The sequence below is a fragment of the Pseudarthrobacter sp. S9 genome (assembly GCF_050156545.1).
In the GTDB taxonomy this organism is placed as follows: domain Bacteria; phylum Actinomycetota; class Actinomycetes; order Actinomycetales; family Micrococcaceae; genus Arthrobacter.
On record NZ_CP189576.1, the window covers coordinates 914086 to 1027142 of the forward strand.

The following is a 113057-nucleotide window of genomic DNA, read 5'->3' on the forward strand; positions in this document are numbered from 1 at the left end:
GATCAGCTGGCAGCTCACCGCCCGCCGGATCGAGGACCTCAAGGCGGAGAAACACGAGCTGGAGTCCACCAGCGATGTCCTCCGGCAGCTCACGGCCAAAGAGGCCGAGGTGTCGGAGCGGCTGGGGCGCCTCGAGTCGCGGGCGGATGACGTCCAGCGCCGGATCGGATCCAATGAGGGTGCCGCCAAGGACATCGCCGAGGCGATCGAGGAATGCCGCGGGATTCTCGCGGAGACTCCCCTGGCAAACACTACACAGGCGGACGACGCCGGCGTGCTGGCCGCCGTCGCCAAGCTCGCTTCCGCTGAGCTCGGCGACAAGCCGCTCACCTATAAGAACACCGGCACCGTGGAAAGCGCCGTGCGCTCCGGGCTGACGGACATCATCGATGCCCTGTCCAAACGGATCGCCCGGGCGGCGGAAACCACTGTGCGGCTGATGGCTGATTTCCGCAACAAGTACCCGAACGAGACCACCGACATCGATGCCGCGCTCGAGGCGGCCGGGGACTTCAACCGGCTGCTGGAGCAGCTGGTCAGCAACGATCTGCCCCGGTTCGAGGCCCACTTCAAGGAGTCGCTGAACCAGAACACCATCCACGAGGTGGTGGCGTTCAACGCGTTCCTGGACAGCCGCCGGCAGGACATCGTGAACCGGATCGGTGAAATCAACCTCTCGCTGGCCGGGATTGAGTACAACCCCGGCCGCCACATCCAGCTGGAGCACCAGAACACCACGGACCTGGATGTGCGCCAGTTCGGGATGGATCTGCGCGCGTGTTCGGAAGGGACCATCGGCGACGAGGACCAGTACTCCGAGCAGAAGTACCTGCAGGTGGAGCGGCTGATCGAGCGCTTCCGGGGCCGGGACGGCTACACCACGCTCGACGAGCGGTGGACCGCCAAGGTCACGGATGTGCGGAACTGGTTCACCTTTTCCGCCTCGGAGAAATGGACCGAGACCGGCGAGGAGTTCGAGCATTTCACCGACTCCGGCGGCAAGTCCGGCGGCCAGAAGGAGAAGCTCGCCTACACCATCCTCGCCGCGGCCCTGGCGTTCCAGTTCGGGCTGGGCTCCGGCAAGAGCGCCGGCAAGAACGCGGGCAGCGGCCGGAGTTTCCGGTTTGTGGTCATTGACGAGGCGTTCGGCCGCGGGTCCGATGAATCCGCGCGCTACGGCCTGGAGCTCTTCCAACGGATGAAGCTCCAGCTGCTGATCGTCACTCCCCTGCAGAAGATCCATGTGATCGAGCCGTTTGTGTCGCACGTGGGATTCGTGGCCAACACCAACGGCGACGATTCGCAGCTGCGCAACATGACCATCCAGGAATACCGGGACGAGCGGGACCGGCGTGCCCGCTGACGCATCAGCTGGGCAGCGGCGTAACTGGACCACGCTGGCGGGGCTGCGTTCACAGTCCCGTACCGCCTGGGACCGTGGCCAGCTGCTGCGCGAACTGCTGGAGCCCACGGGCGCCTATCCTCGCCGTCGTTCTTTGAAACGCCCGACGGCGGCCGAATTGCGCAACGACTATGCAGCCGCGCGGGCGTGGGCAGCCGAGCTGTCCGCCGCGACGGGGCCTTACAGTCTGGAAACCGTCGACGTCGGCCGCACCACCATCGGGTCCAACCAGCTCCCCGCAGCGGCAGTTTTTGCCACGGTGGAGGATGAAATTGCCTTTGCCGGAAAGACGCGGGATGCATCCCTGTTCCGCAAGCTGGCAACCGAGCTGTCCGGGCTCGACCCCGCACTGCGCGGCTGGGCGCTGAAACGGCCGCTGCAGCTGCTGGGCCTTGGCGGTGCGGCGTTGACGGCAGCTCAGGTGGCCCTCTGGCTTCGGGACAACCCTGCGCCGGGCATCTACGCGCGTCAGTTGAGCCTGCCCGGCGTGCACACGAAGTTCATCGAGACCCACCGGCGGGTCATCGACGAAATGGAGGCAGTGCTGCTTGCGGGTGCATCGGCGGCGGCAACGGTGGAGGCTGAGCCGGAGGCGCTCAAGGAGGCATCCCACGCATCAGACGATTCCCCCGACCTAGCCGATTCGCCGGACGCCGTACTGGGCGCTGGGGCGGCTCGCACCCCGGCGGCGCGCTTTGCCCTGCGGCATGGCTTCCTGCACCCGCCCGAGCGCGTACGTTTCCGGTTGCTGGACCCGGAGACCCCATTGCTTGGTGGCCCCGATGATGTCACGGTGACGGCTGAAGCGTTCGGCGCGCTCCGGCTGCCGGTCCATACGGTGATCGTCACCGAAAACCTCGTCAATTTCCTGTCCCTGCCGGAACGGCCGCGCACTCTGGCCATCTTCGGTGGCGGTTACGGCTTTCTGGCGCTTCGAGATGCGGCCTGGCTGCGGGACTGCGACGTCCTCTACTGGGGCGATCTGGATACGCACGGCTTCCGGATCCTCGATCAGCTCCGATTGGTGCACCCACACGTGGCCAGCGTGCTGATGGACGAGGCGACCCTGCTCGCGCACCGCGACGCCTGGGGCAGCGAACCGTCCCCGTCGCGGGCCGCGCTGACCAGGCTGACGGACGAGGAAGCCATCGTCTACAAGTCGCTGGGCAACGACGGCTATGGACCGGCCGTCCGCCTCGAACAGGAGCTGATCCGCTGGGACTGGGCGCTGGAGCGGCTCCTGCCCTAACGCTGACAGCGGCCGGTCTGAACATATACGTCGGCCCCGGCACCAACGGGGAGGACGCCGCCTACAGTGCCGCCTACAATGGCTACACAGTGGGTATCAGTACCCGTCAAAATTGGTTGAATGCGTTTGATTCATGAAAAGTATTTCTCGCAGATCCCTGATTGCCGCCGGCCTCGGTGCCGGCATCGTCGTCGCATTGCCGGGGTCATCCGTGACCAGCCCCTCAACCGCAGAGGATGCCGGGCTCCGGGCAGACCCGTTCATGCTCGGCATCGCGTCAGGCGAGCCGTGGCCGGACGGCTTCGTGCTCTGGACCCGGTTGGCGCTCGACCCCCTCGCCGAAGACGGACTGGGCGGCATGCCCTCCCGCAGTGTCCCGGTGGCCTGGCAGGTAGCCGAAGACGCCGCTATGCAGAATGTGGTGGCCCGCGGCGTTGAGTACGCCCACATTGCGAACGCCCACTCGGTCCATGTGGAATTGCGGGGGCTGAAGCCGGGCCGCGAGTACTTCTACCGTTTCCGCAGCGGACGTCACATCAGCCGCACTGGCCGGACGCTCACGAGCCCCGCACCGCATGAGACCCCGGCAGCGCTCGCGATGGCCTTTGCCAGCTGCGCAAAGTATGAGGATGGCTATTTCACGGCCTACTCGCGCCTGGCCCAGGACCAACCGGATCTGGTGCTGCACCTTGGTGACTACATGTACGAGCGCCGCAACGGCAACCGCCTCGTCGCCGGCAGAAACCGCCGCAATCTCGACGGACCGGAGACCGTCACGCTTGAGAGCTACCGTCAGCGCCATGCGCAGTACAAGTCCGACGCCGATCTGCAGGCTGCGCATGCGATCGCACCGTGGCTGGTGGTCTGGGATGACCACGAGGTCGACAACAACTATGCGGGCGAAATTCCTGAGGACAGGGACCCGGCCGAGATGGACGACACCGCTGAGCGCTTCCGGCTGCGCCGGGCCGCGGCGTTCAAGGCCTACTACGAGAACATGCCCCTGCGCGCATCCTCCGTTCCGGCCGGGGCGGACATGAAGATCTACCGCACCATCCAGTGGGGTCAGCTGGCCAACTTCCATATGATGGACACCCGCCAGTACCGGGACGATCAGCTCGCCGGCGACGGCTGGAGGAAGAACGTGACCCGGCGGCTGGGCGAGCACCGCACCATCACCGGCGCCCAGCAGGAGAAGTGGCTCCTGGACGGCTTCAAGAACTCCACCCAGCGCTGGGATTTTCTGGGCCAGCAGGTCTTCTTCGCCGAGCGTGACCGTAACCAGGCCACCAATATCGACGACGTGTCCATGGACGGCTGGGACGGCTACGCGGCATCGCGCCGTCGGATTACCCGGGGCTGGGTGGACGCGAACGTGCGCAACGCCGTCGTACTCACCGGGGACGTGCACCGGCACTGCGCCAACGACGTCAAGGTCGATTACAAGGATCCGGCATCGCCGGTGGTGGGCTCGGAGCTGGTGAGCACGTCCATTTCCTCCTCCGGCAACGGTTCCGGCTCCACGGTCGATCCGACCATGGCGTGGAACCCGCATCTGAAGTTCTACAACAATCAGCGCGGCTATGTGAATACCCGGATCACCAAGGACTCCCTGAAAGCGGACTTCCGGGTGCTGGACTACGTCACGAAGCCGGGATCCCGCGTCAGCACCAAGGCATCGTTCCAGATCAACGACGGCGTCCCGGGCCTCCAGCCCCGCGCGTAGCGTCAGCGCCGTCACGGCGGGCTAGCAGGCGATCCACCAGCCCGCAGAATTTCGTCGCCGCCTGCAGCAGGTGCAACCGGGCGAAAGGGGCGCAGATCCCCTCGCCCGGCCACCAACTCAGATTGGAACGACGACGGCGGACGTACGTCACGTCCGAAGACGCCGTCAGTGTGGGCGAACGGCAGCCGCTCCCCTAAGAGGGCGGCGCACCGCCGTCGGGCAAGCCTCGCTTGTCCGACAAACGTGTTAGACGTGAAGTAGGCTTGATTTCCCGAAGACCACTAAGCGAGGCATAACGTGCACGAGGACGCCGTCCGGTTCTTGTCCCAGCCGATTGCGGCCCAGGCCGGCTCTCCGCTCCGGGTTGCCGTATACTCACGGATCGCGGAGGCAATCCGCAACAACCTCCTGCAGCCCGGCTCGATGCTCCCCACGGAGACCGAACTCGGCACGGGCATGTTGGTCAGCCGCACCGTGGTCCGCGAGGCCCTCATGCTGCTTGAGGAAGACGGCCTCATCAGGGCCCGGCGCGGCGTCGGCCGGTTTGTCTCCGACACCCTCCCCCGCATCGGGATCGAGCGCATCCGGCCCTTCGAGGAAGTCCTCGGCGGCCCCGGACAGCAGGTGGAAATCAAGCGGGTCCAGGTGGTGCGCCAGCCGGCCTCCGAATTCGCGGCACCCGGCGTGGGCATCGCTCCCGGCGAAGACTGCTGGCTGTGGGAGTCTGTGCTGATCCGCGACGGTGAGCCCGTCGCGCACCTGCAGGAAAACATCTCCGCCCTCCCCGTCAGTTTCGGCGGCCGTGCCGCCGCGCCACTGGAAATCAACGACGACGGCGGCACCACCCTGCTCGCCGCCCTCAACAAGGCGGGTGGTCGGGTCTTGGGGCCCGGCGAGTGCCAGATCAGCCTGAGCCAGGTGGGGCCCAGCCGCGCCAAGCTGCTTGACCTGCGCGCGCCGGATCCGGTCCTCGTGCTGACGCAGTACGTCAGACACGCGAACCGGCCCCTTTACCTGGCGAAATGCCTCATCGCTGCACGCGCCGGGCATCTGTCCGTAATCCAGTCCCTCCAGTCCTGAGTACATTCAAGCTAAGGAGTACGGACGGCCTTGTCTGCGTTCACGCGGCCATATGCCCAGTAGGTGCCAGTGCCGGGAATCTTGTCGGCGGTTGACTCGACGTTGGCGCGGACTGATGTCTGCGTGGCGCCGGAATGTGAGCTCCAGGCAAGCGCGGCAACGCCGGCGACGATAGGTGAGGCCATTGAGGTACCGCTGGCGACGTCATAACCCTGAGAGCGGCCGTTCTGGGTACCAAGGTAGAACGGGTGGTTCGGGAAGGTCGAGTACACATTGACCCCGGGCGCTGCCACATCCACCACCTTGGCTCCGTAGGTTGAGAAGGATGCTTTGGCGTCGGTGTTATCGGTTGCGGCGACGGCAATAACGTTTGCATATGCGCCTGGGTAGATCTTGGACTGAGTACCGGTGTTGCCAGCTGCGGCAACTATCACAGCACCTTGATTCCATGCGTTATTGACGGCAGTTTCGAGGGTCTGTGATGAAACGCGCAGTCCGAGGCTCATGTTGATAACCTTGGCACCATTGCTGACGGCCCAGTTGATGCCATTTGCAATGCCGGAGGTAGAGCCAGACCCGCTGTCATTAAGAACTTTGCCATCCAGGATCGTGCAATCCGGGCACACACCAGCGACACCAATCGTGTTGTTGGCGATGGCGGCAATGATGCCGGCGACGTGGGTGCCGTGGCCGTAATTATCTTCACTGGTTGTCGCATCACTGAAGTTGGCGCGTGCCACAACCTTTGGTGCGATGTCGGTGTTGTCGCTTGCGACACCTGAATCGAGAACAGCAACTTTAGTGCCGGTACCGGTCGTGACGTTCCACGCTTCGACGGCGTCGACATCAGCGTCCACTGTGCCCCCGGCTACCGCTAGTCCGCCAGCAGTATTAGTAAATGATTGACCATTGTTTTGCAGAGCGTACTGGCGAGGGAAATACTCGTCAGCTGTAGCGGCAGTAACGAGCTCGTCCGGCTCGGCGTACTCAACCGCCGGGTTCCGGCTTAAGGCTTCGATGAGTTGAAGTTCTTTACCAGCCGGTACTTTGATGAGGTGAGCGCCAGTGCTGCCGATACCGGCGCCCTGGCTGAGGCCATGCTGGCGTAGTACGCCGGCTGCCGCGCCATTGTCGCGGAATTTGACCATGATTTGCCCCGCGATGGGTGATGACTGGGTCCCCGCGCTGCTCGTGGTCACCGCGTTGCTCGGGGCTGCTAACGTGATTGCGCCGCAGCCTATGACTACCGCGGCGAAGCTAGCTATAGCGATTTTTTTCATAAAGAGCATCTTGCTTCAATCTGCACCAGCTAGATAGTGCTTGTCGGCAAATTACGTGTCGGCTGTCCCCCATGAAGCGTTGCGTGACGGGCACTCCGACAAGCTCCCGTTGCTGGCCGGACTTAGGCCGGTGACGTGACCGCGGAGGCGAGCGCCGCCGTCGTCCGTTCAGCTCGCCCGAAGGAAAGCAGCGTTTCCACCAAATGTGGCGCGAATTCGCCGTCGAGCTCCAGCACTACCCGGCAACGCGCGCCGGCCTGCTCGGGGTAGTCCCTGTACCGTCCGCGGAGGTCGCAAATCGTCTGTCCGCGTCCGGGGCCGTCGGTTGTGTCGACGTCGACATGGACCACCGGCGCCACGGCCGCGCTGATGCCGCCCACCGCCACTGCCGCCGCCAGGGGGTCATGCATCGCGGAGCAGGCCCGGCCGAACTGGCTTTCGTAGAACCGGAAATAGTAGCCCAGCATTTCACCCAGGGCCTGCGGAACCGGGTGGCCGGTGGACAGCAGTTCCTGCCGGTGGCATTCCTCCAGCACGTTGGACATGGTCACATCCAGCGGAACCAGAGTGACGTTCCAATCGGCGGCGAGGACTTCGGCGGCGGCCTCGGGGTCGTTGGCGATGTTGGCCTCGGCCACGGGCGTGATGTTCCCGGGCGCAAACGCGGCGCCGCCCATGATGGTGATTTCCTTCACCAGCCGGGGCAGCTCCGGCTCCAGCCGCAGGGCTTCGGCGATGTTGGTGAGCGGGCCGATGGCCAGGACCCGCAGCGTGCCGGCGTGTTCATGGGCCAACCGCACCAGCATTTCGGCCGCGGTTCCGGCGACCAGTTCGGCGGCGGCTGCGTCCAGTTCGATGCCGCCGATGCCGTTGTGCCCGTGGACGTGCGGCGCCCCGCCATGGAACGTACCCGTCTGGGGATCGTGGTTGCCGACGGCCACGGGAATGTCGGCGTGCCCGGCGAGCTGGAGCAGGTCTAGGGTGTTCCGGGCGCCGACGGCGGCACTGACGTTGCCGCTGACGGTGCCGATTCCCCGCACGTCCGCATGCGGGGAGGCGAGCAGGTAGGCCAGGGCGAGGGCGTCGTCGATCCCGGTGTCACAGTCAAGGTAGAACGGGTGGCTGATGGGCGTGGTCATTCCGGTGTTTCTCGTTTCGTTGTTGCTGGTGTGGGTTTGGGGGTTTAGAGCGATTCACCTTTTGGTGCTGCGACAAAAAGGCTGACGATGAAGGCGGCTGCCGTGATTGCCACCGAAATCCAGAGGGCGGTTGCGTAGCCGGCGGAGGTGGCCTGGGCGGCGAACGGTGCGACGAGGACGACGCCGAGGCTCGCGCCGATGCCGAAGGAGGCTCCGTTGATGCCGGGCAGGGCGGCGGGGGCTTCCTTGGGAGAGAGCAGGACGGAGAGGCCGTTGATGGCAGTGAGGAAGAAGCCGTTGTAGAAGACGCCGAGGGACGCGACGGCGATCATCACCGCCACCTGGTTGTCAGCGAAAGCGGCGGCGGCGATGGCGCACACCAGACTCAGCCCGGTGCCCGCGCGGAGCGTCTTGATCCAGCCCCTGCGGTCGGCCAGCCAGCCGGCGAGCGGTGCCGCGAAGACACCGATGAGCGCGGCCGGGGTCAGGAACAGCAGGGCCGAGAGAGACGCGCTCAGCCCGAACCCGTGGCGGGCGTCCTGGCTCAGCAGGACCACCGTGAAGTTGATGACAGCGAAGATGCCGGCCAGCGTCAGGACGGTGGTGGCGATGACGGGCCACACCTGGCGGGAACGCAAATGGCGAACGGCGATGAGGGGGTGGCTGCGCTTTTTCTCGATGATCCAGAAGGCGGCGAAGGAAGCAACGGTGCCCGCCAGCAGGGCCAAGGTGGCCGGGGATGTCCAACCGGCTGCCGAACCGCCGGACACGAAATACGTAACGAAGACCAGGAACAGCGAGAGCGATCCCGCTCCCCACCAGTCCATGGCACCCCGGACTCCCTCAGGCCGTCCCTTTGGGATGACTTTGATGATGCACGCGGCCGCGACGGCTGTCAGCACCAGCACGACGACGAAGATGGACTGGAATCCGAGGGTTTCGGCCATGAGGCCACCCACATAGCCGTCGACGCCGCCGATTCCTCCGTTGATGGCGGCGATGATCCCCACGGAGGTGCCGAAGACGCGGGCCTGCAGGTTCTCGCTGAGAACGATGTAGGCGAGGGCGAACACCGCGCTGGAAACCCCCTGGAGGAACCTGCCCGCGATGAGCAGGGGCAGCGTCGGGGCGGCAATGCAGAGTATGGTTCCGGCGCCCATGATGGCCAGCACCAACAGGAGTGCCGCACGGCGCCCGATGAAGTCGCTCCACCGTCCGATCACCGGGCCGGCAATTGCGCCAGCGAGGAAGAACATGGATTGAAGGGGCGCGGCGCCGTCAGCGGTCTGACCGAAGTGCGCTGCGATCTGGGGCAGCGCCGGGGTGACCATGCTGGCGTTGAGCTGGAAGGACAGCACTCCGAGCATGAGGGTGGAAATCAGCAGGGCGGCGCGGCGCCCGCCGAACTTGGCCTGTTCCTGGGCCACCAGTGGCGGTGAAGCGGCAACTGATCCTTGGGTGTTCACATCAAACTCCTTTGTTTCTGCAGGCGTCGACCCTGCCTTTGGGATGTGAGTTGTTATACAACCATGTATGACGGACAAGTACAACCATGAGTACACTGTTTCCTAATCCAGCCGCCCAATGAGGCTCATCCCCGATAGGACTTCCCATGAGCAAGCGCGAATTTCCTGCCGTCACCGTTGTCGGCAGCATCAACCTCGACATCATCGCCACCACCGACAGGCTTCCCACCGCCGGGGAGACCATCGGCGGAGGTATGCTTCACCAGCAGCCGGGAGGCAAGGGCGCCAACCAGGCAGTTGCCGCCGCACGCCTCGGAGGGAGCGCGAGGATGATCGGAGCCGTGGGCGACGACGCCCAGGGCCGCCTGCTGCTGGAGGCAATGGCAGGTGCCGGCGTCGACACCGCTGACGTCGCCGTCGTCGAGGCTGCGACGGGAACGGCGCTGATCGTCGTCGACCGCGACGGAGAAAACCAGATCGTGGTGTGCCCGGGCGCGAACGAAAACTTTTCCCTGGACGCCGTTGAATTCGGCGCGGACGAGACGGTGCTCTGCCAGCTTGAGGTCGGCCTGCCCGTTGTACTCGAGGCAGCCAGGCGCTCCTCCGGGTACTTCGTCCTGAACGCCGCCCCGGCCATGGAACTGCCCGCGGAGCTGCTCGAGCGGTGTGACCTGGTGATTGTTAATGAAAGCGAGTACGCGCTGATACCGGCTCTGGCTACGGCAAAGCTGGTCGCGGTGACCTATGGGAAGGACGGGTCGGCGATATTTGAGCATGGCCGGCGCGTGGCTGAGGCCCCGGCGTCTGCGGTGAGCGTGGCGAACACCATCGGTGCGGGTGATGCTTTCTGCGCGGCCCTGGTCCTGGCCCTCCGCGCCGGGCTCGGTTATGCCCGGGCGCTGGAGGTGGCCAACGCCGTCGGAGCCGACGCTGTAGGCGACCCGTCCTCGCAGCCGGCGCTGGCCCCGCTCGGGCACTACCTTGAGCGGACCACGGTCCCGGCAGGCGCAGACAGTTGAGCATCATCGTCAGGCCCGCGACCGCAGCCGATTACCCGGAGGTCCGGCGAATCACCCGGGAGGCCTACGTCCACGCCGGACACTTCCAGGCCGACCATCCGTACATGCGCGTCCTGGAGGATGTGGAACACCGCGCGGAGCATGCTCAGTTGTGGGTTGCCGAAGCTGCCGGCGCAGTGATCGCCGCTGTGACCCTGACGTTCGCCGGCCAGCCGTTCAGCGAGATCGCCGCCGACAATGAGCTGGAGTTCCGGATGCTCGCCGTGGATCCCGCCGTACAGGGAGGCGGCGTGGGGCGGGCCGTTGTGAGCCACGTGATTGACCATGCCCGCTCCCTGCCCGGCGTCGGCGGTGTAAGCCTCACCAGCGCCACGTTCATGGAACGCGCCCACGGCCTGTACCGGTCGCTGGGCTTCCGGCGCGCGCCCGAGCGGGACTGGTATGTGCCCGGCGAGGCCGTACTGCTGTGGGTCTTCCGGTTGGAGCTGTAAGGCCCGACGGCGGCACGCGCCATTGGCGCGGCGCTCACCTTTGAATTTCAAATCTTTTTGGCAATAAGCCCATCCGAAATGCGATACCGCTCGAATACCTGGCATAACCCTTTGGGTTGGCAGGTAACGACAAACCCGCTCATCCATAAACACCTATCGCATTCAGGAGATCATCATGGCTACACACACCCACACCGGCACAGCTACACGCACCAACGTCCAGAAGGCATCGACGGTTGTCGGCGCCGTGTTCCTGCTGGTCGGCGTCCTGGGCTTCGTTCCGGGAATCACGGGCAACTTCGACCAACTGCACTTCGTCGGCCACGAATCCGAGGCCGTGCTGCTGGGCCTCTTCCAGGTGTCGGTCCTGCACAACATCGTCCACCTGCTCTTCGGCGCAGCAGGAATCGCCCTGGCCAGGACCGCCACCGGCGCACGCTCCTTCCTCCTTTACGGCGGCATCATCTACCTGGTCCTCTTCGTTTACGGCCTGGTCATCCCCCAGGATTCGGCCGGCAACTTCGTCCCGCTGAACGGCTTCGACAACATCCTGCACCTGCTGCTCGGCGTCGGGATGGTGGCCCTGGCCCTGATCCTCACCAAAGGCCACAAGGCCCGCGCCTAAGGCAGTCCCCCTGCGGTAACCCCACCGCACGCAGACAGGGCAATGGCCCCGACCGCAGCTTCCGCTGATATCGGGGCCATTGCCATTCCCGTTCCCGGCACTGTGTCCGGCCTGGTCGCCGCCCTCCCCAGTGCCGCCATCGCCACCTCAATAGCGGACGACGCCGGCCTCCGCACCGATCCCTTCATGCTCGGCATGGCCTCCGGCGAGCCGTAGCCGGACTGCTTTGTGTCTGGACCCGGCTGGCACTGGATCCCCTGGCCGAGGACGCCGGCATGCGCAACGTGGTGGCACGCGGCCCGGAGCAGGCCCGGATCGAGAACGCCCACTCCGTCCGCGTTGAGCTGCGCGGCCTGAAGCCGGGCCGCGAATACTTCTACCGGTTCCGCACCGGGCGGCATCTCACCGCCGTCGGCCGGTCCCTCACCAGCCCGGCCCTGCAGGAGACGCCGACGGCCCTGGCCATGGCGTTCGCCAGCTGCTCGCAGTATGAGCACGGCTACTTCACCGCCAACACGCGCCTGGCGGAGGACCACCCTGACCTGGTCCTGCACCTCGGCGACTACTTGTACGAGTACAAGAAGGGCAGCTACGTGATCGGCGGCGGGAACCCCCGCGACCACGAAGGCCCGGAGACGGTCACGCTGGAGGGCTACCGGCAGCGGCACGCGCAGTACAAGTCCGACGCCGACCTGCAGGCCGCGCACGCCATCGCCCCGTGGCTGGTGGTCTGGGACGACCACGAGGTGGACAACAACTGGGCGGACGAGGTCCCGGAAAACACTGACGCCGTCCAGATGAACGACACCACCGAGCGGTTCCGGCAGCGCCGCGCGGCGGCGTTCCAGGCGTACTACGAGAACATGCCGCTGCGGGCGTCCTCCGTGCCGCCCGGGTTCGACATGAAGATCTACCGCACCATCCAGTGGGGCCAGCTGGCCAACTTCCACATGATGGACACCCGCCAGTACCGCGACGACCAGCTCGCCGGGGACGGCTGGAAGAAGAACGTCACCGAGCGGCTGGCAGAGAACCGCACCATCACCGGCGCCGAGCAGGAGAACTGGCTGCTGGACGGCTTCCGGAACTCCACCCAGCGCTGGGACATCCTGGGCCAGCAGGTGTTCTTCGCCGAACGCGACCGCAACGTCGCACCGGAACTGGGCCAACGACGTCAAGATCGACTACAAGGACCCGGCTTCACCGGTGGTGGGCTCAGAGCTGGTGTGCACCTCCATCACCTCCATCACCTCCACAGGCAACGGCACCGGCTCCACCACCGACCCGGTCATGGCATGGAACCCGCACCTGAAGTTCTACAACGACAACCGCGGCTATGTGAACACCCGCATCAGCAAGGAGTCGCTGCAGGCGGACTTCCGGGTGCTGGATTACGTCACAACGCCGGGCGCGCCGGTTTCGACGAAGGCTTCGTTCGAGGTCCGGGACGGGGTTCCGAGGCTGGTGGCGCGGGGCTAAGCCCCGGTGGTTGAGCCTGTCGAAACCTGAACGCCCGGCGGGAACTTCCCGCCGGGCCGTTGTGGTTGGAATGCTGGAGGTACTACGTGTTTCAGCGTGACCGCGCTCTCGATCTCTTGTCTTGCTAGGGGAACACGGATGGTGGAACTGAAGCGCATCTATTGGACGCGCCAGGCCCTCCGTCTGGCCATGGTGGGTGCAGCGGCTTGGCTTATCGCCTCGGCCATCCTCGCCCTGATGCCGAATGCATCACCCATGGCGGTGGGCGAGCCTGCCACTTCTTCCATGGCGATTCTGCGTCAGATGTTCGACGGCGTTGCGGCCGCGGTCGCCATCCCTGGCGTAGTCGTCGTTGGCCTCATCATCGGCGCCGTGGTCATCCGTGCCCGGGACGTTCGACGGCGGGACCCGGTCCGGCGCTTTACTCGCCAGCAGCGCCGCGAAGGCATGGCCCGGGCCGGCGGCCAATGCGAGATGGAGGCCGGGTTCCGCCGCCGCTGTGCCCGCCCGGCTGAGCACGGCGACCACTTCTATCCTTGGTCTAAGGGCGGTTCCACGAGCCTTCAGAATTTCGTCGCCGCCTGCAGCCGGTGTAACCGCGCGAAGGGTGCCAAGATCCCATCGCCCGGGCAGCAGGAAGGACTGGAACGACGGCGGCGGACCTATGTTTCGCCGCAAGTTGCCGTCGTTGTTGGCGAAAGACGGCCGCTCCCTTGATGGCTACTCAAAGCAGGTTTGGCGTTGCCCCTGAGCCCCGTCACGCTTAATTGTGAAACCCGCAGGGAAAGATTCGAGATCCCCCCCGCCGCTGTGAGAACGGAGAGGGGCCCCAGACGTTGACAGCTCTAAGCCTCACACCGGCACAGGGAAGTCCCCGATACGTTTTGGGCTCCGGAACCGTCCGATCAAACTGACGGACGTCTACGAATCTGCCGCATTCCGGGCAGTCTCCTCGTGCACACGGATCGTAAAGGTGCTCAATCAACATCGATTCCGTTGCGACAGGAGCCTGGCTCTCAGCCGATGAATAGGATAATCCGGAGCCTGGACAGGGGTCTCCCAGATAAGCGAGTAGAGGAACCACGCCGTCCCAGTAGCTTGCGCAGAGGTCCTTGCCACAACAAGGACAGGAAATTCGTCTTTCTTGCATACGCCAGTGCCCCTAAGCAATTCGATTCTCAGCCGCGCCCCGAAAAATGCGGGAAAGTGTTCTCGAAGGTGATGCAGTACCTCTGCTGGAGCTCCATTACAGCCCTACCATGCATCCAGAGCACCAGAGGGACGCCTATGTCCTCGCCGTTCAAGTTGTGGACGATGGCGAAGGAAACGGGATCAAAGATCTTCCACTGGCCCTGATGTTAACGCCAACCGAAAATAGGACCAATAGTGCCATTTGAAAACGGGGCCACGGGGTTGTGGTTCTATTGTGCCGTACTGGCAGCGGGTTGGTGTTTTTTGAGCCGGTAGCTGTTGCCTTTGAGGCTGATGACGTCGGCGTGGTGGACGATCCGGTCGATCATGGCCGAGGCGATGGTCAGGTCCCCGAAGACATCGCCCCAGCGGGCGAACGGGAGGTTGGACGTCAAAATCATGGACGCGTGTTCGTAGCGGCTGGAGACAAGCTGGAAGAACAGGTTCGCGGCGTCCTGGTCAAACGGGATATAGCCTACTTCGTCAATTATGAGGAGCCCGTAGCGGCGTAGCTTGACCAGTTCCTGGGCGAGTTTCCCGCGGGAATGAGCCTCCTGCAGCCGGGCGACCCAGCCGGTCGCGGAGTCGAAAAGGACCCGGTGCCCGGCCTTGGCCGCCTTGATGGCGATCCCGACCGCGAGGTGCGTTTTGCCGGTACCGGGCGGCCCGAGCAGGACCACGTTCTTGGCCTCGGAGAGGAACACCCCGGTGCCCAGATGCGCGATGAGGTTCCGGTCCGCGGAGGGTTGGTGGTCGAAGTTGAACTCCTCAAGGTCCTTGTGCGCGGGGAACCTTGCGGCCTTGATCCGGGTCGCCGCTCCGGAGGCTTCGCGTTCGGAGACTTCACGGGAGAGGACCGCGGCCAGGTACTCCTCATGGGACCAGCCGGCGTCCCGGGCCTGGTCGCCGAGACGGCGGAACCCGTCGCTGATCCGTGGTGCGCGCAGAGCCCGGGCGTAGTACTCGATCTGTGACGGTGTCCCGGTCATGACGCCGTCTCCAGCAGCCCCGCCGGCTGTTGGCCGAGGTCGATGCCAAAGATCTCATCATAGGCGGCCAGATCCCGCACCTGCACAGATTCTGGCGGTTCGGGGCGGTGGACTCTTTGGGTCCGGAAGTCCCGGCGCATCACCGCCGCGCGGGCCACGTGGGTCGGATCGGTCACCACCAGATGCCGGGCCCAGACCCGGACGTGGGTAGCGATGATGACGCCGTCATGGGTGACCCAGACGGTGTCCAGATCAGCGACGACATCCACGATCCGCCCAATGAACGACGGGTCCACGGAATAGTCGTTGGAGAACACCCGCACGTAGTAATCCCGCGGCAGCCGCACCGCGTTGCGGAACATGGTCTCCGGGCTTACCGGCGGCAGTTCCCGCATCCTTTCCCGGTCCAGGACGATCAGCTCGTCAGGGCGGCCGTGGCGGGACCGCGAGTACCGGTGATTGGCCTTGGGCAGCCAGTCCTCCAGCTGGCCGTTGAAATCCGCTGGTGACCGGAAGTCCCGGCCCGGCATGAAGCGTTGCCGGAAGAACCTGTTCATCCTCTCGACCATGCCCTTGGACTCCGGATCCCGCGGCGGAAGCAGCTTGATCTCCAACCCGAGGGACCCGGCGAACGCGGCCACCGGCTGGGTGGGCCGGCGCCTGCCGATGCCGGACTCGTTGTCCCACAACAGCCGGGATGGAACCGCCTGCGCGTCCTGGAGCAGAGTCCACATTCCGCCCAGAAGGTCCGGCGTCGTCCGTGAGGGCAGCATTCGGGCCTGGATGAATCCCGAGAACGCCGAAGTCATCACCAGCACAGGAGGTGTATCGTTCTGGCCCGCACCGATGGGCAGCGGCTCGTGCGGGAACCAGAGATCGCACTGGACCTGGAACCCCGGCTCGTGGACCAGACGATCGGCCGGGTCCGGCGGGGCGTATTCAGGCCGGATCACGGCGACCTTCGTTCGGAACAACGACGCGGAACCAGACCAACCCACCCGCTCCGCGAGCGTTGCGGCCGGCATCGTCGGCGTCTTCACCAACAGCTCCCGCACCCTTGGAGCAAACGCATCAAAACTCGACACTCCGGCCGCCCGCTGGTACTTCGGCGCCCGGTCCGACTCCAGCGCCCGGTCCACCGTTCCGCGGGAAACACCCACGATCCTGCCGATCTCACGCTTAGAGTGCTTGCCCGTCGAAAACAGGTGGCGTATCTCCGCCCAATCATCCAAATTGATCACCTTCCATAATGGTCGGTGGCCCTGTTTTCAGTTGGCGTTCCTGGCCCTATTTTCGGTTGGCGTTAACACCTGACGGTTGTATCCCCTACTCAGGACTCCGGAGAGTTCACGAGCCTCCTCCACCGTCACCAAGGCGAAGTAGTTGAAGACGGAGGACATGGCCTCGTCATACTCGGGTTCACTACTGAAGCTCCGACAACGGCCGGTCTCGTCCATGAGGTAATGGGAATTGAAGACTACTATTTCCATCGAATCCATAGTTGTTCCTAGACGTCCCGCCCAGGCAGATGCACCAGATCACCGCGCAGTTCCAGCCGTTCCGTGTCCACGCCGTACTGCAGCCCTTGATTGAGGCGGGCGGTGACGCCCGCCGTCCTGCGTTTTCCGCCGAAGGTTCGGATTGTCTCTCTGTGCAGCTCGTCGATGGCGATTCCACCGGCGCTCCGGACGATTTCAACCATCGCATTCCGGAGTTCAACCACGCTGATGTGCTCCGGCTTTCGGTCAGTGTCGGGCCCATTTGGCCGAAACTGTGTCCAGGCCTCCCGGTCCACTGAGGTGTCCCAGATAAATCCGTCCCGATCGCAGCGATGAACCGATGAGTCCAAAGCATCCAAGACGGAATTGGCCCGGTCCGTGTTGACCTTATTGAGGTTGAACGCTGCGCAAGCCAGTTTGGCCAGCCGCTCCTGATGAATCGGCCCCTCCGCGTCAACGATGGCACGGATCGCCTCGCGAACGGCGAGCACGGACCGTCTGGAATGCAGTGTGTCCAGAACCTCCCTGCCCCCGAATCGCCGCACACCCCACGGTTCAAAGGCCGGCCTTTCCGGCTCCAGGACGGCGGTGGCTCGCGGGGACTCGGCTGCCCCGGCAATCTGACGGAATTCCGTTGGTTCGTCTGTATCTCCCGCCACCGAGACAGCGGGAGCGGTCGCCGAGACCTCCACACCGAGCGCGCGGTCGGGCACCGCTTCCAGCTCCGGCACATCCTCTTTGGCCCCAGATATTTGCGCCTCCGCGAAAGCCGCCTCCAGCGTGTCCAGCACGGCTTCGCGGTCATTGAGCCAGGCGGGCAGCCAAACTCGCTGCACGGCGGGCCATTGCATCATTCGGGTCAGAACGTCGCCCGGCAGCCCATCGCGGTCGCCTGCAGTGCGACGTGCCGCCCACACAGGGCTGTCCAGGAGGACAGCCATCAACGGCCGTCCCGGCGTGTCCTGAGACGCGACACTGATGTCCACCTTGAAATCAGAGAGTCCAACGTCGGTGGCGACTGCAAAGCCGCGGTCGCCAAGCAAGTCGGCGATTTCCTCGCGGTGCAGGTCCACTACCGGGCTACGCCGGCCGTCATATCTGGGTCTGCCCGCCATGTACCTGCTGGACATGCTCGGCATCGCTATCGAACCACGCAACGACGACTGGCTGGACAGAATCCTGGCCAAATTCGGACCCCGCTTCCCCACCTCTGCCGAGTTCGGCGCCTTCGCCCGCTCCACACTCCCCGATCTCCACCCGGCCGACGACCCCGACAAGGTGCTGATGGCCTGGCTAGAGCAGGAAGAAATACTCTTCAGAACCTTGGAACGTCACCTCGCCACTGACACCCTCGATGCCCTCTACACTGACGGCCACGTGGACGTGGACAAATTCATAGAAGTCTCCCTATCCCTGCACAACCGTCGTAAAAGCCGTGCCGGAAAGGGGCTGGAGAACCAGCTCATCGCTCTATTTTCCGCGCTGGACGTCCGCCACACATTCAACCCCGTGACGGAAAACAGGGCGCGCCCCGACTTTGTCTTTCCGGGCATCGATGAATACCGCGATCCCGACTTCCCCGCACTCGAACTGACGATGCTCGGCGTCAAGACCACCTGCAAGGACCGGTGGCGGCAGGTCATCAGCGAGGCCAAACGCATCGAGGACAAGCACCTCCTGACGCTCGAAAGCCCGATCAGCCCCGCGCAGACCGACGAGATGAAGGACCATAGGATCCAGCTCGTCATCCCCCTCACTCTGCATGAACCGTACAAGCCGGAGCAGCGACAATGGCTGATGAGTGTGGATGACTTCATCGCCATGGCAAGGGAACGCGATCGGCAGGGTCCGTCTCAGCCGGCGATCCTCTGACAGCCATTTCACGACCCCGAGACTCTACAGCGGCTTCCAGCGCGTTTCTACGACTTGGTCATTTCTGATACGGGCCGCCCGGCGATTCGCGTGCCGGATACATTGCTGGACACCCTGCGTCAGGACAGCGATCGCACACCGTTCCTTTTCCATGCTGGTTCCCGCGCTCCCGAGCATGTTAAGAGGCTCAGAGCCACGGCGCAATCGGCTGCATGAATTCTCCACAGGAGTTGATCCTACTGGCCACCGCCACGCTCAGCGCTCGACACGAGACCAAGGCCACAAGACGCCGCTGAGCGTATTTCCCTCTGGGGGCCGCGCCAGACCTAACTACCAATTGTGAGGCAGCGGGAACACCACGACCGCGGGCATGTTTCCGGCAACGCCATCTGCGACGCTGCTTCGATGTCCCGTTTACGAAACGCAACGCGATCCGCCACCCACCCTTTACTGTTGATCCTGCACCTAACGAAACCGTTTACGTAAACCGTTTTCCGAAACCGGTTACGTAACGCGAGCAGCAGACAACAAAGACACCTCAGGGAGGAGGAACAATGGTCACCATCCGCGATGTCGCCAAGCACGCCGGCGTCTCACCCGCCACCGTTTCCCGGGTTGTCAACGGTCTCGTCGGTTACTCGGACGAGACCCGGGAACGCGTCGAGACCGCGGTCAAGAGCCTCAGCTACGAGACGGACTACCTCGCCCGGGGCCTCAAGACCCGGCAGACGTCTGTGATCGGCCTGCTCGCACCGATGGTCTCCGACGCCCTGGCCTCCCAGGTCATGCAGGGCGTAGAGGAGGAAGCACAGGAACGCGGCTACGCCGTGATGCTCGGCCGCACCGGCGCCAAGTCCGCCTACATCGCCGGCTACCTGCGGACCCTGCGCACCTACCGGGCCGCCGGAGTCATCCTCATCTCCGCGGTGATCACGCCGGAGACCAGGCAGCTGCTGGGGCCCAACGTTCCCGTATGGCAGGTGCATGCAATCTCTTCCTGCACAAGTCCAACTTAGAACCAGAAAAATACCAGTTCTTTCTGGCGGACTTACAGTCTCAACTCGATAGTGAGGCCGATAGTCTCGGCAAATTCAAACGTGTCACATATCGTCGCCCCGGCGAAAGTGCTTACCTCACGGCCAAGAATTAGGACCAGCGCGTCCAGACTGTGCCGCTCACACCCTCGGCTCCCGCCACGCCATCGGTCATACGAAAAAGTGCCGTCCACGCTGCTCGTTTCAAAGCGGAATATGGACGGCCCGTTGACTATGGAACCCTTACTTCACAGCTAAGTTTCCGCAAATTCCGAGGCCAGGAAACGGCATCAGGCAACCGTTCGTCTTCAGGCCATTCGACGTATGGCAGTTTCGTGGTTCCGGTTCAGATACAGGATGCTTCGTTGATTCCGTCATCCTTACCCACGAGGCAGCGACTGTAGAAAACAGAATGCCGCCAGACCCGCTGGTGGAAATAAGACCCAATAGTTGAAGTTTCATGTGTATGCTTCACGTGTCTGCGGTTCTTGCAGGCATCACTCAGCCTTTCCCAGGCAACACTTTGGGGGAAACTCATGCCCTTCTTCAATCGCGCCCGGCCTTTGATGACATTGATGGTCCTTGTGACCTTGTTCGTAACAACGGGCGTCACCTTCGCCGCCCCGGCACAGGCATCCGACATGTCAGGACCGGCGCTCGTTAGTCAGTCGGTTACGTCGACAAACCTAAATCTCCACAACGGTCCGGCCACGATCAACGTCACCATTCATCTGGTCGATGACACGGCTGTGCAATCGCCGACCATGATCGCCAACTGGGTCGACCCCGATCCGTGGGGTTGGGTCTATGGCGGTGGCCAAAGCCAGGGCTTTGGCGGCATGACGCTGGTTTCCGGGACCATGCAGGACGGCATCTGGAAGCACACCATAGTCATTCCGCAGGGGGCCGCTACCGGACAGTGGGAGGTGGTGCTTTACCCTCTGCGAGACACCTGGGGGAACAGCTCCTCCGGGTTCAGAACCCTGGACACCGTCACGGTAATCGATGAAGCGCCTCCGACCACAGTGTCTCCTGCCGCGGTGGCCTTTACTGACACGGATGGCATCAAGGACGACACATACACGGTCCCCACCAAAACCGGAGTCCAGTACCTCATCGAGGGCAAGGAGGTTTCCGCCGGTACGTACCCTGGCACAGGTAAGGTCACAGTCACCGCAAAGGCGCGGACCGGCTACGTGCTGGCCTCGAACGTCCCCTCGTCCTGGACAATGACCTTCAAGGGTCTTCTGGTCGGATCCACTCCGACGATTTCCGGGGCCGGACAGGTTGGTTCCACGCTCACGGCCAACGCTAGCAGCTGGGGGCCTTCCCCAGTCATCCTGGCATACCAGTGGTACCGCTCGGGAGTTGCCATCGCCGGCGCCAACGCAGTCACCTACGCCCTGGCCGTCGCCGACGCCAGAAATACCATCACCGTAAGCGTCACCGGCTCCAAGGCCGGCTATTCGACAGTCACCAAGAAATCGGCACCCACCGCAGCGGTGGCCAACGGTTCACTGAGCGCCACCCCAATTCCAACGATCACCGGTACGCCCCAGGTCGGCCAGACCCTCACGGCGACGGCGGGCATTTGGGCGCCGTCGCCGGCATCGTTCAGTTACCAGTGGTACCGCGCCGGCGTCCTCATCACGGGCGCAAACGCCGCCACCTACACCCCCACCGCCTCCGACGTCGCGACGTCCCTGACTGTGAAGGTGACCGGGTCCAAGTCCGGCTACACCACCGTTGCCAAAACGTCTGCTCCGACGGCCGGGATAGCTAAGGGTTCACTGACCAGGTCCACTCCCGCGGTCACAGGGACTCCCATGGTCGGGACCACCCTCACGGCCGCACCCGGCGTGTGGGGCCCGGCCCCGGTAACGCTCCGGTACCAGTGGTACCGCTCCGGCACCCTCATCATCGGGGCCAGCTCCGCCACCTACACCCCCGTGCCGGAGGATCTTGGCGCGATCCTCACAGTCAAAGTCACTGGGTCCAAGACCGGCTTCACCACCTTCTCCCGAACCTCCGCCCCAACAGCAGCGGTACTCAAGGGATCGCTGGTTAGGGCCACACCCACCATCACCGGGACCGCCCAGGTGGGGTCCACCCTCACCGCCAACCCCGGCACCTGGGGGCCCTCACCTGTCACACTCCGCTACCAGTGGTACCGCTCCGGCATTGCCATCACCGGAGCCAACGCAGCCACCTACAAACCCACCACAACCGACGCCGCCAAAACCCTGACCGTCAAGGTCACCGGGTCCAAGACCGGATACACGACCTTCTCCAGAACCTCCGCTCCAACAGCAGCCGTGGCCAAGTAGGCGGCCGAGCCGTAAGTGACCCTGCGTTGCGGTTTAGCGCCGGCATCTCGCCGTCCGGGCAGACCCTACTTCTGCAGCGCCGGACTCGGCGACATCTCCGCGGCCTGGCGCAGGGCCTCGATCATGCTGCGACAGGTTCACGATGCCCTTGCCCGCTATGTCGAAGGCCGTGCCGGTGGTCCACGGGACGTGCGGATCACCGGCAGGGCCACAGTGATGTGCACGCTGGCTTCCTTGCGTGCCGGCGACGGCTGCGACGTGACCGTCGGCCGGCAGACCGATCCGCTTCCGTCAGCGTCCGCAGGATGCCAGAGTTGAAGGATGAATGAGGAAACCGGGAATGAGGAAACTGGCGGGCTGGTCCTGAACCTGGAGTCCACGCTCGCTGGTCCCCCGGAAGAAGTCTTCACGATGCTGACGGCATCGACCGAACTGGTGAAGTGGTGGGGTCCGCGCGGCTACATCATTCCTGCAGCCGAAGTGAACCTCACGGAAGGCGGCCGCTACCGATTCCGCATGACGCCACCGGACGGTGAACCGTTCCACCTCTCAGGCGAGTTCCTGGAGATCGATCCTCCATGGCGCCTGGTGTACACCTTCCGCTGGGAGGAACCGGCCCCGGACGACCGGGAAACCGTCGTCGACCTCTCGCTCGGGAGTACCGGCAAAGGCACGCGCGTAGTGCTCTCGCAGGGACCGTTCCTGACCGAGGAACGGCTGGCCCTGCACCGCAACGGATGGACCGAGTCGTTCGAGAAATTGCAGGCGGTATTAGCTAGTCGCACCTGAGGAAGCCTGGTCCGCTGTGGGAGTTTCTGCGCTGTCAGATCGTATCCACGCTGAAACCGGCCCCCTCCTTCAAGTCGGGGGCCGGTTTCTCTTCGGTTTCGTTGCTGGCGGCAGCGATGCTTGCGTTGCTGATCGGCGCCAGCCTCCGGCCTACGTGCGCTGGGAGATGTTGAGAATGTTGCCCTCGCTGTCCAGGAACCAGGCGGACTTGCCCCAGTCAGCAGTGGCAATGCCGTTCTCCGTCTTCAGACCGGGAAAATCGTACTCTTCAAAGACGACGCCGCGGCCTCGCATTTCCTCCATCTCGCGTTCGAGGTTGTCCGTTTCCCAGCCCATCTGGGTGTTCTTGGCTGTCCCTGCATTGTCTGTCTGGTAAATGAGGAAGCCCGTTCCGTTGCCGCCGCGGTACATCACGCTGCCTTCCTCCATGGATTCGGAGGGTTCGATTCCGAGCTTGTCCCGGTAGAAATCCTTCGCCCTGTTGATGTCCTTCGCGGCGAGGACAGCGATGATGTTTGAATCCTTCAGCATGATGATCTCCTTCTGTGCTTTGATGTGTCACAGCGATGGCGATGATCCCCCCGATTTCGGACCCCGGAACGTCCTTGTGTCCGGGCCCCGTGACCGCCCGTTGCGCCGAGTGAGGGCAGCCACCTGGGACTCTTCAACGCCGCCCCAGCCATCATCGGCGCGAGGGTCCCCGAAGCTTATGTGGCCATTATGGACCGATTTGGGCCTGCGGAAATAGGGGTGCTGGCGTCCGGCTGAAGGGTCCTGGGCCGGCCCCGGACGAGTTCCATGCGCACACCGCAAGCCCTATCAGCATCGCCGCGAGGAACCCGTCTTCCACGAGCTGCCGGGTTTGCTCGCTCAGGGGAACACTTCAACAGCGCCTGCGCATGAAGGACCCCCTGGTGAGGCATGAGGCATGAGGGGACGTGATCACGGTGCTGTTCGAGCAGGAGGGCTACCAAACACTGTCCCGCCAGGCCGTGACGGAAGGCAAGGTGCTAAGGCTTGCGAAGTGACAGACGGCTGCCAGCCCGATCCGCTTCCGTCAGCGTCCGCGCGATGCCAGAGTTAGATCATGAACGAGGCAACCGGGAATGAGGAAACGGGCGGGCTGGTCCTGAGCCTGGAATGCACGCTCGATGCTCCCCCGGAAGAAGTTTTCAGGATGCTGACGGAATCGACCGAACTGGTGAAGTGGTGGGGTCCGCACGGCTTCACCATCCCTGCAGCTGAATTGAACCTCACGGAAGGCGGCCGCTACCGCTTCCGCATGACGCCACCGGACGGCGAACCGTTCCACCTCTCAGGCGAGTTCCTGGAGATCGATCCCCCATGGCGCCTGGTGTACACCTTCCGTTGGGAGGAACCGACACCAGACGACCGGGAAACCGTCGTCGACCTGTCACTCGGGAGCACCGGCGAAGCCACGCGCCTGGTTCTCTCGCAGGGACCGTTCCTGACGGACGAGCGGCTGACCCTGCACCGCACCGGATGGACCGAGTCGTTCGAGAAATTGCAGGCGGTATTGGGCAGTCGCACTTGAAACCGCGCGGCCGCGCGCCGATGAAGTGTTCACCCCGAGTCCAGCTCCCCGAACTCCCAGTCCGTCTCGCCTCCCTACGGTGGTCGAGTCGCCGGCGCAGCGCCGGTAACCGTCATCCAGGAGGAACCATTCCCATGCGCACACCCCTGACTGCCGCGGCTGCCGCCGCGCTCATCGCTTCTTTGGCGAGCCCCGCCGTCGCCGCTTCCACCCCCGAAGCCGGCCCCGCGCCGTCGTCGAACGCTTCCGCAACGGCTGCCGCAACCGCAACGGCCCGCATCAAAACCAACGAGAGCAACGGCTCCTTTGACCTGCAGGCCCACCGCGGGGGCCGCGGCGAATGGACCGAGGAATCCCTGGCCGCGTTCGCCAACTCGCTGACACTCGGCGTGACCACCCTGGAGCTGGACACCCACCTGACTACCGATGGCAAGGTCATCGTCTGGCATGACGACACCATCCAGGCGGACAAATGCCGCGACACCGCGCCCGCGACACCCGGCGACCCGCAATTCCCATATGTTGGGGACCGCGTCGCCGAGCTGTCGCTCGCGCAGATCAAAACCCTGGACTGCGGGTTTACCCAGCTGAGCGGGTACCCGGAGCAGGACGTGATCGAGGGCAACCGGATCGCCGAGCTCAAGGACGTCTTCGGGCTGGTGCGCGACGCCGACGCCAAGAAGGTCCGCTTCAACATCGAGACCAAGGTGGAGGACGGGAAGTCCGGCGGCGAGGGCATGGTGGCGCTGACCAAGGCCGTGGTCGAGGAGATCCACACCGCAGGCATGGCCGAGCGCAGCACCGTGCAGTCCTTCGACTGGTCCTCACTGAAACTCACCAGGAAGATCGCCCCGGAGCTGCCGCTCGTTGCCTTGTCCAGCGGCGACGCCTGGCTCGAGGGCGGCCAGCCCGGCGCCAGCCCCAACCTCGGCGGCATCGACATCGACACCTACGGCGGATCCCTTGCCAAAGCAGCCGCCGCCCAGGGCTACGACATCATCTCGCCCGCCTTCTCCTCCGTCACCCCGGCAATGATCACCGAAGCCCACGAACTCGGCCTGCCGGTCATCCCCTGGACCGTCAACACCACAGCGGACATGAAGCGGCTGATGGACCTCGGCGTTGACGGCATCATCAGCGACTACCCCACCCGCCTGCGCACCGTTCTGGAAGAGCGCGGGATGAAGCTCCCCAAGGCATACTCACCGAAGGCCTAGAAGCACGACAACGGCGGGGGCGGCCACTCAATGGCCGCCACCGGCGTTTGCCACGGCTAAGGCCAATACCGTTCAGTTAAGTTCGTGAATGTGGACGTCGGGCCCATAGGCGGGTTGCGGGTGCCCGGCGTGATGGGAGCGTTTGGCTGGCCATTTGAGGACTTTGCGTTTCACGACCCGGGGGTTGGAGCGTCGTCTCCGGGGCGGGTTGAGCCGTTTGCGGAGTTTGCCGATGGCCGTGTTCCAGAGCGCGGTGAGCATCCCGGTCTCATGAGGGGGGAAAAGCGCCCTGGGCGACCGAGCGCCGGGCGATGCGCAGGGCCGCGACAAACGAGACCCTGTCCGGGTCGTGCCCTTCTTGGGCGGCGACGGCTGCCATGAGGGTCCGGATGGCGTAGTGGCAGCACAGGTGCCCCCAGATTTCCTGGAGGACCAGGTCCGGGGACTTGGAGCGCAGCACGGCCCGGGGCCCGCGCTGGTGGGTTTTGAGTTCATCGAAGGTGTTCTCGATCTCCCACCGCTGGGCATAGGCCAGGGCAAGGTCCTCGGCGCCTGCCTCCTCCGGATCCAGGATCGTGGTCAGCAACCGGTACTCCTCCGGGTTTTCCCGGCCGTCATCGATCGTGTAGTCAATGACCCGCACCGTCAGCGGCGGGTTGTCCAGGCGGTCCTTGGTCGAGGAAGGATTGATTTCGGCCAGCCAGGATCCATCGGGCCAGGTCCAGGCAGATTCCGTCGACCGCCAGCAGGCGCCGCCCGGCCAGGAAGGAACCGGGAGTGCCGGGCGCGGCCAGGGGGCGGGCCGCCCGGGTGAACAGGTCGCGCATCGGCTCGTAACCCAGCCGCGCCCTCGCCTGGAAGATCGCGGACTTGCTCGGCGGGGCCCATGATTCCGCGAATCCCGAGGACCAGGAGAGCCCGTCGGTCAGGTGCTCGAACACATCCTCGTAAGAGCCATCGGAATACAAGGCCATGCCGATGGAGAAATACGCCATCACCCGAGCCGGAAGCGCCCTGCTGCGTTGCTGGGTGCGCCCGGCCTCGGCTATCACCTCATCGATCACGTGCGCCGGGAACACCTTCGTCAGCAATCCCACCGAGATAACATCCGGCAGTCGCGTATCAGAGGTTGGTTTCACTTGTCCTGAACGAGGCATCCCACCACGATACCGCAAACAATCTTAACTGAACGGTATTGCGGCTAAGGCAGCCGCCGCTGCCGGAACATCGGGAAGGCCTCCCGTACCCGGGCCACCGTCTCGAGCGAGATGTCCACGGCCCGGACGCCGGGTTCGAGGCCAAGGTCGGCTTCAATGAACCCCATGGGATCGACCAGAATGCTGCGTCCCACGGAGACCGGGGGCGCCTGGCACACCCCTGCCACATACACACTGTTCTCGATGGCGCGCGCAGCGTTGAGCGCCAGCCATTGCTCGGTCTTGTGGGTGCCCGGCACCCAAGACGAGCAAACCAGCAGAACCTGCGCGCCGGCGTCGGCCAGCGACCTGGCCAGTTCCGGGAACCGCAGGTCGTAGCAGGCCATGAGGCCGAACCGCGCTCCTCCCGACTCGAACACCACCGGGCTGGTGGAAGGACCCGGCTTGATGAACCGCGATTCGCCGAAACCCTGGGCGTCGAAGAGGTGGATCTTCCGGTACGCGGCGAGTTGGTTTCCGTCCGGACCGAAGGCAACCAGGGTGTTGTAGGCCTAATCCGGCTTGCCGGATGCTTCCACGACGCCCGCCACCAGCGCTATGCCGTGGCGGGCGGCGGTGGACGCGAGCTCCCGGCAGATGGGGCCGTCCAGCGGCTCGGCGACTTCGGGGAAGGAAGCGTCCACGATTTTCTTTTCGTACGTGGCGTACTCCGGGAAGGCAACCAGCGTGGCGCCGTCGCGCGCAGCCGCCGCAGTGAAGCGGTCGATCGCGGCAAGATTGGCCCTGATGTCTGTGCCGGACTCCAGCTGCCCGAGCGCTATCCTCACACCTGTTCCTTCCGGCTTGTTGGCTTCAGTTCCAGGAGAACGGGCCGCCTTAGACGGCCGCCTCAACCGTCGCCTTCTCCGTGGCTGCCATTTCCGGCGGCGCCGCTTTGAAACCGCGGGTGATCAGGGCCAGGACCATGATGCCCAGTGCAAGCCACGACACTCCCAGCGTAATCGCGTTGCTGTCCAGCTGGGAGAGCAGGTAGGTGCAGATGATGGCTCCGACCGCCGGGACCGCCACGTAGGACACGGCGTTCAGGTGGTTCCCGGCACGGCGCTGGCGCACGTAGTGGAACACCACTGAGACATTGACCAGCGTGAAGGCGGTGAAGGCGCCGAAGTTGATGAACGACGTCGACGTGGCCACGTCCAGGAAGATGGCAATCAGCCCGACTGCGCCGGTGATGACGAGGTTCACCACAGGCGTGTGGAACTTCGCATTGAGCCGGCCGAAGACCGCCTTGGGCAGCACCGAGTCGCGGCCCATGGCGTAGATCAGCCGCGAGGCACTGGCCTGCGCGGCGAGGCCGGACGCGAACTGCGCCACCACCAGCCCGGCGAGGAACACCGCCCCGAACAGCTGGCCGCCGATCTGCAGCGCGATGGCGCTGGCCGCGGAGGCCGAGTCCTCGAACACTCCCCCGGGATGGACCAGCTGGGTCACGTAGGAGACGGCCACGAAGATGCCGCCGCCGATCAGGGCGATGAGCATGATGGCGCGGGGCACGTTCCGGCGCGGGTCAACAGTTTCCTCGGTGAGGGTGGTGACGGCGTCGAACCCGAGGAACGAGTAGGCCGCGATGGCCGCGCCGGCGGAGATGGTGGCGAAACTGGAGGTGTCGTTGAAGAACGGCTGGGTGCTGGCCAGCCCGCCGGCGCCGGAGGTGGAGACCACATTGCCGATGGCCAGGGCCACGAAGATCACGATCACCAGCAGCTGGAACGCCATCAGGACGTAGTTGGCCTTGTCCGCCACCTTGATGCCGAGGATGTTCAGGGCGGTGGTGACGGCGATGAAGCCCACGATCCAGAGCCCGATAGGGACGCCGGGGAACTGCGCGCTCAGGTAGGAGCCGCCGATGAGCCAGATCACCATGGGCAGGAAGAGGTAGTCCAGCAGGGTGGCCCAGCCCACGAGGAAACCCACCCTGGGATCGATGGACCGGCGGACGTAGGTGTAGGCGGACCCGGCCACGGGATAGGCGATGGCCATCCGGCCGTAGCTGTGGGCCGTGAACAGTATGGCCACCATCGCCACCAGGTAGGCCGAAGGCGTCGCCCCGCCCGTGGCCTCGGCGATGAGGCCGAAGATGGCCAGGACGATCAGCGGGGTCAGGTACGCCAGGCCGAACAGCACCAGGGAGGGCAGCTTTAGCGTGCGGGTCAGGGTAGGTTGTGTTGTCACGAAAGCTTCCTTAGGAATTGAAGGACTGGGGCGTCCAGGTCACCGGATTGATCCGGCCCTGATAAACGGGCAGTTCGACGGCGGCCTCGCCGTCACGGAACTGGGACCAAGGACGGTTGAGGGTCTCGGTCCCGTGGGTACGGACGTGTTCGACGGCGGCAAGGTCCAGATCCGCCGCGAGCAGCACCGAAGCGTCGTCGGCGGCCTCGGCCAGGGTGTTTCCCTCCGGGTCGACGATGAGGCTCATGCCCTTGCCTGTTGGGCCGGCGCAGTTGACGCTGACCACGAAGACCTGGTTCACAATGGCGTTCGCCTTTGCCAGCACCAGCTCCTGCCGGCGGTCTGGCGTCGTGGTTTTCACGACGTTCAGGATGACTTCGGCACCCATCCAGGCGAGCTGGCGGGACACCTCCGGGAACCACGCGTCGTAGCAGATATTCAGGCCAACCCTGCCGATTCCGGCCAGATCCACGGTGGTGAACCGGTCGCCGGGGTCGTAGGGCTCGAACGGGCGCCACGGGAAAACCTTCCGGTAATACCCCGCGAGCTCCCCGTCCGGGGAAAGGACCAGCTGGGTGTTGAACAGCTGGCCTTCCGGGCCGCGCTCGCACACGCTGCCCGGCACCAGCCAGATGCCAAGGTCCGCGGCAAGCTCCCTCAACTCCTTGACGCGCGGGCCGCCCAGCGGCTCCGCGGAGTCCAGCAGAGCCTCCGTGCGCTGCAGGTCGGGGTACGAATCGCCGAAAAGGTGGAGCTCAGGAAACACCACCAGCTTGCTGTCAGGTTTGACGGCCAGGGCCGCTGTGACCTCGTCGGCGAAAGCCGAAAGGGGTTCACCGATGAGCCGCGGCGGGGCCTGGGCCGCGATGAGGGGAAGGATGCGTTGCATGGGGCTTTGTCTCCACGTTGGGGATGTGATCTGCACGCCGGGCACTGGCGAGCCTTGCGGAGCAGGGCGTGGTGGTCCGCCGCCGCGGCCGGGGCGGCGGAACGTTTGTGGCTGACGAGCCACCGCGCAGCGTGCTTGCCGAGCTCTCCGCATCACCCGCCGAGTCCCGGGCCGTGAACCGGCTGGTGGACAGGCGGCTCCTTTTCGAATGCGCGGTTACGCACTACGCGGCGGTTAATGCCACAGCAGAACAGCTCGATGAGCTCGAACGGCTGACCCACGAAATGGCCGGATCTACCGACTGGTCCGACTATCATCAGGCCGACGAGCAATTTCACCAGTTGGTGGGGATGTCGTCGGGGCTGGGCGCGGCGGTGGATGCCTATCACGAGACCTTGGCAGAGCTCTATGCCTACTTCATCCCTTACCCGATCGAGCTACTGCATCAATCAAACCAGGACCACATCGCGCTTGTGGCGGCCTTGCGGGCCGGTGATGGCCATGGCGCGGTGGAAGTCTCCCGCAAGCATGTGGACGTGCTTCACAGGACGATGTTCATGGGTCTGACGGACGGCACCGGCAAACCTGCCCCAGTGCGTCGCAGTCAATAAGCGTTGACGGGCCTACTACTTGAGCCCCAGGGCCAGCTGGAAGATCCGAACTGCCCGAAACGCAAGCAACGGTGGACCCATGGCGAGGTGGATTTGGTCCAAAATTCCTTCCGGGCCGGCGCCACTCTCTCTCAAATCGCCCAAGCCACCGGCCGCGACCAGCTCTCCGTCGCATTCAGGCTTCTTGCGGATAGACTTCCTGGAGTTTCTGGAGTCGTCGATGAATTCCAGACAGCGTGACCAACTCAGCTCAGACAGCGAGCCGTTCGTTGCGCGTCACCGCTTCACGAACCTTGGGATGAGGGCAACGTCCCGTTCGAGGGCACGAACCGCTGCGAGTGCCGTCTCCAAGGACACGTTCTCTCCCTGCTCCAGCCGGACAATGGTGTGGCGGCTGGCCCTGATGAGCTCAGCCAGTCCGCTCTGGGTCTACGGTGGTTGGCCGATGATCCTCTCCGACCTTAAGGCCGGGCTGGATACCGGCAGTTCAGAACTACTTGTTGTAGATTTCGCGGCGGTGTCCGATCGCAACTACCAAAACGAGGAGCTCCTGATCCCTGATTTGATAGATGATTCTGTAGTCCCGGACTCGTACGCGCAATTGTCCAGACCGTCCGGCCAAAGATTTGGCGGTTGGGGGCCGGGGATTGTCCGCAAGCAGGCTAAGTGCTTCGAGCAGGAACCTCTGCACGGAGCGGTCGAATTTATGCAACTGCTTGCGAGCTGCATCAGACAGCCGGACTTCATAGCGACTAGCCGCCAAGTTCAATTCCCAGCTCGGCCGCCACTTCCTTCAGCGAGTACGTGGGCGCTCCGGCCTCCGTTTCGGCAAGGGCGCGGTCAGCCGCCGCCAGGTCCTCCGCATCCTCAAGCGCCCTCAGAGCCCTCTCAGCCAACTCTGGATCCATTACGACGGCCACGGCCCTGCCATGGCTCAAGATGCGGACAGGTTCCCGATGCGCCGAATCCAGAGTTTCAGCCCACCGTTGGCGGGCAACAGTTGCACTTACATCACTCATGGCTAAATTGTACAATTTAGCGAAAAAATAGTCCACCGTAGATGGTGGCTCTGTCATTCATTCCCGCGCAGCAGGCGTGGACGATGACAGAGCGCTCGCGACAGGCTCGGCCGCAACCCGGTACCGTTAAGCCGTGACATTCACGTACCCGCCCCAGCTCGCCGACACCGTGATCGCTTCCCTTGTGGGTAGCACCTCGCTCAGTCGCGGCCGCACCTACGCGCGCAAGGGCGCGGTCTCGAGCGTCGAGTGGATTCCCAAATCCTTGGAGCTGAAAGGGAAGGTCCAGGGCAACCGGAGCGCCCCCTACCGGACCAAAGTCTCGTTCAAGAACGGCAAGAGCGGTCTGGGCCTCGAGTGGGGCGATTGCTCCTGCCCTATGCGCTCCAACTGCAAGCATGTGGCCGCTTTGCTCCTGGACATCAGCAGCGGGCCTGCCCCGGTGCAGCCGGCGCTCCTTGACATTCCGCCTGCCCCTGCCAGCACCCACGCTCCGGCGCAGCCGGCAGCGCCGAAGCAACCCGCGCCAAGACAGCAGCCTGCACCCGGCGTTCAGAGAGCTGTTCAGAAACAGGCACCTCCCGCTCCCTGGCAGGAGCAGATCCATAGCCTTCTTCACCCGGAGCCAGCATCACGGTATCCGGGTTTCGGTGGCGGACAGGTCATTCGCAGCGACAGCCGGCCAACGCTGAGGCTCGGTGTGCAGCTGGAACTGAACGAGTCCTCGTCCAGCCAGCCCGCCTGGTACCAGCGCGGACGCAGCGACCCATGGCACAACGAATCCGCCCCGCCGCTCAGCCTGACCGCCAGGCCGGTGAAACAGAACTCCAAGGGCAAGTGGGTCATGGGCCAACTGCGCTGGGACACCTTCCGGCATTCGTACTACGGATACCAACTCGACGAATTCAGTCCGGAGCAGACCCGCTGGATGCGGACCTTTGCTTCGATCTACACTGTCGGGGGAACGCAGGTGCCGTCCATGTACCTGCCGCTGGAGCGCTTCGACAGCCCGCTGCTCTGGCACCTCCTCGGCCAAGCCAGCGACATCGGTGTGGCGCTGGTGGCCGCAAAGTCCGGCGACGCCGTCGTGGTTCATGAGCCTGTCAGCGTTTCACTGGACGTCCGCGCTCACGACGGCGGGCTGCGGCTGGCACCGCACGTCGCCGGTACGGGCGCGGATCCCACCGCGATGGGAGTGATCGGCCGGCCTGGCCACGGACTGTTTTGGTGGGACACCGCCACCGGGCCGGGCACCACCACGGCGGCCCGCCATCTCCATCTGGCCCCGAGCAAAGCGCCCGTTCCCGACGCCATCCGGCCGCTGATCCACCACCGCACCGAACTGCTGGTTCCAGCGGCGGCCCGCGATTCCTTCCTGGGAGCCATCTTCCCGCAACTGGCGCAGGCGGCAGATGTCATCTGCAGCGACGCCTCCGTGGAGCTGCCGCAGATCCTGCCGCCAGAGCTGGTGCTGACGGCCGCCCACGTCCCGCGTGACGCCCCAGCAGACCGGGCGCCGTCCGGCCGGACCCAGCGCCGCCCCGGGGCAGGAGCACCACAGGATCCCGGTACGCTGCAGCTTCAATGGCACTGGGAGTACACCTCCGCCGGTACCGTGACCCGCGAGCAACTGCCCGACGCCGGCACCGGCTACCGCGACCACGTGTTCGAAGCGCAGCTCCTGGCCCGGGTGGCCGGCGCCCTTGCCCAGTTTCCGGCTGCCTGGCGGGAGCAGTTCCCGGACCAACCGTCCGGCCACCCGGGCAGCACGCGGCCGGCGGTGCTCAGAAACGTCGCCGCCGCCCGGTTCACCACCGATGTACTGCCGGCGCTGGAACAGCTTGAGCACCTGCGGGTAGTCACCACGGGCCCGGCGCCGGACTACAGCGAGCTCACGGACACACCCCTCATCGGCGTCAGCACCAAGGGAACGGACGACGGCGACTGGTTTGATTTGGGCGTCACAGTCACCCTGAGCGGGGAAGACGTCCCCTTCCACCAACTCTTCCATGCGCTCGCTGCCGGCGAAGAACACTTGATGCTGGCCAACGGCAACTACTTCCGGCTCGACCAGCCCGAGTTCCTCCAGCTGCGCCGACTGATTGAAGAAGCCAGGGCACTGCAAGACCACGAAGGGCCGCTGCGGATCAGCCGGTACCAGGCCGGCCTCTGGGACGAGCTCGAGGAACTGTCTGCCACCGCCGAACAAGCCGATTCCTGGCGGCGAAGCGTCGGAGGGCTGCTTCGGTTCTCTGAGATTCTGGACGTGCCGCTGCCGGCGGGCCTCAACGCGTCGCTCCGCCCCTACCAGCAGGACGGCTTCAACTGGCTGGCTTTCCTGTGGGAGCAGGGCCTGGGCGGTGTGCTCGCGGACGACATGGGCCTGGGCAAGACCGTGCAGGCCATCGCCCTGATCTGCCACGCCAAGAACGGCATCGGCGCCCCGGAACGGGACGAAACTGCGCGCCACCCCTTCCTGGTGGTCGCCCCGACATCCGTGGTGCCCAACTGGGCCGCGGAAATCGGACGGTTCGCCCCCGGGTTGCGCGTCACCGCCGTCACGGACACGCTGCAGCGCAGCGGTACGGATCTGGCGGCACTTACTGCCGGCTCCGACGTCGTGGTTGTTTCCTATACGCTCTTCCGGCTCGACTATGAGGCCTACGCCGCACAGCAGTGGGCCGCGCTGGTGCTGGACGAGGCACAGTTCGTGAAGAATCCTGCCACCAAGGCCAGCCAGAATGCCCGCCGTTTCCCGGCCCCGTTCAAGCTGGCCATCACGGGCACGCCCATGGAGAACAACCTGATGGAGTTGTGGTCCATGTTCGCGATCACCGCCCCCGGGCTGTTCCCGTCGTCGAAGAATTTCGCCGACTACTACCAGAAGCCGGTGGAGAAAGAAGGGGACGCGGAGAAACTGGCGCAATTACGACGGCGGATCCGGCCGCTGATGATGCGGCGCACCAAGGACCTTGTCGCCAAGGATCTCCCCGCCAAACAGGAACAGGTGCTGGAGTTGGATTTGGCGCCGCGGCACCTCACCATCTACCAGCGGCATTTACAGCGCGAACGGCAGAAGGTTTTGGGGCTGCTCGAGGACATGGACAAGAACCGCTTCGCGATCTTCAAGTCCCTCACGATGTTGCGGAGGCTGAGCCTGGACGCGTCCCTGGTGGATGAGAAATACGGATCCGTCCCGTCCAGCAAGCTCGATGCCCTGTTGGAGCAGCTCGGCGACATAGTGGCCGAGGGACACCGCGCCCTGATCTTCAGCCAGTTCACCGGCTTCCTGGGCAAGGCCGCGGCACGGCTTGACGCTGAAGGCATCCCATACGCCTATCTGGACGGCAAGACCCGCCGGCGCGCCGAGGTGATCGAGCAGTTCAAGTCCGGAAGCGCACCGGTGTTCCTCATCAGCCTCAAAGCCGGCGGATTCGGCCTTAACTTGACCGAGGCGGACTACGTATTCCTGCTGGACCCGTGGTGGAATCCCGCCTCAGAGGCGCAAGCCGTTGACCGCACCCATAGGATCGGCCAGACCCGAAACGTCATGGTCTACCGTCTGGTGGCCAGGGACACCATCGAGGAGAAAGTCATGGCGCTCAAGGAAAAGAAGGCCAAGCTGTTTACCGCCGTACTCGACGACGACGCAATGTTTTCCTCGGCACTGTCCGCGGAGGACGTGCGAGGCTTGTTCGACGGCTGAATCACAGCGTGCGGAGAGGATGGACCTGCGGCGGCGACGGCAGCTCCTACCTCTTGCGGCTCTCCAGCACCGACGTTTACAAAAACGCAACGCGATCCCCCGACCACCCCATTCATCGGCTTGCTGGTCCTCGCCGGCATGCAGGTCATCCCCGGCGAAGTCTACGAAGCCGCGCAGATCGACGGGGCCGGCTGGTGGCGCCAGCTCGGCTCCATCACGTTGCCGCTGGTCAAGCCCACGCTCCTGGTTGCCGTGCTGTTCCGTATGCTCGACGCCCTGCGGATGTTCGGCCTCCCCTTCCCTGATCGGCCCCGGCAAGGAGTCCGTGGAAACCCTCTCCATGCTGGCCTGGGACGAGTCCAACCAGCTCCGGCTCACCGTTTGACGTCCAAACGTGAAAACCGCGAAATGAGGGCAATATCCCGGTCCAAGGCCCTGACGGCCGCAATGGTGTCTCCAGCGAGACGTTCTCGCCCTTCTCCAGCCTGACGATACTGTGGCGGCTGGCATTGAGAAGGTCAGCCAGCCCACTTTGTGTCAGCTTCCGCTCCTGGCGGGCGCTTCGGATGGCCGCTCCGAACGACTTGGCGTCGATCGCGCGGAAGAACGGCGTTTCTTCCGGATGTTCCATATCTTCACCGAAATGGTGAAAATGATGAACATTCCAGCACTATCGAGAAAAGTACAACATCTTAACCAGCCGCATGTGGGCTGCACGACGTTCCGACGCCCACCCACGTATTGATTCAGGCGCACCGGACATCGGAGGTCAGGCAGCCGCCGAGGTCGCCACGCGTGTTCCCGTTGCGTGCCGCGGTTTCTTCCAACGGCCCGCCGTAATTTGGGCCTATTAGGCTACAAAAGATTTGCGTAATCCCCTGATGCAGGTAGTCTTCCTACTTAGGCAAGCCTAAGCTTGGCTCCCCTTACGTGAAAGAAACCGGCACCATGACCGCCAACTTCCTGATCGGCCTGCGCGAAGGCCTCGAAGCGACCCTCATCGTCGTGCTCCTGATGGCCTACCTTGTCAGGACGGGGCGGCGTTCGCTGCTGCCCCGCCTCTGGGCGGGAGTCGGCCTTGCAGTGGCAGTCTCCATCGGGTTCGGTGCGGTGCTCAGCTTCGGGCCGCGTGGACTGGCCTTCGAGGCGCAGGAGGCCATTGGCGGCGGGCTGTCCATCATCGCCGTCGCACTGGTTACGTGGATGGTCTTCTGGATGGCGCGCACCGCGCGCAGCCTGGGTGGCGCACTGAAGTCCCACGTGGACAGAGTGGCCGACGGCACCGCCTGGGGCCTCGTGGTGGTGGCTGCCCTGGCCGTCGGGCGCGAGGGCCTTGAAACCGCACTGTTCCTCTGGGCCGCGGCGCAGGCCACAGGAGAAACGACCATGCCGCTGGCCGGCGCGCTGCTCGGACTCGCCGTTGCAGCCGGGCTTGGCTACCTGCTGCACCGCGGCGTGCTCAAGGTCAACCTCTCGCGCTTCTTCACGTGGACCGGCGTCGGACTCATCATCATCGCCGGCGGTGTGCTCGCGTACGGCATCCACGACCTCCAGGAGGCCCGGATCCTGCCCGGCCTGCACAGCCTGGCCTTCGACATCTCAGCCGCCATCCCGCCCTCGTCGTGGTACGGCACCCTCCTGAAGGGCACGCTCAACCTTTCCCCCGCCACCACCTGGCTCGAGGCCGGAGCCTGGCTGCTCTACGTTCTCCCCGTTCTGGTCCTGTACCTCCGGGCCAACGGCCCCACCCCCCAGGCCGCCGGCAGCGAAGCCCCCACGCGCGACGACGTCGCAACCCCCGTCGCAGCCCCCTAGCGGCACCCCTCACTTCCCTCCAGCGTTTCTCCCCCGACCAAACCCGACCAAAGGAAACACCCATGCCCGGCACCCCCCTGCCCAAAACCTTGCCCAAAACCGCCTCCCGATCCCGGAAGTCGCTTGCCCTGGTTGCGGCGGCAGCCGCAGTTCCCCTGGCCCTGACCGGCTGCACGGACACCTCGACGACGCCAGGCGCGGCCGCCGGGCCGATCCAGGTCACCAGCACCAAGACCGAGTGCAAGGTCTCCGCGGGAAATTCCGCCAGCGGCAACCTGACCTTCGCCGTCAAGAACGAAGGCACCGAGGTCACCGAGTTCTATCTCCTGGCCGAGGACGGGCTGCGGATCATCGGGGAAGTCGAGAACATCGGCCCGGGCCTGACGCGCAACCTCGTGGTCACGGCGGCCGCCGGCCAGTACACCACGGCCTGCAAGCCCGGCATGCAGGGTGATGGCATCCGCGCCCCCTTTGACGTCACCGGCTCCGGCAACAGCCCAGCCGTCGATGCCGACTTCCAGAAGCTTCTGGACACCGGCACCCGGCAGTACTCCGCCTACGTCAAGGACCAGACCGAGCAGCTGGTGGCCGGCACCAAGGCCTTCGCCGACGCCTACGCCGCCGGAGACGCAGCCACGGCACGCGAGCTTTACGCCGCCACCCGCATGCACTGGGAGCGCATCGAGCCGGTCGCGGAGTCCTTCGGAGACCTCGACCCGAAGCTCGACGCCCGCGAAGCCGACCTTGAGCCCGGCCAGGACTGGACCGGCTGGCACCGCGCCGAAAAGGACCTCTTCCCGCCCGCCGGCTACACCCCGCTGACCGCCGAAGGGCGCACCGCCGTCGCCACGCAGCTCGTGGCCGACACCGAGGACCTGGGCCGGCGAACCCGCACCGTGGAGCTCTCCGCCGACACGCTCGGCAACGGCGCCAAGGAACTCCTGGACGAAGTAGCCACCGGCAAAGTCACCGGTGAGGAAGAAGCCTGGTCCCACACTGATCTCTGGGATTTCCAGGCCAACGTAGACGGTGCCCGGATCGCCTTCGAGAGCCTGTTGCCCGCCCTCCAGCAAAAGGACCCCGCCCTGGCCACGAGCCTCGACGAAAAGTTCGCAGCATTGCAGGCCGAGCTCAAGAAGCACGCCACGGGCGAAGGCTTCAGCTACTACAACGAGCTCAGCCAGGCCCAGGTCCAGCAGCTCGCCTCGCTGGTCGATTCCCTCGGCGAGCCCCTCTCCAAGCTCACCTCGGCGGTAGTGCTGTGAGCGGCTGCCCCCTCGGCGGCCGGTCCGCTGAAACGCCCGACGCCGGCGGCCCGGCTTCCGCTGGCGCCGCGGAACCAGCGGCGGCCCCCGGGTCGGGAAAAGGCGGGTTGTCCCGGCGCGGGCTGTTGTCCCTCGCAGGTGCAGGGGGCGCCGGCGCCGTGGCCGGCTTCCTGAGCCATGATGCGGTGGCTGCCGCGGCCGCCCCGGCCACCGTGCCCGGCAATATCATTCCTTTCCACGGGGACCGCCAGGCAGGCATCATCACCCCGGCCCAGGACCGCCTGCACATGGCCGCCTTCGACGTCGTCACGGAGGACCGTGCAGCGCTCATCCAGCTCCTGAAGGATTGGACCGTCGCTGCCGAGGCGATGACGGCAGGCCGCACCGCGGGCAGCACTGGCGCCGTCGACGGCCCCTACGACGCCCCGCCCGAGGACACAGGTGAAGCTCTGGACCTCGGGGCCGGGAAGCTGACCCTCACCGTCGGCTTCGGCCCGGGCTTGTTCGAGAAAGACGGCAAGGCCCGCTTCGGGCTGGACGGCCGCCGCCCCGACGCCCTGATCGACCTGCCGCACTTCCCCGGCGACGACCTCCAGCCGGGACGCACCGGCGGAGACATCGTGGTCCAGGCCTGCGCGGACGACCCCCAGGTGGCCGTGCACGCGATCCGGAACCTCGCACGCATCGGATTCGGGCAGACGCGCGTCCGCTGGTCGCAGCTGGGCTTCGGCCGGACCTCCTCCACCTCGCGGTCCCAGGCGACCCCGCGGAACCTCTTCGGCTTCAAGGACGGCACCAACAACCTCAAAGCCGAGGACCCCGCCCTGCTTGATGAGCATGTCTGGGCCGGAGCAGGAACCCGTCCGGGTGAGGCCTGGATGGCCGGCGGCAGCTACCTCGTGTCCCGCAGGATCCGCATGCACATCGAAATCTGGGACCGGACCTCGCTGCGCGAGCAGGAAGGCCTGATCGGCCGCACCAAGGGCGCCGGTGCCCCGTTGTCCGGCGGCGAGGAATTCACCGCCCCCGACTTCGAAGTCAAGGGCCGCGGCGGGGAACCGCTGATTCCGCTGGACTCCCACGTCCGCCTGGCGCACCCCAGCCGGAACGACGGCGTGAAGATGCTCCGGCGCGGCTACAACTACACCGACGGCTCGGACGGGCTCGGCCACCTCGACGCCGGCCTGTTCTTCATCGCGTTCGTCAAGGACCCAAGGACCCACTACGTGCCCATGCAGATGGCCATGGCCAAGGAAGACACACTGGCCCTGGAATACCTCAAGCACACAGGCTCCGGCCTGTTCGCCGTTCCCCCAGGAACCAGGGCGGGCGGCTTCATCGGCGAGGGGCTCTTCGCGTGAAGCCCGCCGTCGCCGAACCCGGTGGCGGCAGCGCGTCCGACACCGTGTCCGACAGTGCGACGGTCAGTGAACCGGACGGCAGCCGGTTGGCCGGACCAACCGGCCGGCCCTCCCCGAAAATGGTGCTGCTGGCACTGCTGTGCTCGGCGGCGTGGCTGGCCTCGGTGCTGGTGGGCGGCTTCCTCGACTGCGGGCCGGACCTCCACCGCATCGCCCTCGCGTGCCACATTCTCGCGCTCGTGCTGTCCTTCGGGGCCATCCTGGTGCTCGACTGGGTGGGCCTGTTGTGGCTCCTGGGCCGCCGGGACGTCCACGACACGCGCCGCCTCGAGTCCGCTGCGCAGCCGCTGATCTGGGGCGGGTTGGCGCTGCTGCTCGTGTCCGGGGCGATGATGCGTCCCGATCTGTCCAGCCCGCTGACGCCGGTCAAACTGCTGTGCGTCCTGGTGCTCATCCTCAACGGCCTCGCCCTGGCGCAGGCCATGAAGCAGCTGCATTTTCTGCCGCCGCGGACATTGTTCACGAAGATGGCTACACGGCTGCGCGTACGGTTGCTGGTTGCACTGTGCATCTCGCAAACCTGCTGGTGGACGAGCGTGCTGGTGGGGCTGCTCAACAGCACACTGCGGCGCTGGACCGGCGCGTAGACGGCTCGGAATGCCAGGGTGCCCACGTTTCAATGGAAACGTGGGCACACCCCGCCCCCGGGAAGGGTCATTGCGCTGCACTATCCGGGTATGGCCCCAATCTGCTGCATGATGCCCAGGTTGTCGGTGGTTCCCCAGTGCTCGGCGACCTTGCCGTTCTCGACGCGAATAATGTCAGTCGTGCCGAATTCGACGCTTTTGCCGGTTGCTGCAAGGCCCGCCATCTCCCCCTGATGAGTACCCGTCAGAATTACGTGGCACGCCTCCAGCTTTCCGTCGGCCAGCGACGGCTCGATCGATTTGACCTTGATATCCGGGAATGCCGTCCGGATCGCGTTCACAAAGAACCGAACGCCATCCTTGCCGGGCGGTTGTCCTGGAAGAGCCTCTTCGTGATCGAGATAGTGATCCGCCGTCAGCTCGTCAATGAGGCCGAGATTTCCGCCCTCGAGCACCTCTTTATAAAACCGTTTGATCAGTCCAGTGCCATCAGCCATTTCCGACTCCTTAATGGGTGAGACCGTCCAATAATCTTCCCACCGGGGTCCTGGCGCATCAATGACGGCCTGCTGTGTTGGCGGCATCCGTCCGGGCCAGGCCTCAACTTGCCGGGAAGCGGGCGAAGCCTGCGTGCAGCTCCCGCACAATGACCGTTCCGTCGCCCAGCAGCTTTGCCTTCTGTCTCAGTTGCTGCAATAGCTCTTCACTGGGCCTGCCAAAGATTTCGATGGTCCTCAGGGTGATGAGGCGTGCAAAGGCCGCAAACTTAGGACCGGCCACCGCCATATGGAATGCAAGGGACGCTTCGTCCGGATGCAGATGAACGACGCTGACCCGTGATCCGTCCTCGCTAAAGTAGGCGTTGTAGGCGATGATCCGCGGCTCGTTGGCTTCCACGAACCGTGCCAGCTCTTCCAAGCCCGCCTTAAGCGCGTCGAGCTCGCCTGGCCGAACCTCTGATGTGTCGATATACAGAACGAAGCCGCGCATACCATCAACACTTGTTCAGGGACCAGCCGGAGTCAAGAATCCAACACCGGCGGCCTCCGCCCTTGGCGCGTATGTTTTCATGAGGCACTGATCGAAGCGAGGGAAGAACTTGTCCACCACTTTTGAGGCTGTCTTGCACGACGGCACGACCATCCCCGTCTCGGTTCAGGGAACGGGGCGTGCCGTGCTTCTTCCGGCCCGACTCGAACCGCATTCGCCGTCGGAAGCCGAGACTATGCGGCGGTGGGGTGCAGACCCTGACCTGGGGCCCAATCTGGTGGCCAGTCTCTCCCTGTCGTATCGGGTGATCTCGGCGGACTACGAAGGTCACCGGATGGCGTACCCGGCGCCGGATACCCTGACTCCGGAGAATGTTGTCGCTGACCTCCTTGCCGTCGCGGACGTGGCGGGGGCGGATAACTTCGCGTATTACGGGTACTCGTGGCTGGCGCTGATCGGATTGCAACGCGCGGTCCGCACGGACCGGCTTTGGGCGCTTGTTATGGGCGGCTATCCGCCTCTCGACGGGCCCTACAAAAGCATGCTCGCTGTCACACGGTCGGCGCACACGAAATGGCCAGTCAAGCGCCGAACGGGAGCCAGGCGATCAACGCTTCGGTTGAGCCGGGTGACTGGGATGCCGTCTCGGTTCAGACGTCAGAGGCGCAGACGCGGCAGTTCGTCACTCTCTATGAAGCCCTTCAGGACTTCGATGACTCTCAAGCGCCGGTCCCGCGGGATCTTCCACGACTCTGTTTCGCCGGCTCGGCAGACCAGATTAACTACGGACCCGGCTGGGGCGAAGTGCAGGTGAGAATCGGCGAACCACTGGCCGCCCACGAGGGAGGGCTGATCACCTCGGGGTGGGATGTGCTGGTGCTTCCCGGTCTTGACCACATGAGCACAATGCACAGCAACGTCGTTCTCCCCCTTCTTCACGACTGGCTCCGGAAAGTGGAGAGGGAGAAATAGATGCGCAGGCTCGCAGCTATTCTGCCGTTGTGCCGCGCCCGGCGGCTGGTTTACTTCCGCTCCCGCCACCCAAGCGTCACCACCAACGCCACCGCACCAAGTCCCAGCATCACGACAACCATCAGCCCCCAGTTGGCCTGGTTGACGCCTGTGCCGTAGAAGATGCCGATCAGCACCGTCGCGGTGATCGCGCCCAGGTAGCGGCACGTCTGGAAGATCCCGGCGGCCACGCCGCGCTCCTCCGGTCGGGTGGAGACGTACATGCCCTGGCTGGAGGCGATGCTGACCACGCAATACGGCACGCCCAGCAGGGCGGTCAGCGCCAGCACCAGCGGGATGGCCAGGGATGCCGTGAGAAGCCACATCGCCCCTGTCGCCGCCACCAGCAGCACGACGCCGGTGATCAGCACCCGCTTGACGCCGAAGCTGTCGATCGCCCGGACAGCGAATGGCGTCCCAATCACCGAGATCGCGGCCAGCGGCAGCATCAGCAGGCCTACGATGCCCGGATCGTAACCCGCGGCCTGCTGTAGCAGCTGCGGCAGCCCGAAGAACGCAAAGTAGTAGACGCCGTTGAACAGCGCGAACCCCAGATAGACCAGGAGCAGCGGCCGGTTGCGGCCCAGCAGCCGCAGGTCCAGGAACGGCGGGGCGAACCGCAGCTCGCGCCACACGAACAGCGCGGCCAGCAGCAGCCCTCCCCCAAGCAGCCACCAGCGGACCCCGGGCAGCACGTTCAGCAGGGCCATCATCACCAGCACCAGGGCCCCGACGAACGCCAGGATGCCCGGGATGTCCGAGTCCCGCAGCAGCGCCGAGGCCCGGCCGCGCTCACGGTCCTCGTCAGCCGGGGCGAACCGCCAGACGATGAAGATCGCTGCCAGGGCGAGCGGGATGTTGACCAGGAACAGGGCTTGCCAGCCGACGAGGCTCACCAGCAGCCCGCCAACCACCGGCCCGACAGCCGCCGCCGAGGTGTTCGCCATCTGGATGCGGCCCAGCGGCCGGGTGGACTTCACCTCCCCCTGCAGGGCCAGCGCACCGACCATGACGACGGCGCTCGGGTACGCGGTCGCGGTGCCGAGGGCCATGAAGGCGCGCGCCACGCAGAGCAGCGCGAAGTTGGGCGCGAGCGGCGCCAGCGCGCAGGTCACCGCCACCACCGCCATGCCGAGCAGAAAGAGCCGGCGAGGCCCGAAGCGGTCCGCCAGCCGGCCCATCAGCGGCTGGCCGGCCGCGGAGGTGAGGTAAAAGGCCGTGATGACCCAGGTGACCGTGGCGACGTCGAGCGCGAAGTCCGCGCGCAGCACCACGAGGGCGACGGCGATCATCGAGGAGTTCAGCGGATTCAGGGCGGTGCCCAGGCTCAGTCCTGCGACGGCGACGCCGGTCCGGGGAGAGTTGCTCACGGCAACAGTCTGGCAATGTTGCCTGGGGCCATAACGGCGCTCAGAGAACCTTCGAGAGGAACGCCTTGGTCCGGTCGTGCTGCGGATCGCTCAGCAGCTGGCGAGGCGGGCCCGACTCAACCACGACTCCTTCATCCATGAAGACGAGCGAATCGGCCACCTCGCGGGCGAACCCCATCTCGTGGGTCACGACGATCATGGTCATTCCGCTCTTGGCCAGTTCCTTCATAACATCGAGTACCTCGCCCACCAGTTCAGGGTCCAGGGCGCTTGTCGGCTCGTCGAAGAGCATCAGCTTAGGGTCCATGGCCAGCGCACGGGCGATGGCTACCCGTTGCTGCTGCCCGCCCGACAGGTGTGCCGGGTAGTGGTCTCCCTTATCGCCGAGCCCCACTCTCGCTAGAAGTTCCATGGCTCGGGCGGTCGCTGCGGCCTTGGACATGCGCTTGACCCTCATGGGCGCCTGGATAATGTTCTCGACGGCAGTCAGGTGGGGGAATAAGTTGAAACGCTGGAAAACCATTCCGATGTCGCGTCGCTGGAAGGCCGCTTCCTTGGGCTTGAGTTCATAGAGCTTGCCGCCCTTTTGGCGATAGCCTACGAGCTGTCCGTCGACCGAGAGCCTGCCGGCATCGACCCGTTCCAAGTGGTTGATGCAACGCAGGAACGTCGATTTGCCGGAACCACTGGGGCCGACGATACAGAGCACCTCTCCCGGATTGACGCGGAGACTGATCCCGCGGAGAACCTTGTTGGACCCGAAGTTCTTGGAAACCCGGTCTGCGAGCACCATGGGCGTGTCCGTCATCCCTTGCCTCCAAAGTCTGTGACGACGGAGGCGCCAGGGGGCGCCACCGTTACCGAACCCGGCGACGACGGCTCTTTGCCCGTCTTGAGGCGTCCGGTTCCCCGCGAGAAGCGCTTTTCGATGAAATGCTGACCGACCATGAGGACCGAGGTGAAGAGCAAATACCAAAGGGACGCCACAATCAGCAGGGGCACCGGAGTGAACGTGACCGCGGAAATACCGCGAGACACCCCGTAGAGGTCAATGCTCAGAGGAATCGCGGCCACGAGTGAGGTGGTCTTGAGCATCGAGATCACCTCATTGCCGGTGGGCGGGATGATGATTTTCATGGCCTGCGGAACCACCACGTAACGCATGGTCTGCCCCCACGACATGGCCAATGCTGTCGAGGCCTCTTCCTGACCCTCGTCCACGGAGAGCAGCCCGGCACGCACAATTTCGGACATGTAGGCCGCTTCATTCAACGCCAGACCGATCACAGCGGTGATGAAGAGGTTGGTGAAAATCTCGTTCGGGACCGTGGCCCAGGGCGTCGTGAACGGAAGACCCAGCGTGAACACCGGATAAATGAGCGAGACGATGCCCCAGAACACGAGCTGTACGTAAACGGGTGTTCCACGGAAGATCCAGATGTACAGCCAGGCAACGCTCTTGAGCACGGGGTTCGGCGAGAGCCGCATGATGGCCAGCAACAGACCAAGGACTATGGCGCCGACCATCGCATAGATTGTCAGCGACAGCGTCACCCATGCGGCCTGGCTGATCCGTCGGTCAAAAATGTACTTGCCGACATCAGCCCAGCCGTAGTCCGGGCGCTGGGCTGCGTCCAGGACAAAGACTGCCAACATGATCACTAGGACCACGGCAACCAGAATCCGCCATGGGTGGCGCAGCGGAACGGCGACAATGGCCTCCCCTGGCTCAGTGTCCGGGTCCAGTCGATAACCCTCTTGCGCCTTGATGCCAGGCTCCGGCTCACTCATCTTCTGTCACCCCTTGGCGGCCACGTTGAGTGCCGCCGCCTTGACGCCGCCGGATTCCACTCCCCACTTGGCCAGGATCCGGTTGTAGGTGCCGTCGTCGATGAGCGCCTGCAGGGCCTTCTGGAGTGCCGGTGTGATTTCGCTGCCCTGGGCCACCGGGATCCCGTAAGGCGCCACTTCAAATGCGTCGCCTGCGGTCTGCAGCTTGTCCTTCGTCTTGGAGATCGCGTAGAGAGTGACGGGCGAGTCGGCGCTCATTGCGTCAACCTGTCCGACCACCAAGGCATTAGTCGCCTGGTCCTGCGCGTCGTACTTGAAGATGGTGATAGGAGCCTTGCCGGCGTCCGTGCAGGCCTTGGACTTGGCCGGAACCTCGTGCGTGTCCTCATAGGTGGTTGCCTGGACAGCGACTTTGAGCCCGCATGCGTTGTTAGGGTCCACGGTCTTGCTCTTGGGGGAGGCCCACTGGATGCCGGCAGAGTAGTAGTTCACGAAATCCACCTTCTTTTCGCGTTCGAGCGTGTCGGTGAAGGATGACATTCCCATGTCATCCTTCCCTGCCTTCACGGCAGGAAGAATGTTGTCGAAGGTGCCGATGTCGAAGTTGACCTTCAGCCCCATAACCTGGCCCAAAGCGTTGGTCAGGTCCACTGACCATCCGGCTGGCGCACCGTTATCGTCCTTGAACTCGTTGGGCGGATAGTTGTTTGCCATTCCAACATTGAGGACGCCAGCACTCTTGACCTTCTCCGGGAGCGAAGCGGCAATGGCGTCGTTTTTCTTCACTCCAACGCTGTCCGCTGTCGCGGAGGCCCCGCCGGTTGCGGCGGGTTCGCTGTTATTGACGCAGCCTGAAAGCGTGAGGGCCGTGACCGCGGTGAGAACGGGAAGAAGGTATCGGGTGCGCATGGTTTCCTTATGTGTCGAGGGTGTCAAGCGTTTATCTCAGCAAAGAGAAAACGGAATAGCGTCCTACTTGTTGAATAATTCACGGGCATGCGATTCCAGGCGCAATGCCGTCCAATTTCTTTGCGGCGTAGCGCACGTCACGAATGACTTCCGGGCCCCGGTTCTTCAACTCCGAGATATTTGAAACACCCACCAGCGTCATGGTACGCCGCAGTTCGTCAGAAAAGACGCTGATAATGCGGCTCACGCCCGGCGATCCTGCTGCAACCAATCCGTAAAGGTAAGCCCGGCCAATAGAGCAGGCATCAGCTCCCAGAGCCAAGGCCTTCAGGATGTCGCTGCCGCGGCGGATTCCAGAGTCCACGTAAATTTCGATTGAATCGCCCACGCGCTGACGGGATTCCTGCAGGACGTCCATCGGACTCAGCATGTGATCCAACTGGCGTCCGCCGTGATTGCTCAGCTGGACAGCGTCGAGCCCGATATGCGCGGCCCTGGCTACATCGTCCGGATTGACGCACCCTTTAAGCACAATCTTGCCGGGCCATGCCTGGCGTAGCGCCTCAAGTTCGTTCCAGCCGCTACTTGCGTCAGAATGGCCCAATATCTGCTGCCACATCGAGGGTGTGACTACGGCGGATTTCGGGTTGTCAGGCTCGAGGTTCGGAAAACTGATTCCCTCCGCCCTGAGAAAATTCGCCCACCATGCGGGCCGCCGGGCAATGTCCAGCATGGTTGACAGGGTCAGCGCGGGCGGCGCAGTGAAGCCGTTGTGAAGATCCCGCTCCCTCGAGCCGAGCGCACGGGTGTCTACTCCCACGATCAAGGTGTCATAGCCGGCCGCCAGGCAGCGTTCCAGCTTGTCATCCCGTGCTTTGGAATCGGAAGTAAGGCCGAAGTTGAACCAACGATCCAGGGCGGGGTATTGCTCCGCGATCGATTCCATTGACACTGTGCTCAAGCCTGCCAACCCGTAGGGGATGCCTGCCTGTTGTGCGGCCCGGGCGACCGCCAGCTCTCCTTCGGGATGAAAAAGCCGTGTGGCTCCGGTGGGTGTCAAAGTGAGCGGCAGAGCACTGGACTTACCAAGCAAGGTGGTACTCGTGTCCGGCCCGGAGACGGGGCCCCAGCTTGGCATTAGCCCCCATGAATCGAAAACGGCGCGGTTGCGGCGGAGCGTCACTTCATCCTCAGACCCGCCATCGAGATAATCGAAGATGCCGGCAGGGAGGACTTTGCGGGCCGCCTGTCGATACTCTTCAACATTAAACGCGTTCGCCAGCACGCGGCGCTGACGCGAGAACACAGGCGCTTTCACCTGGACGAGCTGCCTGGCTTCACAGAATTTCAATTAGGGCCTCTCATCCGAGTGCGTGCGTTATCGTTCAGCCTAGGAAGAATGACCTCTTCCCTCTATGGATTTAACGACAAATTGAGGGGTGTGCTATCAGTAGCAACTGCCAAATGGCGGCGGTGGCGCAATCGTGATTGCTCGCCCCGCTGTCGGGAGCCATGACCTGCCGACCCTGGCGGATGTGGCCCGCTCGGCAGGATCTGAAATCGTGACTCTCACGGAAATGCCTGCCGATGACCACCAGTTTGTCGCGGGCTCGGTTCTGTACGACTCGACGGCGTTGCCAGCGAAATTTCCTGGGGCTGTTGCCCTGGCCATTGGTTTGTCGCTGTCCGGAAAGCGCCTGGGCATCAAGATCCGGGAGCTCAGGGACGCTGGCTACGTGGCAGTGGTCTACAAGACCAATGGGGGGTCGGATCAAGTTTTGCGCGAGACCGCGCGAGAATTGGGGATCGCCCTCTTCCGCGCTTCTGATTCGGTTCCGTGGAGCCAGGTCGCGGAAATCATGGATGCCGCAGTAATCCCGCACCGGCAATCAGGCCGCACCCTGGTAGACATACGTCCGGGAGACCTGTTCGACCTCGCGAACACTGTTGCGGCCCAAGCGGGCGGCGCCATCGCCATCGCGGACCCGGAGCAGACGATTCTGGCCTATTCAATCCTCCCGGACCAGCCCATTGACGAGACGCGCAGAAACTCCATTCTGCAACTGCATGTGCCGCATTCCCCGCAAACCGATGGGGACTACCGTCGCGTCCATGCCGCCAAAGACGCAGTGAACGTAGCAACTGAGGATCCCCTGCTCCGACGCACTGCGATCGCTATCCGGGCCGGGGAGTCCGTGCTCGGCTCACTGTGGCTCCTTGAGCTCGCGGAACACAACAATGAGGATGTCAATAGGATCCTGCGTGAGGCCGCCAACATTGCCGCTCTCCACATTTTGCACAAGCGAACGACGTACGTGTCAAACCTGACCCGGCAAATAGATTTGGTGCAGCCGTTGCTATTTGAGCCGGAACGTGCGGAGTTAGCCGCCATCAGGCTGCGGAGTTAGCCGCCATCAGGCTAGGGATATCTGCGTCTTCCGCTCGCATCGCCGCACTGAGTATCTGGCCGCCGGAAGCCAATGCGCCTGACACGCTTCAATCCCGTCTCCGGCTGTTCGACACCGTTCGCACCGCATGCGCCGTCCGGCTGCCCTCCGCAGTCTGCGGCTTGTCGGACAACATCGTCTACATCGTGCTTCCCCAAACCACCGAATCATCATTTCCTTTTCAGCGGAGCTCAATTCTGAAAATAGTCCAGAATGCTCGTCGGCTCCTGTCACGTCCCGTTCTTGCCTCTTTAGGCGGGGTGGCGCCGATCGACGGCCTTGGGGAATCCAGAATCAACGCGGAACTGGTTCTGTCGGAGCTGGTGCGCAACGTCACCGAAGGGCGCATACAGGCGGACTCTGATGACATCGTCGCGGACGACGACTCCATCGGCTCCCGCTTGTACTTGCGTCAGATGGTCTCTGCTTTGACAACAAGCGGTCAGCTGCCAGGAGCCCATGCCATCAAGATTGCCGAGTACGACGAACGGAACGGAAAGTCTTTCGGGAAAACCATTCACGCTTACCTAAGTTGCGGCGGAAATGCTATCGATGCCGCAAAGCAGTTGGATGTGCACGTCAATACGATCCGGTATCGATTGACCCGAGTGGAACGTCTTTTCGGGGTAGATCTGACCGATCCGGAAACGCGCTTGCTGGTGTGGCTGGAGTTGTGGGCCAAACACAATTAGGAGTCCCGGCTGCCCTGGCTGCGCAGGTCCGGAGAATGAACGGCCAGGAACGCCGGCCGTTCAAACCGAGTCAGGGCCGGCGGGCAATCACATCGAAAATGTGCCAGTGCTTAAGGCCCCGGAAGGATTGCCCGTCGTCGTCAAACACCTCGAACTTCAAGATTTCCAGGTCCTCAAAGAGCGCTCGCGCGTCCGCCGGCGTGTGGAAGTTCCACTCGGGCACGTCCGCCCAGGAATCCCGGTCCCCGAACAGGTTCACGGCGATGACGCCGGAGGGCCGCAGGGACTCCAGCAGCATCCGCCAGACGCGCCCAAAGTCTTCCGGGCGAATAAACGGGAGTGAGTAGCTGGCAAAGATGAGGTCCGCCGCCGGAAGTCCCCTGATGGCCTCGAACGGACTCACCTCGATACTCAGGCGTCGGTCCATTGCCGCCGGCCGGATCGCCAGCAGTCGCTCCCGCGTGTCCGGAAGCGAATCCACGGCATGCACCCGCCAGCCGTCATCCAGCAGCGCCAGCGTTTCCTTCCCGGCGCCGCAGCCCAGATCGATGGCGCGGCGGCCGTTCCCCGGACCGGCGAAAGCCATTGCGTCGAGACAGAGGGTGCGTACGGAACGCGTCGCCTGGGCTGCGTTGTAGGCGACCCAGACTTGGCTCCCGACCAGGCTTGCCACAGGATCAGCTTTCCAGTCGCGCGGCATTGAAGCCACAGCTCGCGGCTTAGGTGCTGATCTTCGCGACGGTCATCAGGATCGCCGAGTCCTCTTCCGCTTCCAGGCTGTGCAACCCCTCCGGAACGATCAGGAGATCGCCGGCTTTCCCTTGCCATGACTCCTTGCCTGCCCGCAACCGGACACAGCCCTGGAGCACAAACACGGTGGCTTCGCCGGGGTTCTGGTGCTCGCTGAGCTGGGTGCCCGCCTTGAATGCCATGACCGTCTGGCGGAGGACTTTTTCGTGCCCGCCGAACACGGTGTCGGCCGCTCTGCCACTGCTTGCCGCGAGTGCTGCCGCGATTTGCTGCCGGGCCAGGGCATCGATCGATATTTTCTGCATGAGGCCACCGTACCCACAATCCGGCCGGCAGACGATGGGGAAACCTGTGGTCGCCCGCCCGGGTCTCGACAGGCTCGAGCACCGGGGACAGGCTCGCCCACCAGGCCCGGAATCACCAGGCCCGGAGCGCTCAGTACACCACCTGGAAGTTGCTGAACGCCCCGGTGGCCCGGGAGATCGACTCCTCCACGTTCTCCACCCGACCCGGCGCCTCCGGCGAGCGCAGCCAGCGCCGGAACTCAAGTACCACTGTCTGAGGTCCCTCCGCCACGATGTCGACCGAACCGTCGTCGTTGTTCCTGACTGTACCGGTCAGTCCAAGCTCCTCGGCCCTGCGGACCGTCCAGTACCGGAAGCCGACAGCCTGCACCAGGCCGTCCACCCGCGCCATCAGCCGGACACGCTCCCCGGCCCCGCCCTCTGGAAACTCAGCCATGTTCCCAATCTAGCGCCCGGCAAAGTCCCAGCCACCAGAATCATTGGGACTTTCGCCCCTTACCTCGCAGCATCCATACGGGACACGCTGGTCGGAAGCGCTGCGGGGACTTGTCGAGACCCGACAAGTCCCCGCAGAAGTGCTTGACCCCCGCGGCGGCAACACTGCCTGAAAGGACAAGACGATGGCAGGACACTTCGAAATCTTCACCGACGCCGAATCGAACGTCAGGTTCCGGCTGCTCGCGGCCGACGGGACCGTGCTGGCCATATCCCGGGCCTTCAAGGACAAACGGTCAGCCGCCGATGGCATCATGGCGGTCCGCGAGTGCGCCGGCACCGGGCTGATCCGGGAGGTCCGCACCGCCTCCTAGGCCGGAACCCGCGGGAGCAGGAGCGGCCTGCCGTCGCCCGCGCACCGCCGTCACCGGCACTTCCCAGCGGTGTAGGCTGCGGCACAGGCCGCAAGGGTCAGCCCCAGCCATGGCGCTGATCTTCGTCCCGTTCTACGCCGTGACGCCGTGGCCTCGGACCCGCACGCCGTGATCGTGCAGATCTTCACCTACTTCCCCTTCTCGGCGCCGGTCACCGCGCTGCTGCGGAACGGCTTCGGCTCCCTGAACGTGCTCGAGGCGGGCATTATGATCGTCATCCTCTTCGTGGGCGCCGCCGTCATGCTCCGCCTCGCCGTGCGGCTCTTCCAGTACGGCTCCATCTCCTACACCTCGAAGGTCAACATCCGGACCGCGCTCCGGGCCGGATCGCGGCGTGCCGCGTCTGACGCAACGCCGACGACGCCGGAGGGCCGAGTGGGCGGGTCCGTCTACCGGCTGCCGAGGAACTTCCCGATCGCTGCGGCCATTGTCTTGGCCTGTGTCCAATGCAGGTAGTGCCCGCCGTCCAGAGTCACGATTTCGTGGCGTTTGACGTTGCTCAGGAGGATCTCGAGCGCCTCCGCCTTGGCAGGTGCCCCCGGGGCTCCGGCGCCGGATAGAAAAGCGAGCACGGGCAGTGAGTCGGGATAGGTGACTCCCCGGCTACTTACCCGGCTACTTACCCGCCGGACGAAGCGACGTGATCATCTTCCGGATGTCCTTGTACTCCGCGGTCGCCGCGTAGAGCTTCGCCTTCACCAGGTACGGCAGCGAGGGGTCCCCCGGCGTCGCGTTGTTCCCCGGGTTGTACGCCTGGCCGAACAGCGCACCGCTGGGCGGCCACAGGAACAGCTGGAACATGGGGCACGCCGTCGGGCCGGTCTCTTCCGGCATCATCGTGATGCCGTAGGCGGCGACGGTGGGCGGCGACGGCTCCGGCGCAGTGTTGTCTCCCCGGCCCTCGAAAACGTACCGGGGCACGTTGTGGTCGGCCGCGCCGGGTTCGGCGAGCGCCTGCATCGCCTCCGAATCGAACAGCAGGTACGGGTACTTCTCCGTGCATTCCGCGCCGGTTACTACATTGGTGCGCAGGGCGGCCATCTGCTTCCCGGCGCCATTCAGGACATCCACGAATTCTCCGCCCAACGTATCCTTCCCGGCCGGATCCTTGACGGTCCAGGCGGCCGGGTAGTCGAAGCCCAGCGTGCCGTCCGACGTCGTGAACGTCGCCCAGCCCGACGACGGCGGCACGGCTTGACTCGGTGAGTCTGCCGGCGAGCCCGCCGGCGTCGTGGTCTCAGAAGTCGGGGAGGGAGTCGTGGCGGTGCTGTGCGCTGGGCCCGGCGGCGACGCGCCGCCCGACGTCGTGGTGGCGGGAGCCGCGGTGCTGCCGGCCGGCTGGCTGGCCGCTGCAGACGTGGTGCCAGACGTGGTGGCAGACGTGGTGGCGGACGGCGCGGCCGGTGCGCCGCAGGCGGCCAGCAGCAGTGCAACTAGCAGGGCAAGGAGAACCGCGGTGGACAGCGTCTCCGCCCGCCTCTTCGCGCCCATGCGAAGCCCTCGCTTCCGGTGTGACGTTCGCCCGCTACGTCCCCGCCGGCCGCAGCGAGGTGATCATCTTCCTGATGTCCTGGTACTCGCTCGTCTGCTTGTAGGCCTCCGGGGTGTCGACGTTCGGCGAGTTCCCCGGCGTCGTGTCAGGCGTCGTGTCAAAGGGGTTGTAGGCGCCTCCGAACGCCGCACCGCTGGGCGGCCACGTGAAGAATTGGAAAATGGGGCAGGCCTCAGGCCCGGACGGCTCGGGAGCCGAGGTGATGCCGTACGCAAAGACGTTCACTTTCCTCGGATCAGTTGCCGAGGGATTCGAGCGGGACTCAAAGACAAAGCGGGGTGTAACACCCTGTTGCGCCAGGGCCGGAACGGGCTGGGAATCGAGCAGCGAATACGGGCTCTTCTGCGTGCATTCGGCTCCAGTGACCACGTTGGTCCGCAAGGTGGCCAGCGGTTTCCCTGCCGCAGTCAGGACCTCTGCGAAGGCACCGCCCGACGGCGCCTCGGCCGCCCGGTCCTTGATGGTCCACTCGGCCGGGTAGTCGAACAGTAACTGGCCGTCCGACGTCGTAAAGGTTTTCCAGTCCGCCGCCAGCGAGTCGGGGGCAGACGGTGTGGCCGTGGGCGGGGCGGTGTCCGGGCTGCTGGCCGCGGACGTAGCCGGCTGCGGACTGGTAGTGGGCGACGTGGCCGTGGAACCACAACCCGCCAGAAAGGCAGCGACGAAGAGGCCGGCGGAAACGGCTGTGCCACATACTCCGAGTCGACGCATTCCATCCTCCCCAGGGGATACGAAGTGGTTCGATGATGCCGGTCGTCCGGGCTTAAAAACAAGGGTCAAAGGTCCCGTCGCTTCCGCCAAACCGGCCGGCCATCGGACCGGCCGGGCGGGGTCTTCCCTGCCCACGGGAACTGGTCAATAATCAGAGGTCGGTGAGACGGTGCCAGAAGACAGCGCCAGACCTGATCACAACAGCCTGCTGGACGTTCCGAGGAGTGCCACATGACGGTCGAACAACCCACCGCGGAATCCGCTGAATTTTCCCAGGACCCGGCCCGCGACTGGTTCCAGGCCGCCGTCGTCTATCAGATCTATCCGCGCAGCTTCGCCGACTCCAACGGGGACGGCATCGGAGACCTGCGCGGGATCATCAGCAAGCTGGACTACCTGCACCGGCTCGGCGTCGACGTCGTCTGGCTGTCCCCGATCTACACCTCCCCGCAGGACGACAACGGCTACGACATCAGCAACTACCGCGACGTCGACCCCCTGTTCGGCACGCTTGCGGACCTGCAGGAGCTCACGGACGGGCTGCACGCGCGCGGCATGAAGCTGGTCATGGACCTCGTGGTCAACCACACCTCGGACGAGCACCCCTGGTTCGTGGAGTCCCGGTCCTCGACGGACAACCCGAAGCGGGACTGGTACTGGTGGCGGCCGCCGCGGGAGGGTTTTCCGGCGGGCACGGCTGCCAAGCCAAACACCGGCAGGGAGCCCGGTGTCCCGGGTGCGGAGCCGAACAACTGGGGTTCCGCGTTCTCCGGACCCGCCTGGGAGTTCGACGAGGCCAGCGGCGAGTACTACCTCCATATCTTCTCCAGGAAGCAGCCGGACTTGAACTGGGAAAACCCCGCCGTCCGGGCCGCGATCTACGACATGATGAACTGGTGGCTGGACCGCGGCGTGGACGGCTTCCGGATGGACGTCATCAACTTCATTTCCAAGGACCCTTCCCTGCCCGACGGCGCGATCGCCGGCGGGAAGTTGTACGGCGACGGTACGCCGCACTACATCTGCGGCCCGCGGATCCACGAGTTCCTGCATGAAATGCACCAGAACGTCTTCGCCGGGCGCACTGGCCCGCTACTGACCGTGGGCGAGATGCCCGGGGTGACGGTGGAGGATGCCATCCTGTTCACGGATCCCGCCCGTGCCGAGGTGGATATGGTCTTCCAGTTCGAGCACGTGGCCCTGGACCAGGAGGAGGGCGATAAGTGGCGGCCCAAGAAGCTGCTGCTCACCGAGCTGAAGAAATCCCTGGGCCGCTGGCAGGAAGGCCTGGCCGAGACCGGCTGGAACAGCCTCTACTGGGGCAACCACGACCAGGCCCGCGCGGTCTCGCGCTTCGGCGACGACGGCCACTTCCGCGAGCTCTCGGCCAAGATGCTCGCTGGCATCCTGCACCTGCACCGCGGCACGCCCTACGTCTACCAGGGCGAGGAACTGGGCATGACCAACATGACCTTCGGCGCGATCAGCGACTACCGCGACATCGAGGTGCTCAACCACCACCGCGAAGCGACCACCCATCTGGGTCACACCGACGCCGAGGTCCTCGCCGCGCTCGCGCCGCTGAACCGGGACAACGCCCGGACGCCGGTCCAATGGGACGCCTCCCGGCACGCCGGTTTCACCACCGGCGCGCCTTGGATTGCGGTCAACCCGAATGCCAACCACATCAATGCCGCCGCCCAGATCGGGGATCCCGACTCGGTGTTCAACTTCTACCGCCGCGTGATCGAACTGCGGCGCACCGAGCCCACAGTCTCGCACGGGGACTTCAGGATGCTGCTGCCCGGCGACGAGCACGTCTACGCCTTCACACGGTCGCTGCCCGGCACGGAGCTGCTGGTAGTGGGCAACTTCTCCGGTCAGGAGCAGCCAGTGACGCTCGGCAGCGTGGATCTCGGCAGCTTGGGTCTCGTCGGTGACGGCTGGGCCGGGGGCGGCGCGGAGCTGATTCTGGGCAACTACCCGGATGCGGGGTCCGCCCCGGACGGCGTATGGCACCTGCGGCCCTGGGAGCTGAAAGTGCTGCGCCGGAACAGCAACGGCCAGGCCTGATCGTCAACACTGGCCTCATCGTCAGACCTGTCAACTAGTGAGGGAGCTCGGAATGACCATTCCACCAGTACCGGGACCGGATACTTTTCCGCCGGATCCAGGCCCCACAACCCCGCCGCCGGAACCGGGCGACCCGTTTCCGCCGGAACCCGGTCGGGTCCCGCCGCCCGCGCCGATTCCGGAACCCGGTCCAGGGCCCGGGCCGCTGCCGATCCCCGATCCGGGGCCGATGCCTCCACGGCCGGACCCGACGCGGTTCTAGGAGCCCACCCACCGGGCACAGACGCTTACGGCAGGATGATGTCGCGCGTGCGGTGGTCGTAGTGGATGACCAGACGGCCGCCGCCGTGGTGGACCTCGTGGTTGGGGCCGTCGAAGGCACCGAACGCACCGTAGTTCTCATCCCAGGAGCGGTTGAGGGCGATCTTGAAGGTGTAGGTGCCGGCCGGGACGTCCGCCGCGATCTTCCAGAGCTGGTCCACGAGGTCCAGTTCCATCTGGGACTCGTCGTACTGCGGTGCCCAGTTGGCGGGCGCACCCAGCAGGATGTTGAAGTCACCGGCGACGGCGACTGCTGCCGGCTGCTCGACAGTTTTCGTGGCCTCAGCGGCGGCGGGAGCAGCGGCAGCAGTGGCCGGCGCGGCGGGAGCCTTGTCGGCGGTCTTGCGCTTGCGCACCGCCTTGGCGACGGGGGCAACCGCGTCCTCGATCAGTTTGGCGGCCTTGCCGACAGCCTTGGCCGCCTTCGGGGCAGCTTTCGCGGCTGGTTTCCGGACAGGCTTCTCGGCAGGCTTCTGGGCCGGCTTCTCCGCCGGCGCAGCAGGGAGCGGGGTGTCGGCCGGAACCGGAGTTCCGGCGTCGAGCGCTTCAGCGAAGGCGTCAGGGTCCGCGAACGCGACGGTGGCGCGCTGGCCGTCGTCGGTGATGGACCAGCCGGGACGGCCCTTGACGAGCCAGCCGGCCTTGACGAGCTTGGCGGTGGCCGTGGTCAGCGACTTGTGTCCGCGGGGAATTCCACCGCTCAGGAGTTCACGCTCCTGCTCGTTGAGCGGCACGCGGGCGATTGCCTCGCCCAGCACCGCGCCAGCGTTCAGATTCTCACTCGACCACACCCCCTCTGTCAGAACATCCAGCACGGCCTTAAGCCGAAGGGTGGTTTTTTCCGCAGTGTTCGTGGCCATGGGTCTCCTTTAGAAGCAATTGATCCACCTGCATCTTGCCAAGGATTTGTGCATTTCCGCGACTGGAAACCGTTAACTCTGTGTGTCGTGACCCACTATGACAGCCTCGAACCGACGAAACGAGTGGCCGATCTCGGGTACCCGCCAGTAGCTTCGCATCTGCGACTACGTGTCTTGGCCATGCGCTAGTCACAGGAGTCCCCCGGGAGCAGAATAGGGCGATATACCTCTTGCCCCGGGAGCCGTTATGGCGCGCTTCACGCTCTGGCTGCAGCACCACCGTCTTTCGGCGTTCTTCGTTCTGGCCTATGCGATTTCCTGGTCGTCGTGGCCTCTCTACGCCGCCGGGCTGATGCCGCAGATGGAGTTCCTGTCCGTGGGCCCGCTCGTGGCCGCGCTAGTCATCACCGCGTTGGCATGGGGCAAGGCCGGGTTCAAGGCGTGGGGACGGCGGCTCATCCGGTGGCGCGTGGGCTGGGTCTGGTACGCCGTGGCGCTCCTCCTCCCCGCCGTGATGGTACTGGTGACGGGCTTCACGAATGTGGCCATGGGGGCCCCCCTACACGGTCTGGGGGACCTGACGTGGTCCGGGCTTCTGACGGTCTTTGCCGTGCGCTTGATTAATCCGCTGGACGGGCCCGTGGGCGAGGAGCCGGGCTTCCGCGGCTATGCCGTGCCCTTGCTTCAGACCGGCCGGCCGCCGCTGCTGGCCGCCTCGATCCTGGGCATCCTGGTGGCCTTCTGGCATCTGCCCCTCGTGGTGTTCGGGCACCTCAGCCTGATCGGGCTGCCGTCAACCTTTGTCATCACCTTCCTGTACGTCTGGCTGTTCAACCGCACCGGCGGCAGCGTCCTGCTGACGATGCTCTTCCACAACAGCCAGGGCACCTTCACGGTGGGTTCCTTCGGCTTCTCCAGAGCGGACCTCGGCCGCGCCGAGCTGATCTATTTCGTGGTGCTGCTCGTCGCCGCGTCGGCCACGATTTTCCTAGACCGCGAGGCCTGGCACCCGGCGCCCCGGCCCGCCGTCGGCCTAAGTCCCCGCCGCTAACGGCAGTGCCGGTGGCCGTTGTGCCCCCGGGAGCGACGTGCCTATAGTGGCGATCTGCTCCCGGTCATTCAATTTCAGGAGATTCCCATGGAAACACGTACCCTCGGTTCGCTCACCGTCTCCGCCCTCGGCCTGGGCTGCATGGGCATGAGCGAGTTCTACGGCCAGGGCGACGACGCCGAGTCCGTCGCCACCATCCATGCCTACCTCGACGCCGGCGGCACCCTGCTGGACACCGCGGACATGTACGGACCGTTCACGAATGAATTACTGGTGGGCGGCGCCATCGCAGGCCGGCGCGACGACGTCGTCCTCGCCACGAAGTTCGGCAACGAACGCCGGGCCGACGGCTCCTGGGTGGGCATCAACGGCTCCCCCGAGTACGTTCGCGCGGCCTGCGACGCGAGCCTGCAGCGGCTCGGCGTGGACCACATCGACCTCTACTACCAGCACCGCGTGGACAAGACTGTTCCGATCGAGGACACCGTGGGAGCCATGGCGGAGCTGGTCCAGGCCGGCAAGGTGCGGCACCTGGGACTCTCCGAAGCCGGCGCCGACACCGTGCGCCGGGCCCATGCGGTGCATCCCATCAGTGCCCTGCAGACCGAATACTCGCTGTGGGAGCGGGAGCCGGAGACCAAGATCTTCCCCGTCCTCGCTGAACTCGGGATCGGCTTTGTCCCCTACAGCCCGCTCGGCCGCGGCTTCCTGACCGGCCAGCTGCGCAGCCCCGACGACTTCGCGGCCGACGATTTCCGCCGCCACTCGCCGCGCTTCCAAGGCGAGAACTTCACCCGCAACCTGGACCTCGTGGATCGGGTCAAGGAACTGGCCGACGCGAAAGGCTGCACCCCGGCGCAGCTGGCCCTCGCGTGGCTGCTGGCCCAGGGCGCGAACATCGTTCCGATCCCGGGCACAAAGAAGCGCGAACGCCTGCGTGAGAACCTCGGCGCCGCAAACGTCGAGCTGTCGGCCGAAGACCTCAACCGCCTCGACGAACTCGCCCCCGCCGGCGCCGCGGCCGGAGCCCGCTACCCGAACATGGGGACCATCGACGGCTGAGGTGGCAGTTCAGCCTCCCGCAATTCGCCGGCGGGTTGCCGCCTCGGCGGGCAACCCGTTGCTGAACATCGCTCTTGGGACACGGTAGGGCGCCCGCGCTTCATCCTCCTCAATTGGACTTACCCTGGTCTAGATCATCGTCATGGGGAAAGTTGGAAAATTGAGTCACGTCCGCGGTCTTGAAGCAGCTCCAGTCACATTGAGCGAGAGGCTGAGCGATGACGTCCAGCTCTATTGCCCTCTGTTTCAGCGACGTTATGTCTGGGGAAAGCGAGAGATCGACCAGCTCTGGTCGGATATCGATACGGTTCTCGACGGGCAATACACTCGCCGTTTCCTCGGCGCCTTGGTATTTGATGATGAACGAGCCCCCACCGCACGGGAAGCTGGTCAATACTGGGTTATCGACGGCCAGCAGCGTCTCACCACTATGGTTCTGACAGTGATAGCCCTTTCTAAGCACTCACAGCGGTTCGGAGATGCCGGCCACGACATTGCAAGAGATCTCTATGGTCAGTTCTTGGTCAGCCGCAAACGAGAAACCAACGATCATCCAAAGCTTCGTCCGACCCTTCGAGACACAAAGCAATTCAACAACATATTGCGCGGCGCTTTTGGCACAGGATTCGACCTCCACATCGACGTCGAACGCGAGGCCGGCGAAGATGCCGGTGACATGACGAAAGCCTTCTCAATAATCTTGAAGCACATTGAAGGACGAACCGTCATGGGTGAAGACGGCCTGCAACTCGATGTCGAAACCACAATTGAGAAGATTGAGCTCCTTCGAGAGGTTCTCCTGGACCGACTTGAGTTCGTAGAAATCAGGCTCGGTGAGGCCCACGATCCTAACGAAGTCTTCGACCGTCTCAACAATGAGGGCGTCAAACTAGGAATCATCGATCTGGTCCGCAACGAGGTCCTGAAGCGTCTCCGCGACAACGCGAACACGGCTCTCCGTCTCTATTCGGAACAGTGGAAGCCATTTGAGGATGCCTTCGCCGATAACGCCGCCAAGACTGGCTACTTCTTCCCATTTGCTCTGACTGTTGAGCCAACAATCACTAAGGCGACAACCTTTAAGTCGCTGGCCAACCGCTGGGCAGAAATGACGAGTGAGGACGGCTGGACCGCCCACCAGCAGCTTCTTGAGATCATGAGCGATCTCCGACGCCATCAGTCGGCCTACAACGCGATTCATTCGGGTCGTCTTGACGGCCTCGATGTCGAACTGCAGGAATCGGTGCGACGCCTCAATGATCTGAATCGGCCGGCCTCGTGCTACCCCTACGTAATGCAGCTACTAACTGCCACCAGCGCAGGCGAAGCCGACATTCCCGACGCCGTCGAATGTCTGAACATCATCGAGTCCTTCCTTGTGCGGCGTGCCATTCTGGGGATCGAACCCACAGGTCTCCATGCGGTGTTCAAACGCCTGTGGCGGGACGCCCAGGCAGATCCCAGAGAAGTTCGAGCACAGATCGTCTCGTCCACAGTGACCTTTCCGGACGATCCGATGTTCAAACGTGGAATCGAGACCGGAAATCTCTATGACCGGCGCATCTGCAAGTACATTTTGGCCGAGTACGAAAGGGCGTCAACGCGCTCGGACATTATGCGCGGTCTTCCTGAGATTACTGTCGACCACCTCATGCCACAGGACTACTCGGGCGAATGGATGCAGGTCTTCACAAAAGAACAGCACAAGGCCCTCGTCAATACCTGGGCGAATCTAGTTCCACTCTCCCAGCCTGCAAACTCCTCCAAGAGCAACAGAAATTGGTCCCAAGTCCGCGACCATCTACGCGTGGAGACCGTGTTTTCGACGACTAAGCGCGTCTACACGGACAATGACGGGTGGACACCAGAAGCACTCGGCGAACGGACGGCTCAGCTGCAGGAATGGGCTGTGAGGAGATGGCCGCACTTCGGGGGCCTTCTCGAGGACGACAGTGCCTTCGACATGTCTAACGAACTCTTCACATCCGAGCTGGACGATCTCATCAGCTGAAGGACAAGGTGCCGACTTGGGTAGCGCAGGCCGCGCAGGCCCAAGTCGGATCTCGCCAACTGCTACTGCCCGGACGCCCCCAGCTCTGCCAGCAGCTCCGCTTTGCGTTCCTCGTTCGCGAAGGAGGAACGGATCGAGTTGGCCGCCATGCGCACACAGTCGAATTCGGACAGGCCGATCACCGATTTCAGCTGTGCGAAGTTGTCGTCCACGTACCCGCCGAAGTAGGCAGGATCGTCCGAATTCACGCTGACGTTCAGCCCCGCGGCCAGCATTGCCGGCAGCGGGTGCTCGGCCAGGGTGTCCACGGCCCGCAGCCTGACGTTGGACAGCGGGCACACGGTCAGCGGCGTCAGCTCGTCGACCAGCCGTTCCACCAGCTCCGGGTCCTCCATACACCGGATGCCGTGGTCGATCCGCTCCACGCCAAGGACGTCCAGCGCTTCGATGATGTACGACGGCGGGCCCTCCTCGCCGGCGTGGGCGATGCGCCGCAGCCCAGCCTCCTTGGCCCGGGCAAACAACCGCTCGAACTTGGCCGGCGGGTTGCCCACCTCGGCCGAATCCAGCCCGATCCCGGCAATCGGCGCGTCCATGGCCAGCAGCTGTTCGAGCACGTCCAGCGCGGATTCCTCGGACAGGTCCCGCAGGAATGCCGCGATCAGCAGTGTCGAGATGCCGAACTCCTCGGCGGAGGTGGCCAGCACCGACGCGACACCGTTGACGCACGTCTCCAGCGAAACTCCGCGGGACACGTGCGCCTGGGGATCCAGCATGATCTCGGCATGCCGCACCCCTGCGACCGCCGCCCGGGCCAGGTACGACCGGGTCATGTCGGCGAAGTCCTCCTCCGTCTGCAGCACGGCCATGTTGGCGTAGTAGAGGTCCAGGAACGACTGCAGGTCGGTGAACTCGTACCGGGCGCGGAGTTCGTCGAGGCCGGCGTACGGCAGGCGGATCCCGTTGCGTTCGGCGAGCGCGAAGATCAGTTCCGGCTCCAGCGTCCCCTCGATGTGCAGGTGCAGCTCCGCCACGGGCAGCATGCCGGCTCGTTCCACGGCCATGTCAGCGGGTTCGGTGTCGCGTGGCTCGGCCCCGCCGTCGTTATATTCCATCCGGCAAGGATATGCCCGCACGCCGCCGGCACCGATAGAGTCCGCGAGATTGCTGGCAGCTAGAAGCTGACAAACACAACGACGCCGGAGCGCACCTTCCGTAGGTGAGTTCCGGCGTCGTTCATGTCTTGTTGGGCGGGATACAACTCCGCTGTGCGATCAGGCAGCCTGCGGGAGTTCGCGGACGATCCGCACTTTCCAGGCGGCGTCGTCGCTCGTGTCGAGCAGGGCGACGGTGCCCATGGCCAGGTGCAGCCCGACCCGCTTGGCGGCCAGCAGTTCAAGGTAGAGGTTCTCGTTCATGCGGGCCGGGGCGTCGATGACGTACTTCACGGCGTCGCGGACCTTACGGTAGTTGGCGCTGCGCTCGCGGTGGAGGTGGAGTTCCAGCATCTGGCGCTGGCGAACCTTCGGTTCGTGGCGGTTCAGCCAGGACACCGCCGCGTGGACGGCCACGACCAACACTACGGAGATCACATAGATCTCCCAGCCGGTGTTGAGCAGGAACAGGGGCAGGTTGGCGATCGCCACGACGGCGATGAAGAGCCGCAGAGCCAGCAAGCGCCGCAGTGTCAGTGCCGCCGCCGCCATCGCCGCGCGGAAACCGTGCTGTTCCTTGCGGGCCGCGGCCGGATCCAAGGTGAATTCCTCCAGCACCACGACGCCTTTCGCTTCGGGCTCGAGCAGCTGCCCGAATTTGGGCCCAAGGGGCATCACAGGTGCTGGGTTCATGGCGTGTCCTCCGGACGGCGTAGGTGGGTTCCTGCTATATTACGCGCCATCCCGGTGGGCTGTCTGCTCCATTCCGAAATGTGAACATGCGCACGCGTAGCCGACTGCAATTGGAGCTTTGGCCCCGTGGCCTCAAACTGGAGAGATGCAGACTTTCCTCCCCTTCCCCGATTTCCAGCAGAGCGCCGCGGTCCTGGACCGTCTCCGGCTCGGCAAGCAGCGTGTTGAAGCGCTGCAGACCCTCCGTGCGCTGGTGATCCCGGAGTATGGCTGGCAGTCCCATCCGGCCATCCGGATGTGGATGGGCTATGTCCCCGCGCTGACCCTGTACGGCCTGTCGATGGTGGACGAATGGACGGCCCGCGGCGGGGAGGACACCACCCGCGACAAGATCATGGAGTTCGCACCCCAGGCCGCCCACCCCGATTACGCCGCGAAGATCCCCATGCCGCCGTGGCTGGGAGATCCCGAGCTTCACCTGAGCCACCGCTCCAAGCTGATCGCCAAGGATCCGCGGTTCTACACGCCGCTGTTCCCCGGCACGGAAGCGGATCTGGAGTACGTCTGGCCCGGACCCAAGCACGTGCTGCTCCCGGAAGATCCCATCGGCGACCGCCTGTGGGTGCTCCGGCAGCCGGTCGGGGACACCGATCCTGAGCAGCTGGACACCGTCAGCCTCCCGCCGGCAGGCCGCGCGAAGGCCGCGTCCGAAGACGAGGAGTACCAGTTCGTCTACGCCGACTCGGGTGCCCGGCGCCCGGCCAAGCAGCGCAAGCTGCCCCCGAAGCAGCTCGTCAAGAAGCCCACGCGGAAACGCCAGCACCAGGAAGAGGCATTCACCACCCTGCCCGGCAACTCTGTGGTGGCCATCCCGTTCGACGGCGGCAACTCTTTCGCCGTGGGTAAGGTCCTGGGCCGGCCGATCACCGTGGACGGCCGCTTCGCGCGCCACTTCAAGGTCGACGAGATCATGAACCGCTCGGACTTCGACTACCCGGCGCTGCTGCAGGATCCCCGGGTCTTCTTCCCGATCCCCGCACTCTAGGGGGTCGACGGCGGCCGGAGGCCGACGCCGGGCGGCACGCCGCAGCTCGCCGGGCGGCAGGCCGCAGCTCGCCAAAACTGGCAGACTGGCCATCATGACTGTACTTCTGGCCGGTTGCGGCGATCTGGGCACTGAAGCAGGCCTGCGCTTCGCCGCGGCAGGCCATCGGGTGGTGGGCTGGCGGCGCTCTCCTGGGAAGTTGCCTGCCTCGATCGAAGGCGTTGCGGCGGACCTGGGCTCGGGCAAACTGCCGCCCATCCCGGCGGACACCACCGCCGTCGTCGTGGCAATAGCGGCCGATTCCCCCACCGTGGAGGCCTACCGCGCGGCGTACGTTGACGGCCTGGCGAACGTGCTGGACGCCGTCGAGGCCGCGCGGGAGCGCGACGGCGTGGTTCCGCGCAGGGTGCTGTTTGTCTCCTCGACCGCGGTGTACGGCGACGCCGGAGGCGGCTGGGTTGATGAAAGCACGACGCCGGCACCCGGCGGATTCTCGGGCCGGATCATCCACGAGGCGGAGGAGTTGCTGTACAGCAGGCTCCGCGGCACCGGGATCACGCCCGTGGTGCTGCGGCTCGGCGGCATCTACGGGCCGGGGCGGACCCGGCTGATCGACCAGGTGCGGGGCGGAACTGCCGTGGGGCCGCATGAATCTCACTTCACGAACCGCATCCACCGGGACGATGCAGCGGCTGCCATTGTGCATCTGTGCACAATGGACGCCGATCCATGGCCCCTGTACCTGGGCGTGGACAACGACCCGGCCGAGCTTGGCGAGGTGCTGGGCTTCCTGGCGGCCGAGCTGGGACTCCCCCAGCCGCCGTCGGAAGCCTCGAAATCCTCAGCGGGGAGCGGCTCAAGGGGCGAGCCGTCGCGAGGCTCAAGGGGCGAGCCGTCGCGAGGCGGCAACAAACGTTGCAGCAATGCGCTGCTCCGAAGCACCGGCTTCGCGTTTCATTTCCCGAGCTTCCGGGAAGGGTACCGGGCCATTCTGGCCGGCGTCGGCGTGCGCCACCCCTAGTCTTTCCCTGCGCGCCCATTCCAGCGCAACTTTCCGCCGCACTTTCGAGGGGAACCATGGATTTTCAGCACATCATTGAGACGGTCGGCCGGTTCATGGACTTCGCCGGTGTGGCCGTCATGGTGATCGGCGCGCTGGTGTCCATCCCGATGGCATTGCGGGGATTCCAGCCGGAACGCCGGCGGGCAGGGTCCGAACCGCTGTCCGTCTACCGTTCCTACCGGCAGCTTCTGGGCCGCTCCATCCTGCTCGGGCTGGAGCTGCTGGTGGCGGCCGACATCATCCGGACCGTCGCAGTCACGCCGACCTTTGAGAGCGTGGGCGTGCTGGCCATCATCGTGCTCATCCGGACGTTCCTGAGCTTCTCGCTGGAGCTGGAAATCACCGGCCGGTGGCCCTGGCAGAAGCAGCCCGCGGGAGCTGCGGCCCCGGCCGCCGTCGAGAGCTGAAGCCTATCCGAGCAACAACGGGACAGTTAGGCTCGGCCCATGACCGAAAACACTGCCTCGAAGTCCATTGCGTCCAAGGCCTCCGAACTGCTCGCTCTGCACCAGGCGCCGGAAATCCTCCAGATGGTGAACGTCTGGGACGCCATCACTGCGAGAGTTGTCGGCGATGTCCCCGGCGTCAAAGCCCTGGCGACGGCCAGCCATTCGATCGCAGCGTCGTTGGGGTACGAGGACGGCGAGAACATCCCTGTGGACCTGATGATCGACGCGGTGGGCCGGATCGCGGCGGCAACGCGGCTGCCGGTGAGCGCCGACCTTGAGTCGGGCTACGGCAACCCGGGCGAGACTGTCCGCGAGGCGATCGGCGTCGGCATCGTCGGCGCAAACATTGAAGACCAGATGCGGCCGTTGGCCGAGGCCGTGGACCAGATGGCTGCCGTTATGCAGGCGGCCGGAGCGGAAGGCATCGATTTTGTGCTGAACGCCCGCACTGATGCGTTCCTCAAGGGCAAGGACCGCGACCCGTCGGAGGTGCTGGCCGACGCCATCGAGCGCGGCCGGGCTTTCCTCGATGTCGGAGCCACCACTGTGTTTGCGCCTGGGCTGCTGGACGAAAGCACCGTCCAGGCGCTGGTGGACGGCATCGGATGGAACAAGGTTTCGGTCATCAATGTGCCAAGTTCCCTGCCGCCCGCACGGCTGCAGGAACTCGGCGTCTCGCGCATTTCCTACGGTCCGTGGACGCAGCGCGTGGCGCTGACTGCCCTCGCTGACGCAACAGCGGAACTGGTGGCCGGCGATCCGCTGCCGGAGGGAACGCGCCCATTGAACTGATCGCCCGCCGGCGGGCCGGGCAGCTTTGGCTTGGGCGGCTTTTTGGGTCGGGCGGCTTTGGGCCCGGCAGCGGGGCGTATGTGATCCGGGCCAGAAGCACGATCCAATCTAGGAGCATCCGATGAGCAATGACACCTGGCCTGAACCGCCCGGGCTTCCCCGCCCAGTGATCATGGGCCAGCGGTGGACGGACGCCGTCTTCCTGCACTGGCGCATCCCCGTGGGCGTTGCGGCCCGCAGGATGCCCCAGGGCGTGGTCCCGGACGTGTTCGACGGCTCCGCTTGGGTGGGGCTCATCGGGTTCCGCCTGCGTGGCGCCGGGCTGGGCAGCGGGCCGGCCATCCCGTATTTCGGCGACTTCAACGAGATCAACGTGCGCCTGTACTCGCGGGAGCCTGACGGGACCCGGGGCGTGGTATTCCTGAGCCTGGACGCGTCCCGGCTGGCGGTGGTCCTTGCCGCCCGCGCCGCCGGGATCCCGTATGTGTGGTCGCGGACAGACTTCAGGGCGGCCCGCCCTGCTGATCGGGGCACACGGGATCCGTCCATTGTGAATCCGTCCACCGTGAATCCGTCCACCGGGTATTCCGTGCGCAGGTTCCGGGGCGGCGCCCGGAGTAATTTCGCCGTAGCGCCAGCCGTCGACGACGTCGCTGCTGATCCGCTGTCCACCCACCTCACGGCCCGGTTCGGTCTGCACACGCGCTTCCTTGGACGCACGCTGTACGTCCCCAACACGCACACGCCCTGGCCGCTGTACCGCGCGGAACTGACGCTGCTAGAGGATCAGCTGATCGCAGCGGCGGGGATCGCCGTCGTTGGTCCTCCCGAATCCGTGCTGTTTTCCCCCGGGGTGCACACGCAGTTCGGTCGCCCGAGGGCGCTGGGGAGTCCCGGGCGTTAGCGACCCTGTCTCAGAGTCGGCACCCGAGCGTCCACGACGGCGGTTGGGATCGGCTCGAAGCGGCCGGCGGGCGTCCGTGACGGCGGCCGGAGGCGGCCGTTAAAAAGTCAGACCCCTCTGGCAGAGTTTAGTTATGGAAGCCACAAGGGAATTCGCGCCCTTCCAGGACATGGTCCGGGAGGCTGGCAAGGCCGCGCAGCCTGCGCTGGACCGTGCTTGCCTGGACGGCGCCCGGGCCATGCTGCAGGACGTGAGCACGACGGCGGCAGAGGACGCGGCGCTCTGGGGATTCCACACGGCGTCGGACTTCGCAGGCCAGGTGGAGGAACTGTCGCGGATGGTGGAGTATCTGCAACTCGTGGCGGCAGGAGCCGTGGACCGGACCCGAAACCAAGCCGCCCAGTCGGGCGTGTCGGCGGGCACCCCGGGGTGGACTACCGGCTGGTCCGTTGATCCAATCGACAGTCCGGCCGACAGCTCAGTGCCCGAGGACGACGGTTTTCGAAACACCACCGAGTTTCTGCGCGCGCGGCTGCGGATCAGCGCGGCAGAGGCCCGGCGCAGGCTATCCCTCGCCGAGAGTGTCCTGCCCCGCAAAGGTCTCGGCGGAAACCGCTGCCTGCCGCGCGCGAGGAACTCGGTGCCGCCGTCCGCTCCGGCGTCGTCGATTCCCGGGCAGCGAGCATCATCACCATGGCCCTGGACCGCGTCCGGCACGCGTGCGACACCGACACCGCGGCCCGGATGGAGCATGCACTGACGCGCACCGCCGCTGATAACGATCCCGACTTCCTCGTGCGTATTGCCCGGCGCTGGACCGATGCCCTCGACCAGGACGGCGCCGAGCCCTCAGAAGAATTGCTGCGCCAACTTCAGGGCGCCTTCATCCGCCGGAACCGCCACGGGCTCCGCCATGTAGAGATCTTCGCCACCGACGATCAGTTCGAACACCTCGTCACCGTCATGAATACAGCGACCAGCCCCCGCAGCAGCGGCAGCAATGACGTTGAACGTGAACCTGGAGCAGCCGGGCTGGATTGGCGCTCCAGGCCGCAGAAGCTCCTCGACGGCCTCGTCGGAGCCTGCAAAGTTGCCCTCGCGTCCGGCTCGCTTCCTGCGACGGGAGGGCTGCGCCCCCAGGTCATGGTCACCATCGACTACCGGGATCTCCTCACACGGCTCGGCGGCGAAGGAACCCGGGAACGCGGTCCCGGCGCCAACACCGGGACGCTGATGTTTACCGGCCCGGTCACCGCCTCGACCGTCCGCAGGATCGCGTGCGACGCTGACATCATTCCGGTCCTGCTGGGCGGGGAAGGCAGGATTCTGGACATCGGCCGGTCATCACGGATCTTCCCACCGCATATCCGGAAAGCAATCACCGCCCGCGACCAGGGCTGCGCCTTTCCCGGCTGCAGCATCCCGGCACCGTGGTGCGAAGCACACCACATCAGCTATTGGTCCCACGGCGGCACCTCGGGAACAGAGAACGGTACGTTGCTCTGTTCCCGTCACCATCATGTGATCCACAAAGAGCAATGGGCCATCCACATCCGTGCCGGGATCCCGTGGTTCATCCCGCCGCAGCATCTGGACCCGCACCAGGAACCACGAAGAAACCACTACTTCCGGACGTAGTACGGGCTCGGCGTGGCCTGCCCGCGGAGACTTCCGCAACCCCTGCGATCCTGACAGGATTTAGGTGGCGGCATTTGAGTGGCAACCGACGAGCCCTTGAGCCAAGGGAGACTCACCATGCTCTTCGGCGCCGCATCGGGCTCAAGTATTTCCTTGAGCGAGATGCCGGACCGGATTCCGCCGCCGTACCCGGTCGTCAGCTTCATGGTCACCGGCATCGAGGAACTCGTCGAGGCGCTCAAAGCCCGGGCGCGTGCTTCGTTGGGCTAGCGCTGCTTTCCATGGAGCCGGCCCTTGGCCTTGGCGACCTTCATTCTTTCGCGGGTGCGCATCCGGAGGAGGTCGGCTTCGAACTCGGCGACCATCGCCAGAACGTTGAATTTCGTGGGCATCCCGGACGGAACGCACCAGGCGGTCAAGCTTGGTGACGGCGAAGGCATCACCTGTCGGCACGCAGCCAGGGCCTCGCGCGATCCCACACGATTCCTATCTCGGAACAGTGTGCCATGTACGGCCCCGTCACCGGTCAGTTCGACGGACAGGTCTTGCGTTCCCAGTGGCCAGTGGGCTCAACGCGCGCGGTGGATGGCACCTGTGTCCGGTGGAGGACCGGCTTACGGGCCATCGTCTGCGACTGTAGGCTCGAAGCGTGTTTAGCCTCCAGACGGAACGTCTCCACCTCCGTGAAATGACCGACGACGACCTGGACGACATGGCGGGGATGCTCGGTGACCCCGTAGTCATGGAGTACTACCCTGCGCCGAAGACGCGCATGGAAGCCCAGCTCTGGATCGACTGGAACAAGAAGAACTATGCCGAGCACGGCTTCGGGCTCTGGATAGTAGAAACCAGCGACGGGACGTTCGTCGGAGATTGTGGCCTCACGTGGCAGGATGTCGAAGGTCGTCGCGAGCTCGAGGTCGGGTTCCACGTTCGAGCCGATCTGCAGGGACGCGGATACGCCTCCGAGGCGGCTGTAGCTTGCAAAGATCACGCATACGGGCTCGGCGTTTCCCACTTGGTGGCGATCATTCATCCAAGCAACGTGGCTTCCCAGCGAGTCGCGGAGAAGATCGGCTTGACGTTCGAGCTCGTGGCGACCGATGGTGGCCGGGAACGGCATGTCTACGGTGCCAACCTCTAACTCACGCACCCGCAGACGGTTAGGCCATCAGGAGAGCGCTGAGCCCCGGGCGGGTGCGCTTGTCCGAGGAGCGCGTCATGATTGGCCTATGACGTTCTCCGACTTGCCAGCCACAGCCGCGTGGGGCCACGGCAACACGCGCGCTGGGTTTGAGGCGGTGGCCTTCGGGCGTCGTCGTGGGGGGTGGGTGGCGACGGGATCCACGACGGCGGTGGAGGCCGGCACTCCTTGGTGGGTCGCTTACGAGGTCGAACTCGACGCGGCGTTCGCCACGCGTCGAGCGACAGTGACCGCAAGGGTCGGCGGGGATGTAACAGCCAGTCTTCAGGTGGAAACCGACGGCCGCGGACGGTGGTCTCTCGACGGGACGGCAGCACCTGAGCTGGATGGGTGTCTTGACATCGACTTGGAATCATCGGCGATGACCAATGCATTGCCGATGCGGCGAGCAGACCTCGCCGTGGGTGAGACGCTGTCAGCGCCCGCAGCGTATGTTCGAGTAAAGGAACTTGCTGTTGAGCGGCTCGAACAGCACTACGTGCGTCGCGAGGACGGCGATCAGGGTCCGATCTTCCGATATCACGCCCCTGCCTTCGAGTTTTCGTGCGACATCAGCTACGACGGGACCGGCCTTGTCCTCAGCTACCCGGGGATCGCTGACCGCCTCGTTTGAGGCGGCGCACGGCATCCCGGTGGAGGGTCGCCGTTCAGTCGCCTTCCCGCTGAAGGTTCCCTCTATGGGACGAGAGGGCACTATCGCGTCTTGATGTCCGCACTTTGGTCTTCATCGTGTCCTATTTTCTGTGTTCCCGTGTTGATCCCCGTGCCTCTTCGGCGTTGTGGTGGCCGCAGTCGCCCTTGGCCGATGAGTATGGCGATGATGACGACGGTTCCTCCTGCGATTTGATTCCAGCGGATTGTTTCGCCGAGAACCATGACGCCGAGGATGACGCCGCCGATCGGGGTGAGGTAGGTGACGGTTGAGGCCATGGTAGAACCCCAGGCGTTGATGACATTTGTGTACCAAATATAGGCAATCCCCGTTCCGACGCCGCCGAGTATCAGGATGCTTCCAACGATGCCAGGATTCAAGGTGACTGGACCGGTACCTATGAAGGGTGTGAGAAGCAGGATGATGATTGCTCCGGCGCCAATCTGGGACGCGGAGACGGTAATGGCGTCGTAGTCATGTCCGCGGAGGAAACGTCGTGTGTAGGAGAACCCGAGCCCGTAGCAGGTGGTTCCTCCCAGACAGGCCACCTGCGCCCAGACGAACGTGCCGTTGGCTGTGTCTGTTAAGGCGTCCCATGGCGCGGCGACGAGGATCACGCCGCCAGCGGCTACGAAGAGGCCAGCAGTTTTGATTTTGGTAAGACGCTCGTCGGGAAGGATCGCCAACGCGACAAGCATGGTGGCGATCGGCGTCGTCGCGTTGTAAATGCTGGACAGCCCGGCGGGAAGGTACTGCGCGGCCCAGGAGAACAAAAGGAACGGGACGACGCACATAAGTGCTCCGATCGCCGTTAGGTGACCCCAGACGCGCAGGCCGCGTGGCCACCGTCGACGTGTGACGAGCATGATGATGGCGAGAATCAGTGCGCCGAAGAATAGCCGGCCAAGGACCACCTGTGCAGGGGAGAGCCCTCCGACGGCCACCTTGATGAAGAGGAAGCTTGCACCCCATACCGCGGCCGCGCCCAAGTACTGGGCGCCCAGACCGGCGCCATGTCCGTCAGATATTGTCGATCGACTTGTCACGCTCACACCTCATCTTTCCTTGATGTCAGTCTCAGCTAAACTCAGGTCATGAATCAAATGAATCGGATGCATAGGCCTATGACGGAAATAGATCTAAGGTCGCTTTCCTTGCGTCAGCTGGACGTCTTTGTCGCCGTCATGGACCAGGGTGGTTTCGGCGCCGCGGCTGATCATCTGCGGATGAGTCAATCTGCCGTCTCGCACGCCCTCGCAGCGCTGGAGCGTGCGTCGGGTGCACCTCTCGTCGTCCGCACGCCCACGATCGCGACGACGTCCCTGGGCGAGGCAATCCTGCCTCATGCCCGCAGCGTCCTGGCTAACGTGCGCGCCCTGCGGGCCACCGTCGACATCCAGCGCGAAGGCCTCGTGAGAGGCATGGTTCGCCTCGCGGCGGCGCCGACAGCCTCTCATCGACTTGTCCCCGAACTCCTGAAACGCTGGCGTGCAGAACTTCCCGGGCTCGATATCCGCCTGTTCGAGGGCAGCGATGACGAACTGGAACTCTGGCTAGCCAGCGGCGCGGTCGACGCTGCCGTTCTCATCGACCCCGACCCGATTCCCTCCGGCTCCATCGTCCTGGCCCGCGATGACTTCCGGGCCGTGCTCCGCTCTGACCACCCGCTGGCCGGCGAGAAGCGCATCAGCCTCGCCGATCTCCTTGAGGACCCGCTGCTGGCCTCCTCCAGTGGCTGTGAACCCCAGATCACCGCCATCCACGCGATGGCCGGAATTCCTTATGCGCCGGCGCAGAGGGTTCACGAAACCAGCACCCTGCTTGGCATGGTCGAGGCTGAACTCGGCGTCGCGATATTGCCCTCCCTTGCATGCTCGATGCTGGCCGACACCCTCGTGATGGTCGAACTCGAACCGCATCTGGAACGCACCCTCGTCTTCGCCGGACCCTCAGGGCGCCCATGGCATCCGGGCATCGAACGAATGCGCGACATCGCCGAAACTTCGGCGACGAATTTCTGAGTTCTACACCGACGCGGACTAGCAGCCAGATTGAGGACAGCTGCTACACGAATAGCACCGTGAGATTCGCCGTGACTCGGAAAAGAGTCCGCTCAGCGTTCCACGTTCGGGACGAAAAGTGTCGCGCGCAGAAAGGTCAGGCTTGCGGGAACTGATTCGCGATCTGGCTCCCGAAGACACAGTTATGACTCGCCTCGGCGTCGTGATCGCCGCGGTACCTCCGAGATCAGCTGCCCCGGACAAAAACCAAAGCCTCGTGCACAAGCCCCAGCCAGGGCTGCTCAGAGCTTTCGTTGAGGACAAGCCACAGTTTCATCGGTGTGCCGTTGTTCGCATCGAAGAGGTCTCCGTCGCCGCCTTCCACAAGCGCGCTGACACGGGCAGCAGGGAGTTTCACAACGAGTTGATCACACACCAACATCGCGAAGATCTTGCCGTTGTATCGCAGCGATGAGGAACCAAAACCTGTATCCGTCGGGCAACAGAAGACCCGGACTTAATTTGAGCGTGCCACGGTCTCCTGCACCCCGGTACGACCAGCGCCTTTCACTCAGCCCCCTTACAAATCAAGGGTCCTTCTGACATTCGTGCACTGCCTTCGGAAATTGACAGTGCAGATCGCAACCAAATGTCATACCTGTGCGCCGAGCGGTGGGAAAGCAGCGACAATCGGTAGCAGACTACTTGCCGAGCCCTGCCTTCCGCAAGGCCTCGGCCATCGCCGTGTTGGCCGGCGCGGCTGTAGGCTGCGCGGCTTTAGGCTGCGGCGTTGGTTGGGCAACTTTAGGCTGGGCGGCTTCAGGCTGCGCGGCTTTGGGCCGCGACGGCGAAGCCGGCGCCTGCCGCGGACGGTCCTGCCGGGATCCGCCGCGTCCCCCGGAAGGTGCCGGTTCGTCGTCGAGCCTCAACGTCAGGGAGATGCGCTTCCGCTCAGGATCGGCCTCCAAGACCTTGACCCGGACCACCTGCCCGGACTTCACCACCTCGCGGGGATCGGACACGAAGCGATTGGCCAGCGCGGACACATGCACCAGGCCGTCCTGGTGCACGCCGACGTCGACGAACGCCCCGAACGCTGCCACGTTTGTCACGGTTCCTTCCAGCACCATCCCGGGCTTGAGGTCGGAGATCTTCTCGATTCCTTCCGAAAACGTTGCCGCGGCGAACGCCGGACGCGGGTCGCGGCCCGGCTTCTCGAGCTCGGCAATGATGTCCTGCACCGTGGGCAGGCCGAACGCGCCGTCCACGAAGCCCTGCGCGTTCAGCGCCGCGAAGCTTCCACCGGCCGCCCCGCCCGCGGCCGCCATGATCTTCCGCGCCACGGGATACGCCTCCGGGTGCACGCTCGAGGCGTCCAGCGGCTCCGCTCCCCCGGTAATCCGCAGGAAGCCCGCGCACTGTTCAAACGCCTTGGCGCCCAGCCGCGGGACCTTCTTCAGCTCGCTGCGCTTGGCGAAGGGTCCGTGCTCGTTCCGGTACGCCACAATGTTCTCGCTCAAGAGCGGCCCGACGCCGGCCACCCGGCTCAGCAGCGCCGGCGAAGCCGTGTTCACGTCCACGCCCACCGCGTTCACGCAGTCCTCCACGACGGCGTCGAGACTGCGGTCCAGCTTCGCGGCCGTGACATCGTGCTGGTACTGCCCGACGCCGATCGATTTCGGCTCGATCTTCACCAATTCCGCGAGCGGGTCCTGCAGGCGCCGCGCAATGGAGACCGCGCCGCGCAGGGACACATCCATCCCGGGCAGCTCCGCCGCGGCCAGCGCCGACGCCGAATACACCGAGGCGCCGGCCTCGGACACCACGAGCTTCTGCGGTTTCCGTGCGGGGTCCGCCTGCCCTGATATGGAGAGCTGCTTGATCAGTTCGGCGGCGAGCTTATCCGTCTCCCGCGAGGCGGTGCCGTTGCCGATGGCGACGAGTTCGACGGCGTGCTGCCGCGCCAGCCCCACGAGCGTCCGCAGCGCCTCGTCCCACTTCCGGGTCGGCGCGTGCGGATAGACGGTGTCCGTCGCGACCACCTTGCCGGTTCCATCGACAACCGCGACCTTCACCCCGGTGCGCAGTCCGGGATCCAGGCCCAGGGTGGCGCGGTTTCCGGCCGGGGCGGCCAGCAGCACGTCCCGGAGATTGGCCGCGAACACCCGTACGGCCTCGTCCTCCGCCGCGGCGAACATGCGGCTGCGCAGATCCCCCGTCAGCCGGGCCAACACCCGCGAGCGCCAGGCCAGCTGGGCCGTCTGGAGCAGCCAGGCGTCGGCGGGCCGGCCGCGGTCGGCAACCCCGAGGAACCTGGCCACGGCGGCTTCGTAACGGCCGCGGGCGGCGGCGAGGGCGGCGTCGTCGGCCGGCTCCGCCTCTGCGAGGTCCAGCTCCAGCACCCCGTCCTTCTCGCCGCGCAGCAGCGCCAGGACCCGGTGCGAGGGCATCCCGGACGGCGCCTGCGAGAACTCGAAATAGTCCTTGAACTTCTGGCCTTCGGCTTCCTTGCCCTTCTTCACGCGGGACACCATCCGGCCCTGGGTCCACAGCCGTTCCCGGAGCGTGGCCGCGAGGTCGGCGTCCTGGGCGACCCGTTCCACCAGGATGGCGCGGGCACCGGCGAGCGCCGCGGCGGCATCGCCGATCGAGTGTTCGGCGTTGAGGTATTTGGCGGCTTCCCGCTCCGGATCCAGCTCCGGCCGCTTCAGCAACGAGTCGGCGAGCGGCGCCAGCCCGGCCTCGCGGGCGATCTGCGCCTTGGTCCGCCGCTTGGTCTTGAACGGCAGGTAGATGTCCTCCAGCCGCGACTTCGTGTCCGCGCCGACGACGGCGGCCTGTAGTTCCGGGGTCAGCTGGCCCTGCGCGGCGATCGCTTCGAGGATGGTCCGACGGCGGTCTTCGAGTTCGCGGAGGTAGCGCAGCCGTTCCTCGAGCTCGCGGAGCTGCGTATCGTCCAGCGTCCCGGTGGCTTCCTTGCGGTAGCGGGCGATGAAGGGCACGGTGGACCCGGCGTCGAGCAGCTCAACGGCGGCCTTGACCTGCCAGGTCTTGACGCCGAGCTCCCCGGCTATTTGGGTGTGGATGGCGGAGTCCGGGGTTGCAGGGGAACTGGAAGGGCGCTGCGGGAGTTGGGTCACCCAAAACATTTTGCCTTACGTGGCCGGGGACGGCTGCATAGTCGGCCGCCTCCAAGAAGCTGCATGGCAAACCGAAGAGCCTCCTCGTGTCTATCGAAGACGGCGAACTGCTGCTCCGTGAGGGAACGGGCCGCGAAGCCTTCCTGTAGGGCAACTGCCGTCTGCTCGAACAAGCACGACATCCTCCGACCGCTTGCGTCCGGCTGACAGGCGCGAACGACGGCGGCGCCCGGGCGGGCGGCGCCGTCGTTCCTCTTGGGTCAGCTGTCCGGAGACTCCCTGGGGATGATTCCCGACCGGCTGAGGAGAGCCTTGGTCTTGGGATGTTGGGGGTGCGTGAAGATGGCTTCCGGCGGCCCCTGCTCGACGATAACACCCTGGTCCATGACGACGATACGGTCAGCAATTTCCCTGGCGAACTGCATTTCATGGGTGACGATGACCATTGTTGTTCCCTGCTGGGCGATTTTCTTGATCACCGCAAGGACCTCCCCCACCAGTTCGGGGTCCAGCGCGGACGTCGGTTCGTCGAAGAGCATGACGCTGGGTTCCATGGCCAAGGCACGTGCAATGGCGACGCGTTGCTTTTGACCGCCGGAAAGTTTGCTCGGATAGTTCTCCATCTTGTCGCCGAGGCCCACCAGCTCCAACGTGGGTATGGCGATTTCCCGGGCTGCCGTGGCCGACATTTTCTTGACGTCGCGGAGCGGCGCCATGACGTTGCCGAGTGCGGTCTTGTTCAGAAACAGGTTGAACTGCTGGAAGACCATTCCGATATCGGTGCGCTTTTTTGCGGTGATGGACGCTTTCTCGCTGATCAGTTCCCCGTCCTTCTCCTCGTAGCCGATGAGGTGTCCGTTGACATAGATTCTCCCGGCCTCGATGGTTTCAAGTTTGTTGATGCAGCGTAATAGCGTGCTCTTGCCTGATCCGCTGGAGCCAAGAATGGCGACGGTTTCGCCGCGGTGGACCGTTAGATCGACCCCCTTGAGTACTTCGACTCGTTTCTGCTCGTGGGTCCGGCCGGTAAGTCGGCTCCACAGTGGACGCTTCGTTTCGGAGACGAAGGTTTTGTGTACGTCGCGAACGTTGATGATGGTGTCGTCAGCCACTGGAGCGTGCCTTTCGTTCAAGCACCACCACGACGCGCGAGAGTGGGAGGCTGATTATCAGATACAGAATGGCCGCGGCGGTGTAAATGGCCGTGGTTTGAAACGTCTGGCTGTTGAGGATATTGGCCGTCTTCAGGATTTCCGTAACTGCGATTACCGAGGTGAGGGCGGTGTCCTTGATCATGGCGATGAAGTAATTTCCGATTGGTCCCATGGAGACGACGAACGACTGGGGAATCACGACCTTCCACAGTGTCTTGGTCGGCGTGTATCCGAGCGATAGTGCAGCCTCGGTCTGGCCGTGCTCCACCGACAGGATGGCAGACCGGAACACCTCGGACAGATAGGCTGCATAGTTGAGCCCGAGGCCCAGGATGCCGGCCGGGACCGGCTCGATTTCGATTCCGATGCTCGGCAGCACGAAGAAGATGTAGACCAACTGCACCAGCAGCGGGGTTCCCCGGATGACCTCGAGGTAGAAGGTCGCGATGCCGCGAAGGATTTTGATGCTGGAGATTCGCGCCAGGGCGATCAGCAGGCCCAAGATAAGGGCGATCGCCATGGCTCCAAGCGCCAATTGCACAACAACGGGTACAGCGATAAGTAATGCCGGGAAAACGGCGAGGGTGTTTCTTATGAAGTCCATGAAGGGATCCCTCGATTAGGGGGCATGGCCGGCGGCTGTCGGCGTCGTTATTCCGTCAGGCTGGCCGCCGGCTGTGCGCGAATCTACTTAGCTGCGTTGGCCTCGGTCAGGCCGTACTTCTTGAGGATCTCAAGGTACTTCGGTGATTTCTTCAGGTCTGCCAGTCCGGCATTGAGGTCTTTCAGCAACTGGGTATCGTCCTTGCGGACACCGGCACCGATGATGCCCGGGTAGAACGGCGTGTATGGCGTCACAAGCTTCAGCTTCGGATTCGGTTTCTGCACCAGGCTGTACCCAACAACTGCGCTGTCCGTGAACACAGCATCAACCTGCCTGTTCTCAACCGCTGCAAGCAAAGCCGCCTGCGAATCGAAGAGCTTCACCTGGCTTCCCCCCAAGGATTCGATGAGGTCTTTGAACACGGTGCCTGTCTGTGCGCCGAGGACCTTGCCCTTGACATCGTCCCGGGATGCAAGAGTGGAATCTGCCGGCACCACCATTGCCTCGCCCTCGGTGTACCAGGGGTCAGTGAAATCAATCTGTTTCTTGCGGTCGTCCGTGATGTACATGGCATCGACGATGACGTCGGCCTTCTTGGCCGACAGAGCAGCGATAAGCGTGGCGAACTCGGACGTGAAGACTTTTACCTTCCACCCCTTTTTGGCCGCAATTTCGTTAATCATCTCGCCGTCAATCCCCTTGAGTTCCCCAGTTGCCTGATCGGTAAACGAGAAGGGGGCATCGTTGGACGTGGCGATGGTGATGGTCTTCTGTTCGCCGCCGCCGCCCCCGCTGGTGGATGAACCGGAGCCACACGCCGACAGCGCCAGGGCAGCGGCAACGCCCATGGGTAGCAGAGCCCTGAGGCGCCTGCTCAGTTTGATCGAACTTTTCATCGTGGTGCCTTTGATAGAGGGGGACAGTACTAGCGGTTGAAACGATTGAGTCGGAGCGTCGCCGTGGCTTTGTGGGCTTCCATGCCCTCGAAAGCGGAAATCTCTGAAACGTAATGGGCCAGTTGCGGAGTAGCCTCCCTCTCGACCCGCTGGAACGTCAGCGGCTTGAGGAACCTCGCCACGGACAGACCGGCCGAGGACCGTGCGCCGCCTCCCGTGGGCAGCACATGGTTAGTGCCGGAAATGCCTTTGTCCGAGTACGCGACGGTGGACCATGGCCCCAAGAAAATGGAGCCATAATTCTTGAGGTTCTCGAGGTAATAGTTGTCATCGACGGTCTGGATTTCCAGATGCTCCGGAGCCAGCAGATCCATGATTTCCACGGCCGTTTCTCGATCATCGGCAACGTACACCGTTCCAAAATCGCGCCAGGCCGGACCGGCGATGTCCCGGGTGGACAGCGTCTCCAGTTGCTTTTCGATGTGGCCGATGACTTCCCCGCCCAGGGACGCCGATGTGGTGACCAGGGATGCCGGTGACTGCGGACCATGTTCGGCCTGGCCCAGCAGGTCTGCTGCAACGAGTTCCGGATCTGCGGATCCGTCAGCGATGACAGCGACCTCGGACGGCCCTGCGAGAAGATCGATGCCTACCCTCCCGAAGAGCTGGCGCTTGGCCTCCGTAACGTAGGCATTACCGGCTCCGACGAGGATGTCCACGGGTTGCTCGCCGAGCAGTCCAAATGCCATGGCGGCCAGTGCCTGCACGCCTCCGATGGCGAATGCCCTATCAACCCCTGCAAGGTAGGCTGCGTGCAGAACCGCGGGGTGCCCACCGGTGGGGCTGGTGGGTGGAGTGCACGCGATGACGCTGGGAACGCCAGCCGCCTTGGCGACGCCCACGGTCATGAAGGCGCTCGCGAGGATGGGGAAGCGCCCGGCAGGAAGGTAGGCGCCAACCCGGGGAACAGGGATGTACTTCTGCCCTGCCACGACGCCCGGCAGGATTTCCGTCTCGAAGTCGGTCAGGCGTTTTCGTTGCTCGAGGGCAAACAGGCGGGTGCGCTCCGCGCCGGCGCCGAGTGCTTCACGGAGTGCAGGGGGCAGCTGGTCACCGGTTTGAGCCAGTTCAGCCTGGCTGATCTCGACGTCGTTGCCTGTCCAGCCGTCCAGTTTCCGCGAGTATTTAAGAACGGCGTCCATGCCGTTCTTCTCGATGTCGGCGAGCATTTCGGAAACGGAACGAATGACTTCCGGAATGCGTTGAGCAGCGACGCCCCCGATTTCGGGTTCCTTAAGCGCAGTGAAATTGCCCCGGATAAATGCCTTGTCGGCCTCGCCGATCCACATCACGAATCACCTGTTCTGAGATACGCACAGGACACCCTTGAGTATTACGATGCGCCTATACATAGCCATGCGCAATACACCTAGTTGCCAGGATTGCAGGCGTGCCTGACGAGCCCGGCAGGGCTCCCGTGCGAGCCATCTCGCCGCCCTTAACCGCAGCCAAACATCGTGTCGACGCAACGCTTGTCGTCCACGACCACCACCTCCACGCAGTGGGAACGCAGGAGCTCGAATTCGCCCGGGAACGTCCTGTCCTCGCCCACCACAACGCGCGGGATCTTGAACTGGATGACCCATGCGCCCGCTTGCGCCCTAGCTACGCCGGGAGTCGGAGCCCGGGCGGCGATCAATTTGTCGGAGGGCTTTGATAGCTTGGCAATAGGACATCAATGGCAACGGGGCGGCAGGGGCGAAGTGTTTTTTCTTGAACCGGAAGTTCCGGGCCACGTGCAGGATCTGGTCTTTTCCGCGAGCGACCTCGTCATCGCGGCCACCTGCGAGTACCAGCTGCTGCGCAAGCTCGACGAGAAGCTGGGGCGTTCCCCCAAAGCGGTCTTCGAGGACGACGAAATGCTCAAGCGCGCAGCCGACCTCGGCGACGTCCATGAGCGCAACGTCCTTGGCCGCTTTGTTACGGATTTCGGACCATGGGATCCGGCCACGAGTCGCGGCGTGTACGACGTCGTTCCGGCCGATACCATGGACCGCGTCACCTTGGCGGCCAAACACCATGAGTCCATCGAGGCGCTGAGGTCGGGCGCCGACGTCGTGTTCCAGGCGGCCTTCTTTGACGGCCACTTCCATGGCCGCTCCGATTTCCTGGTGCGCCAGGCCGACGGCAGCTACGCCGTGTTCGACACCAAACTCGCGCGCCACGCCAAGGTGACCGCACTGCTCCAGCTCGCTGCCTACGGCGACCAGCTGCTGAAGGCTGGGATTGCCCCGGATCCCGAGGTCACCCTGGTCCTCGGCGCCACGGAAGCCCTCGCCGACGGCGGCTTCGACTACGTCCGCAGTCACCACAAACTCTCGGAGATCCTGCCTGTCTTCCGCGAGCGTCGGGACCGCTTCCTCGCACTCACGTCCGCGCACCTCGCGCAGCCCGCGACTGTTCGTTGGGGCGCCGCCGGAATTTCCGCCTGCGGCCGATGCGACTATTGCCGGGAGCAGGTCAAGGCCAGCGACGATCTACTCCTGGTGGCACGGATGAACTCCGCGCAGCGCAAGAAACTCCACGAGCAAGGCATTTTCACCGTCAATGAACTGGCGAAAGCCAGCCTTCCCGGGGCGAACGCCTCGCTCCTGCGGTTGCAGGACCAGGCCCGGATGCAGAGCGGCGTCGGCGCTTCCGACGGCGGCGTGCGGTACGTCAAGGACGAAGAAGAACACACCCTCCGCTACCGCGTGGTCGCCGACAACACGCTGGCCGAGCTGCCACCGCCCAGCGACGGCGACATCTTCTTCGATTTCGAAGGCGATCCCCTGTGGCAGGAAAGCGCCACCGGCGTCTGGGGTCTCGAATACTTGTTCGGCGTGATCGAAGCACCTACGGAGCCCCGCGGGCAGGGCGTATTCAAGCCTTTCTGGGCCCACAGTCGGGAGGCTGAGAAACAGGCTTTCCTGGATTTCCTGGATTATGTGGAGAAGCGCCGCGGCCAGTACCCGGACATGCACGTCTACCACTACGCCGCTTACGAGAAAACAGCGTTGCGCAAGCTCTCCGTCATGCATGTCGCCGGCGAGGACACCGTGGACCAGTGGCTGCGCGACGGCCTCCTGGTGGACCTCTACCAGACCGTCCTGAGCAGCATTCGCATCTCCGAGAACTCCTACAGCATCAAGAAGCTCGAGCCGCTCTACATGGGGACGAACCTGCGCTCGGGGGACGTAAAAGACGCCGGGGCGTCCGTGGTTGCCTACGCCCAGTACTGCGATGCGCGCGACGACGATCGCCACGAGGAGGCCGCCGAGATCCTCGCCGGCATCGCCGACTACAACGAATACGACTGCCTGTCCACGCTGGAAATCCGGAACTGGCTGCTCGGCCTGGCCCGGCAGCGCGGGATCCTGCCGGGCGGCGGGACGGCTGAAGCGTCCCACGGCAAGGGCGCGGCTTCAGGTTCCGAGGACCGGGACGGGGACGGGGACGGGGACGGGGAGTCTGGGCCGGATGCCGCCCTGAGCTTTGCCGAACTGGTGCTGGCCGAGTACTCCGAACCTGGCACGGGCCTGTCGGATGCGGACCGGAAGGCGGTCGCCATGCTCGCGGCGGCCGTGAGCTATCACCGCCGCGAGCGCAAGGCTTTCTGGTGGGCGCACTTTGACCGCTGCGAGAACGGCCCGGACACGCGTCACCAGCAGGACCGCAACGTTTTCCTGGTCGAGGACGCGGAGGTTCTGGAGGACTGGTGGGGGGATGGCGCCAAGCTTCCGGAGCGCCGGGTAAAGCTGATTGGCACCGTAACCCCCGGCTCCGATCTCCGCGAGGGCAGCAAATGGTTCCGAATGTACGAGCCCCCGCTTCCGGCCGGACTCGAGGGCACGGGCGTTAACGGGACCGGGCGCAACGGCTGGTTCGGCACGGAGGTCCTGGAACTGGGCCATGAGGACGGAAAAGACACCGTCATTATCCGGGACAAGCTCAAAAGGAACATCGAGCCGTATTCGCAGCTGCCCATCGCGCTTACCGAAGACCAGCCCCTCCAGACCAAGAACCTCGAGGAAGCACTGGCCGTCCTGGCGGATGACGTCGCCTCGGACTTGCGGGCTTCGGGTGCTGGTGCCGGCCGCTTCAAGAAGCATCCCGCCCTGGACCTGGTGCGGCGTGTCCCGCCGCGGCTTTCAACCGGCCGGGCCCTGCCCGCACCCGGCGACGGACCGGACCGTTTCATTGATGCCATCACGGAGGCCGTCGAAGCCCTGGACCACTCCTACTTGGCTGTCCAGGGCCCGCCGGGAACCGGTAAGACGCATGTCGGCTCGCATGTCATCGCCCGGTTGGTAGCCCGGGGCTGGAAAGTCGGCGTCGTCGGGCAGTCCCATGCTGTCGTTGAAAACCTGCTGAAAACCGCTGTCACCAAGGCTGGCGTCGACCCCTCCCGGGTCGCCAAGGACGTGAAGCACGAGGAGCCGCTCGCCTGGGACCAGCGTCTGGCCACGGATGTCGCGCGCCTGCTCAGCTCCCCGGGCGGCGCGCTGGTGGGTGGTACGGCGTGGACGATGACCGGCGCCACAGTCCCTGCGAGGTCGCTGGACCTGCTGGTGATTGACGAGGCCGGCCAGTTCTCTTTGGCCAACACCCTGGCCGTGGCGCAGGCCAGCAGCCGCCTCCTGTTGCTTGGTGACCCCCAGCAATTGCCGCAGGTCAGCCAGGGCTCGCATCCCGAGCCTGTGGATGAGTCGGCGCTCGGCTGGATCTCGGCAGGCCACGCCACGCTGCCGCCGGAACTCGGGTACTTTCTCGCGGATTCATGGCGGATGACCTCCGAGCTGTGCCGGGCCGTATCCAAACTCTCCTACGAGGGCCGGCTGCGGTCAGCCCCGGCAGCGGACCTCCGGCGCCTGGACGGTGTTCCTGCCGGCATCGAAACGGTCCTGGTCGAGCACAGCGGCAACGTCACGTCCTCTCCGGAGGAGGCTGCCGAGGTGGTGCGACAGGTGCGGCGCCATCTGGGGCTCGCCTGGCATACCGAACATGGCACCCGTCCGCTCGACGCTGCCGACGTGCTGGTGGTGGCGGCCTACAACGCCCAGGTCAACCTGATCCGCGAGGCCCTCGATGGCGCCGCCCTCCCCAACGTCCGGGTGGGAACCGTGGACAAATTCCAAGGCCAGGAAGCCGCGGTGGTGATCGTGTCCATGGCCTGTTCGGCGGTGGCCGAGGCGCCGCGGGGCATGGAGTTCCTGCTCTCGCGCAACCGGATCAACGTGGCGGTCTCCCGCGGACAGTGGCGCGCCGTCGTGGTCCGCGCGCCCGAGCTCACCAATTACCTCCCCACGCATCCCGAGGGTATGGAAGAGCTGGGCGGCTTCATCGGCCTGTGCCAGAGGTCTGTCGCAATCAGCGCGTAGGACATGCCCACACTTGGGCATACCGGCCAGGGAGCATGCTCATTCTTGAACATGAACAGTGGACAGAATGGCATTATGCCCACGGTTCGTGGCCGAGGCTGGACATGTCCAGTGGTGACAGTTCGGGCGGCGGGACATGTCCAGCAAGCAGCAGTGCCTCATCCAGCACCCTGCCGAAGTTCGCCGGGTCGTGGGCAAAGCGTCCCAGGAACAGGCCGGAGACGCCCCCGAGCGTTGGCAGCAGCCCGGGCTTGGCCGAACCGCCGTAGATGACCGGCACATCCGCGAGCCCCGCTGAGGCGAGGTGGCCGCGGAGCTGCCGGACGACGTCGGACACGTACGCAGCGGCGGCAGGCTCTGCAGCACCGATGGCCCAGACGGGCTCGTAGGCAACGGTGAGCCGGCCGGCCAGGTCCCAATCGCCATCCACGGCCGATTCGAACTGGCGGTACACAAATTCGGCGGCGGCAGCGGGCTGGCCGGCGTCGTGCTCGCCCACGCACAGCAGCGGCGCCAGCCCGGCGTCGTCCGCGGCCCGGACCTTGAGCGCCACCATGGAATCGTCTTCGCGGAAGTGCCGCCGGCGTTCGGCGTGGCCGATTTCCACGAGCCGCACCCCGAGTTCGGCGAGCATGGACGGGGCCACCTCCCCGGTCCACGGGCCGTCCGCCCAGCCACAGTTCTGGGCACCCAGCAGCAGCGGCGAACCTGCCAGGAGCCCGGCCGCGGAGGCCAGGACGGGGAACGACGGAATGACGAACGGGACAACCCGCCCGGCCGCGAGGGCCGGGCGGGTGTCCACTTCGTGGCGAAGCTGCTCCAGCCAGGCCAGGCTGTCCCGGTAACCCAGGTACATCTTGGTGCTGACACCGACCAGGATGGGGGTGCTGGCGGTCTGGCGGCGTGAAGTCTGCTGCATTGTTGGTGCCTTCTGCTTGTCCGGGCGGGTGCTACTGCTCCAGCAGTTCGTCGGCCTTGTTCTTGAACCGGCGGGTGGCGAACATCATGGCCGCGGCGAGAAACGGGAGCACGCCCAGGGCGTAGACGCCCATGGTTCCGGTGTCGGACGCGGTGATCTGGTTGACGGAGGTCCGCAGGATCGGGGCCACGAAGCCGCCCAGGTTGCCGAGCGAGTTGATCAGGCCGATGCCGGCAGCCGCAGCCGTTCCGGTGAGGAACGCCGTCGGATAGGACCAGGCGATGGGGCCGATGGAGAGGAAGCTGCACACGGCGAGGCTGATGAAGATGATGCCGAGTGCCGGAATGTGGTTTGCGCCGGCCCAGGCTGAGCCGAAGATGCAGAGTCCCGTGGAGATGAACAGCCCGGTGCCCCAGACCCGGCGGCGGACCACGGTGTTGGCTGCCCTGCCGATGAAGTAGCAGGCGAAGATGCCGAAGAACCACGGGATGGCAGCCATCAGGCCGACGGCGAAGCCAACCTTCTGACCCGTCAGCTGGGCCACCTGCTGCGGCAGGTAGAACGTGACACCGTACACGGCGATCTGGAGGCAGAAGTAGATGACGGTGAAGTACCAGACCTTGCCGTTCTTCATGGCGGCGAGCACGCCGCGCGGGCCGGACTCTTCCTTGACGGTGTCCTCCAGCGCCATGACCTCCAGGAGTGCGCTCTTCTCGTCCTTGTTCAGGAACTTCGCGTCCTGCGGGCTGTTGATCAGGAAGAAGAACGCTGCAACACCGGCGATGACCGCCAGCATGCCTTCGACAAAGAACATGACCTGCCAGCCCTGGACGCCGGGCACCTGGTCGCCGATGTTGATCAGCCAGCCGGACAGCGGTGCGCCCATCATCTGGGAGAACGGCTGCGCCAGGTAGAAGATGGCGAACATCTTGACGCGGACCTTGTTGGGGAACCACGCGGCGAGGAACATGATGACGCCCGGGAACAGGCCCGCCTCGGTGACACCCAGCAGGAAGCGCAGGATGATGAAGGACGTCTCGCCCTGGACGAACGCGAAGCACGCGGACACGATGCCCCACGTGATGGCAATGCGCGCCAACCAGATTTTCGCCCCGAACTTGGTCAGGAGCAGGTTGCTGGGGATCTCGAACAAGGCGTAGCCGATGAAGAAGATCCCGGCGCCCAGTGCGTAGGCGCCGGCGGTGATGCCCTTGTCCACGCCCAGGGCGGCTTCGGCGAAGCCGACGTTGGTGCGGTCCAGGAAGGCCACCACGTAGAGGATGACGAGCATGGGCATGAGCCGGCGAGAGGCCTTGGAAATGGCCGATTTCAGAACCGGCGTATCCAGGAGGTCCCTGGTGGACGTTGTTGCTACGGACATCAAAACTCCTCGTTGAGTAGATCGTTGAGCAGATCAGGTGAGTGAATCAGGCGGGTAGAACAGTTGCGTAAAACGGGCAGTGATTTCTCTAGCGTGAAAAGGCGATCATCATGACCCCGGCCAGGCAGGCCAGGATCCCGACGGCGAGGTAGATCTTCCGTCCCTTGCTCCAGTTACTCCAGGACGCGAATCCGGCTGAGGCGGCGGTCTTGCTGGGTTGTGCCACGATGCTTCTTCCCTAGTGCATGTAGAGTCCGCCATCCACATTCAGCGTCTGGCCGGAGATGTATCCGGCGTCCTCGCTGATGAGGAAGGCGATGGCGGCTGCGATGTCCCGGGTGGAGCCCACGCGGTTCACCACGAGGTCTTTGGTGAGTCCGTCCTTGCGTTCCTGGGTGAGGGTGCCGCCCATGATGTCGGTGTCGATGGGGCCCGGGGAGATGGCGTTGACGGTGATGTCGTATTCGCCCAGTTCCCGCGCGGTGGAGCGGGTCAGGCCGATCACGCCCGCCTTGGCCACCGAGTACGGCGTCTTGGAATACGTGCCGCCGCCGCGCTGTGCGGAGACGGAGGAGATGTTCACGATCCGGCCGATCCTGTTCTTGACCATGGATTCGGCAACACGGCGCGTGGCGTAGTGGACGCCGTTGAGGTTGATGCCCAGCACCCGGTCCCACTCGGCGGCGTCGAGTTCCAGGTAGGGAACCGGGGAGCTGACGCCGGCCACATTGGCGAGGGCCACGATCTGCGGCAGCTCGGCCTCGATCTCATCGATCGCTGCACGGACCGATGCTTCGTCGCCAACGTTGGCGCCGGCGCCGTAGGCCTGGACGCCGTGCTCGGCGGCCAGTTCCTTTGCCGCCGCTTTGCATCGGGCGTCGTCGAGGTCAATGATGCCGATGTTCCAGCCCTGCGCCGCCAGGTAGTTGGCGGTGGCTCGGCCGATGCCGCGCTCCGACACGGCGCCGGTGACGATCGCCGTGCGTTCTGCGGGGAAAGTGCTCATGGGGTAACTCCTAGGTGAATGCGAGGGGGCTTGGTCGGAAGGGTAATCAGTTGATGGGTGCGGGGCCGAGGTCGTCGATGAGTTTCTGCATGGCCACGTACGCCTTGTTCCGGTACGCGATCAGCTCGGGCGTGCGCTCGGCCGGGACGTTGAGGAAGCCGGCTCCGGTTTTGGTGCCGAGCTTCCCGGCGTCGACCAGCTCGGTGAGGATTTTCGGGGTGGCAAACCGTTCCGGAAACTCGGTCTGGAGCGACTTGTAGCAGAAGTTGTACACATCCAGGCCGGCCATGTCGGCGATGGCGAAGGGTCCGAAGAACGGCAGCCGGAAGCCGAACGTGGTGCGGACCAGCGTGTCGATATCCTCCGCTGTCGCGATCTCCTGCTCCACCAGCTGGGCGGCCTCGTGGAACAGCGCGTACTGGAGCCGGTTGAGCACGAAGCCGGTGACGTCCTTGACGACGGCGGTCTGCTTGCCGGCGGCGTGGACCAGCTCACGGACGGCACCGACCGTGGCGGCCGACGTGCCGGCGTGAGGGATGATTTCCACGCCGGGGATGAACGGGGACGGGTTGGAGAAGTGCACGCCCAGGAAGCGTTCCGGGTTGGCGACGGGCTCGGACAGCTCCGCGATGGAGATGGTGGAGGTGTTGGACCCGATGATGGCGTCCGGCCGGGCGGCGGCGCTGATGCGGGCCAGCGTCTGGTGCTTGATCGCGATGACCTCGGGGACGGCTTCCTCGATGAAGTCCGCATCTGCCACGGCTTCCTCGATGTCCTTGGCTGCCCAGAGGTTTTGCTTGAGGATTTCGGTGGAACCTGCCGGGAAGAGCCCCGCGGCAACGAATTCGTCCGATTCCACCAGCAGCCGCTCGTAGTTTTTCTGCGCCACTTCGGCGGACACGTCGGCCAGGGCAACCCGGGCACCGCCGAGCGCCAGGACCTGCGCGATCCCGCCGCCCATGTAGCCGGAGCCGACGACGGCGATCTTGCGGGCGGCGTTGACGGCCACTGCGGCGGTGATATCTGTTTCGGTCATTTCAGACTGCCTTCGTGTAGTCGGGCTCGTAGGAGCAGATGGCGTCCACCTTGGCGGCGGAGGAGGAGTTTTCATCGAAGCTGTGGCCCAGCCATTCGCCCACCAGTTTCTTGGCAAGTTCCAGGCCGATGACGCGCTGTCCGAGCGTGAGGACCTGGGCGTTGTTGCTGAGGACCGAGCGTTCCACGGAGTAGCTGTCGTGAGCGGTGACGGCCCGGATTCCGGGGACCTTGTTGGCCGCTATGGCCACGCCCAGGCCGGTGCCACAGATCAGCAGCGCGCGGTCGGCCTCGCCCCCGGCGACTTTGCGTGCGGCGTCAACGGCCACGTGGGGGTAGGCGGTGGAGTCGTTGGCACCGACCCCCACGTCCTGCACCGAGACCACGCGGGGATCCGCTTCGAGCAGCGCCTTCAGCGCGTTCTTGTATTCGACGCCCGCCTCATCGTTGCCGATGACGACGCGCCAGCCTGTAGCTGCACTCATGCCTGTGCTCCTTGCTTCGCCAGTTCGGGGTTAGCGAGCCTGTTGTCGGTGTGTGCTGTGTCCTTTTGTGCAGTGTCCTTGTGTGCAGTGTCGAGGTGCGCCGAAATCCGTGCCGCGATGAGGGCGAACGATACCGCGCCGGGGTCGGCGTGTCCGAGGCTCTTTTCTGCGAGCGGACGGGCACGGCCCTTGAGCGGCCGGAGGTCGGCGGTCCGGTCGGCGGCTGTCTTGGCGGCGGCCGCGGCTGCGGCGAGCGAGCCGCCAACCGGAGCGCCGTCGTCGAACGCGGTGAGGAAGGCATCGCGGAACGGCAGCAGTGCGTCCACCATGGTCTTGTCCCCCAGCTCCGCCTTGCCGAGTTCGGTGATGGCATCTACGAAGGCGGTGACCGCGGCGGCGGCGTCCTCGCCGGTGTAGCTGTCCCGGTTTCCCAAGGCGAGTCCGGCCGCGATGACCGCCGAACCCCACAGCGCCCCTGAGGTCCCGCCCGCGCGTTCGCTCCAGGCCTCCCCCGCGGCGGTCAGGACCCGCGCCGCTGACGCGCCGCCGTCGTTCGCCACAGCCTGTTCGGCCGCGGCGACTGCCGCGTCCACGCCGCGGCGCATCCCGATTCCGTGGTCGCCGTCGCCGGCAATCGCGTCCAGGCTGCCCAGTTCTTCTTCGTGCTCGACGACGACGTCCCGCACCTGGCCGAGCACGGCTGCTGCCTGCCGCCCAAGGGCCGCCGACGCTGCGGTGGGGTGTTCGACGTCGGAAGCCACAGCGGCTTCAGGACCGGCCAGTTCACGGCGGGCCCGGGGTGCCAGGTTGCCTTTGCGGAACGCCGGGGTATCAGCCGGGGCGGCCCAGTACCCCTCCAGTTCGTCGTCCAGCCAGAGCAGGGTCAGGGAGAGTCCGGACATGTCCAGGCTCGTGACGAGCTCGCCGCATTCCGGTTCCACCACGGTGAGTCCGGCGGCGACGAGAAGCTTCTCGATCTTGCCGAAGAGCAGGAACAGCTCGTCGTACTTGACCGTGCCGAGGCCGTTGACGATCGCCACCACACGGTTGCCGGCGTCGTCGGGTTTGTCGGCCAGCAGCCGGGTGACGAGGAGCTCGGCCAGTTCAGAGGCGGTAGGCATTGGGTGTTCGGAGATGCCCGGTTCGCCGTGGATGCCCAGGCCGAGGGACATCTGCCCTGCGGGGACGGAGAACAGCGGTGCCTGCGCTCCGGGCAGGGTGCAGCCGTCGAAGGCGACGCCGAGGGAGCGCGTGCGGTAGTTGGTCCGGATGGCCAGCCGTTCGACGTCGTCTAGGTTCAATCCGGCCTCGGCGGCGGCGCCGGCGATCTTGAAGACGGCCAGGTCCCCGGCGATCCCTCGGCGCATTTCGAGCTGATCCAGCGGTGCGCTGGCGATGTCGTCGGTGACCAGGACGGTCCGGGTCTCGATGCCTTCGGCGTTGAGCCGCAGCTGGGCCTGGCCGAAGTGGAGGACGTCGCCCGCATAGTTGCCGTAGCTCAGCAGCACGCCGGCGCCTGCGTTGGCGGCCTTGGCCACGCGGTAGACCTGCCCCGCTGCGGGGGACGCGAACATGTTGCCGCAGGCCGAGGCCGCGGCCAGGCCGGGCCCCACCAGGCCGGCGAAAGCGGGGTAGTGCCCGGAGCCGCCGCCCACCACCAGGGCCACCTGCCCGGCGGGGACCTCGGTGGAGCGGACGACGCCGCCGTCCACCCGGGCGACGTAGCCGCGGTTGGCGGCCACGAAGCCGTCCAGTGCCTCATCCGCGAAGTCAGCGGGGTTGTCGAAGATCTGGGTCATGGTTCCTCATTGAATCCGTGTTGGAGAACTGGCTGAATTGAATAGACGCTGGATCGGCGCCGCTGGGAAGCCGGGGCGGCGGCGGATCAGACGCCGGCGAGTTCCGCCGTTGCGGGCTGCTGCCGGCCTTGGGCCACCTGGCTCCGGCCTAGGCTGTAGCCGTCGGTCTTCGGCAGGATCCGGCGGCGGAGGTAGTCCTGGTTGCTGGCGGTGACACTGAGTCCGTCCCCGCCGTAGTGTTCGGTGCAGAGGATGCCCTGGAAGCCGACGGAGAGGGCTATTTTGAATGCCTCGCGGTAGTTGATGAGGCCGCTTTCCATCGGGGCCGGCATGGCGACGTAGCCGTCGCGCGCCAAGTCCTCGTCGCGGATGTAGTTCTTCATGTGCCAGTAGTTGGAGTACGGGAGGGTCTTGGCGACCATATCGCGCCAGTCCTCGATCGGGCGGTGCACCCGGATCAGATTTCCGAGGTCCGGGTTCAGGCCGACGTTGTCCAGGCCGATGTCCTGGACCAGCTGGACGGAGGAATCCGCGGTACCCAGGTAGGTGTCCTCGTACATTTCGAGCGAGAGCAGGACGCCGACCTCGGCGGCGTGTTGGCCGAGTTCGCGGAGGCGGGTGACGGCCTTGCCCCAGGATTCCTTGTCCCCCACCGGGTCTTTGTGTCCTTCGACGGTCCAGAACCACAGCTGCTTCTGCTGCTCGGCGGTGAGCGCCTGGTGCAGCCCGAAGGAGACAACTTCGCAGCCGAGTTCAGCCGCGGCGTCGATGGTGCGGTGGCTGTAGGCCAGGTTCGCTTCCCAGTTTTCGGCCTCGATGACGCTGCGCCGGATGGCGGAGATGACGGGGATGCCGATGCCCACGTTGTCGGCCGTCTGCTTGAACTCTGCGAGGCGGGCGGCGCTGAGGTCGCCGGGGCGGACCCAGCTGTCGGTGAGGTCCGCATTGGCGAAGCCCGCGTCCTTGACTTCCTGGAGCACCGCGGCCCAGGCGGGGGCCCCGGCATCGTTCATCTGCTGCCCGGCGGCGTTGACGCCCGGGAACTGCAGGAGGGCTGCGGTGATGGGCCAGTTTTCGGCTGTGTAGGTCATGGGTTCACTCCTTCGTGGAATCCTGTTTCCTATAGGATTTACTATCCATAGAACGTTGTCAAGATCACATCCGGGATTGTTTGTAACAATCAAAGATCCTATAGGAGTTAATTCTCAGGTGAAGGGGTCACAGAGAATCTGTGGGGTCGGCCTGCGGGCTCAGTCTGCCGGCGCGTCGGCGATGGCCCGGCCGCGCACCTTCTGTACGTGCTCGGCCATTGCTGCTGCGGCTTTCTCCGGATCTCCCGACGAGAAGGCATCCAGGACGGACTGGTGCTCGGCGATCGCATTCTCCGCGTCGGTGATGCCCACTCCCCCAAACAGGCGGAAGCGCTGCACTTGTCCGCCGAGGGCGGCATAAGCGGCGACCATGAACTGGTTGCCGGTCTGTTCCGCGATCAGCCGGTGGAACCGCTCGTCGGCTTCCAGATAGTCCTTGTATTCGGCAAATGAAGGGCCCCTCGGCGCTTCCCTGAGGTCGGAGACTGCCTGCGCCAGTTCGGCAAGGTGCTCGGGCGTCAGCCGGGCACACGCGAGGCGGGCGTTGACGGGCTCGATCGCAAGGCGGGCTTCCATGAGCTCCGCAAAGTCTTCCCCGCTGAAGACCGGCGCGACGCGGTACCCCTTGAGCGCCACGCGGCGGACCATTCCGGTGTGTTCCAGCCGGGCGAGAGCCTCGCGCACCGGCGTCGGGGAAACATCGAGTTCCCTGGCGGTTCCATCAATGCTCACCGCAGTCCCGGGTTCCAGCCGACCGTCCATGAGCGACGCCAGAAGTGCTTCATAGACGTGGTCTGCCAGCACCTGCCGGCTGACGGTACGGCCTGCTGAGCGGCCCGAGCCTCCCCCAGGGAGGCTGCCGGAGGAAGCTAGTTGCATGTTCAGATCCTATAGGACTCGGCAGATCGAAGAGCCACCGGGGGACATGCCCATTCTTAAACGCGAACAGTGGGCAAAATGGCGTTCTGCCCACTGTTCGTGGCCATGGCTGCACATGCCCAGCGGTGCGGGTGCTGCTCGCCGGCCTAGTTCTGGTACGCGGGGTAGTCGGTGTAGCCCTTGGCGCCATCGCTGTAGAACGTGGACTGATCCGGCTCGTTGACCGGCAGGCCTTCACGCCAGCGACGGGCCAGGTCCGGGTTGGCGATGGCGGGGCGTCCGACGACGACGGCGTCAGCGTGGCCGTCCGCGACCAGCGCCGTGGCTTCCTCGCGGGTCGTGATGGCGCCGAAGCCCGTGTTCACCAGGAAAGTCCCGTTGAACCGCGTGCGCAGATCCTGGACCAGTTCACTCGTGGGCTCCTTGTGAAGGACGCTCAGGTACGCCAGTTGGAGCGGCGCCAAGGCATCGACGAGGTGTCCGTAGGTCTCGCGGACGTCCGCTGCGTCCAGTTCGAGCGCACCCTGAATATTGTGCTCCGGGGAGATGCGGATGCCGACGCGGTCCGCGCCGATGGCGGCCACCACGGCTTCGGCAACTTCGACGACGAAACGCGCCCGGTTCTCCGGTGAGCCACCGTAGATGTCGTCGCGCTGGTTGGCGGCCCGCGAGAGGAACTCGTGCAGCAGGTAGCCGTTGGCGGAGTGCAGCTCCACGCCGTCGAAACCTGCCTCAATGGCATTGCGGGAGGCGTTGACGAATTCCTGGACAATTCCCGGCAGTTCTTCGACGGCCAGGGCGTGCGGAACCGGGTACGACTTCTTGCCGGAATAGGTGCGCGTTTCGCCGTCGATGGCGATGGCGCTGGGCGCGACAACTTCGTAGCCACCGGTGGTGTCTTCGTGGGTGACCCGGCCCGCGTGCATCACCTGCGCGAAAATCCTGCCGCCTTCTGCGTGTACGGCCGACGTGACGTTCGCCCAGCCCTTGAGCTGCTCCTCGGTCACGAGGCCGGGCTGGCCCGGGAATCCCTGGCCGGCATGGCTGGGGTAGGTACCTTCGCTGACGATCAAACCGAGCGAGGCGCGCTGGCGGTAGTGCTCCACGACCAGTGGTCCCGGGATCCCTTCCTTGCCGGAGCGGACGCGGGTCAACGGCGCCATCACGAGTCGGTTGGGCAGTTCCAGCTCGCCGAGGGTCAACGGGGAAAACAGCATGCGCAGTTCCTTTCACAGATGATTGATCCAATGGCGGCAACTGCGCGGCGCCTGCAACTATTCCATGTGAGACTCGGATCACGCCCGGCGATACTCAAGGTTGCGGCGCTGCGACCCCGGGGCAACCCAGTCCATGAGGGTTCTGCAGACAGTCATCTGCATAGTTTCGGGTGATCGTCCGCCATACGCTGACCGTCCGAGGCGGCGAGCTGAACTGCCCCTGGCCGGGGATCGGCAGGGGCGGCCCGCCGTTGACCGAATATGTTCCCTGGAAATGCGTCGTCAGAACCACTGAGAAGTCGCCGGTCTGCGTGTAGATGTGGCTGGTGAGGGTCTTCTCGCCCCAGCGATCCTGCGGCAGCGGTCCGCCGGCCACGGTCTGCGGTCCCAGCGATGTGCCGTCGCCGTAGCTCCAGGTGTACTGCACGGGTTTGGCGATGACATGAACCTGTTGAGCAAGGATCGTGATGTCGAACCGCTGTTCGGCTGCATCGGCGAAGAAGTTGGTCTCTGCCCCGCGCAGCGTATGCGGGCTAGGTTGGGCTGTCAGAGTTCCTGCGGCCACCGGGAGTTTCTGGAACTCCGTTTGGATCATCTCGGCAATGCGGGGCAGCAAGTCCGCGGGTCTGGGATCGAACAGGCAGGTTGGGCCGGAGTGAAACGACCACGTCGGGTTTGGCACGCCTGCTGGAGCTTTCAGCCAAACAACCGGAATCCCGTCCTTGCCGTCTGGTCCGTTCTTACAGTCCAATTGCCTCGCCAAACACACGGTGTCGAAGTCGCCGCCGCCCAAGTGGCACTGAAGTTCGTACTTGTACTGGAATGGGTCTCCAGAAACCGATCCGGGTGCAGTATGCATGAAGGTCTTTGACGACGCATCCCACGCCCAGCCATTCAGGTTAACGCTATCGGGCTTCCAGTCCCCGAATATATCCGGATCATTCGCGCGCGCTGGCGATAGTCCAATGGTCGCGATCATTGCAGCGGAGACCACCAGCAAAACCAAGGTCCTGCACGCGGTTGCGAGTCGCATGGCTCACGCGACAATTCTGCCGACGTCTGCAAGACGCCAAGAGCCGTCCTTGAATGCCACAAACAAGAGATTCCCAGTATCGTCGGGCTGAGGATCGCTACGTGCGATGCTGCCGTCCGGCCGAACGTATACCAAGGGTGTCTGATGGGCCTGAACGGCTATTTGGTATGACGCCTCAGGACCTCGGACAAATTCGGTGCTTATCGAGGGAGTTGTGATTTTCCCTCCCACAAGCCAGCGGCCTTCTGAATGCCAGGCGCTGATAACACTCTTGGCCTTTGAGCATGGTTCACAACTGGAAGATGTGACCGATTCAAGGGGTGCCAGATCTCCCGTCTCATATCCATAGCTGAGCAAGCTGAACCAATAGGAGGCGAACGCGATCGCGCCTTCCTTCGTCTCGGCCTTAGCAGCCTCCGGCAGTACGGGAACCGGGACGTTTTGGGCCTTGCCCGAGGCATCCGCCGGCTTGTAGCTGGCAGTGTGCGCAGGCGTCGCGCTGGGAGTGGACGACACGGACATACTCGGAGACTCAGGAGCCGGAGATCCAGGCGGCGATGCGCTCCCGCCGCTGCAAGCGAAGATTGAGAGCAGCGAGGCTGTAACCACCGTGGCGGCGACAGCGCGCCAACGCCTGGGAATCGAAGTGCGAGATGTCATGGTCAGCTACTCCCCCGATAGAAATCAAGACGCCTGAGTCAAAACAATGCTTAAGGGTAACCGACATCACATTGTGGTCGTAGAGGTTATCCACAGCTGTCTGGTTCGCCCCAGAGACATTCCTCCCAATAGCCTCTGGCGTTTTTCTACAAGGGATAGAACAATGAGCCCATGATGTTCGAACATGCAGACAACAATCCCATCCTCAACCTGACCGATGAACAGAACTGGAAGCTGATTGAGGGCACCAAACACGGCAGGCTCGTGGTCTCGGTAGCCGGTGAGCCTGACATTTTCCCGGTGAACTACGCGGTGAGCGGCAGGAAGCTGTACCTCCGGACCGCCCCCGGCAACAAGCTGGCCGAGCTGACAATCAACGCCAAGGTGCTCTTCGAAACCGACGGCATCCTGTCCGAGGAGGCCTGGTCAGTAGTCCTTCGCGGCACCGCTCGCGTGCTCGAGCAGTCCGCGGATATCGCCGCGGCCGAGGCGCTGGGGCTGAAACCCTGGGTACCGACGCTGAAGGACTTCTACGTCGAGATCGAACCGACGTCGGTCACGGGCCGCCACTTCCAGCTCGGCGAACACCCGGAACGGGATATCTAGAGGCCCCGAAGCCCGACGACGCCGGGCACCTGGCCCAGGAGCTCCGGCCCCGGACAGGGACCTCCGCCGCCCTGCCCGGCCCCGCCCAGCAGCGGCCTAGACTTAAATGATGGCGGACAAGCTGACACCGGAGCGGCGCAGCTGGAATATGTCCCGCATCCGGGGGAAGAACACCAAGCCTGAGCTCCTGGTGCGGAAGCTGCTCCATGCCAAGGGCTACCGCTACCGGTTGCACGGCGCCGCGCGCGGCGGCCGGCTCCCCGGCAGCCCCGATCTTGTGTTCGCGAGCCGTCACAAGGTCATCTTCGTCAACGGCTGTTTCTGGCATTTCCATGACTGCCGGACGGGGCAGCACGCACCCAAGGCCAATGCCGAATTCTGGGAAACCAAGCGCACGCGGACCAGAAACCGCGACGCCGAACAGCGCCGCCAGCTCGAAAGTGCAGGATGGGAGGTGCTCACCGTCTGGGAGTGCGAGCTGAAGGATCCCTCAGCGCTGGAGGACCAGCTGGACACGTTCCTGCTGGCGCCGCCTCCAGCGTGAGCCCGGCAATCCTGAGCCCCGCGACCTACGCCCGGTGGTGGGCAATCAGCCAGCCGGCCAGCTGACGGGCACGTCCCGCGGCGGCACGGTCCCCCTCGGCGGCGGAAACGATCGATCCCTTCATCAGGATGTGCCAGGACCGGGAGAAATTCTCTGTGTCGCGCAGTCCTGCCTCTCCGGCCAGCTGCTGGACGTGGCCGCGGACCTTGGCGAGGTAGTTGATGCTGGCCTGGCCCAGAGGGTGCCCGGGCCCCATCTCGAGCAGAATGTTCACGAAGGAGCACGCTTCGAAGTCGTCGCGCGCAAACCAGTCAGCGAAGACGTCGAAAATGGCCAGCAGCTGCTCCTCGGGGGCGCTGCCCCTGCGCCGGGCCTCGGAGATGATCGAGTCCACGGTCCATTGCCGGTCCCTGCGTTCCAGAAACGCCAATACAAGGTCGTCCTTCGACGCGAAATGCCGATAGAAGCTGGCCCTCGCCACCCCGGAACGGCTGATCAGTTCGTTGACCCCGACGCCTCGCACTCCCCGACTGGAGAACAAATCGTAGGCGGCCGCCAGAATTCGCTCCCGGACATCGGACACGCCTGGCGCGCCGCCGTCCGCCGCGGCGGGCGGCGGGGCCGATCCAGGCCCGGAATTCGTTGCAAAAGACATCAAAAAATATCTTATCGCTAAACGAGACAGACTGGTCTGTCTCGGCTAAAATTCAAATTCGGGGACTTAGACCCTATTAGGTCAGTACTTACACGTACTACTACACCCACGGGAGAGCGCAGATGCGGCACTTGCTGATGTCGAACGAAGAGCTGGACACCGCTACTCCATCGCCAGGGTCCAATTCAAACGGGTCCAATTCCAAGGTGCTGGAATTCCGGCGTCCCGGCGACCACGGACGCGACGCCGTCCGGGCCCGGCAGTTGCGTCAGGTAGAGCAGGATCTCGAACCCCTGCGACGGCAGGTGACCTCGATCATTGATGAGATTCTCTCTGACACCGGCCCCGAAGAAGCGGAGGTACGCGAAAAACTTCGCTGGCATGTCGCGAATAACCCGGGCAAGCCGGAAAAGGCGCTCTTGAAGCATTTGCTGACGGTGGCCGTCCGGCAGGACGAATCCGCCTAGCTGCAACTGGACTGAAACTGGCCGGGTTCCGCAATACAAGCCCCAGGCCGGGCTCCGCGAACGGCCGGCTCCGTCAGCGGTCGGCTCCGCTAACGGCGGTTAGCGGCCGTCAGCGGTCGATCCTGGCTTGCCGCAGCACTTCGCCCCAGGACTGCTGGGCGAGGTCGGCCACCGAGGCCAGAATTTCCGCCGGCGGCAGGGACAGATCCAGCGGGAATTCCACCACGTCGATGTCGGTGTTCAGGATCCGGCGCAGTTTGATTTCTCCCGCGCCCGGGTAAACCATCCACGCCGTCGGCACGCGCAGGGACGTGCAGTAGGCCAGCATCCGGTAGTGGTCTGCCGACAGCGACGCGCCGAGGTCGGCGGCTGCCTTGTACTTGGCGTCGTACACCATCACTGGCCGGCCGCCCAGGAAGTGGACGGCGCCGGGCTGCACCACGATCCGGTCCGAGTCGCGGACGGCCTCGTTCAGCAGCGCGTTGTACCGCAGCCGCATCTCCCCCGGGTAGGCGGCCATGGCTTCCCGCAGGGCCGTCCCGACGAAGTCCTCGAAGACCCTGGACATGTCCACCACGAACGACGCCGACTGCTGCTTGCCGTCGCCGGCCTCCGCCGAGGCGTTCCGCAGGATCACCTCGGCGAGCCGGAGGGCCGCGTGGTACCGGGTGTTCATCCGGCTGGCGCGCCACGGCGGCAGCGGCGCGCCGGACTGAAGGCGCGTCACGGCGTCGAGCTTTCCCTTCAGCTGCCGCAGCCGGCTCAGGACTTCGGGCCGAACGCGCGGCACCTGTGACATCCGTTCGAGCGCGGCGCGCAGGATCCGGTTTTCGGCGATGTCCTCCGTGAACTCGTCGTAGGAGATCTCCAGCGGAACCAGCATGCCGGGCCGGCGGGAGATCTGGTCGGAGATCCGGATCCGGCCCTTGACCGTCCGCAGCGACTCCTCCACAGTGAGGTAGCCCTGCAGCACCCCGCGGCTCAGCGCGCGGTCGGCAAGCTGCGCCAGTGATTCGGCCAGCGCGCTCCACAAGTCCGCGTCCTCGACAGCGGCCACGGAATCCTCGCGGAAGCCCTGGTCCCCCGCGTAGCCGAGCAGGAACAGGAGCCGGCCCAGGCCCAGCCGTTCCTTGGGCCGCACCTCCAGTTGCACGGCGGGGGTGCGCACCGAGCCCACCTTCCCCACGGGTTCAATCCGGTACAGTCCCAGGCCCATCGGCGAGGCCTTCGCCAGCCCGCTGCCGTTGACGTAGGCGGCGCTGCCCGGATCGAGCCGCTCCACCACACCCACGGAAAGCTCGTCCAGCACGATCCGCCGCAGCGGCGCGGCACCGGGGGCGCGCACGGCGGGGGCAGCCAGCTTAGACGTGCGCACGCCGGGCGCGGCCAGGCTAGACGTGCGCAAGGCGGGCCAGCAGCTGTTCCAGTCCGAACCGCTCCTCCAGCTGGGCGCGGTTGAGCTGGCCGTGGTAATGCTCCTCCAGCAGCGGCATGAGCTCGTACTTCCAGATCCGGCGCAGGCCCTTCGGCGTCTGCGCGGACTTCTTCATGAAGTAGGACGGCCCGATCATGAGGTCCCTGTCCCACTCGTCGATCGCGTCATTCAGGGCATCCAGCAGCAGGGCCGGCGTCGTATCAAGATCCCGGGCCTGCAGGAACCGCAGCAGCGACCCCTTCACCGGCTCCGTCTTCGGATGCAGCTCGATGAAGGAGAAGCGGCGGCGGATGGCGGCATCCATCATCGCGATGGACCGGTCCGCGGTGTTCATCGTTCCGATGATGTAAAGGTTGTCAGGCAGCGTGAACGGCTCGTTCGGGCTGTACTGGAGGTAGATCCGGTCATCGCGGTATTCGAGCAGGAAGTACAGCTCGCCGAAGACCTTCGCGAGGTTCGCCCGGTTCATCTCGTCGATGATCAGGAAGTAGGGCTTGCTCCCGTTGCCGGGCTTGGCGGCCTCCTCCGCGAGCCGGCGCAGCGGCCCGGCCACCAGTTTGAAGGACACCTGGCCCTCGTCCGTCTTGTCCGGGCGGAAGCCCTCGAAGAAGTCCTCGTAGGCGTAGGACGGGTGGAACTGGACGAGTTTCACGCGCTCATCCGTGGTGTCGCCGGCCAGCTCGGCTGCCAGGTGCTTGGCGAGGTACGTCTTGCCGGTTCCCGGCGGGCCGTACAGCACCAGCTGCCGGTTCTCTTCGAGGAGTTCGGCGATCTCCTGCAGCGGCTCCAGGTCCATGTGCATGGACGCGGCGAACTCCGGTGTCAGGGGACGGAATCCGTCACAGGCGGGTTCGACGACGGCGGCCGGCTCCGTGCCGTCACCGGCGTCAGCCTCCGCTTCGGCCGGCAGGAGAGCTTCGAGGGCCTGGATGACGCGGGTGATGTCCACAATGTTGCCGGAGGTGGTCAGCTGCCGCTGCACGTGCCGGGGCAGCCCGGTGACGTCATGCGTTTCATCGAACCAGCGGACCTTGCGGCGGAGCCGGCGGTTGTCCTCGCGGTGTTCCGGTTCGCCGAGGACCACCCCTACCCGGACCGTGCCCGAGCTCTGGTAGAGGGCGAGGTCGCCCGGTTTCATCACGGTCAGGAACGCAAAGACGGCGGTCTTCGTGTCCTCGCGTTCGACATAGCCGAGGTGCTTGTAGTCCTCGTCGACCGCATGCTGGACGAGCCCGGCAGTAACGCCCGGGTCCAGCAGGCGGAGGTGTTCGACGTCGAGCGTCACCGTCTCCTCGTCCCGCCAGGCACCCAGCAGCTCGGCGTTGTCGTGGTGGGTGCGCAGCAGCCACGCGCGGCGGCCCGGATCGCCGACCTTGCGCCACTGGCTCACGAGCTGGCGGGAGTACCAGTCGATCCGCTGGCCGGCCTGCTGGTCGAGGTGCAGGCGGATGCGGTGGACGTCCGCCGAGATTTCCTCGTCGCTGTCCCCCTTTGCCCCGCCGACCAGGGAGGCGAACGCGTCGCGGATCTCCTGCCGCTCGACGTCGGCCACGACGGGCTCGAAGTAGCTGGGCCAGACCAGGAACTCAATGCTGCGGCGGATGCCCGGCTGGTCATCTGGTGTGCCGGCCACAAGCCGGTGGAAGGCGAGCGGGTCCTTGACAGCCGCGGTGACGACGCCCGCGGGCTGCCCGGCCACATGCTGTACGAACCGGCAGAGCCACTTCAGGTGGTCCCAGATGGTCCAGTTGAATTCCGCGGTGCGGTCCCGGATGACTCCGTGGTCCGTCATGCCCGCGTACAGCTCATCCGGGAGTTCCAGCGGAGGCGCCAGCCAGGACGCGGCCTCGGCCACGCGGGCGCGTTTGACCTTGAGCGATTTCACTTCGTGGGCCAGCGGCAGGGACTGCAGGAACAGCAGTTCGACGGCAAGCTGTTTGGCGCCCCGAGATGCGTCCTCCAGGTTCTGGCGGAGGTTGGTCATCATGGGGGCTTTGGGGTCGGGAACGCCGCGCTCCAGGCGTTCCCGCAGCTCCGTCGCGGCGTCCGCAGTCCACGTCCTGGTGCGCCCGTCCAAAGCCGACGGTTTGCCGTGCAACCCCGGGCCCAGCACAAACCACGCCGCGTCTTCGATCTCCTTGGAGATGCCGAGGGCACGGTGCATGGCAGGCTTTTTGGCTGGGGTCATACGTTCAATTTACAGGCTTAAGCTGAACGCGCGCATAAAGGCCAGCCGAGGGCTACCGCAGAGTAGCCTCCGGTTGCGCCGAAGCCGGGCGGCACCGCAGGCCTGACAGGTGGCAACTTCTTGGTGGCTTGGTGATGGCTATTTGGTGGCTATGTGGTGCCGGGAAGCCGTTTCCGGCCGAAGATGAAATAGCAGCCAGGGCCGACGAAGTTGACCAGCGTGGCTGCCCGCCACAGGGCCTTGCTGCCGCGGATCTCCTCGGCCGGCCGGCGTGAAATGTCCCGCTGGGCGGCGACCAGGAGTGCCAGCTGAATGGCGGCTCCGGCGATGGTCCCGAACCGTGCCAGCGGCGAGAGTTCCTTCCAGGTCTTCTTCCTGTCGTGTTTCTTGCGCATGTTCACCGTGACCACTGCTCCTAACGTCCGGGCTCCTTGCTTCCGGGTGTTCATTCTAGGAGCGATCCGGGCACCGAGGTAGAGGCTAAGGGACCGGGCGGGCCGGTCAGCCGGCAATGTCCGGGCGCTAAACGCCGGCCGCGTGGGCGAACGTGAACGGCCCGAGCCGTTCCTTCTGCTCCGGGGTCAGCCGCTGCACCCTCCCCGTGGCCTCGTCCACGAACGCCAGATGGCTCGTGGCCCGGACGCAGTCCTCCCCGGTGACGGGATCCTGCACGAGGTAGTGGATGTCAAAACTGGCACCCTTGACCGCCCCGATCCACAGCTGGACCACGGCGGGCACGTTGCGGTATTCGAGCGTCCTGACGTACCGGATCTTGTGCTCGACCACCAACGCGAGGGTTCCCTCCGGGATCTCGTTGAAAAGGGACACCGGGGGCTCGATCCCCGGCAGCCCGGCTCCGCGGGGCGGCCCGAAGGCCGCGATGCGCGCCTCCTCCAGGATGCGGACGATCTGGACATTGTTGATGTGGCCGTAGGCATCCATGTCGCCCCAGCGCATCGGCACCTGCACCTCGATGCGCCGAGGACCGGCGGGGCTCAGCTGCGCACCGCCGTCGTGTCTTCCGCTGTGTCTTCCCAAAAGGATGCCTCGGCGTCTTCGCCGGCAAACTGGGACATGTACAGGCGGTAGTAGGCGCCCTTGAATGCCAGCAGCTCGGCGTGCCGGCCCTGCTCCACGATGCGGCCGGCCTCCATGACCAGGATGGTGTCGGCGTCCCGGATGGTGGAGAGGCGGTGGGCGATCACGAAGCTCGTGCGCTCGGTGCGCAGCGCGGCCATGGCCTTCTGCACCAGCACCTCCGTGCGGGTGTCCACGGAACTCGTGGCCTCATCCAGGATCAGCAGCGAGGGGTTCGCCACGAATGCCCGGGCTATGGTGATCAGCTGCTTTTCGCCGGCGCTGACGTTGTTGCCCTCTTCATCGATGATCGTGTTGTAGCCGTCCGGAAGTGCGCGGACGAAGCGGTCCACGAACGTGGCCTTCGCCGCCTCCATGATCTGGTCCTCGGTGGCGTCCAGCTTGCCGTACCGGATGTTGTCGTAGATGGTTCCGCCGAACAGCCACGCGTCCTGGAGGACCATGCCCACCTTGGCCCGCAGCTCCGCACGGCTCAGCTGCGTGATGTCCACGCCGTCCAAGGTGATGCTGCCGGCGTTGAGCTCGTAGAAGCGCATCACGAGGTTCACCAAGGTGGTCTTGCCGGCACCTGTCGGTCCGACGATCGCCACGGTGTGCCCCGGCTCGGCGGTGAAGGACAGGTCCTCGATGAGCGGCTTGTCCGGTGAGTAGCTGAAGGTGACGTGCTTGAAGTCGACATGGCCGTCGGTCTTCGCCGGCAGGTGTTCGGTGGCGGTCTCGGCGTCCTGCTCCTCGGCGTCGAGGAATTCAAAGACGCGCTCGGCGGAGGCAACGCCGGACTGCAGCATGTTTGCCATCCCGGCCATCTGCCCCAACGGCTGGGTGAACTCGCGCGAGTACTGGATGAAGGCCGTGGCGTCGCCCAGGCTCATCCCGCCCGACGCAACCCGGAGGCCGCCGACGACGGCGATCCCCACGTAGCTGAGGTAGGACACGAACTGCATGACCGGCATGATCATGCCGGACACGAACTGGGCCCCGAAACTGGCCTGGTAGAGGGCCTCGTTCCGCTCGTCGAAGCGGGCCAGCATGTCGGCGTCGCGGCCGAAGACGCGGACGAGGTCGTGGCCGGAGAACGATTCCTCGATCTGGCCGTTGAGCTCCCCGGTGTTCTTCCACTGGGAGGCGAAGAGCTTCTGGCTGCGGGAGCCGATGATGCCGGCGGCCACCCCGGCCAGCGGCAGGGCGATCAGAGCGATGAGCGCCAGCTGCCACGACACGATGAACATCATGATCACGATGCCGAGCACCGTCAGGGCCGAGTTCACCAGCTGCGCGAAGGCCTGCTGGAGCGCCTGCTGGATGTTGTCGACGTCGTTGGTGACCCGCGACAGGATGTCGCCGCGCTGGCGGGTGTCGAAGTAGTTCAGCGGGAGCCTGTTCAACTTCTTCTCGGTGTCATCCCTCAGCTTGCGAACCACCCGCATGACGAGCACGTTCAGGACGTAGCCCTGCAGCCAGAGAAAGATGTTGGCGACGAAGTACATCACCAGCACCACGCTGATCAGGAACGCGAGCTTCTGGAAATCGATGCCCACGCCGGGGACGAGGTCCATCTTGGAGAGCATGTCCGCAAAGTTGTTCTGGCCCTGAGAGCGCAGTCCTTCGATGTACTGCTCCTTGCCGGCCCCGGACGGGAGCTGCTTGCCGACCACTCCCCCGAAGATCACGTCCATGGCCTGGCCCAGGATCCGGGGCGCGACGACGTTGAGGACGACGGCGACAGTCACCATCCCGAGCACGATCGCGATTCCCGCCTGCTCGGGCTTCAGCAAGCCCATGAGCCGCTTCGCCGAGGGCCAGAAATGCTGGGCCTTCTTGGCCGGCATGGCGCCGAACATGCCGCCGTCGGCTTCGCCGGGGGTGAACTCCTCCTCGTAGAAATCCTCTTCCGTCACGGCAGCTGTTTCCGGAGCTTCTGTGGAGACTTTCTCGTTGGTGCTCATGCGACTGCCTCTGCGCTCAACTGGGATTCGACAATTTCCTGGTAGGTGGTGGAGCTTTCCAACAGTTCCTCATGCGTGCCACGGTCCACGATCCGGCCGTTCTCCAGCACCAGGATCTGGTCGGCGTCGGCGATCGTCGAGATGCGCTGGCCCACGATGATCACGGTCGCGTCGGCAGTCTTCGCCTTGAGCGCCCGGCGGAGCCTGGCGTCCGTGGCGACGTCCAGGGCCGAGAACGAGTCGTCGAACAGGAAGACCTTGGGCTCGGTGACGAGGGCGCGTGCGATGCACAGCCGCTGCCGCTGCCCGCCGGAGACGTTGGTGCCGCCCTGGGCGATCCGTGAGCCGAGGCCGTCTTTCTTTTCGCGCACGAAGTCCGAGGCCTGGGCCACGGTCAGGGCCTCCCACAGGTCCTCGTCCGTGGCCTCGGGCTTGCCGAAGCGCAGGTTGTGCTCGATGGTTCCGGAGAACAGGTAGGGACGCTGCGGCACCATGGCGACGCGCTGCGTGATCTCCCCCCGGTCCAGGTGGGTGACGGGGACGCCGTCGAGCAGGACCTCGCCCGATCCGGCGTCGTAGAGCCGGGGCAGCAGTGCCAGCAGGCTGGTCTTGCCGGCGCCGGTGGAACCGATGATCGCCACGGTCTGGCCGGGCTCGGCCGTGAAGCTGACATCGCTGAGCACGGGCGCTTCAGCGCCCGGATAGGCGAAGGACACGTTCCGGAACTCCACGCGACCGGCCTTTCGGGCCGGCGCCACGGGGGTGACCGGCTCATGGATGGAGGGTTCGACGTCGAGCACCTCGCCGATGCGGTCCGCGCAGACCGAGGCGCGGGGAATCATCATGGCCATGAACGTGCCCATCATGACGGCCATCAGGATCTGCAACAGGTACTGCAGGAACGCTGTCAGCGAGCCCACCTGCATTTCGCCGGCATCTACGCGCTGGCCGCCGAACCACAGCACAGCGGCCGTGGAGACGTGCAGGATCATCCCGATGGCGGGGAACATCAGCACAAACAGGGCACCGATCTTCAGCGATACGTCCGTCAGTTCCTTGTTGGCCGCGCCGAAGCGCTCGGCTTCGTGGGGTTCGCGAACGAAGGCCCGGACCACCCTGATGCCGATGATCTGCTCGCGGAGGACACCGTTGAGCCGGTCAATCTTCTTCTGCATGGAGCGGAAGAGCGGCATGAGCCGGACCACGAGGTATCCCACGACAACCGTCAGCAGGGGCACCGAGACCCAGACCAGCCAGGACAGGTTGAGGTCCTCGCGGAGGGCCATGAAGATCCCGCCGATGCACATGATGGGAGTGGCCACCATGAAGTTCAGCGCCATGAGCATGAGCATCTGGACCTGCTGGACATCGTTGGTGCCGCGCGTGATGAGCGTGGGGGCACCGAAAACGTTGACATCCTTGGCCGAGAAGCTGCTGACCTTGCGGAAGACGCCCCGGCGCAGGTCCCGGCCGAACGCCATCGCGGCCTTCGAGCCGAAGTAGACCCCGGCGATCGCGGTGACCACCTGGATCAGCGCGACCCCGAGCATCAGCCCGCCGGTGCGCCAGATGTAGTCCGTGTCGCCGCGGGAGACGCCCTCGTCGATGATCTGGGCGTTGAGGCTGGGGAGGTACAAAGCCGCGATGGTCGATGCCAGCTGGAAAATGATGACAGCCGCGATGTATGGCAGATACGGCTTGGAATAGCGCCGTATGAGGGTGACAAGCATGCCCACGAGTCCTTAGGATTACCGAACAGTGACGCTCCTTGGGGAGCCGGTTGGAGAGCACTGAGTGAATGTTGAAATTAATAGCAGAGGGGGCCGACAGCCTTAGGCAACCCACTCTACGAAATCCCCGGCCCCGGCGGAACATTGGACACCCAATATCATCCAAACGATGTACTTCTGGGGGTGCGAATCCGGGCCGGGGCTACTCGGGCAGGTGCCGGCCGTGCGTTGCGATGTAGTCGGCGGCGGCGCGCTGCAGCTTCCGTTCCTTCGCGAGCTGCCGGCGCAGGACCGTGAGCTCGTCGCTGATCCGGGCCTGTTCGGCAGCAATCGCACGCTGCTCTGCCGCTTGCTCGTAAACGGCGCGCAGCGCCTCGGCCAGCTGAAGCTGCTGCTCTGCCAGCAGTTGCTGGGTCTGCAGCAGGACAGGCACGACGTCGGCGGCTTCGGAGCGCGCATCGGCCACCAGGGTGCGGGCGCGCAGCCTGGCACCTTCCCGGTCGGCCGCGCGGTCCGCGCTGGACTCCGGTTGGCCTGCGGCCGGCTGGCCCGTGCTCATTTGGCCCGTGCTCATTTGACCCGCCCCCGGCCGCCCGGCGCCCGGCCGAGCAGCGTCCGGGAACCTGGATTCATTGGCGCGCTGCCTCATGAGGATCTCGATGAATTCCCGGTCAAGGTCCACGATCCCGGTCCGTGCCACCGGGACCCCCGACGATGCCCCGGACGACCCGGCCATGCCGACCCCGGCGGAGCTCAGGCCGGCGCCGGCGTCGCGTTCGGCGGGTTCCGGACGGATGTCAACGGTGCGCCGCAGGGGCTGTTCCTTGATGAAGAGGATCGCCACGAGCGCCAAGATGCCGATGATTGCCGAGATCAGGAAGATCTGGGCTATCGCGTCACCGTAGGCGGCGCGCATGATGTCGCGGATCGGTGCCGGCATGTCGTTGAGGTCCATGCTGGCGCCGGAGGACCCCGCCGGGACGGGGATGTTGGCGGCAGCGAGCCCTTCCACCGCGAGCTCCTTGACGCGGTTGCCCAGCACGGCGCCGAGCACCGAGACTCCGATCGCGCCGCCCACGGAGCGGAAGAATGCGACCGACGCACTGGCCGTGCCGATATCCGTGGCCCGCACGGTGTTCTGGACCGCGAGGACCAGGTTCTGCATCAGCAGTCCAAGCCCGATGCCGAGGATGGCGGTGTAGATGCCGGTCAGCCACAGTTCGGTGGTGTGGTCCATGCTTCCCGCGAGGCCCAGGCCGCCGATCAGCAGGACCGCGCCTGCGATCAGGTAGCGCTTCCACTTTCCGGTGCGGCTGATGAGCATGCCTGACGCCACGGAACCGATCAGATTGCCCGCGATCATGGGCAGGGTCAGCAGGCCCGCCTCGGTGGGGGTCGCGCCGCGTGCCACTTGGAAGTACTGGCCAAGGAACGTCGAGGAGCCGAACATGCCGACGCCGACAGCCACCGAGGCGAGGATCGCGAGGGCGGTGGTGCGCTCGGAGATGATCTTGAGCGGGATGATGGGCTGGGCCACCCGGGATTCCACGACAACCAGCAGGCCCAGGAGCAGCACGCCGCCGCCTACCATGGCAGCCGTCTGCCAGGACCACCAGTCGTAGTAGTCGGGGTTGCCTGCGAAGGAAACCCAGATCAGCAGCAGGCTGACGCCGGAGGTCAGCAGGATCGAACCGAGCCAGTCGATCTTGGCCGGGCGCTTGATGTGCGGGATCTTCAGGGTGATCTGCAGCAGGATGAGTGCGACGACGGCGAGCGGGACGCAGACGAAGAAGGTCCAGCGCCACCCCAGCGGGCTGTCCACGATGAATCCGCCCAGCAGCGGGCCGCCGGCAGTACCCACGGCCATGACGCCGCCCATGTAGCCGGAGTATTTTCCACGGTCACGCGGCGGGATCATGGATCCGATGATGGCCTGGGCCAGGGCGGTGAGCCCGCCCATGGCGATGCCCTGGATGACGCGGGCGGTCAGCAGCAGCGGGATGGTTTCGGAAAGGCCTGCCATCACGGAGCCGGCCACGAAGATCACGATGCTCAGCTGGACGAGGACCTTCTTGTCGAAGAGGTCTGCCAGCTTGCCCCAGATCGGCGTGGTCGCGGCGTTGGCCAGCAGCGCCGCCGTAATCACCCAGGCAAAGTCGGTTTGAGTGCCCTTGAGCTCGGACATGATGGTCGGCAGTGCGTTCGCCACGATGGTGCTGCTCAGGATCGCGGTGAAGAACGCGGCCAGCAGCCCGGTGAGGGCCTCCATGATCTGGCGGTGGGTCATCGCCGCCGGCTGTGCGGCGGGCTGGGGTGCGCGTGGGGCACCCGGCGGTGTGTGGGACGGGGCCGGGGTCGGCCCTGTGGCGGCAGCGTGGCTAGCCATATGTCTACTCCTCAACAATTTCGGTCGTGTTCGTGGATCCGGCCGTCGTTGCCCGGGCTGAAGTCCTGAGGGACTCAGCAAGTTTCTTGAGGGTGCGCGCCGTCAGTTCGACGTCGTCCTCGCTCCAGTCCTGCAGCAGGCCCTGGAGGGAAGTGGTGCGCTGGTCCTCGATGACCCGGAGTTTCTCCGCCCCGGACGGGGACAGGGCGATCAGCTGCGCGCGCCCGTCTTCCGGATCCGGCCTGCGGACGACATATCCGTGTTCCTCCAGTTCGGCGATGTGCCGGCTGAGGACAGGGGCGCTGACGCCGAGCCGCTCCGCAAGGTGCGTGGCCCGGGATTCGCCCTCCCCCACAAAGCGGAGCACGCCCTGCAGCGCGAACCCGGTATCCTGCCCGCGCAGGCTGGCCGCGGCGACGCACCGGACGGCGCGCTGGAGATCGAAGATCTGGTACACGAGTTTGGCTGCAGCGTTTGATTTAGCAGCGTTTGATTCAACTGACATGACGGACGCCCCTTTTTGTTTGCCCAAGGCAACTATATACCAAATTGGTTACTTCGGGAAACTAATCTGCGGGGCAGTGGCCGGACGACGCCGGCAAGGGCGGGTGGCCGGACGACGCCGGCAAGGGCGGGTGGCCGGACGACGCCGGCAGGGGCGGGTGGCCGGACGACGCCGGCAGGGGCGGGTGGCCGGACGACGCCGGCAGGGGCGCTTAAACGCCAAGCGCGGACCGGCAGCGCCCATCTCACTTGTGCCGTGAGGGAAGATGCTGCGGTCCGCGCTTGGCGGTACGGGAGAGGTCTGTGCGGGAGAGTTCTGCGCGGTACGGGCCTGTTTAGGTGCCCAGGTGGGTGGGGCCGAACATCTTGAGCAGGGTTTCGACGACGACGACGTTCGGGCCGTCCGCGGCGAAGCCCGCCCTCAGGGCGTCCCCGACGTCCTCGGGGGCAACCCGGGTGGCCGTGACCCCGAAGGCCTCGGCGAGCTTGACGAAATCGGGCCGGGCGAGCTCGGTGGCCGTGGCCTTGCCGAAGGCCCCCACCATGTACTCGCGCAGGATGCCGTAACCGCCGTCGTCCACAATCAGCCAGGTGACCGGGACGTTGTGCTGCTTGGCCGTGGCGAGCTCGGAAATGGAGTACATCGCCGAGCCGTCCCCGGAGACGGCCAGTACCCGCGCCGGTCCACCCGGTGCACTGGTGGTTTCCAGGCCGACCGCGCCGCCGATCGCCGCGGGGAAGCCGAAGCCCAGCCCGCCGGCGCCCTGGGCGGAGTGGAACTGGCCCTCGCGGGCGTCCCAGCAGCTCCAGGCCCAGTAGGCGGAAATCGTCATATCCCAGAACGTCTGCATGTCCGCGGGAACGGCCTCGCGGATGTCCGCCATGAACTTCAGTTCCTTGCCGAGGTCCTGGGATTCGAGCCGGGCCTTGACCTTGGCCAGCGATTCGACGATCAGCTCCTCGGGCGACGTCCCGTGCCAGTCCGCGCGTTCGCCGTGCGGTTCCGTCAGGGCGGCGTCCAAGGCGGCCAGGGCCTGGCCGGCGTCGGCGCGGATGCCCAGACCGGGCCGGTTGGATTCGAGGACGCGGGGTTCGGCGTCGATCTGGATGATCCGGCCGCGCGGCTCGAAGGTGAAGTAGTTGGACGTGACCTCGCCCAGGGAGGAGCCGATGACGATCAGGACATCGGCGTCTTCGAGCAGCTCCGTCATGTGCTGGTCCTCGATCCAGGACTGGAGCGAGAGTTCATGGTTCCACGGGAACGCGCCGTTGCCGCCGGGCGTGCAGATCACCGGCGCGCGCAGCTTTTCCGCGATGGAGAGCAGCGACTTCTCGGCCCGGCCGCGGCGGGTGCCGCCGCCGGCGATGATGGCGGGACGTTCCGCCGTCGAGAGCCACTTCACGGCCTCCCGGATCAGCTCCACCCGGGGAGGGTTGTCCGCCGCTTCGGCGAGGGCGTCCTCCACCGGCGGCACCATGATGGGGTCCAGCAGGACGTTCTGCGGGATTTCCAGCCACACGGGGCCCTGCGGCGAGGAGATCGCCTCGGTCCAGGCGTCCTGGATGGCCGAGGGGATGCCGGAGGCGTGCTGGATCAGCCGCTGGCTCTTGGTGACGTTCGCGGCCGAGGCCTTCTGGTCATCGAGCTGGTGCAGCATGCCCTTGCGGCGCGCGCCGAGCCCCTCGAGCGGGATCTGGCTCGCCACCACCACCATGGGGACGCCCGTGGCGTAGGCTTCCTGCAGCCCGGCCAGGGAGGTCAGGGCGCCCGGGCCGGTGGAGAGGAAGAGGACGCCGACTTCGCCGGTGGCGCGGGAATAGCCGTCCGCCGCGAAGGCGGAGTTGTTCTCCACCCGGGAGGACACGAAGTGCAGGTTCCCGCGGCCCATCGCGTCGAAGAGGCCCAGGGCGTGCTGGCCCGGGATGCCGAAGACGGTCTTGGCGCCCAGCGCCTCAAGGGTCTCGACGACAAGGTCCCCGCCGTTGCGCACGCCGGTGCCTGCATTTGTTCCTGCGGTAGCAGCTTCTGCGCCGGGATCGAAATCGATCACTTGGAGAACTCCTCAACGGCTGCCCGGCCGGTTCCGGCGGGCTGGACTGAAGAGGCGGCAAATCCGGCCGGGCGGCGGGATTCCTGGCCGAGGGCTTGGGCGGCGTAGCCGTTCGGCGTGCCGAACCTGTCCCCCGCCACGGCGCGGTCCGCCATCAGGGTGACCAGTTCATAGGCGACGTGGCTGGCCGCCACACCGGTGATGTCGGCGTGGTCGTAGGCGGGGGCCACCTCGACGACGTCGGCGCCCACCAGGTTCATGCCGCGGAAGCCGCGGATGATTTCCAGAAGTTCGCGGCTTGTGATGCCGCCGGCTTCCGGCGTGCCTGTGCCCGGCGCGTGCGCCGGATCCAGGACGTCGATATCCACCGAGATGTAGAGCGGGCGGTTGCCGATCCGCTCGCGGACCTTGGCCACCGTCTCCAGCACGCCCTGGTAATAGACGTCCGCGGAGGTGACGATGCCGAAGCCGAAGCGGTGGTCGTCGTCGAGGTCCTTCTTGCCGTAGAGCGGGCCTCGGGTGCCGATGTGGCTGATGGCCTCTGTGTCCAGGATGCCTTCCTCGACGGCGCGGCGGAAGGGCGTGCCGTGGGTGTACTCGGCGCCGAAGTACGTGTCCCAGGTGTCCAGGTGCGCGTCGAAGTGGAGCATGGCCACGGGCTCACCGGCGCGCTCGGCGGCGGCGCGCAGCAGCGGAAGGGCAATGGTGTGATCCCCGCCGAGGGTCAGCAGCTTGCTGCCGGAGGCGGTCAGGTCCAGGGCGTTCTGCTGGATGGTTTCGATCGCTTCATTGATGTTGAACGGGTTGACCGCCATGTCGCCCGCGTCCGCCACCTGGACGTTTTCGAAGGGGCTGACGTCCCAGGCCGGATTGTACGGGCGCAGCAGCCGGCTGGCTTCGCGGACATGGTTGGCGCCGAAGCGGGCGCCGGGGCGGTAGGAGACGCCGGAGTCAAACGGCACGCCGACCACCGTAACGTCGGCCTTGGCCACCTGGTCCAGCCGCGGCAGGCGCGCATAGGTGGCAGCTCCTGCGTAGCGCGGGATACGGGATGAATCGATGGGGCCAAGGTTGCCATTGGCCTCGATGCGCAGCTCTTCCAAAAGAAAGCCTCTCCTTCGAGGATTGACCGACGGGTGTGACAGCCATCATACACTCGAAGTTTCGTATTGCGCATCATCTGTTTACCAACGACTCCCGGCGCCATCCGTTTAGGCGATGGCCGAGGCGCCCCGCTCCCCCGTCCGGACGCGGACCGCGTCTCGGACGTCGATGGTCCAGATCTTGCCGTCGCCGAAGCGGCCCGTGCGCGCGCCCTCTTCAATGGCGGCCACGACACCATCCAGGGCGTCCTCGTTGACCAGCACCTCCAGCCTGACCTTGGGCAGCAGGTCGGAGCTGTATTCGGCACCCCGGTACACCTCCGTGTGGCCCCGCTGCCGGCCGTAGCCGCTGGCCTGACTCACCGTCAGGCCGTTGACCCCGAACCGCTCCAGGGCGGCACTGACGGCGTCGACCCTTTCCGGCCGCACAACGGCCGTCACGAGCTTCATGTCGAGACCTTGCCGCGGACGGGCTCGCCCTCCGGCTGGCCTTCCGGCCGGCTATCCGTTTGCATCTCTGAGGGAACAGCCTTGCCATGCGGATCGCCGGGGTGGAAACTGCCCCCGACCATCAGGAGCTCATACGCCGTTTCCGCGTGTTCGGTCACATCGATGCCGGAGAGTTCATCGGCCTCGGACACCCTCATGCCCATGGTCTTGTGGATCGCGAAGCCGATCAGCGTGGTCATGACGGCACTCCAGACGGTGACAATGAGCGCGGTGAGCAGTTGCGGCCAGAACTGGGCAAGGCCGCCGCCGTAGAACAGTCCGCCCTCGGTCTTGGCGGAAGGGAGTGCGAAGAATCCCAGGGACAGCGTCCCCCACAGGCCGCCGACGAAGTGCACGGCCACGACATCCAGGGAGTCATCCAGGCCGATCTTGAACTTCAGCCCGACGGCGAGCGCGCAGACGGCCCCCGCGATCGTGCCGATGAGGATGGCGCCGACCGGGTCGATGAACCCGCAGGCCGGAGTGACGGCCACCAGGCCCGCCACCGCGCCCGAGGCGGCACCGAGGGACGTGGCATGCCCGTCACGGAGCCGTTCCACCAGCAGCCAGCCGAGCAGCGCGGCACTGGTGGCCATCAGCGTGTTGGTCCAGGCCAGGGCTGCCGTGGCGTCGGCG

Annotated in this window: 104 protein-coding genes and 6 pseudogenes (2 of these 110 only partly in view); 46 read left to right on the forward strand and 64 right to left on the reverse strand. The window is 65.0% G+C overall.

Going from position 1 to position 113057, the window contains the following annotated elements:
- From ACQCSY_RS04235 to ACQCSY_RS04250, 4 genes are all read left to right on the forward strand, one after another.
- A protein-coding gene (locus tag ACQCSY_RS04235) for an ATP-binding protein (protein WP_427133454.1) crosses the window boundary here: on the forward strand, positions 1–1363 show its final stretch. Its footprint begins 2063 nt before the window's first position; 1363 of the gene's 3426 nt are visible here — the last part of the coding sequence; the start codon falls outside the window, past its left edge; its stop codon occupies positions 1361–1363.
- Positions 1353–2651, forward strand: coding sequence for a Wadjet anti-phage system protein JetD domain-containing protein (locus ACQCSY_RS04240; protein ID WP_427133456.1), 1299 nt, complete (start codon positions 1353–1355; stop codon positions 2649–2651). Before ACQCSY_RS04235 ends, ACQCSY_RS04240 begins: the two co-directional genes overlap by 11 nt.
- Before the next feature lie 133 nt (positions 2652–2784).
- The gene (locus tag ACQCSY_RS04245) at positions 2785–4377 is read left to right on the forward strand and encodes an alkaline phosphatase D family protein (RefSeq protein WP_427133458.1); all 1593 of its coding nucleotides are present in this window, start codon (positions 2785–2787) and stop codon (positions 4375–4377) included.
- A 297-nt stretch (positions 4378–4674) separates the two neighbouring features.
- Positions 4675–5457 carry a GntR family transcriptional regulator gene (locus ACQCSY_RS04250; RefSeq protein WP_427133460.1) on the forward strand — a complete coding sequence of 261 codons (783 nt, stop codon included), beginning with the start codon at positions 4675–4677 and terminating at the stop codon, positions 5455–5457.
- An 11-nt stretch (positions 5458–5468) separates the two neighbouring features.
- On the opposite strand, the gene ACQCSY_RS04255 is transcribed toward ACQCSY_RS04250, so the two are convergent.
- From ACQCSY_RS04255 to ACQCSY_RS04265, 3 genes are all read right to left on the reverse strand, one after another.
- Positions 5469–6737: a S8 family serine peptidase gene (locus ACQCSY_RS04255; protein WP_427133462.1), complete on the reverse strand. Its 1269-nt coding sequence runs from the start codon at positions 6735–6737 to the stop codon at positions 5469–5471.
- 122 nt (positions 6738–6859) lie between these two features.
- Positions 6860–7876 (reverse strand): nucleoside hydrolase, encoded by a 1017-nt coding sequence (locus ACQCSY_RS04260; protein WP_427133464.1) that lies wholly within the window; start codon positions 7874–7876, stop codon positions 6860–6862.
- 44 nt (positions 7877–7920) lie between these two features.
- Positions 7921–9342, reverse strand: coding sequence for an MFS transporter (locus ACQCSY_RS04265; RefSeq protein WP_427133466.1), 1422 nt, complete (start codon positions 9340–9342; stop codon positions 7921–7923).
- A 146-nt stretch (positions 9343–9488) separates the two neighbouring features.
- On the opposite strand from ACQCSY_RS04265, the gene ACQCSY_RS04270 reads away from it, so the two are divergent.
- From ACQCSY_RS04270 to ACQCSY_RS04295, 6 genes and pseudogenes are all read left to right on the forward strand, one after another.
- Positions 9489–10361 (forward strand): ribokinase, encoded by an 873-nt coding sequence (locus ACQCSY_RS04270; RefSeq protein WP_427133468.1) that lies wholly within the window; start codon positions 9489–9491, stop codon positions 10359–10361.
- Positions 10358–10852, forward strand: coding sequence for a GNAT family N-acetyltransferase (locus ACQCSY_RS04275; protein WP_427133469.1), 495 nt, complete (start codon positions 10358–10360; stop codon positions 10850–10852). Before ACQCSY_RS04270 ends, ACQCSY_RS04275 begins: the two co-directional genes overlap by 4 nt.
- A gap of 175 nt (positions 10853–11027) precedes the next feature.
- Entirely contained in the window at positions 11028–11477 is a 450-nt protein-coding gene (locus ACQCSY_RS04280; RefSeq protein WP_427133470.1) for a DUF4383 domain-containing protein, read from the forward strand.
- A gap of 42 nt (positions 11478–11519) precedes the next feature.
- The gene (locus tag ACQCSY_RS04285) at positions 11520–11693 is read left to right on the forward strand and encodes a hypothetical protein (RefSeq protein WP_427133472.1); all 174 of its coding nucleotides are present in this window, start codon (positions 11520–11522) and stop codon (positions 11691–11693) included.
- 12 nt (positions 11694–11705) lie between these two features.
- Positions 11706–12956 (forward strand): annotated as a pseudogene (locus ACQCSY_RS04290) (alkaline phosphatase D family protein).
- 138 nt (positions 12957–13094) lie between these two features.
- Positions 13095–13673: an HNH endonuclease gene (locus ACQCSY_RS04295; RefSeq protein ID WP_427133474.1), complete on the forward strand. Its 579-nt coding sequence runs from the start codon at positions 13095–13097 to the stop codon at positions 13671–13673.
- Between the two features lie 704 nt (positions 13674–14377).
- Here the strand turns inward: ACQCSY_RS04295 and istB are convergent.
- Genes istB through ACQCSY_RS04315 form a run of 4 tightly spaced genes read right to left on the reverse strand, consistent with a single transcriptional unit; the run spans position 14378 to position 17708 of the window.
- Positions 14378–15136: an IS21-like element helper ATPase IstB gene (gene istB / locus ACQCSY_RS04300; RefSeq protein WP_427133476.1), complete on the reverse strand. Its 759-nt coding sequence runs from the start codon at positions 15134–15136 to the stop codon at positions 14378–14380.
- On the reverse strand, positions 15133–16377 hold the full coding sequence (gene istA / locus ACQCSY_RS04305; protein WP_427131282.1) for an IS21 family transposase: 1245 nt from the start codon (positions 16375–16377) through the stop codon (positions 15133–15135). Before istA ends, istB begins: the two co-directional genes overlap by 4 nt.
- A 27-nt stretch (positions 16378–16404) precedes the next feature.
- Positions 16405–16635 carry a hypothetical protein gene (locus ACQCSY_RS04310; protein WP_427133477.1) on the reverse strand — a complete coding sequence of 77 codons (231 nt, stop codon included), beginning with the start codon at positions 16633–16635 and terminating at the stop codon, positions 16405–16407.
- A gap of 8 nt (positions 16636–16643) precedes the next feature.
- Complete coding sequence (locus ACQCSY_RS04315; protein ID WP_427133479.1) at positions 16644–17708, reverse strand: DUF3320 domain-containing protein; 1065 nt, start codon at positions 17706–17708, stop codon at positions 16644–16646.
- Positions 17709–17748: 40 nt separating this feature from the next.
- Between ACQCSY_RS04315 and ACQCSY_RS04320 the strand changes: the two genes are divergently transcribed.
- The 4 genes from ACQCSY_RS04320 (at position 17749) to ACQCSY_RS04335 (ending at position 22657) form a co-directional block, all read left to right on the forward strand.
- On the forward strand, positions 17749–18507 hold the full coding sequence (locus ACQCSY_RS04320) for a type II restriction endonuclease (protein ID WP_427133481.1): 759 nt from the start codon (positions 17749–17751) through the stop codon (positions 18505–18507).
- A 554-nt stretch (positions 18508–19061) separates the two neighbouring features.
- Complete coding sequence (locus tag ACQCSY_RS04325; RefSeq protein WP_427133483.1) at positions 19062–19523, forward strand: LacI family DNA-binding transcriptional regulator; 462 nt, start codon at positions 19062–19064, stop codon at positions 19521–19523.
- A gap of 608 nt (positions 19524–20131) precedes the next feature.
- Positions 20132–21868, forward strand: a complete 1737-nt coding sequence (locus tag ACQCSY_RS04330; RefSeq protein WP_427133485.1) for a hypothetical protein — start codon at positions 20132–20134, stop codon at positions 21866–21868.
- A 321-nt stretch (positions 21869–22189) separates the two neighbouring features.
- Complete coding sequence (locus tag ACQCSY_RS04335; protein WP_427133486.1) at positions 22190–22657, forward strand: SRPBCC family protein; 468 nt, start codon at positions 22190–22192, stop codon at positions 22655–22657.
- Between the two features lie 150 nt (positions 22658–22807).
- On the opposite strand, the gene ACQCSY_RS04340 is transcribed toward ACQCSY_RS04335, so the two are convergent.
- Positions 22808–23188, reverse strand: coding sequence for a VOC family protein (locus tag ACQCSY_RS04340; RefSeq protein ID WP_427133488.1), 381 nt, complete (start codon positions 23186–23188; stop codon positions 22808–22810).
- A 556-nt stretch (positions 23189–23744) separates the two neighbouring features.
- Here ACQCSY_RS04340 and ACQCSY_RS04345 point away from each other — a divergent pair.
- Together ACQCSY_RS04345 and ACQCSY_RS04350 are read left to right on the forward strand one after the other, a co-directional pair.
- The gene (locus ACQCSY_RS04345) at positions 23745–24212 is read left to right on the forward strand and encodes an SRPBCC family protein (protein WP_427133490.1); all 468 of its coding nucleotides are present in this window, start codon (positions 23745–23747) and stop codon (positions 24210–24212) included.
- Between the two features lie 134 nt (positions 24213–24346).
- Complete coding sequence (locus ACQCSY_RS04350) at positions 24347–25429, forward strand: glycerophosphodiester phosphodiesterase family protein (protein ID WP_427133492.1); 1083 nt, start codon at positions 24347–24349, stop codon at positions 25427–25429.
- A gap of 268 nt (positions 25430–25697) precedes the next feature.
- Here the strand turns inward: ACQCSY_RS04350 and ACQCSY_RS04355 are convergent.
- The 4 genes and pseudogenes from ACQCSY_RS04355 to ACQCSY_RS04370 all read right to left on the reverse strand — a co-directional run bounded on the left by ACQCSY_RS04355 (position 25698) and on the right by ACQCSY_RS04370 (position 29707).
- Positions 25698–26586: pseudogene (locus tag ACQCSY_RS04355) on the reverse strand (transposase domain-containing protein).
- A gap of 44 nt (positions 26587–26630) precedes the next feature.
- A pseudogene (locus tag ACQCSY_RS04360) lies at positions 26631–27413 on the reverse strand (carbon-nitrogen hydrolase family protein).
- Positions 27414–27462: 49 nt separating this feature from the next.
- On the reverse strand, positions 27463–28818 hold the full coding sequence (locus ACQCSY_RS04365) for an APC family permease (RefSeq protein ID WP_427133494.1): 1356 nt from the start codon (positions 28816–28818) through the stop codon (positions 27463–27465).
- Between the two features lie 10 nt (positions 28819–28828).
- On the reverse strand, positions 28829–29707 hold the full coding sequence (locus ACQCSY_RS04370) for a carbon-nitrogen hydrolase family protein (RefSeq protein ID WP_427133496.1): 879 nt from the start codon (positions 29705–29707) through the stop codon (positions 28829–28831).
- Between the two features lie 68 nt (positions 29708–29775).
- Here ACQCSY_RS04370 and ACQCSY_RS04375 point away from each other — a divergent pair, with 68 nt between their 5' ends.
- The gene (locus ACQCSY_RS04375; protein ID WP_427133498.1) at positions 29776–30318 is read left to right on the forward strand and encodes a FadR/GntR family transcriptional regulator; all 543 of its coding nucleotides are present in this window, start codon (positions 29776–29778) and stop codon (positions 30316–30318) included.
- Between the two features lie 493 nt (positions 30319–30811).
- Here ACQCSY_RS04375 and ACQCSY_RS04380 read toward each other — a convergent pair whose 3' ends face one another.
- Both ACQCSY_RS04380 and ACQCSY_RS04385 read right to left on the reverse strand, forming a co-directional pair.
- A complete protein-coding gene (locus ACQCSY_RS04380; RefSeq protein ID WP_427133500.1) occupies positions 30812–31087 on the reverse strand; it encodes a type II toxin-antitoxin system RelE family toxin in 276 nt (91 codons plus the stop codon).
- Complete coding sequence (locus ACQCSY_RS04385) at positions 31071–31394, reverse strand: type II toxin-antitoxin system Phd/YefM family antitoxin (RefSeq protein ID WP_427133502.1); 324 nt, start codon at positions 31392–31394, stop codon at positions 31071–31073. Before ACQCSY_RS04385 ends, ACQCSY_RS04380 begins: the two co-directional genes overlap by 17 nt.
- A 76-nt stretch (positions 31395–31470) precedes the next feature.
- Here ACQCSY_RS04385 and ACQCSY_RS04390 point away from each other — a divergent pair, with 76 nt between their 5' ends.
- The 6 genes from ACQCSY_RS04390 (at position 31471) to ACQCSY_RS04415 (ending at position 40131) form a co-directional block, all read left to right on the forward strand.
- Positions 31471–35043, forward strand: coding sequence for an SNF2-related protein (locus ACQCSY_RS04390; RefSeq protein WP_427133504.1), 3573 nt, complete (start codon positions 31471–31473; stop codon positions 35041–35043).
- A 138-nt stretch (positions 35044–35181) separates the two neighbouring features.
- Entirely contained in the window at positions 35182–35532 is a 351-nt protein-coding gene (locus ACQCSY_RS04395; RefSeq protein ID WP_427135674.1) for a carbohydrate ABC transporter permease, read from the forward strand.
- A 459-nt stretch (positions 35533–35991) separates the two neighbouring features.
- Entirely contained in the window at positions 35992–36858 is an 867-nt protein-coding gene (efeU, locus tag ACQCSY_RS04400) for an iron uptake transporter permease EfeU (RefSeq protein ID WP_427135676.1), read from the forward strand.
- A 62-nt stretch (positions 36859–36920) separates the two neighbouring features.
- Positions 36921–38123, forward strand: a complete 1203-nt coding sequence (gene efeO / locus ACQCSY_RS04405; RefSeq protein WP_427133506.1) for an iron uptake system protein EfeO — start codon at positions 36921–36923, stop codon at positions 38121–38123.
- On the forward strand, positions 38120–39484 hold the full coding sequence (efeB, locus tag ACQCSY_RS04410; protein ID WP_427133507.1) for an iron uptake transporter deferrochelatase/peroxidase subunit: 1365 nt from the start codon (positions 38120–38122) through the stop codon (positions 39482–39484). The genes efeO and efeB overlap by 4 nt, the downstream gene beginning before the upstream one ends.
- The gene (locus ACQCSY_RS04415; protein ID WP_427133509.1) at positions 39481–40131 is read left to right on the forward strand and encodes a hypothetical protein; all 651 of its coding nucleotides are present in this window, start codon (positions 39481–39483) and stop codon (positions 40129–40131) included. Before efeB ends, ACQCSY_RS04415 begins: the two co-directional genes overlap by 4 nt.
- An 80-nt stretch (positions 40132–40211) precedes the next feature.
- Here the strand turns inward: ACQCSY_RS04415 and ACQCSY_RS04420 are convergent, their stop codons facing one another.
- The gene (locus ACQCSY_RS04420) at positions 40212–40628 is read right to left on the reverse strand and encodes an ester cyclase (RefSeq protein ID WP_427133511.1); all 417 of its coding nucleotides are present in this window, start codon (positions 40626–40628) and stop codon (positions 40212–40214) included.
- A gap of 103 nt (positions 40629–40731) precedes the next feature.
- The gene (locus tag ACQCSY_RS04425; protein ID WP_427133513.1) at positions 40732–41121 is read right to left on the reverse strand and encodes a hypothetical protein; all 390 of its coding nucleotides are present in this window, start codon (positions 41119–41121) and stop codon (positions 40732–40734) included.
- A gap of 573 nt (positions 41122–41694) precedes the next feature.
- On the opposite strand from ACQCSY_RS04425, the gene ACQCSY_RS04430 reads away from it, so the two are divergent.
- Positions 41695–42093, forward strand: a complete 399-nt coding sequence (locus ACQCSY_RS04430) for a hypothetical protein (RefSeq protein ID WP_427133515.1) — start codon at positions 41695–41697, stop codon at positions 42091–42093.
- 50 nt (positions 42094–42143) lie between these two features.
- Here the strand turns inward: ACQCSY_RS04430 and ACQCSY_RS04435 are convergent, their stop codons facing one another.
- The 5 genes from ACQCSY_RS04435 to ACQCSY_RS04455 all read right to left on the reverse strand — a co-directional run bounded on the left by ACQCSY_RS04435 (position 42144) and on the right by ACQCSY_RS04455 (position 47553).
- Positions 42144–43502 (reverse strand): MFS transporter, encoded by a 1359-nt coding sequence (locus ACQCSY_RS04435; protein ID WP_427133517.1) that lies wholly within the window; start codon positions 43500–43502, stop codon positions 42144–42146.
- A gap of 40 nt (positions 43503–43542) precedes the next feature.
- Positions 43543–44295, reverse strand: a complete 753-nt coding sequence (locus tag ACQCSY_RS04440; protein WP_427133519.1) for an amino acid ABC transporter ATP-binding protein — start codon at positions 44293–44295, stop codon at positions 43543–43545.
- Positions 44296–44306: 11 nt separating this feature from the next.
- Complete coding sequence (locus ACQCSY_RS04445) at positions 44307–45293, reverse strand: amino acid ABC transporter permease (protein WP_427133520.1); 987 nt, start codon at positions 45291–45293, stop codon at positions 44307–44309.
- Between the two features lie 6 nt (positions 45294–45299).
- Positions 45300–46202 (reverse strand): ABC transporter substrate-binding protein, encoded by a 903-nt coding sequence (locus ACQCSY_RS04450; protein WP_427133522.1) that lies wholly within the window; start codon positions 46200–46202, stop codon positions 45300–45302.
- A 79-nt stretch (positions 46203–46281) separates the two neighbouring features.
- On the reverse strand, positions 46282–47553 hold the full coding sequence (locus ACQCSY_RS04455) for an alpha-hydroxy acid oxidase (RefSeq protein ID WP_427133524.1): 1272 nt from the start codon (positions 47551–47553) through the stop codon (positions 46282–46284).
- 211 nt (positions 47554–47764) lie between these two features.
- On the opposite strand from ACQCSY_RS04455, the gene ACQCSY_RS04460 reads away from it, so the two are divergent.
- Complete coding sequence (locus ACQCSY_RS04460; RefSeq protein WP_427133525.1) at positions 47765–48610, forward strand: hypothetical protein; 846 nt, start codon at positions 47765–47767, stop codon at positions 48608–48610.
- A 161-nt stretch (positions 48611–48771) separates the two neighbouring features.
- The gene (locus ACQCSY_RS04465; protein WP_427133526.1) at positions 48772–49341 is read left to right on the forward strand and encodes a helix-turn-helix domain-containing protein; all 570 of its coding nucleotides are present in this window, start codon (positions 48772–48774) and stop codon (positions 49339–49341) included.
- Positions 49342–49411: 70 nt separating this feature from the next.
- Here the strand turns inward: ACQCSY_RS04465 and ACQCSY_RS04470 are convergent, their stop codons facing one another.
- The 3 genes from ACQCSY_RS04470 to ACQCSY_RS04480 all read right to left on the reverse strand — a co-directional run bounded on the left by ACQCSY_RS04470 (position 49412) and on the right by ACQCSY_RS04480 (position 50832).
- A complete protein-coding gene (locus ACQCSY_RS04470) occupies positions 49412–50014 on the reverse strand; it encodes a class I SAM-dependent methyltransferase (RefSeq protein ID WP_427133528.1) in 603 nt (200 codons plus the stop codon).
- Positions 50015–50060: 46 nt separating this feature from the next.
- Positions 50061–50396, reverse strand: coding sequence for a cupin domain-containing protein (locus ACQCSY_RS04475; protein ID WP_427133530.1), 336 nt, complete (start codon positions 50394–50396; stop codon positions 50061–50063).
- 130 nt (positions 50397–50526) lie between these two features.
- Complete coding sequence (locus ACQCSY_RS04480; protein ID WP_427133532.1) at positions 50527–50832, reverse strand: acylphosphatase; 306 nt, start codon at positions 50830–50832, stop codon at positions 50527–50529.
- A gap of 184 nt (positions 50833–51016) precedes the next feature.
- Here ACQCSY_RS04480 and ACQCSY_RS04485 point away from each other — a divergent pair, with 184 nt between their 5' ends.
- Together ACQCSY_RS04485 and ACQCSY_RS04490 are read left to right on the forward strand one after the other, a co-directional pair.
- Complete coding sequence (locus tag ACQCSY_RS04485) at positions 51017–51205, forward strand: YegP family protein (protein ID WP_427133534.1); 189 nt, start codon at positions 51017–51019, stop codon at positions 51203–51205.
- Positions 51206–51352: 147 nt separating this feature from the next.
- A complete protein-coding gene (locus ACQCSY_RS04490) occupies positions 51353–51721 on the forward strand; it encodes a hypothetical protein (protein WP_427133536.1) in 369 nt (122 codons plus the stop codon).
- A 159-nt stretch (positions 51722–51880) separates the two neighbouring features.
- On the opposite strand, the gene ACQCSY_RS04495 is transcribed toward ACQCSY_RS04490, so the two are convergent.
- Together ACQCSY_RS04495 and ACQCSY_RS04500 are read right to left on the reverse strand one after the other, a co-directional pair.
- Positions 51881–52756 (reverse strand): hypothetical protein, encoded by an 876-nt coding sequence (locus ACQCSY_RS04495; protein WP_427133538.1) that lies wholly within the window; start codon positions 52754–52756, stop codon positions 51881–51883.
- A gap of 34 nt (positions 52757–52790) precedes the next feature.
- The gene (locus ACQCSY_RS04500) at positions 52791–53528 is read right to left on the reverse strand and encodes a hypothetical protein (protein WP_427133539.1); all 738 of its coding nucleotides are present in this window, start codon (positions 53526–53528) and stop codon (positions 52791–52793) included.
- Between the two features lie 231 nt (positions 53529–53759).
- Here ACQCSY_RS04500 and ACQCSY_RS04505 point away from each other — a divergent pair, with 231 nt between their 5' ends.
- Positions 53760–55601: a glycoside hydrolase family 13 protein gene (locus tag ACQCSY_RS04505; RefSeq protein WP_427133540.1), complete on the forward strand. Its 1842-nt coding sequence runs from the start codon at positions 53760–53762 to the stop codon at positions 55599–55601.
- A gap of 287 nt (positions 55602–55888) precedes the next feature.
- Here the strand turns inward: ACQCSY_RS04505 and ACQCSY_RS04510 are convergent, their stop codons facing one another.
- A complete protein-coding gene (locus ACQCSY_RS04510; RefSeq protein ID WP_427133542.1) occupies positions 55889–56782 on the reverse strand; it encodes a glycosidase in 894 nt (297 codons plus the stop codon).
- Between the two features lie 247 nt (positions 56783–57029).
- Here ACQCSY_RS04510 and ACQCSY_RS04515 point away from each other — a divergent pair, with 247 nt between their 5' ends.
- The 3 genes from ACQCSY_RS04515 to ACQCSY_RS04525 all read left to right on the forward strand — a co-directional run bounded on the left by ACQCSY_RS04515 (position 57030) and on the right by ACQCSY_RS04525 (position 60906).
- Complete coding sequence (locus ACQCSY_RS04515) at positions 57030–57833, forward strand: CPBP family intramembrane glutamic endopeptidase (RefSeq protein ID WP_427133544.1); 804 nt, start codon at positions 57030–57032, stop codon at positions 57831–57833.
- Positions 57834–57920: 87 nt separating this feature from the next.
- Positions 57921–58895: an aldo/keto reductase gene (locus ACQCSY_RS04520; protein WP_427133546.1), complete on the forward strand. Its 975-nt coding sequence runs from the start codon at positions 57921–57923 to the stop codon at positions 58893–58895.
- A gap of 142 nt (positions 58896–59037) precedes the next feature.
- Entirely contained in the window at positions 59038–60906 is a 1869-nt protein-coding gene (locus tag ACQCSY_RS04525; protein WP_427133548.1) for a DUF262 domain-containing protein, read from the forward strand.
- A 62-nt stretch (positions 60907–60968) separates the two neighbouring features.
- Here ACQCSY_RS04525 and ACQCSY_RS04530 read toward each other — a convergent pair whose 3' ends face one another.
- Both ACQCSY_RS04530 and ACQCSY_RS04535 read right to left on the reverse strand, forming a co-directional pair.
- On the reverse strand, positions 60969–61970 hold the full coding sequence (locus ACQCSY_RS04530; protein WP_427135678.1) for an adenosine deaminase: 1002 nt from the start codon (positions 61968–61970) through the stop codon (positions 60969–60971).
- A 210-nt stretch (positions 61971–62180) separates the two neighbouring features.
- A complete protein-coding gene (locus ACQCSY_RS04535) occupies positions 62181–62753 on the reverse strand; it encodes a hypothetical protein (RefSeq protein ID WP_427133550.1) in 573 nt (190 codons plus the stop codon).
- Between the two features lie 145 nt (positions 62754–62898).
- On the opposite strand from ACQCSY_RS04535, the gene ACQCSY_RS04540 reads away from it, so the two are divergent.
- The 7 genes and pseudogenes from ACQCSY_RS04540 (at position 62899) to ACQCSY_RS04570 (ending at position 68914) form a co-directional block, all read left to right on the forward strand.
- Positions 62899–63798, forward strand: a complete 900-nt coding sequence (locus ACQCSY_RS04540; protein WP_427133551.1) for an MSMEG_6728 family protein — start codon at positions 62899–62901, stop codon at positions 63796–63798.
- A 94-nt stretch (positions 63799–63892) separates the two neighbouring features.
- Positions 63893–64819 (forward strand): SDR family oxidoreductase, encoded by a 927-nt coding sequence (locus ACQCSY_RS04545; RefSeq protein ID WP_427133553.1) that lies wholly within the window; start codon positions 63893–63895, stop codon positions 64817–64819.
- A 56-nt stretch (positions 64820–64875) separates the two neighbouring features.
- Positions 64876–65268, forward strand: a complete 393-nt coding sequence (locus ACQCSY_RS04550) for a DUF1622 domain-containing protein (protein ID WP_427133554.1) — start codon at positions 64876–64878, stop codon at positions 65266–65268.
- 39 nt (positions 65269–65307) lie between these two features.
- Positions 65308–66102 carry an isocitrate lyase/PEP mutase family protein gene (locus ACQCSY_RS04555; RefSeq protein WP_427133556.1) on the forward strand — a complete coding sequence of 265 codons (795 nt, stop codon included), beginning with the start codon at positions 65308–65310 and terminating at the stop codon, positions 66100–66102.
- A gap of 121 nt (positions 66103–66223) precedes the next feature.
- On the forward strand, positions 66224–67006 hold the full coding sequence (locus ACQCSY_RS04560) for a YqjF family protein (RefSeq protein ID WP_427133558.1): 783 nt from the start codon (positions 66224–66226) through the stop codon (positions 67004–67006).
- A 133-nt stretch (positions 67007–67139) separates the two neighbouring features.
- Positions 67140–68644, forward strand: a pseudogene (locus tag ACQCSY_RS04565) (DUF222 domain-containing protein).
- A gap of 78 nt (positions 68645–68722) precedes the next feature.
- Positions 68723–68914: a hypothetical protein gene (locus ACQCSY_RS04570; protein WP_427133560.1), complete on the forward strand. Its 192-nt coding sequence runs from the start codon at positions 68723–68725 to the stop codon at positions 68912–68914.
- Positions 68915–68919: 5 nt separating this feature from the next.
- On the opposite strand, the pseudogene ACQCSY_RS04575 reads toward ACQCSY_RS04570, so the two are convergent.
- A pseudogene (locus ACQCSY_RS04575) lies at positions 68920–69186 on the reverse strand (recombinase family protein); the annotation flags it as partial.
- A 107-nt stretch (positions 69187–69293) separates the two neighbouring features.
- On the opposite strand from ACQCSY_RS04575, the gene ACQCSY_RS04580 reads away from it, so the two are divergent.
- A complete protein-coding gene (locus ACQCSY_RS04580) occupies positions 69294–69788 on the forward strand; it encodes a GNAT family N-acetyltransferase (protein WP_427133562.1) in 495 nt (164 codons plus the stop codon).
- Between the two features lie 88 nt (positions 69789–69876).
- Entirely contained in the window at positions 69877–70461 is a 585-nt protein-coding gene (locus tag ACQCSY_RS04585) for a putative glycolipid-binding domain-containing protein (protein WP_427133563.1), read from the forward strand.
- Between the two features lie 80 nt (positions 70462–70541).
- On the opposite strand, the gene ACQCSY_RS04590 is transcribed toward ACQCSY_RS04585, so the two are convergent.
- On the reverse strand, positions 70542–71552 hold the full coding sequence (locus ACQCSY_RS04590; protein ID WP_427133565.1) for a DMT family transporter: 1011 nt from the start codon (positions 71550–71552) through the stop codon (positions 70542–70544).
- 102 nt (positions 71553–71654) lie between these two features.
- Between ACQCSY_RS04590 and ACQCSY_RS04595 the strand changes: the two genes are divergently transcribed.
- Positions 71655–72521 (forward strand): LysR family transcriptional regulator, encoded by an 867-nt coding sequence (locus tag ACQCSY_RS04595; protein WP_427133567.1) that lies wholly within the window; start codon positions 71655–71657, stop codon positions 72519–72521.
- Positions 72522–72747: 226 nt separating this feature from the next.
- Here the strand turns inward: ACQCSY_RS04595 and ACQCSY_RS04600 are convergent, their stop codons facing one another.
- From ACQCSY_RS04600 to ACQCSY_RS04630, 7 genes and pseudogenes are all read right to left on the reverse strand, one after another.
- The gene (locus ACQCSY_RS04600; protein ID WP_427133568.1) at positions 72748–72918 is read right to left on the reverse strand and encodes a hypothetical protein; all 171 of its coding nucleotides are present in this window, start codon (positions 72916–72918) and stop codon (positions 72748–72750) included.
- A 283-nt stretch (positions 72919–73201) separates the two neighbouring features.
- On the reverse strand, positions 73202–75640 hold the full coding sequence (locus ACQCSY_RS04605; protein ID WP_427133569.1) for a Tex-like N-terminal domain-containing protein: 2439 nt from the start codon (positions 75638–75640) through the stop codon (positions 73202–73204).
- Positions 75641–75900: 260 nt separating this feature from the next.
- Complete coding sequence (locus tag ACQCSY_RS04610; RefSeq protein WP_427133571.1) at positions 75901–76752, reverse strand: amino acid ABC transporter ATP-binding protein; 852 nt, start codon at positions 76750–76752, stop codon at positions 75901–75903.
- Positions 76745–77398, reverse strand: coding sequence for an amino acid ABC transporter permease (locus ACQCSY_RS04615; protein WP_427133573.1), 654 nt, complete (start codon positions 77396–77398; stop codon positions 76745–76747). Before ACQCSY_RS04615 ends, ACQCSY_RS04610 begins: the two co-directional genes overlap by 8 nt.
- A gap of 83 nt (positions 77399–77481) precedes the next feature.
- A complete protein-coding gene (locus ACQCSY_RS04620; protein ID WP_427133575.1) occupies positions 77482–78294 on the reverse strand; it encodes an ABC transporter substrate-binding protein in 813 nt (270 codons plus the stop codon).
- 29 nt (positions 78295–78323) lie between these two features.
- Positions 78324–79643, reverse strand: coding sequence for a histidinol dehydrogenase (gene hisD, locus ACQCSY_RS04625; protein WP_427135680.1), 1320 nt, complete (start codon positions 79641–79643; stop codon positions 78324–78326).
- Between the two features lie 149 nt (positions 79644–79792).
- Positions 79793–79936: pseudogene (locus ACQCSY_RS04630) on the reverse strand (nucleoside deaminase); the annotation flags it as partial.
- A gap of 121 nt (positions 79937–80057) precedes the next feature.
- Here ACQCSY_RS04630 and ACQCSY_RS04635 point away from each other — a divergent pair.
- Positions 80058–83714 (forward strand): TM0106 family RecB-like putative nuclease, encoded by a 3657-nt coding sequence (locus tag ACQCSY_RS04635; protein ID WP_427133577.1) that lies wholly within the window; start codon positions 80058–80060, stop codon positions 83712–83714.
- 73 nt (positions 83715–83787) lie between these two features.
- Here ACQCSY_RS04635 and ACQCSY_RS04640 read toward each other — a convergent pair whose 3' ends face one another.
- The 13 genes from ACQCSY_RS04640 to ACQCSY_RS04700 form a co-directional block, all read right to left on the reverse strand.
- On the reverse strand, positions 83788–84633 hold the full coding sequence (locus ACQCSY_RS04640; protein ID WP_427133579.1) for a triose-phosphate isomerase family protein: 846 nt from the start codon (positions 84631–84633) through the stop codon (positions 83788–83790).
- Between the two features lie 31 nt (positions 84634–84664).
- Positions 84665–86014, reverse strand: a complete 1350-nt coding sequence (locus tag ACQCSY_RS04645) for an MFS transporter (RefSeq protein WP_427133581.1) — start codon at positions 86012–86014, stop codon at positions 84665–84667.
- Between the two features lie 88 nt (positions 86015–86102).
- The gene (locus ACQCSY_RS04650; protein ID WP_427133583.1) at positions 86103–86240 is read right to left on the reverse strand and encodes a hypothetical protein; all 138 of its coding nucleotides are present in this window, start codon (positions 86238–86240) and stop codon (positions 86103–86105) included.
- A 12-nt stretch (positions 86241–86252) separates the two neighbouring features.
- Positions 86253–87020, reverse strand: a complete 768-nt coding sequence (locus ACQCSY_RS04655; protein ID WP_427133585.1) for an SDR family NAD(P)-dependent oxidoreductase — start codon at positions 87018–87020, stop codon at positions 86253–86255.
- A 46-nt stretch (positions 87021–87066) separates the two neighbouring features.
- A complete protein-coding gene (locus tag ACQCSY_RS04660) occupies positions 87067–88056 on the reverse strand; it encodes a 3-hydroxyacyl-CoA dehydrogenase family protein (protein ID WP_427133587.1) in 990 nt (329 codons plus the stop codon).
- A 1-nt stretch (position 88057) separates the two neighbouring features.
- Complete coding sequence (locus ACQCSY_RS04665) at positions 88058–88540, reverse strand: ribose-5-phosphate isomerase (protein ID WP_427133588.1); 483 nt, start codon at positions 88538–88540, stop codon at positions 88058–88060.
- Entirely contained in the window at positions 88537–90339 is a 1803-nt protein-coding gene (gene dhaL / locus ACQCSY_RS04670; protein WP_427133590.1) for a dihydroxyacetone kinase subunit DhaL, read from the reverse strand. Before dhaL ends, ACQCSY_RS04665 begins: the two co-directional genes overlap by 4 nt.
- Before the next feature lie 86 nt (positions 90340–90425).
- Positions 90426–91430 carry a sugar phosphate isomerase/epimerase family protein gene (locus tag ACQCSY_RS04675; protein ID WP_427133592.1) on the reverse strand — a complete coding sequence of 335 codons (1005 nt, stop codon included), beginning with the start codon at positions 91428–91430 and terminating at the stop codon, positions 90426–90428.
- 159 nt (positions 91431–91589) lie between these two features.
- Entirely contained in the window at positions 91590–92309 is a 720-nt protein-coding gene (locus ACQCSY_RS04680) for a GntR family transcriptional regulator (RefSeq protein WP_427133594.1), read from the reverse strand.
- 146 nt (positions 92310–92455) lie between these two features.
- Positions 92456–93526: an alkene reductase gene (locus ACQCSY_RS04685; protein WP_427133597.1), complete on the reverse strand. Its 1071-nt coding sequence runs from the start codon at positions 93524–93526 to the stop codon at positions 92456–92458.
- Positions 93527–93620: 94 nt separating this feature from the next.
- Positions 93621–94559 (reverse strand): hypothetical protein, encoded by a 939-nt coding sequence (locus tag ACQCSY_RS04690; protein WP_427133599.1) that lies wholly within the window; start codon positions 94557–94559, stop codon positions 93621–93623.
- A gap of 3 nt (positions 94560–94562) precedes the next feature.
- Positions 94563–95081 carry a DUF6318 family protein gene (locus tag ACQCSY_RS04695; RefSeq protein WP_427133601.1) on the reverse strand — a complete coding sequence of 173 codons (519 nt, stop codon included), beginning with the start codon at positions 95079–95081 and terminating at the stop codon, positions 94563–94565.
- 10 nt (positions 95082–95091) lie between these two features.
- Complete coding sequence (locus ACQCSY_RS04700; protein WP_427133602.1) at positions 95092–95313, reverse strand: hypothetical protein; 222 nt, start codon at positions 95311–95313, stop codon at positions 95092–95094.
- A gap of 77 nt (positions 95314–95390) precedes the next feature.
- Between ACQCSY_RS04700 and ACQCSY_RS04705 the strand changes: the two genes are divergently transcribed.
- Positions 95391–95825, forward strand: a complete 435-nt coding sequence (locus ACQCSY_RS04705; RefSeq protein ID WP_427133604.1) for a pyridoxamine 5'-phosphate oxidase family protein — start codon at positions 95391–95393, stop codon at positions 95823–95825.
- A gap of 109 nt (positions 95826–95934) precedes the next feature.
- The gene (locus ACQCSY_RS04710) at positions 95935–96369 is read left to right on the forward strand and encodes a very short patch repair endonuclease (RefSeq protein ID WP_427133606.1); all 435 of its coding nucleotides are present in this window, start codon (positions 95935–95937) and stop codon (positions 96367–96369) included.
- Positions 96370–96394: 25 nt separating this feature from the next.
- Here the strand turns inward: ACQCSY_RS04710 and ACQCSY_RS04715 are convergent, their stop codons facing one another.
- Positions 96395–97024 carry a TetR/AcrR family transcriptional regulator gene (locus ACQCSY_RS04715; protein WP_427133608.1) on the reverse strand — a complete coding sequence of 210 codons (630 nt, stop codon included), beginning with the start codon at positions 97022–97024 and terminating at the stop codon, positions 96395–96397.
- Between the two features lie 122 nt (positions 97025–97146).
- Here ACQCSY_RS04715 and ACQCSY_RS04720 point away from each other — a divergent pair, with 122 nt between their 5' ends.
- Positions 97147–97491: a hypothetical protein gene (locus tag ACQCSY_RS04720; RefSeq protein WP_427133609.1), complete on the forward strand. Its 345-nt coding sequence runs from the start codon at positions 97147–97149 to the stop codon at positions 97489–97491.
- 109 nt (positions 97492–97600) lie between these two features.
- Here the strand turns inward: ACQCSY_RS04720 and ACQCSY_RS04725 are convergent, their stop codons facing one another.
- The 12 genes from ACQCSY_RS04725 to ACQCSY_RS04780 form a co-directional block, all read right to left on the reverse strand.
- A complete protein-coding gene (locus tag ACQCSY_RS04725; protein WP_427135681.1) occupies positions 97601–98797 on the reverse strand; it encodes a 5-methylcytosine restriction system specificity protein McrC in 1197 nt (398 codons plus the stop codon).
- 85 nt (positions 98798–98882) lie between these two features.
- Positions 98883–101114: an McrB family protein gene (locus ACQCSY_RS04730; protein ID WP_427133610.1), complete on the reverse strand. Its 2232-nt coding sequence runs from the start codon at positions 101112–101114 to the stop codon at positions 98883–98885.
- A gap of 149 nt (positions 101115–101263) precedes the next feature.
- A complete protein-coding gene (locus tag ACQCSY_RS04735; protein ID WP_427135683.1) occupies positions 101264–101509 on the reverse strand; it encodes a PLDc N-terminal domain-containing protein in 246 nt (81 codons plus the stop codon).
- Positions 101510–101636: 127 nt separating this feature from the next.
- A complete protein-coding gene (locus ACQCSY_RS04740) occupies positions 101637–102071 on the reverse strand; it encodes an acyl-CoA thioesterase (RefSeq protein WP_427133611.1) in 435 nt (144 codons plus the stop codon).
- A gap of 38 nt (positions 102072–102109) precedes the next feature.
- Entirely contained in the window at positions 102110–104158 is a 2049-nt protein-coding gene (locus tag ACQCSY_RS04745; protein WP_427133613.1) for an ABC transporter ATP-binding protein, read from the reverse strand.
- Positions 104155–105888, reverse strand: coding sequence for an ABC transporter ATP-binding protein (locus ACQCSY_RS04750; protein WP_427133615.1), 1734 nt, complete (start codon positions 105886–105888; stop codon positions 104155–104157). Before ACQCSY_RS04750 ends, ACQCSY_RS04745 begins: the two co-directional genes overlap by 4 nt.
- A 202-nt stretch (positions 105889–106090) precedes the next feature.
- Positions 106091–108274, reverse strand: coding sequence for an MDR family MFS transporter (locus ACQCSY_RS04755; RefSeq protein ID WP_427133617.1), 2184 nt, complete (start codon positions 108272–108274; stop codon positions 106091–106093).
- 4 nt (positions 108275–108278) lie between these two features.
- Positions 108279–108779, reverse strand: a complete 501-nt coding sequence (locus ACQCSY_RS04760) for a MarR family winged helix-turn-helix transcriptional regulator (protein WP_427133618.1) — start codon at positions 108777–108779, stop codon at positions 108279–108281.
- 334 nt (positions 108780–109113) lie between these two features.
- On the reverse strand, positions 109114–110829 hold the full coding sequence (locus ACQCSY_RS04765) for a thiamine pyrophosphate-binding protein (RefSeq protein WP_427133620.1): 1716 nt from the start codon (positions 110827–110829) through the stop codon (positions 109114–109116).
- Positions 110826–111932, reverse strand: coding sequence for an agmatinase (gene speB / locus ACQCSY_RS04770; protein ID WP_427133622.1), 1107 nt, complete (start codon positions 111930–111932; stop codon positions 110826–110828). The genes ACQCSY_RS04765 and speB overlap by 4 nt, the downstream gene beginning before the upstream one ends.
- 108 nt (positions 111933–112040) lie before the next feature.
- The gene (locus ACQCSY_RS04775) at positions 112041–112382 is read right to left on the reverse strand and encodes a P-II family nitrogen regulator (RefSeq protein ID WP_427133624.1); all 342 of its coding nucleotides are present in this window, start codon (positions 112380–112382) and stop codon (positions 112041–112043) included.
- Positions 112379–113057, reverse strand: the 3' portion of a protein-coding gene (locus ACQCSY_RS04780) for an ammonium transporter (protein WP_427133625.1). The gene runs 710 nt beyond the window's last position; 679 of the gene's 1389 nt are visible here — the last part of the coding sequence; the start codon falls outside the window, past its right edge — the gene reads right to left on this strand; the stop codon is at positions 112379–112381. Before ACQCSY_RS04780 ends, ACQCSY_RS04775 begins: the two co-directional genes overlap by 4 nt.

What these genes read in the sequence shown, in the direction of transcription:
- ACQCSY_RS04245 (WP_427133458.1), top strand. Translation starts at nt 2,785, where the DNA reads ATGAAAAGTATTTCTCGCAGATCCCTGATTGCCGCCGGCCTCGGTGCC.
- ACQCSY_RS04255 (WP_427133462.1), bottom strand. Translation starts at nt 6,737, where the DNA reads ATGAAAAAAATCGCTATAGCTAGCTTCGCCGCGGTAGTCATAGGCTGC.
- ACQCSY_RS04260 (WP_427133464.1), bottom strand. Translation starts at nt 7,876, where the DNA reads ATGACCACGCCCATCAGCCACCCGTTCTACCTTGACTGTGACACCGGG.
- ACQCSY_RS04270 (WP_427133468.1), top strand. Translation starts at nt 9,489, where the DNA reads ATGAGCAAGCGCGAATTTCCTGCCGTCACCGTTGTCGGCAGCATCAAC.
- ACQCSY_RS04280 (WP_427133470.1), top strand. Translation starts at nt 11,028, where the DNA reads ATGGCTACACACACCCACACCGGCACAGCTACACGCACCAACGTCCAG.
- ACQCSY_RS04285 (WP_427133472.1), top strand. Translation starts at nt 11,520, where the DNA reads ATGGCCCCGACCGCAGCTTCCGCTGATATCGGGGCCATTGCCATTCCC.
- ACQCSY_RS04295 (WP_427133474.1), top strand. Translation starts at nt 13,095, where the DNA reads ATGGTGGAACTGAAGCGCATCTATTGGACGCGCCAGGCCCTCCGTCTG.
- istB (WP_427133476.1), bottom strand. Translation starts at nt 15,136, where the DNA reads ATGACCGGGACACCGTCACAGATCGAGTACTACGCCCGGGCTCTGCGC.
- ACQCSY_RS04310 (WP_427133477.1), bottom strand. Translation starts at nt 16,635, where the DNA reads ATGGATTCGATGGAAATAGTAGTCTTCAATTCCCATTACCTCATGGAC.
- ACQCSY_RS04320 (WP_427133481.1), top strand. Translation starts at nt 17,749, where the DNA reads ATGTACCTGCTGGACATGCTCGGCATCGCTATCGAACCACGCAACGAC.
- ACQCSY_RS04325 (WP_427133483.1), top strand. Translation starts at nt 19,062, where the DNA reads ATGGTCACCATCCGCGATGTCGCCAAGCACGCCGGCGTCTCACCCGCC.
- ACQCSY_RS04335 (WP_427133486.1), top strand. Translation starts at nt 22,190, where the DNA reads ATGAATGAGGAAACCGGGAATGAGGAAACTGGCGGGCTGGTCCTGAAC.
- ACQCSY_RS04340 (WP_427133488.1), bottom strand. Translation starts at nt 23,188, where the DNA reads ATGCTGAAGGATTCAAACATCATCGCTGTCCTCGCCGCGAAGGACATC.
- ACQCSY_RS04345 (WP_427133490.1), top strand. Translation starts at nt 23,745, where the DNA reads ATGAACGAGGCAACCGGGAATGAGGAAACGGGCGGGCTGGTCCTGAGC.
- ACQCSY_RS04350 (WP_427133492.1), top strand. Translation starts at nt 24,347, where the DNA reads ATGCGCACACCCCTGACTGCCGCGGCTGCCGCCGCGCTCATCGCTTCT.
- ACQCSY_RS04370 (WP_427133496.1), bottom strand. Translation starts at nt 29,707, where the DNA reads ATGCAACGCATCCTTCCCCTCATCGCGGCCCAGGCCCCGCCGCGGCTC.
- ACQCSY_RS04385 (WP_427133502.1), bottom strand. Translation starts at nt 31,394, where the DNA reads ATGACAGAGCCACCATCTACGGTGGACTATTTTTTCGCTAAATTGTAC.
- ACQCSY_RS04395 (WP_427135674.1), top strand. Translation starts at nt 35,182, where the DNA reads ATGCAGGTCATCCCCGGCGAAGTCTACGAAGCCGCGCAGATCGACGGG.
- efeU (WP_427135676.1), top strand. Translation starts at nt 35,992, where the DNA reads ATGACCGCCAACTTCCTGATCGGCCTGCGCGAAGGCCTCGAAGCGACC.
- efeO (WP_427133506.1), top strand. Translation starts at nt 36,921, where the DNA reads ATGCCCGGCACCCCCCTGCCCAAAACCTTGCCCAAAACCGCCTCCCGA.
- ACQCSY_RS04420 (WP_427133511.1), bottom strand. Translation starts at nt 40,628, where the DNA reads ATGGCTGATGGCACTGGACTGATCAAACGGTTTTATAAAGAGGTGCTC.
- ACQCSY_RS04425 (WP_427133513.1), bottom strand. Translation starts at nt 41,121, where the DNA reads ATGCGCGGCTTCGTTCTGTATATCGACACATCAGAGGTTCGGCCAGGC.
- ACQCSY_RS04430 (WP_427133515.1), top strand. Translation starts at nt 41,695, where the DNA reads ATGGCCAGTCAAGCGCCGAACGGGAGCCAGGCGATCAACGCTTCGGTT.
- ACQCSY_RS04440 (WP_427133519.1), bottom strand. Translation starts at nt 44,295, where the DNA reads ATGGTGCTCGCAGACCGGGTTTCCAAGAACTTCGGGTCCAACAAGGTT.
- ACQCSY_RS04445 (WP_427133520.1), bottom strand. Translation starts at nt 45,293, where the DNA reads ATGAGTGAGCCGGAGCCTGGCATCAAGGCGCAAGAGGGTTATCGACTG.
- ACQCSY_RS04450 (WP_427133522.1), bottom strand. Translation starts at nt 46,202, where the DNA reads ATGCGCACCCGATACCTTCTTCCCGTTCTCACCGCGGTCACGGCCCTC.
- ACQCSY_RS04475 (WP_427133530.1), bottom strand. Translation starts at nt 50,396, where the DNA reads ATGCAGAAAATATCGATCGATGCCCTGGCCCGGCAGCAAATCGCGGCA.
- ACQCSY_RS04480 (WP_427133532.1), bottom strand. Translation starts at nt 50,832, where the DNA reads ATGGCTGAGTTTCCAGAGGGCGGGGCCGGGGAGCGTGTCCGGCTGATG.
- ACQCSY_RS04485 (WP_427133534.1), top strand. Translation starts at nt 51,017, where the DNA reads ATGGCAGGACACTTCGAAATCTTCACCGACGCCGAATCGAACGTCAGG.
- ACQCSY_RS04495 (WP_427133538.1), bottom strand. Translation starts at nt 52,756, where the DNA reads ATGGGCGCGAAGAGGCGGGCGGAGACGCTGTCCACCGCGGTTCTCCTT.
- ACQCSY_RS04500 (WP_427133539.1), bottom strand. Translation starts at nt 53,528, where the DNA reads ATGCGTCGACTCGGAGTATGTGGCACAGCCGTTTCCGCCGGCCTCTTC.
- ACQCSY_RS04505 (WP_427133540.1), top strand. Translation starts at nt 53,760, where the DNA reads ATGACGGTCGAACAACCCACCGCGGAATCCGCTGAATTTTCCCAGGAC.
- ACQCSY_RS04510 (WP_427133542.1), bottom strand. Translation starts at nt 56,782, where the DNA reads ATGGCCACGAACACTGCGGAAAAAACCACCCTTCGGCTTAAGGCCGTG.
- ACQCSY_RS04515 (WP_427133544.1), top strand. Translation starts at nt 57,030, where the DNA reads ATGGCGCGCTTCACGCTCTGGCTGCAGCACCACCGTCTTTCGGCGTTC.
- ACQCSY_RS04520 (WP_427133546.1), top strand. Translation starts at nt 57,921, where the DNA reads ATGGAAACACGTACCCTCGGTTCGCTCACCGTCTCCGCCCTCGGCCTG.
- ACQCSY_RS04525 (WP_427133548.1), top strand. Translation starts at nt 59,038, where the DNA reads ATGGGGAAAGTTGGAAAATTGAGTCACGTCCGCGGTCTTGAAGCAGCT.
- ACQCSY_RS04530 (WP_427135678.1), bottom strand. Translation starts at nt 61,970, where the DNA reads ATGGCCGTGGAACGAGCCGGCATGCTGCCCGTGGCGGAGCTGCACCTG.
- ACQCSY_RS04535 (WP_427133550.1), bottom strand. Translation starts at nt 62,753, where the DNA reads ATGAACCCAGCACCTGTGATGCCCCTTGGGCCCAAATTCGGGCAGCTG.
- ACQCSY_RS04540 (WP_427133551.1), top strand. Translation starts at nt 62,899, where the DNA reads ATGCAGACTTTCCTCCCCTTCCCCGATTTCCAGCAGAGCGCCGCGGTC.
- ACQCSY_RS04545 (WP_427133553.1), top strand. Translation starts at nt 63,893, where the DNA reads ATGACTGTACTTCTGGCCGGTTGCGGCGATCTGGGCACTGAAGCAGGC.
- ACQCSY_RS04550 (WP_427133554.1), top strand. Translation starts at nt 64,876, where the DNA reads ATGGATTTTCAGCACATCATTGAGACGGTCGGCCGGTTCATGGACTTC.
- ACQCSY_RS04555 (WP_427133556.1), top strand. Translation starts at nt 65,308, where the DNA reads ATGACCGAAAACACTGCCTCGAAGTCCATTGCGTCCAAGGCCTCCGAA.
- ACQCSY_RS04560 (WP_427133558.1), top strand. Translation starts at nt 66,224, where the DNA reads ATGAGCAATGACACCTGGCCTGAACCGCCCGGGCTTCCCCGCCCAGTG.
- ACQCSY_RS04585 (WP_427133563.1), top strand. Translation starts at nt 69,877, where the DNA reads ATGACGTTCTCCGACTTGCCAGCCACAGCCGCGTGGGGCCACGGCAAC.
- ACQCSY_RS04615 (WP_427133573.1), bottom strand. Translation starts at nt 77,398, where the DNA reads ATGGACTTCATAAGAAACACCCTCGCCGTTTTCCCGGCATTACTTATC.
- ACQCSY_RS04620 (WP_427133575.1), bottom strand. Translation starts at nt 78,294, where the DNA reads ATGAAAAGTTCGATCAAACTGAGCAGGCGCCTCAGGGCTCTGCTACCC.
- hisD (WP_427135680.1), bottom strand. Translation starts at nt 79,643, where the DNA reads ATGTGGATCGGCGAGGCCGACAAGGCATTTATCCGGGGCAATTTCACT.
- ACQCSY_RS04640 (WP_427133579.1), bottom strand. Translation starts at nt 84,633, where the DNA reads ATGCAGCAGACTTCACGCCGCCAGACCGCCAGCACCCCCATCCTGGTC.
- ACQCSY_RS04645 (WP_427133581.1), bottom strand. Translation starts at nt 86,014, where the DNA reads ATGTCCGTAGCAACAACGTCCACCAGGGACCTCCTGGATACGCCGGTT.
- ACQCSY_RS04655 (WP_427133585.1), bottom strand. Translation starts at nt 87,020, where the DNA reads ATGAGCACTTTCCCCGCAGAACGCACGGCGATCGTCACCGGCGCCGTG.
- ACQCSY_RS04660 (WP_427133587.1), bottom strand. Translation starts at nt 88,056, where the DNA reads ATGACCGAAACAGATATCACCGCCGCAGTGGCCGTCAACGCCGCCCGC.
- ACQCSY_RS04665 (WP_427133588.1), bottom strand. Translation starts at nt 88,540, where the DNA reads ATGAGTGCAGCTACAGGCTGGCGCGTCGTCATCGGCAACGATGAGGCG.
- dhaL (WP_427133590.1), bottom strand. Translation starts at nt 90,339, where the DNA reads ATGACCCAGATCTTCGACAACCCCGCTGACTTCGCGGATGAGGCACTG.
- ACQCSY_RS04675 (WP_427133592.1), bottom strand. Translation starts at nt 91,430, where the DNA reads ATGACCTACACAGCCGAAAACTGGCCCATCACCGCAGCCCTCCTGCAG.
- ACQCSY_RS04680 (WP_427133594.1), bottom strand. Translation starts at nt 92,309, where the DNA reads ATGCAACTAGCTTCCTCCGGCAGCCTCCCTGGGGGAGGCTCGGGCCGC.
- ACQCSY_RS04685 (WP_427133597.1), bottom strand. Translation starts at nt 93,526, where the DNA reads ATGCTGTTTTCCCCGTTGACCCTCGGCGAGCTGGAACTGCCCAACCGA.
- ACQCSY_RS04690 (WP_427133599.1), bottom strand. Translation starts at nt 94,559, where the DNA reads ATGCGACTCGCAACCGCGTGCAGGACCTTGGTTTTGCTGGTGGTCTCC.
- ACQCSY_RS04695 (WP_427133601.1), bottom strand. Translation starts at nt 95,081, where the DNA reads ATGTCCGTGTCGTCCACTCCCAGCGCGACGCCTGCGCACACTGCCAGC.
- ACQCSY_RS04705 (WP_427133604.1), top strand. Translation starts at nt 95,391, where the DNA reads ATGATGTTCGAACATGCAGACAACAATCCCATCCTCAACCTGACCGAT.
- ACQCSY_RS04710 (WP_427133606.1), top strand. Translation starts at nt 95,935, where the DNA reads ATGGCGGACAAGCTGACACCGGAGCGGCGCAGCTGGAATATGTCCCGC.
- ACQCSY_RS04715 (WP_427133608.1), bottom strand. Translation starts at nt 97,024, where the DNA reads ATGTCTTTTGCAACGAATTCCGGGCCTGGATCGGCCCCGCCGCCCGCC.
- ACQCSY_RS04720 (WP_427133609.1), top strand. Translation starts at nt 97,147, where the DNA reads ATGCGGCACTTGCTGATGTCGAACGAAGAGCTGGACACCGCTACTCCA.
- ACQCSY_RS04730 (WP_427133610.1), bottom strand. Translation starts at nt 101,114, where the DNA reads ATGACCCCAGCCAAAAAGCCTGCCATGCACCGTGCCCTCGGCATCTCC.
- ACQCSY_RS04735 (WP_427135683.1), bottom strand. Translation starts at nt 101,509, where the DNA reads ATGCGCAAGAAACACGACAGGAAGAAGACCTGGAAGGAACTCTCGCCG.
- ACQCSY_RS04740 (WP_427133611.1), bottom strand. Translation starts at nt 102,071, where the DNA reads ATGCGCTGGGGCGACATGGATGCCTACGGCCACATCAACAATGTCCAG.
- ACQCSY_RS04745 (WP_427133613.1), bottom strand. Translation starts at nt 104,158, where the DNA reads ATGAGCACCAACGAGAAAGTCTCCACAGAAGCTCCGGAAACAGCTGCC.
- ACQCSY_RS04750 (WP_427133615.1), bottom strand. Translation starts at nt 105,888, where the DNA reads ATGCTTGTCACCCTCATACGGCGCTATTCCAAGCCGTATCTGCCATAC.
- ACQCSY_RS04755 (WP_427133617.1), bottom strand. Translation starts at nt 108,274, where the DNA reads ATGGCTAGCCACGCTGCCGCCACAGGGCCGACCCCGGCCCCGTCCCAC.
- ACQCSY_RS04760 (WP_427133618.1), bottom strand. Translation starts at nt 108,779, where the DNA reads ATGTCAGTTGAATCAAACGCTGCTAAATCAAACGCTGCAGCCAAACTC.
- ACQCSY_RS04775 (WP_427133624.1), bottom strand. Translation starts at nt 112,382, where the DNA reads ATGAAGCTCGTGACGGCCGTTGTGCGGCCGGAAAGGGTCGACGCCGTC.